This is a genomic window from Klebsiella quasivariicola (assembly GCF_002269255.1).
In the GTDB taxonomy this organism is placed as follows: Bacteria; Pseudomonadota; Gammaproteobacteria; order Enterobacterales; family Enterobacteriaceae; genus Klebsiella; species Klebsiella quasivariicola.
Genome location: NZ_CP022824.1, coordinates 114,416 through 227,776 on the forward strand (window position 1 = coordinate 114,416; position 113,361 = coordinate 227,776).

A 113,361-nucleotide genomic window follows, 5' to 3' on the forward strand; every position below is an offset into this window, starting at 1 on the left:
GCCAGATCGGCATAGGCTTCATCAAACGCGACATACTGTTTGATCTCTTTGATGCCCGGTTTGCCGCTGGCGCGTAGCGCCTGATCGAAGGATTGCAGCACCTGCAACTGACCGGAACCGGCCTGCGAGCCCACCACTTTGCCGCTCAGGTCATCCGGAGTTTTAATCGCGCTGTCCTCTGCTCTTTTGAGCAGTGCGACGGTAGATTCCGCCACCGGAGCGGTAAAACTGAAGCGTTCAATACGCTGTTTATTGACGGTGACGGCGGTCACCACGAAGTCAAATTTTTTCGCATCAAGCCCTGGCAGGATGCCTTGGAAAGGCAGATCCAGCTGTTTCACTTTCACGCCTGGTAATGATTTGGCAAAGATGTGGTTCATCAGGTCAACGTCGTAACCGACAATTTTGCCGTTATCAACGTACTCAAAGGGGGCGTATCGCGCTTCAGTGGCAACGGTGATCTCTTTTGCTTCTTTAATTCGTTCAAGCAGATCGGCGCTGAAAGCCGTAGAGCAAAAAAGGCAGGTGGAAATAAGCACGGGTAAAGAAAAACGATTTAGCTTCATGGCATGCTCCAATAAAGATATATGAACTACATGAAAGTTACTTGAATTTAATGAAAGCATGAAGCATGCCAATGACGTTAAAATCAGCCGTAAAATTTTTATCACTATGAAAAATAATATTTATTTTATGATGCAGCACTGGATGTGCTCTGTGCTGGTTTTTTGGTGATGGGGATATGTATGGTTATCATGCACTCAAATGGTGCTTTTTTGATTAAAAAGAGTGCAATCGCGACAGACGCGCTGCTTCCTGAATTCAACTCCGCTCCTGGCGCCAATCTGCCCCTGAACAGACCGTGAGGGACGATTTATACCCCTGCCCCGGCGGCCGCCTTTCAGCCTCCCGCTTCTCGTCAGATCCTGAAATTTGGCGATTCACTTAAACGCCGATATACATTATATAGATGGGTCTTCCCCGATCATGGTGGGAAGACTCAGAACGCCATATTCAGTTTTCCATAGTGGAACATCACTCCCAGCTTAAAGCGCTCCCGGTTCCTGTATCCTCTGGCTTTTATTCTCAGCAGTCTGATCTTGCTGTTCAGCGCCTCTGCATTACCATTCGAGACACGATGACGCATCGCATTCAGTATTCCATATAACCGTTTTTTGATGGTTTTCGCTGCGTTTTTCATCATCGGCACATCACATTCAGACGCCAGCGATATCCACTGCAACCAGTCATTCCTGCGTTCTGTGCTCCAGGGGCGATCCCAGATATTTTTGGCCAGCTCTTTCAGTGTCCAGCACTGGCTTGTCTGCTGCATCTGTTCCCGCAGCCACATCAGCTTTTCCTGCCGGGACTCAGTCATCCATTTGCCGCTGTACTGCCACAGGAAGCGGGTACCTTTGGCTTGACGGCGGCTTTCAACCGGAAGACGGGGATGTTCATTCTGGCGGGTTTTATCCATCACCTCACCCAGCTGTTTCGCTACGTGGAAGCGGTCAAAGGCGATTTTATCAACTGCACACGGTAAGTGGATGCGCGCGGCTCTTATATAGCCCGCATTCATGTCCATTGAGAGCGTTTTAATGGCCTGCAGCTGTCCGTCAATCAGGGTTATGAGGTAACCGGCAAGACTTTCCTTACCTCGATCATCCGTTAAAGCCAGCGCCTGCCCGTCACGATCGGAGATTACCGTTATATAACGATGTCCTTTTTTAAAAGCGACCTCGTCCACATTCATATGCCGGGCTGCTAACGGCTTTTTTATCCGTGCAAGACCTCGTTTAACCGCGCGGGTCATAATGCCGTCAACGGCATTCCAGCTCAGTTTGAGTTGTTTCCTGACTGCATCAACAGTTCTGATTTTCAGCCATCAAAGCACGAGTGATTCGAACAGCAGCGTATACCGGCTGCCGGGCTCCGCCCACGGAACAAGCAAAGTCTGACATCCATGCTTCGGACACATAACACGGGGCACACTGGCTTCAACTATTGTGGCGAACTGGCAGATATCGAGGTGGCGCCATTTACGATGCCGGTGATCGTGAACGGGGCAGGATTTCCCGCAGGCTGGACAGGTTAACTGAGTATTTTCAGCGATCCCGACAGTAACGGTAACAGAAGCGGCATTTTCATCGAGAGAAAGAGACTTTACCGCCACGGAGCTGACAAGTTGAGGATATGTGCATAGAGGGACTTTTCGTCCATGGTGGTGACCTCTGGCGATTTAATACGCCATTATCATGCCTTCAGCCACCACAACAAGGGAAGCCCCATATAAATACAGTTATATTGATTAACAGGAACCAAATCATGAGCAGGGAAAGATATAACCTTTCTATCGCAGTTTTCGTTTTAGTTCTCAGGGGAAATGAAATCTGCATGCTGCGACGAGCTAATACCGGTTGGATGGACGGGTGCTATAGCTTGCCTGCCGGTGGGCTTGAATATGGTGAAACACTTTCCTGTGCTGCTGCAAGAGAGTTGGCAGAAGAAACAGGTATCCACCGGGCGCTATGAGGCAACGTTCAGCGAGAAGCATTAATAAAGTAAATGATTGAACCTTATATCTATCATTTTCTGGATTCGCTGCAGGGGGCCGCGCATAACCTGAATCACTTCAAAGTGTAACTCTCAGGGTTCGAATGACTATATCTGACACATAGCAGCCAGAGTTGGGGTAGGCTGGTCCGCTCTAAGCGAGAAGAGGAAATCACAGTCGTTGTCACAACAGTTGAGAGTCAACTTAATTTGTGGTCTGTTACTCAACGGTGAGCAGGTCAAGCCTGTTTTTCAGTGTGACGACTCAACTAGATATCACCACGCACAGGCCCTATTTCGTCTCATGTTTCTCATCAAAGGGAGAAAAAACTTTTGATCTTGACCCTCCATCTCCGGACAGCTTTTGTATCTTAAGTTAACGATGTCCGCTGCCGCCGGTATTCCCTCGGGGAGTGATATCCCAGCGCGCTGTGCGGGTGGTTTTCATTGTAATGCGTGAACGCTACTGCAAGGTTTCGCAGTGCTGTTCTCACATCCGGTTTTGGCATGAACGCGATATAGTCTTCTTTCATCGTTTTCACGAACCGTTCGGCCATGCCATTACTCTGCGGGCTGCTCACCGCTGTTGTGCAGGGCTCCAGATTCAGCTCTCTCGCGAACCTCCGCGTTTCATACGCGGTATACGCTGAACCGTTATCCGTCAGCCACTGCACCGCTGTGTCGGGCAACCTGTCGCCGAAGCGCTTTTCCACCGACCTCAGCATCACATCCTGCACGGTCGAACTGTCATAGCCTCCCGTGCTTGCTGCCCAGTCTGTGGCCTCACGGTCGCAGCAGTCCAGCGCGAACGTTACCCGCAGTTTTTCGCCGTTGTCGCAGCCGAACTCGAAGCCATCTGAACACCAGCGCATATCGCTTTCTGCCACCGCTATCTTGCCCTTATGTTCACGCTTCGGTCGCTCTGGTTTGTGATGCAACAACAACAGGTTATGCTCGCTCATTATCCTGTAAAGCCGTTTGGCATTCACAGGTGGCTGTCCCTCTGTGCGACGTTGCTTGCGCAGGATGCCCCACACGCGTCGATAACCATAACTCGGCATATCGCTGATAATGTTGAGGATAGCCGACAGTATTTCTGCGTCTGCTTCTTCATTACGCCGGTTACAGCGCCTGTCCTGCCAGTCGGCAGAACGGTTAATCCGCAGTGACAGTTGCGCACGCGACACGCCCATGGTCCGGCTGACCAAGGCTATTCCCCGTCCTTTGGCAACAAGGGCGCGTGCGCTATCCATTTTCGCGACTGACCGTACTCCACGGCTTCTTTCAGGATCTCAACTTCCATCGTCTTCTTGCCCAGAAGGCGCTGAAGCTCCCGGACCTGCTTCAGAGCAGCAGTAAGCTCAGAAGCAGGAACGACGTCCTCTCCAGCCGCAACGGCGGTGAGGCTGCCTTCCTGATATTGCTTCTTCCACTTAAACAGCAGGCTGGGCTGGATACCATGCAGGCGGGCGACATGGGAGACATTCATACCCGGCTCCATCGTCTGCTGGATAATGGCGATCTTCTCCTGAGGAGTTTTACGTTTACGGACTTCTTGCCCTAACAGGATCCCGGTCATCTCAAAATTGGCGTTAGTGTTAGACATATATTCAAGCCTATCTCTTATCTGGAGATACAGCTACTGTCTGGTGTTTCAGGGGGCTACATCAAGTAAAAATGGCCGCTATCTCTCATGGCGCAGTTCAAATTCGTTCAACTGCTCTAACGCTTTCGCCACACTCTGGAACATCAGATGTTTTTCCTCATGCTTCTGTGACAGCCGAGAAACGAAGGTAAACACACTTCCGCTTCTCTCAGGCCAGCAGTCGTCATAAAGTGCAGGTATCAACATCTTTCTTGCTTGATGCTGCAATGCAGGAGTCGTCAGACTACAGATGTACGTTCGTACTTCAAACTGTCTTCCAGGTGTTTTGTCTAGAAAAAGTACCACATCAGATTCACTCACCCAGTGCGACAATCCGAAGCGCAGTGCCGGATAACCTTCCCAATGATTAAGTGCCGTTGTGACCTCATAACCACGATCAGAAAAGTGCTCTGTCAGAAACCGTAGGCCTTCCTCCTGAAGTGATTTCACCACAGCATTTTTCAGTAACACCGCTTCCTGAATATTACGCAAATTTTCGAGAACGAAGGTTTCTGTCTCTGCTGCAATCGTATTTTTACCCATCAGTGTCTCCAGATGTAGAATGAATTCGCGCAGCAAAACCTGCCATTTATTGAGCGGGGAAGAAATACATGCCATGCCGAGCCTGGGCGACAGAACAGAAATAAACATACTGTAGCTTATTCCTGTCCAACCGGCTGGAGCCAGTCCTTCCGGCGACAGAACCACCAGGAACGGTTTCTTATCTGGATGTTTTTGCTCCAGATACCCACTGTAATCATTGAAAGGATTGTTCAATTGGTGCCAGATTTTATTCTCCAACACCATGGCCCATTCTTTCGACTCAAGTAGCAAATCGATTCGAGTTCCTTTCTGGGTCATAACCTCACGGGCTGGTGGAGAGAGAAGTGATGCATCAACATGGGCTGGCAGGAATTCCAGAAGGGCCCCAATAACCAGTGTATTCAGTCCATGGGGCGCATCCGGATCAATAAAGAAAGCGAGTAAATCGCTGACAGGGTTTTCATAGTGTCCACGGGCACCAACCGAAAATATATTGGTCTCACTTTTTTCAGCAACAGGCAGTGATTTGAGGCGAGTCAGTAATTCTTCCAGAGCAGGCAGGTCCATTGGTTTCTCCGCAGCGGTTTTCCCTATCCAGAAACATACCAACAAAAAGAGCCTTGGCATAGGGAGGCCTGTCTGCCCGCTGGCATTGGGTGCACGATAATTGCGGTGGATTTCAAAGTTAACAGTCCGCTTCGTGCTGTGAGCTCAACAGGTCGATGCAACGCTATCCTATTCCTTTCGCCGTATTAAAAGCCTCACACTCAGCGAATACAGAAAAACTATGCGTTTAAAAAAGAATGAATTATCTCCTTAGCGTGGTTTTTACACGATTGCCCCTCAAACCCCGATAACGACTCCTGCGCAGTTATACGTCCTTCAACACCGACCTCTTCGCGACCCGGCACACGCGCTGGAAGGTGAACACATCGGCCAGGTAGTGAACACGCACCGGAGCTAAGCGTGTCGGAGAACGTTATCCTTTCACGTTCTCCGCGATCGTCGCCACCGACTCGCGCAGCTTCATCTCCACCTGATACGTTTGCCACGAGACAGGTAAATCTGTCTCACGTATGCGCCTGAAAAGCAGCTCGGCTGCATGTACGCCCATATGGTGAATCGGCTGCGCAACGGTGGAAATGCGCGGGGTGGTGAGCGTCAGCCAGTCGAGTTCGTCGAAGGCGAAGAAAGAGAGCTTTTGCGGCACAGCGATGCCGCGCTCACGCACCGCGCGCCAGGCGCCCTGGGTCATGACGTTATCCACCGCGAAAACTGCCGTGGGCGCGGCGGCGTCCAGCACAGCCAGTGTCTCTTCAAACGCGTGCTGGGCGCAATATTTGCCAGTGCGGCGGATTAAGGTTTTCTCCACCGCCACGCCCGCTTCATGGTGCGCTAGCAGGTAGCCGAGCAGGCGCGCGCCGCTTGAGTTAAGCCGGTCGGCGTTGATCGTCGAAAACTTCTCCGGCTCCAGCGCCAGTTGCGTATCGTAGTCCGAGCTTAACTCAGTGATGATGGCGATGCGACGATGGCCGCAGCTTAGCAGGTAGCGCGTAGCTTCGCGGCTGGCATGTACGTTGTCGATAAGCACCGCGTCGGCGGCCAGCGTCGGCAGCTTACGGTCGAGCAGCACCACCGGAATACCTTGGGCGATAGCCTGGTCTAGGTGGTGGCAATTGTTTATATCAGCAGGCGAGACGATAAGCCCGTCCACCTGTTTCTCCAGCAGAATGCGCACCGCCTCCTGCTCGCGCGGCACGTCTTCGTCGCTGCTGGTGATAAGCACGCCGAACTCGTGGCGACGGGCGATATCGCTGATGCCGCGCAACGCCTCGGCGAAAAAAGGGTTGCTGATGTCAGCGCCCACCACGCCGATGGTCTGGCTTTTGCCGGTGATCATCGCCCGCGCTACCTGGTTTGCCACATAGCCCAGCTCTTCAGCAGCGCGTATGATTTTTTCACGCAGCTCCTCGCTGACATATCCGTAACCTCCCAGCGCCCGGCCAGCCGCCGCGGTGGAAACCCCCGCCTTGCGCGCCACGTCTTTCACGGTGATTCGGTTATTTTTTTTGTTCATAAGAAGTTTTGTCTGCTCCGCTTTTCAGTTCCCGGAGGTTATCGATTTCCGGCAAAATCATAAGAAAAAGATCATTGACAATTTTTTAACACCGGCGAATTATTCACCGTGTGATAACGTTCTCTCATTTTAGGATAATCCACCCGCTGCTGCAAATCACGGGTTTATTTTGCAGATGAACTGATAACGTTATCACATCCATTACAACCGAGACGGACAGGTAAACCAACATGACGCAAAACACCACAGTTTCACTGCCGCTGCGCCCGCTGGAAGCGGACTTCATCCCGACACTTGAGAAAGTGCTGGGACAGAAAAACGCCATCGCTGGCATCGCAGAGGCCGCCGCCTCCCGCCCGCTGAAAGATATCTATTTCGTCGGCTGCGGCGGCTCGTTCTCTTCTTCCGTGCATGCCCACGCCCTGCTCTGCCGCCACAGCAAAAAGCTACAGGCGTGGAACCTGAACGCGGCGGAGTTTATGGCGCAGCCCCCTGCCCGTCTGGGAGCGTCGTCGCTGGTGATCCTCTCATCGCACTCCGGCGCCACGCCGGAAACGGCGCAGGCGGCGCTCTTTGCGAAATCTTACGACGCGTATGTGGTCTCGCTAAGCCAGGAGCTGAACACGCCGCTCGCCAATACCGCCGACACCGCGCTGGTTTACTACAGCCCGCGTACCGTGACGCCGGGCAAACAGCTTCTGCTGCTGCAACTGGTGATTGAACTGCTGGAGCACGTGGATAACCTAGACGTCAGCGCCTGGCGCGACGCCCTGCCCGCCCTGCCTGCGGCGCTGCAACAGTACCTCGATAAACAAGAAGCCGTCGGCGACGCCATTGCGAAATCCATCGCTCAGGGCGGCGATATTTACGTGACCGCCGCTGGCGCTAACTACGGCGCGGCCTACACGCTTTCCTACTGTTATCTGATGGAGATGCAGTGGCGCAACGCCACCCCGGTGCTGGCGGGTGATTTCTGCCACGGCCCATTTGAGATGATTTTGCCGGGCGCACACCTGGTGGTGTTCCACGCCGATGACGACAGTCGCGCCATGACGCAGCGAGCCATCGACTTTGCCCGCCGCTATACCGAAAACGTCCATGTGTTTGACGCCGCTGGCTTTAGCCTGCCGGGCGCAGCGCCAGAAGTGAAAGCACGCTTTGCCGCCATCGCGCTGGGCCTGATGGGCACGCGTCTTGCAGATCACCTGGAGCATCACACCGGCCACTCTCTCGATGACCGCCGTTACATGTACAAAGTGGAATATTGATAACTATGCGAATTTGTGGAGTGGGTGACAACGTGATTGACCGCTACCTGCACTGCGACCTGATGTTCGCGGGCGGCAACGCGCTTAACTTTGCGGTTTTTGGCCGCCAGGCCGGGGCGCAGGCCGCCTACCTCGGCATCACCGGCAACGATATTCCGGCGGGCGTGATTCGCCACGCGCTTTGCGCTGAAGGAGTAGACATCAGTCGCGTGCGGATCAACGAAAGCTTTAACGCGCTTTCGCAAATCGATATCGACGCCGACGGCAACCGCTTTTTCGTCGGTTCCGTGCCGCCGCCTTACCAGCTGCGGCTGAGCGAGGCGGACCTGGCGTGGCTTGCGGACTTCGACCTGCTGCACACCAGCGATTACAGCGGGCTGGAAGCACAGCTTCCCCAGCTTGCCGCCTGCGCGCCGCTCTCGTTCGACTTCGGCTCGCGCGACGACGCCTGGGCCGAGCCGCTACTGCGCTGGGTGCAGGTCGCCACCTTTTCGCGCAGTGGCAGCGCGCCGCAGGCGATTGAAACGCTGATCGCCAACGCGCACGCGGCGGGTGTCGCCACCGTGCTGGTCACGCAGGGCGCGGACGGCGCGATTATCAGCCACCGGGGCAAACGCCACCGCCAGCCCGCGCTGCCGACGCAGATTGTCGACAGCCTCGGCGCGGGGGATGCATTTATCGCCACACTGCTGGTGAAGCTTGGTCAGGGATCAACGCTTGCCGACGCAGCGAACGATGCGGCCCTTGCCTCGGCGAGGGTTTGCGAACGCCTCGGTGCATTCGGCAGCGGCGTGCCGCTAACGCCGCTACCGCAGGAGGCAAAACAACAACCGTAGTCGCAATGCTATAACGCACCGCCGCAGGCGGGCTGCAATCCAACCTTTTTTACGTGGAGCAAGACATGAAGATGAAAACCTTAGCCTGTTCAGTAGCGCTGCTGGCCGCAATCTCGCTTGCCTTACCCGCCGGGGCCGCCGAAAAGCTGGTGGTCGGCACCGAAGCCAACGGCATTCCCATCTCCTTTCTGAACCCGAAAACCCATGAGCTGGACGGCTTTATGCTGGATATCGCCCGCCAGGCCGCAAAGCACGCGGGTTATGAGGTGGAGTTTAAAGCGATGGATTTCTCAGCGCTTATTCCGGCGCTGCGCACCGGCAAGATAGACCTTATCGCCACCGGCATGTATATCACCGAGCCGCGCAAGAAAGTGATCGATTTCACCACGCCTGTGTATAGCTACGGCGAAGGGATGATCGTGCGTAAAGAGGACACTAAAGACTACACCTCCTTTAAAGAGTTGCCTGGCGCGGTAGCGGGCGCGCAGATGGGCACGATTTTTATCGAGCCCCTTAAGCAGGCCAACATCTTCAAGGATGTGAAAGCTTACGACACCCTCACCGGCATCATGAAAGACGTGAACGCCGGGCGCATCAAAGCGGGCTTTGGCGATACCCCTTCCATGGCCTATTACCTCTCGCTTGGCGAATATCCCAACGTGCGGCTGGTGAAGAGCTACAAGCCGGTACTGCCAGGCTCGCTCGGGCTTGGCGTGCGTAAGGACGAAGAGCAGCAGTTGGCGAAGCTTAACGAAGCTATCGCCACCATGCAGAGCAACGGCGAGATTACGGCGCTGCTGGAAAAGTGGAAGCTTAATTAAAACAAGGGGGCGTAGCCCCTGATACCCCGTGACAGGAACTGCGATGAACGACTTTTTTACCTTCAGCGCCACCGCCCTCCCCATCCTGGTGGAGGGGGTGAAATACACGGTACTGGTTACCTTTTGTTCGCTTATCCTCTCGACCCTGCTCGGGCTGACGTGGGCGCTGATGCGTCTATCGGCCCACCGTCCGCTGCGCCTGGTGAGCGGTGCGGTGGTTAACGTGCTGCGCGGCATCCCGATGCTGGTTCAGCTTTTCTATATCTACTTTGTACTGCCCGATATCGGTATCGAAATGTCGGCGCTGACTGCCGCCATTATCGGCCTCGGCATCGCCTATTCAGTTTACCAGGCGGAGGATTTTCGCGCCGGCATTCAGGCTATCGACAAGGGGCAGATCGAGGCGGCGCAGACGCTTGGCATGTCTAAGCGCCTGATGATGCGCCGCGTTATCCTGCCGCAGGCCATCAAGATTATCTGGCCCTCATACGGCAACACCATGGTGATGATGCTCAAGGACAGTTCGCTCGCCTCCACCATCACCGTGGCGGAACTTTCCCTGCAAGGGAAGCTGCTCGCCTCGGCGACATTTCAGAACACCACCGTTTTCACGCTGGTCGCCCTGCTCTATCTGGTAATGTGCTGGCCGCTGATGTGGCTGTGCCGCCGGGTGGAACATGCCATGAACAAGCGTCGGAGCCACTGATGATTGAATATCGCAATGTCCATAAAAGTTACGGCGCGGTACACGTGCTGAACGGCATCAACCTGACCATCAACCGCCAGGAGGTGGTTTGCATCATCGGCCCTTCAGGCTCCGGCAAGTCGACCCTGTTGCGCTGCATCAACGGGCTTGAGAACTACCAGAGCGGCGAGATTATTTTCGACGGCGTGCAGGTGGACGGCAGCGAGCGCGCGCTAAGTCAGGTGCGCGGCGAGGTGGCGATGGTCTTCCAGCGCTTTAACCTCTTCCCGCACCGCACGGTGCTGGAGAACGTCACCGAAGGGCCGATTTACGTCAAAGGCGAGCGCCCCGGCCCCGCGCGGGAATATGGCATGGAGCTGCTTAAACAGGTGGGGATGGACCACAAGGCGCATTCATACCCGCAGGATCTTTCCGGCGGCCAGCAGCAACGCGTGGCGATAGCCCGTGCGCTCGCGATGCGCCCGCGAGCCATTTTGTTCGACGAACCCACCTCGGCGCTTGATCCGGAGCTGGTGGGCGACGTGCTGAAAGTGATGCGCGAGCTGGCGAATCAGGGCAGGACGATGGTGGTGGTGACCCACGAAATCGCCTTCGCCCGCGAAGTGGCCGACCGCGTGGTGTTTATCGACGGCGGTGTGGTGACCGAAGAAGGCCCGGCGCGCCAGGTGCTTACCAACCCTTCCCACCCGCGCACCCGCGAGTTTTTACAACGTGTACTCAACCCCATCAGCGAGGAATAATGATGCTTAACGCCAGCCATATCTGCGCCACCAACTTTACCTATTCGCACTATCGGCTGAACCACTGCCTGGACGATGTCGCCGCGCTCGGCGTGCAGTGGTTTGAACTATGGGGCGTTGCGCCGCACCTGCATATCGACACCGTGCAGGAAGCGGACCTGCAGGCGCTCAGGCGGGAGCTGGCGGAGCGCGAGCTTAAGCTCGCCTGTTTCACGCCGGAGCAGTGTGTCTACCCGGTTAATATCGCCGCCGAAAACCCGCTGCAGCGGGAGTACAGCATTAACTATTTTCGCCGCAGCCTGGAGATATGCGAAAGCCTTGAGTCGCCTCTACTGTTTATGACGCCAGGCTGGGGTTATGAAGAGGATAAGCCCGCGGAGGCGCGCAGCCGCGCGGTGGACGCCCTGGCGCAACTGGCGCACCTCGCGGAAAGCCGTGGCGTGACGCTGGTGCTGGAAGTGTTGCAGCCGCGCGAAAGCAACCTCGCCAGCACCGTGCATGAGCTGGCGTCTCTGGTTAACGAAGTCAGTTCGCCTGCGCTCGACGCGGCGCTGGATATCGTCGGCATGGCGGTGGGCGGCGACAGCGTGACCGATTACCTCAACGCCTTTGGGCCAAAACTGCGCCACTGCCATTTTATCGACGGAACCCCTGCGGGCCATCTGGCGCTCGGCGACGGCAACCTGCCGCTGAAAAGCTACCTCAGCGAACTTCGTGAAGGCGGCTATAACGGTCTGTTGTCGCTTGAGATAGCTGGTGGGCGCTACTGGCAGGAGCCGCTAGAGCCGATGCGCCAGAGCATTACGTTCCTGCGCGACGCGCTCGCATGATAGCGCGAAGCGGCGCGGCCATGCTGCCTGCACGCAAAAGCGAGAGCCTGCTGTTGCTGGTAACTCTCTGTGCCGGGGCAGGCTGGATCTTCTCTAAAGAGGCACTTGGCGCGCTGCCTCCGGTCTTTTTTATCGCCGTGCGCTTTCTGGCGGGCGGTCTGCTGCTGGGCCTGGCGGTGCCCGCAGCCGACCGACGCGAATGGCGGCGCAGCCTGTGGCCAGCCTTCGCCATCGGCAGCCTGATTTGCGGCTCGATGATGTGCTGGATTGTGGCGCTGCATCTTACCACCGCGCTGGGCGTTGGCGCGTTTCTCACCTGCCTCGGGCCGCTGTTGGTGCCGTTCGCAGGATGGCTGCTGTTCCGCCAGGCGCTGTCGAAGCGCATCGGGCTCGCCATGCTGCTCGCCCTACCCGGCATTGCGCTGCTGGTGGGTAACAGCTTTCTCCAGTGGCGGTTCGAGGCGGGCCAGTTCTGGTTTTTTGGTGCGGCGGCGATTTTCGCCTTTTACTTCAGCCTGAATAATCGCTTCGCCACCGACCATCCGGTGGTGCTATTCGCCGCCATGCAGATGATCGCGGTGGGCCTGCTGGCGTTGCCGGTGAGCCTGTGGCTGGAGCCGTGGCCTGGCGAGCTCAACGCGGCTGGTTGGACATGGCTTGCGCTCAGCATTCTCATTCCCACCTGCTTGCGCTTCTTTTTGCAAAACTATGCGCAGCGGCTAGCCTATACGCTCAACGGAGGGCTCATCATGCTGATGGAGCCAGTGTGGGCGGCCATTTTCTCGGCGCTATGGTATGGCGAAGTGATGACGCTGTCGCAGGTGGGCGGCGCGCTGCTTATCCTGCTGGCGCTGACGGTCGCCAGAGAGCGTCACGTCAGCGCCTGACCCTCGCCTGCGGGCGAGGGTGTTGGCGGCATTTCCGGTCATATAGACGGTACGACTCAGCGTTACCGGAAAGGTATTCTGACGGCTCCGGGTACCGTCCGCGAACGCCGTTTCACTGGTGTCCCCCACCCGTCCCGGGACTCGTTCATACCAATATGGAACTGCGCCGCGGCAGACCTCTCCCAGTCGGCACGGGGGTCGGAATACATCTCTCCCAGACTGTTATATGCCCTGGATGAAATCGTAAATAACTGCCCGGTATTGTGGAAGGTGCGAACAAGTTCCTGATATGAGATCATCATATTCATCCGGAGCGCATCCCAGAGGGACATCATGAGCCATCAACTCACCTTCGCCGATAGTGAATTCAGCACTAAGCGCCGTCAGACCCGAAAAGAGATTTTCCTCTCCCGCATGGAGCAGATTCTGCCATGGCAGAATATGACCGCTGTCATCGAGCCGTTTTATCCCAAGGCGGGCAATGGCCGACGGCCCTATCCGCTGGAGACCATGCTGCGTATTCACTGCATGCAGCATTGGTACAACCTGAGCGACGGTGCCATGGAAGATGCCCTGTACGAAATCGCCTCCATGCGCCTGTTTGCCCGATTATCCCTGGATAGCGCCCTGCCGGATCGCACCACCATCATGAATTTCCGCCACCTGCTCGAGCAGCATCAACTGGCCCGTCAATTGTTCAAGACCATCAATCGCTGGCTGGCCGAAGCAGGCGTCATGATGACCCAAGGCACTTTGGTGGATGCCACCATCATTGAGGCACCCAGCTCTACCAAGAACAAAGAGCAGCAACGCGATCCGGAGATGCATCAGACCAAGAAAGGCAATCAGTGGCACTTTGGCATGAAGGCCCACATTGGTGTCGATGCCAAGAGTGGCCTGACCCACAGCCTAGTCACCACCGCGGCCAACGAGCATGACCTCAATCAGCTGGGTAATCTGCTTCATGGAGAGGAGCAATTTGTCTCAGCCGATGCCGGCTACCAAGGAGCGCCACAGCGCGAGGAGCTGGCCGAGGTGGATGTGGACTGGCTGATCGCCGAGCGTCCCGGCAGGGTAAAAACCTTGAAGCAGCATCGGGGTCTGAGGGCCAATGGAACGAAAACGTACGCTAAGGAAATAACCAATTGTTATAATTGATATTATTCATTCTTCTCTATGAACTGAAAGCCCGCACTAAGCAATGTTTTAGCCTCAAATGACTTTTTTACCTACCCAACTAACGTAACGATCGCACATCAGGTCGTTTTTCAACCGCATAGTGACACCTGCACTCACATGCGAGAAAACACATATGATTTTGACTTCTTGTTTTGGTGGAGAGACAATACCCATTCATAGCAGGAGTACATAATGCCAGAAATTGCATCCCTACAACTTTTCAAAATACTATCTGATGAAACCCGCCTGGGTATCGTGCTACTGCTCAGGGAGATGGGGGAGCTGTGCGTATGCGATCTCTGCACAGCGCTGGAACAATCACAACCCAAGACCTCCCGCCATCTGGCGATGCTTCGGGAAAGTGGCCTGTTGCTGGATCGCAAGCAGGGGAAATGGGTTCATTATCGCTTATCCCCGCATATTCCTTCCTGGGCTGCCCTGGTGATTGAGCAGGCCTGGTTAAGTCAACAGGACGACGTACAGGCCATCGCCCGTAAGCTGGCATCGGCCAACTGCTCTGGCAGCGGTAAGGCTGTTTGTATCTAAAAATTTTGCCTGTACATATATGTTTTTGCGAATATGAGGTGTTAAAGATGAAAATGTTAACGGTGTTTGATCCGGCGATGTGCTGCAGTACCGGCGTTTGTGGTTCAGATGTCGATCAGGTTTTGGTCAATTTTTCTGCTGATGTGCAATGGCTGAAAGGGCGTGGGGTTCAGATCGAACGTTATAACCTGGCGCAGCAGCCTATGAGCTTCGTTGAGAACGAAAAAGCGAAAGCATTCCTTGAGGCTTCTGGAGCTGAAGGGCTTCCGCTGCTGTTGCTTGATGGTGAAACGGTGATGGCCGGGCGATACCCAAAACGCGCTGAACTGGCTCGCTGGTTTGGTATACCGCTGGAAAAGGTGGGTTTAGCTTCCACCAGTTGCTGTGGTGGTAAAACTTCCTGTTGTTGAGTATGTCAGGAGGACATATGAAATTCTTAGAGAATATCCCGTCTTACCTGTTTTTCACCGGTAAGGGAGGTGTAGGCAAAACTTCGATTTCCTGCGCAACGGCTATACGTCTGGCTGAACTGGGAAAGCGTGTTCTGCTTGTCAGTACCGACCCGGCTTCCAATGTCGGTCAGGTATTCGATCAGACTATCGGTAACACTATCCAGCCCGTGACTGCTGTGTCTGGTCTTTCGGCTCTGGAGATTGACCCGCAGGACGCCGCCCAGCAATACCGCGCCAGAATCGTTGACCCTATTAAAGGTCTTTTGCCTGATGACGTTGTTAACAGCATCAGTGAACAGCTTTCAGGAGCTTGTACGACAGAGATCGCTGCATTCGACGAGTTTACTGGCTTACTGACTGACGCTTCTCTGCTGACCCGCTTTGATCACATCATTTTTGATACTGCCCCAACTGGCCACACTATTCGCCTTCTTCAGCTTCCCGGAGCCTGGAGCAGCTTCATCGAAAGTAACCCGGATGGTGCTTCCTGTCTTGGTCCAATGGCTGGGCTGGAAAAACAACGCGAGCAATATGCTCATGCGGTTGAGGCATTATCCGATCCTGAACGAACTCGCCTTGTGCTGGTCGCGCGATTGCAAAAATCAACACTGCAGGAAGTCGCTCGTACTCATGACGAATTATCAGCTATTGGCCTTAAAAATCAGTATTTAGTCATTAACGGTGTCCTGCCTGCGAGCGAAGCAGAACGTGATGCACTGGCCGCTGCAATATGGCAACGGGAGCAAGAGGCGCTGGCAAATCTTCCTGCCGGGTTATCTGATTTGCCGACAGACAACTTATACCTGCAGCCGCTGAACATGGTTGGTGTATCCGCATTGAAAGGCCTGCTCAACGAACACGCTGAGATAACATCGCTTCCTGAACAAAGCCCACAGAACAAGCCAGAGAATATGTCGTTGTCTGTCCTGGTTGATGATATCGCCCGCAGTGAACACGGTTTGATTATGCTGATGGGCAAAGGTGGTGTGGGCAAAACCACAATGGCTGCGGCTATCGCCGTCAGTCTGGCGGATAAGGGTTTTGATGTGCATCTCACCACCTCAGATCCTGCTGCACATCTCAGTACAACGCTCAATGGCAGCCTCAAAAATCTGCAGGTCAGCCGAATCAACCCTCACGATGAAACTGAACGCTATCGTCAGCATGTTCTTGAGACGAAAGGCAGGGATCTGGATGAGGCTGGGAAACGGCTGCTCGAAGAGGATTTACGTTCTCCTTGCACAGAAGAGATTGCGGTGTTCCAGGCGTTTTCACGCGTAATTCGTGAAGCTGGCAAACGGTTTGTGGTCATGGATACGGCACCTACCGGGCATACGCTATTACTGCTTGATGCTACCGGGGCTTATCACCGTGAGATTGCCAGGAAGATGGGGGATAAAGGTCATTTTACCACTCCGATGATGCAGCTTCAGGACCAGGAACGTACCAAAGTTTTGCTGGTCACTCTGCCTGAAACCACACCTGTACTGGAAGCGGCAAACCTGCAGTCCGATCTTGAACGTGCGGGGATTCATCCCTGGGGCTGGATTATCAATAACAGCCTTTCGATTGCACAGACGCAATCGCCGCTGCTTTGCCAGCGCGCCCTACAAGAGCGTCCTCAAATCGAGGTTGTGAAAAACCAGCATGCAAGCCGCATAGCGTTAGTACCGGTAATGGCTGCAGAGCCCACTGGCATCGAGAAACTCAGAGAGCTGGTTGTTTAATTTTTTTTGTATATACAGGGCGGCAAAGCCGTCCTGTCTGGAGGATTTATGTTACTGGCAGGCGCTATTTTTGTCCTGACCATCGTTTTGGTTATCTGGCAACCGAAGGGATTAGGGATCGGCTGGAGTGCGACGCTGGGCGCGGTACTGGCGCTGATCTCTGGCGTAGTCCATTTTGGTGATATCCCTGTAGTGTGGAATATTGTCTGGAATGCGACGGCGACCTTTATTGCCGTGATTATTATCAGCCTTCTGCTCGATGAATCGGGCTTTTTCGAATGGGCGGCGCTGCACGTTTCACGTTGGGGTAACGGTCGCGGGCGTTTGCTGTTTACCTATATCGTTTTGCTCGGCGCAGCGGTGGCGGCACTGTTTGCCAACGATGGTGCGGCATTGATTCTGACGCCAATTGTTATCGCCATGCTGCTTGCATTAGGTTTCAGCAAAGGCACTACGCTGGCATTTGTCATGGCCGCCGGGTTTATTGCCGATACGGCCAGTCTGCCGCTTATCGTGTCCAACCTGGTTAACATCGTTTCTGCAGACTTCTTTGGGCTGGGTTTCACTGAGTATGCGTCGGTAATGGTGCCGGTGGATATCGCAGCCATTATCGCCACGCTGGTGATGCTGCATCTGTTCTTCCGCAAAGATATTCCGCCAACTTACGACCTGGCTCTCCTGAAAGCACCGGCAAAAGCGATTAAAGATCTGGCAACCTTCAGAACCGGCTGGATAGTGTTGATCCTTCTTCTGGTTGGCTTTTTCGTCCTTGAGCCGTTGGGTATCCCGGTCAGTGCGATTGCTGCTGTAGGGGCTGTCATTCTGTTTGCGGTGGCGAAGCGAGGCCATGCCATTAACACTGGCAAAGTGCTTCGCGGTGCGCCATGGCAGATCGTCATATTCTCTCTGGGAATGTATCTGGTGGTCTATGGTCTGCGTAATGCCGGACTAACAGAATACCTCTCCGGTGTGTTGAACGTGCTGGCAGATAAAGGACTTTGGGCCGCGACGTTTGGTACTGGCTTCCTGACGGCTTTCCTCTCTTCCATCATGAACAATATGCCTACCGTGCTGGTTGGTGCTCTCTCTATTGATGGCAGCACTGCAACAGGCGTTATCAAAGAGGCGATGATTTTTGCCAACGTGATTGGCTGCGATCTTGGACCGAAAATTACACCTATTGGTAGCCTGGCAACGTTGCTCTGGCTGCATGTCCTTTCACAGAAGAACATGACCATCACATGGGGATACTATTTCCGCACCGGGATCGTCATGACTCTGCCTGTGCTGTTTGTAACGCTGGCCGCGCTGGCGCTACGTCTCTCTTTCACTTTGTAATGAGATACTGATATGAGCAACATCACCATTTATCACAACCCAGCCTGCGGCACGTCGCGTAATACGCTGGAGATGATCCGCAACAGCGGTATCGAGCCGACCGTTATTCTTTACCTTGAGACTCCACCTTCACGCGATGAGCTGCTCAAACTCATTGCGGATATGGGCATTTCCGTCCGGGCTTTGCTGCGTAAGAACGTCGAGCCGTATGAGGAACTGGGTCTTGCAGAAGATAAATTTACTGACGACCAGCTCATCGACTTTATGCTACAGCATCCGATTCTGATCAACCGTCCGATCGTAGTGACGCCACTGGGAACTAAACTTTGCCGTCCTTCAGAGGTTGTTCTCGATATCCTTCCAGATGCCCAGAAAGCGGCTTTCACCAAGGAAGACGGTGAAAAAGTCGTTGATGATTCAGGTAAAAGACTGAAATAAAGACGAAGGGGGCATTTGCCCCCTTCATTATTACTTCGCCATTTCTTCCAGCAGGTCAATACCAACCGGCTCTTCGCTCTGTAGCGCTGTTAATGCAATACGCTTTGCATACTGCTCTTCCACATCAGAGATGAGAGGCAGCTCGCGGTTCGCCCTGATCTTCAGGGGCACTGTTGCAAATAGTCGGTGGTGATAAACTTATCATCCCCTTTTGCTGATGGAGCTGCACATGAACCCATTCAAAGGCCGGCATTTTCAGCGTGACATCATTCTGTGGGCCGTACGCTGGTACTGCAAATACGGCATCAGTTACCGTGAGCTGCAGGAGATGCTGGCTGAACGCGGAGTGAATGTCGATCACTCCACGATTTACCGCTGGGTTCAGCGTTATGCGCCTGAAATGGAAAAACGGCTGCGCTGGTACTGGCGTAACCCTTCCGATCTTTGCCCGTGGCACATGGATGAAACCTACGTGAAGGTCAATGGCCGCTGGGCGTATCTGTACCGGGCCGTCGACAGCCGGGGCCGCACTGTCGATTTTTATCTCTCCTCCCGTCGTAACAGCAAAGCTGCATACCGGTTTCTGGGTAAAATCCTCAACAACGTGAAGAAGTGGCAGATCCCGCGATTCATCAACACGGATAAAGCGCCCGCCTATGGTCGCGCGCTTGCTCTGCTCAAACGCGAAGGCCGGTGCCCGTCTGACGTTGAACACCGACAGATTAAGTACCGGAACAACGTGATTGAATGCGATCATGGCAAACTGAAACGGATAATCGGCGCCACGCTGGGATTTAAATCCATGAAGACGGCTTACGCCACCATCAAAGGTATTGAGGTGATGCGTGCACTACGCAAAGGCCAGGCCTCAGCATTTTATTATGGTGATCCCCTGGGCGAAATGCGCCTGGTAAGCAGAGTTTTTGAAATGTAAGGCCTTTGAATAAGACAAAAGGCTGCCTCATCGCTAACTTTGCAACAGTGCCAAATAGCGCGCCAGCTGCACGTCATTGGGTTCTGCAACATAGCGACCATAATTCAGTTCCTGCTCAGTGGTCAGAAAATCGACGGGCATACCGGCCTCCCTGCCTGATGGTCATGAATTAACAATTTCGCAACCGTCCGAAATATTATAAATTCTCGGACACACTAAAATGGTGTTGTCTAGGTGTCTATTAAATCGATTTTTTGTTATAACAGACACCCACTGTCCGATATTTGATTTAGGATACATTTTTATGCGACTTTTTGGTTACGCACGGGTATCAACAAGCCAGCAGTCCCTCGATATTCAGATCAAGGGGCTTAAAGAGGCGGGGGTGAAAGCCAGTCGCATATTTACCGACAAAGCATCCGGCAGTTCTACCGACAGGAAAGGACTGGATCTGCTGCGAATGAAGGTGGAGGAAGGTGACGTCATCCTGGTGAAGAAACTCGACCGGCTTGGCCGCGACACTGCCGATATGATCCAACTGATAAAAGAATTCGACGCTCAGGGAGTCGCGGTCCGATTCATAGACGACGGGATCAGCACCGACGGTGAAATGGGGAAAATGGTTGTGACCATTCTTTCAGCTGTAGCCCAGGCCGAACGCAGGAGGATTCTGGAGCGTACGAACGAAGGACGGCAGGAGGCCAGGCTGAAAGGTATCCGGTTTGGCCGAAAGCGCATCATCGACAGAAATAGTGTACTGGCACTTCATCAGCAGGGAACTGGTGCAACAGATATTGCCCGCCGGCTCAGTATTGCCCGTTCCACTGTTTATAAAATTCTGGAAGATGAGAGCCGGGTTAATCTGAGCAAAATTTGAGGACGAACATGAGTGATGTAAAGGCATTCAACAATTGCATGAGTGTGTTCTGGCGACAGCATGAAGCCGAATTCTCTCGCTTTCTGACATCGAAGACAGGTGATAGCGAAAAAGCAGCAGACCCGGAGAAGACGAAGGTGATTATCGTGACGCTTGCCGAAACGACACCTGTACTGGAAGCCGCTAACCTGCAGCGGGATCTACGCCGAGCTGGCATCGAGCCGTGGGCATGGGTCGTTAATAACAGCCTGGCAGCTGCTCAACCGTCTTCGCCTTTCCTGAAGAGGCACTGTTGCAAAGTTAGCGATGAGGCAGCCTTTTGTCTTATTCAAAGGCCTTACATTTCAAAAACTCTGCTTACCAGGCGCATTTCGCCCAGGGGATCACCATAATAAAATGCTGAGGCCTGGCCTTTGCGTAGTGCACGCATCACCTCAATACCTTTGATGGTGGCGTAAGCCGTCTTCATGGATTTAAATCCCAGCGTGGCGCCGATTATCCGTTTCAGTTTGCCATGATCGCATTCAATCACGTTGTTCCGGTACTTAATCTGTCGGTGTTCAACGTCAGACGGGCACCGGCCTTCGCGTTTGAGCAGAGCAAGCGCGCGACCATAGGCGGGCGCTTTATCCGTGTTGATGAATCGCGGGATCTGCCACTTCTTCACGTTGTTGAGGATTTTACCCAGAAACCGGTATGCAGCTTTGCTGTTACGACGGGAGGAGAGATAAAAATCGACAGTGCGGCCCCGGCTGTCGACGGCCCGGTACAGATACGCCCAGCGGCCATTGACCTTCACGTAGGTTTCATCCATGTGCCACGGGCAAAGATCGGAAGGGTTACGCCAGTACCAGCGCAGCCGTTTTTCCATTTCAGGCGCATAACGCTGAACCCAGCGGTAAATCGTGGAGTGATCGACATTCACTCCGCGTTCAGCCAGCATCTCCTGCAGCTCACGGTAACTGATGCCGTATTTGCAGTACCAGCGTACGGCCCACAGAATGATGTCACGCTGAAAATGCCGGCCTTTGAATGGGTTCATGTGCAGCTCCATCAGCAAAAGGGGATGATAAGTTTATCACCACCGACTATTTGCAACAGTGCCAAGATTGCGGCGTAAAGAATGTCCGCCCCTGGCACAAAGCAGACGTTAAGACTTACAGCATCGGGAAACTTCTGGATGCCGCGTCAGCGGCATGGAGGCGCCAGATGAGGTTACATGTGTCTGTGGAGTCAAATGGCGCCGAAAGCCCGGCGTAGCCGGTTACCTGGCTATAAACTCTGCCACCCTACCCCCTGCCCTGATTAGCCTTAACCCGCTAACAGCAATGAAGAAGTCAAAGTAATCCCTTTTAACCCCGGTGAGCGGGCTTTACGGCGTTTACGACGTAAAGGGCGTGATTTCCGGGGCCTTAGCGGCGGCAGCTTGCTGCTGACGCTTAGGGGGATGTTCATCAACTATCTCAGCGACACCAGGGAACTTAACACGGTAGTTGCAAAGCTATACCCGCTAAAAATGTCTCAGATGCCTCTGTACGCGGTCGCAGTGGTCCCGACAAGGCGACAGCCGTAGTCGGGGCGTATCTCCGCGTTAGCGGGCCGCAGGGCCGCTTACGAGCGTGTACCAGACAACTGACCGCAGCTCCACCGACAGCGATGAAGAAGAATAGTTACAACACCCATCATTAAAAGCGACACTACTCCCGGCCTTCGGCCGGGGGCGGCGGCGCTTTTCAGTGGTGGGGAGGGGCACCTGGCCGGCAAACCGGCGCCGGTTTTTATGATGAATAACGTTATGAATGCTGTAACTAATTTGGTTCTCCGGTCGGGGCCCGTCGCGAAGCGATGGGAGCTCTTTCTGGTGTTGCCGAACCGGCGCGACCGTCAGGTCGCTGCAAGGGCGGGCATTCTCTGCAGCCTGTCCACAGGGCAGGCGATGAACAGGTTATGTGTTTACAGGATTTATTAAAGGATCTTTAAAAGAGGTACAGAGCTGGTGTTTAAAAGGAACCACGCGCCCTGAAAGCCCGACGGCATGTGCTTTGTGCGGGCACTGTTGCAAATAGTCGGTGGTGATAAACTTATCATCCCCTTTTGCTGATGGAGCTGCACATGAACCCATTCAAAGGCCGGCATTTTCAGCGTGACATCATTCTGTGGGCCGTACGCTGGTACTGCAAATACGGCATCAGTTACCGTGAGCTGCAGGAGATGCTGGCTGAACGCGGAGTGAATGTCGATCACTCCACGATTTACCGCTGGGTTCAGCGTTATGCGCCTGAAATGGAAAAACGGCTGCGCTGGTACTGGCGTAACCCTTCCGATCTTTGCCCGTGGCACATGGATGAAACCTACGTGAAGGTCAATGGCCGCTGGGCGTATCTGTACCGGGCCGTCGACAGCCGGGGCCGCACTGTCGATTTTTATCTCTCCTCCCGTCGTAACAGCAAAGCTGCATACCGGTTTCTGGGTAAAATCCTCAACAACGTGAAGAAGTGGCAGATCCCGCGATTCATCAACACGGATAAAGCGCCCGCCTATGGTCGCGCGCTTGCTCTGCTCAAACGCGAAGGCCGGTGCCCGTCTGACGTTGAACACCGACAGATTAAGTACCGGAACAACGTGATTGAATGCGATCATGGCAAACTGAAACGGATAATCGGCGCCACGCTGGGATTTAAATCCATGAAGACGGCTTACGCCACCATCAAAGGTATTGAGGTGATGCGTGCACTACGCAAAGGCCAGGCCTCAGCATTTTATTATGGTGATCCCCTGGGCGAAATGCGCCTGGTAAGCAGAGTTTTTGAAATGTAAGGCCTTTGAATAAGACAAAAGGCTGCCTCATCGCTAACTTTGCAACAGTGCCCACCGTTGAACGTCACATCCGGGGCAAATGGGCCTGCGACAGCTGCGAGACGTTGATCCAGGCACCGGTGCCACCGCAGGTGATCGACAAAGGCATCCCCACCGCTGGCCTGCTGGCCCAGGTGCTGGTGGCCAAGTATGCCGACCATCTGCCGCTGTACCGTCAGGAACGCATGTTCGGCCGTGCCGGCCTGGAAATCCCGCGCTCCACCCTGGCCGAATGGGTGGGTGCCTGTGGTGTGCAGTTGCAGCCGCTGGTGGATGCGTTGAGAAATACTCTGCTGGAACACAGTGTTCTGCATGCCGATGAAACCCCGGTCAGCATGCTGGCCCCGGGCAAGAAGAAAACCCACAAGGCCTACGTCTGGGCCTACTGCACCACACCGTTTGCCGACCTGAAGGCAGCTATTTACGACTTCGCACCCAGCCGTGCAGGCGAACACGCCCGAACCTTCCTGGGTGACTGGCGGGGCAAGCTGGTCTGTGATGATTACGCTGGCTACAAGGCCGGGTTCGGCAACGGCATTACCGAAATCGGCTGTATGGCCCACGCCCGGCGCAAGTTCTATGACCTGCACGAGGCCAACAAGAGCGAATTGGCGGCCAAGGCCTTGGAATACATCGGTGGACTCTACGAGATCGAGCGGGAAACCAAAGATCTGCCACCGGATATGCGGCGGGAAATCCGGCAAACCAAAGCCAAACCCCTTGCCGATGCGCTGCATCAGTGGATGCTGGCCCATCGCCAGAAAGTGCCGGATGGCTCCGGCACGGCCAAAGCCCTGGATTACAGCCTCAAACGTTGGGAAGCGCTGACGCGCTACCTGGACGATGGCGCTGTGCCCATCGACAACAACTGGGTGGAAAACCAGATCCGACCCTGGGCGCTGGGGCGCAGCAATTGGCTGTTTGCGGGTTCACTGCGCAGTGGTCAACGTGCGGCTGCGGTCATGACCCTAATACAGTCAGCGAAGCTGAATCGGCATGATCCCTATGCCTACCTGAAGGATGTGCTGACTCGCCTGCCGACACAGAAGAACAACGCCATCGACGAGCTATTGCCCCACAACTGGAAACCGGCCATACCTAACAAGGTGTAGGCCGGACGTGTATGGAGAGCCTTCTTCGAAAGCTGGACAAGGTGCCAACTCTAGACGGCAGGATATGCCCTGGGAGATCGATGAGAGAAAGAGGAGGCCATAAGTAGAAAATTTCCCAAGCGACTGGTGGCTCGCTAGGCATACGTGTCGTGTTACTCCTAAGTTATTAGACACACTAGATTTTCCGGGCTTTGCTGGGCTGCGGGTGTCGCAGGTGTATGCCGCACGGAGATCGCAGTTAAACCTGATACTAGGCCGGCTCATGCACTAGCCGGATGTCGATTTCTCTGTCGACATACTTCCACTCCACCGAGGCCCGGAGTTCGGCCAAAAGCCTGTTAAAGCCCGGCTCATCAGACGGGGAATATTCGAACCACGTCAAGAAGTCGAAGGGTTCGCTCTCGCCCAGGTCCCGACAATGGTGGAGACGACGGGCCACAGCAGGGAGATATTGGAGCCCAATGTGAATGTGACGGGACTGCTCCTCAAAAATCTTCCGGCGTTCGTCTTGAGCCAGTCCCCACCATGAGGGGTTTTTCCGGATAGGGATCAGGGCGGCACAGGTGGCCTCTGCTCGACCCAAACTTGGCTGCTTCGCCACGAGACGATCCTTCTCTTCACGCACGACATAACGCTCGTTACTCGTTATCCCGCGAAGAAGCCATTTGGTGCCCAAAGGCTGCGGCGAAACAGAGCCAGCGGCTACGTCGAGCCGGGGGATTCCAGGGAGAGGGGCTCCCGCCACGGCATCCATCCGAACAACGCGCCAAACACCCGTTTCTCCACCAGCGAACGTAAATAATCGTGTATTCATCAGTTTCCTCTCAGGCCTTTCGCCTATTTCTCAGCCAACGCAAAACCGGCATTGCCCGGCGCAACCACTGAAACAAATATAAAAGGTTCGGGGCCAGAGTTCATTGCACCATGTACCTGCCCAGGTTTTGCGATCGCAATATCTCCAGCTTTAAGATGAGTGACTATGCCGTTACCTTGATGATATTCGGCTTCACCTGAGATAACCGTCCAAGTATCTTGGCCGTGAGGATGTACATGGGAAGCTATTTCCTGCCCAGGGTGGGCGTGCCAAACAACGACGACAGAGTCATTGGTTTCCAGAACAACCGAACGAATCGGTTCGCCGTTAGACGGACGAACATATTCATCCACCGAAAAAATCCGCGATTCAGTTTCTGCTCTCATGTTCACACCCATTTAAAACTGATTGGACACGTACTCTAAACGCAACTGCGCCTGGACAGCACATGAAGATATGTACCTAAGCGCCCTTCGGGAAAACTATGCTCTGGCGCACAGAGACCGTCAATACTCCGTCGTGGGTAGGCATGACATAACGGGAGGAGACGGGCGACGCTTTGGTCATATGTACATGAGAAGGTGGCTCGCCCGCTCGGCAGGGTTGTTGTCGATGGGCAGGTGTCCCCCTTTCGATGTAGCGGATCAGCTTTAACCAGTTGCTCGCAAGGCAATTGATTGCTTGCCCAAGGCACTTTGACGACGTGACCTGGGGAGGGGTTTTGTCCAGCCTAGCTTTCAGTTGCTCCAGGAAAGCCTGGCTTTGCGACTGGCGCGTCTGGTATCGCTGGGCATCGCCCGCCTCTTCCATGTCGCGCTCGATGCCGTAGAGCTTGTTGATAAGAGTCAGTGCCATCTCCGCTCGGCCGATCTTGCCCTTGGATTGAGTTTTCTGATGAACTTGCGCCGCGCATGCCCAGCAACCTATACGCTCGACGCCTTTCTGCCTCCAGGAGGCGCTGCGGCACCTCCTGGGTACGGCTAGCGGTGTAATTGAACAGGATGACCGGAAGATTTGGTGGGCCACCGCGATCTCCTCAGTAGCTATAGCCAAACAGGTTGGGTATGAGAAGTTCAAGGGGGGGCGAGCAAAGCCCCCGTTCCAATTGATTCTCTATTCCACACAAATGGCGATATAAGCCGGCGGGTGATGACGACCCTGGAAGCTCTGGCATCGAGAGTGGATGTCTACTCCATCGACGAGGCGTTTCTGGATCTGACCGGAATCGACCGGGTGGTAAGCTTCGAGCCTTTTGGTCGGCAGGCGATTTGGCTCAAGGTGGAATCACCGGACGGTTACGATACAACGGTCAACGCTTGCGCCTGCTGTCGATTGACACCCCGGAAACCTACAAGCCCAGGTGCGACGCCGAGCTGACGAAGGGCCGCGAGGCAACCGCACGCCTCCGCGAACTGGTTGCCAACGCTCAGCGCATCGAGGTTGTCGATTCCGGCCAAGCCGACAAGTACGACCGCCGCCTTGTTCACCTGCTGATCGACGGGCGGGACGTGGGGCAAACCCTCATGGCCGAGGGGTTAGCCGTTGAGTGGAGGCCCGGCCCGAATGCGTGGAGGGAACGCCGTCGCCACTGGTGCGGATACTGATCGCTTTTCAGCTTGAGCCAGGAGCGCCCCGCCGCAGTGATCGGCACTTGTGTCGATCCGAGGAGGCGCAAGAGCCACAAGCCCCTGATAGGACCACGTAACGCGGCCATGCCACTAGAGCACGGCCGCTTTTTTCTTTTAAAAACAAAAATATAAAAAAATCCTGTTGCTTGAGCCGGTGGTATTGTGGGCAACTGCCGACCTGTTGGCAGGGTGGGGGCAACCGCTCGCGGTTGTCCCTGGCCTGTCAATGGGGAACCGCGAAGCGGTTAGGCAGGTATCCGGCTTGCCGGATTGTCCATAATTCCACGGGCTGTTTTCCCCAGGGCTACACGTTTTATATATGTTTTTTTTGTTTTAAAGAGTTTTAGGGAATCAGAAGGCAAAATTTACCTTCATTATCAGTTGCTTATAGAACCCCTCGGTGGGTAATAGACGGTTTCCGGTGGGTAATAGACGGGGTTGGGTGGGTAAACGACGGAACCGGGTGGGTAATAGACGGACTATCCACAGGCTGGATCGCCGGATCGATCCCCTCCCGTCTATTACACACCCGCCTTGCGCAAACCCTGACCAGTAGTCGCCTCGCGCTCCGTCTATTACACACCGCCGCGCTTAGTATTCGCCTGGGTCCAGTGGGGGGAGAACCCCGGAGCTGCTGACGACTTCCCCGCGTTGCGGACGCTCGACCGTCTCGCCGGGTTTCAGCGGATAGCGCCGCAGCACTCGCCCGTATTCTTCGCTCGCCCGCTTTGCTTCCACGCGCACGCGGCCAGACTCCGAGTTGACGCAGTTCAGGTAATTTTCTGTGGCACTGTTGCAAATAGTCGGTGGTGATAAACTTATCATCCCCTTTTGCTGATGGAGCTGCACATGAACCCATTCAAAGGCCGGCATTTTCAGCGTGACATCATTCTGTGGGCCGTACGCTGGTACTGCAAATACGGCATCAGTTACCGTGAGCTGCAGGAGATGCTGGCTGAACGCGGAGTGAATGTCGATCACTCCACGATTTACCGCTGGGTTCAGCGTTATGCGCCTGAAATGGAAAAACGGCTGCGCTGGTACTGGCGTAACCCTTCCGATCTTTGCCCGTGGCACATGGATGAAACCTACGTGAAGGTCAATGGCCGCTGGGCGTATCTGTACCGGGCCGTCGACAGCCGGGGCCGCACTGTCGATTTTTATCTCTCCTCCCGTCGTAACAGCAAAGCTGCATACCGGTTTCTGGGTAAAATCCTCAACAACGTGAAGAAGTGGCAGATCCCGCGATTCATCAACACGGATAAAGCGCCCGCCTATGGTCGCGCGCTTGCTCTGCTCAAACGCGAAGGCCGGTGCCCGTCTGACGTTGAACACCGACAGATTAAGTACCGGAACAACGTGATTGAATGCGATCATGGCAAACTGAAACGGATAATCGGCGCCACGCTGGGATTTAAATCCATGAAGACGGCTTACGCCACCATCAAAGGTATTGAGGTGATGCGTGCACTACGCAAAGGCCAGGCCTCAGCATTTTATTATGGTGATCCCCTGGGCGAAATGCGCCTGGTAAGCAGAGTTTTTGAAATGTAAGGCCTTTGAATAAGACAAAAGGCTGCCTCATCGCTAACTTTGCAACAGTGCCCATTAAACTGGTGATGGAGAAAACCGGCATATCCAGGGCCACCTATTTCAGGTTAAAAAAACTGGGCCCAGGCAGTTAACCCGACGCAGGCAGCGATTTTTTCCTGTGCCGGAAAGGGTTTCGCGGTTGATGCTGATGATCCCCTGCTTAAAAACAGAGTTAACATTGCCCACAATATTGCTGGTTTTGATGAGCCGTTAAAGGAGTTTTATGAATGGATGGATGTATCTGGTGATTGCCGGCATAGCCGAAGTCTTTTATGCCGCGTCAATGCTCCGGACTGAGGGATTTACCCGGATCTACCCCAGTATTTTTTGCCTGACATTTATCGGTGTGAGCATGTACTTTTTGTCCCTGGCAACACGGACTATTCCTGTAGGAACCGCTTATGCGGTCTGGGTCGGGATTGGTGCTTTAGGGACAGCAGCGTACGGAATAATTTACTTAAATGAAGATAAGGGCCTGTTACGCATTGCCTGTTTCGGACTGATTCTGGCGGGTATCATTGGCCTGAAAATTCTGGCAGGACACAAGCAGCTGTAGGTTCTCATCCATAAACAGAACTCCGGGGGCATTCTGATTTTAGACATCAGCATGCCTCTCCCTTTCCCCTTTTTGAAATGGGACATTACCCGCTACATTAATAACAGGCGAGAGAACCGACATAACCGGGGGCGGCCAGGAAAAGTTGCCATGATTGACAAAAAGACTGCTTTTTGTTTGTACCTGCATGATTAACGGTGCGAATTTTTTCGGCAAACTATAAATGCGGGCACCAGTGTGATGATAAGCACCTGAATAAATGCCGACGGTAATGAAGGTGGCCCTGTTGATTAATAAGTTTGCAGGGAAATAAAAATCCCCGTCATCACGGGGATTTTCCGGACCCGAATGCGTTACCGGGAAGGATGCGAAGGAGAAAAGCGCAGTATCAGCATACCCGCCAGTGCTGCCAGTACAGAGCCGGCAAGTACCCCCACCTTGACCTCGTCCACCAACAGGGGGCTTTCTGCAAACGCCAGGTTGCCGATAAACAGGCTCATGGTAAACCCTATTCCGCACAGGACCGATACGCCGTAAACCTGCAGCCAGGTACTTTTTTCAGGCCGTTTTGCCAGGCCCAGGCTGACGGCCAGCAGCGACAGGCCGAAAATGCCCGCCTGCTTGCCAACAAACAGGCCCAGCGCAACGCCGACCGGTACCGGCGACATCAGGTCATCAGCCGTCATACCGGAGAGCGCGACCCCCGCATTTGCGAAGCCAAACAGCGGCAGTATCAGAAACGTCACCCACGGATTGATGCCGTGCTCCAGCCGGGCAAGAGGGGATTGTTTATCCGGATCGGTTACCCGCAGCGGGATAAAGAGCGCCAGCAGGATACCCGCGATGGTGGCGTGCACCCCGGACTGAAGCATGAAAAACCACAGCACGCCCCCCGCCAGCAGATAGGGAAACAGCCGGGTAATCCCGGCACGGTTCATGATAAACAGCAGAGCAACCGTGACCGCCGCACCGGCCAGCATCAGAAACGAAATATTACTGGTATAGAAGAGCGCAATAATAGCCACTGCGCCCATGTCGTCCAGAATAGCCAGCGCCGACAGGAAAATTTTCAGCGAGGCAGGTACGCGACTGCCCAGCAGTGCCAGTACCCCGAGCGCAAAGGCAATGTCCGTGGCGGCAGGAATTGCCCAGCCAGCGAGGGTTTCATCGCTGCCCGCATTAAACCATACGTAAATGGCCGCAGGCACGGCCATCCCGCCCAGCGCGGCAAATCCCGGCAGCGCGCGCTGGCCCCAGGTGGCAAGCTGACCGGTGAGAAGCTCGCGCTTGATTTCCAGGCCGACCATCATGAAGAACACGGCCATCAGGGCGTCGTTTATCCAGTGCTCAACGGAGAGGCCGGCGGCGTTGTATTTCAGGAATACCTCATATCCCTCCCTGAGCGGAGAGTTAGCCACGATGATAGCGGCTGCTGAGGCGATGATGAGCACGATGCCGCCGGCTGCGGGCGAGCTGAAAAATGCAGATGGCACTTCTGACATCCTCTTTTTATTTCTGTCTGGGATTTCTGACACACTCCCTCCCTTTATTCAAAAAAAACAGGCCTTCCCCTGATATACAACCGCTGGTTATCAGAGGATAAGCCGGCTGAGCTACGCTGAAGATATAAAAAATACGATAATTAATTGCTGATAAATTAACGAATTAGCGTGACGTTAATTTTATCATAACGTCCGGCCCGCTTCAGGCGGAAGAGGTAAAGCCCTGTAAAGCTGCCGCAGGCAGGGGCATTTTTATCCGTCATCAGCCACACGCTCACAGCAGCCATGTGACGACAAAAAAACCCAGGGCAGTCATCAGAATGGAGCCGGTTACGTGTACCAGCAGTGAAGTAAACGCCCAGAAATAATTACCGGACTGCAGCTGTGAGAATATTTCCAGGGAAAACGTGGAAAACGTGGTCAGCCCACCGCACAGCCCGGTGATAACAAGTAATCGCCAGGCCGGATCCAGGTCAGGATGGCGCATGAACCAGGCCAGCGACGCACCAATGATAAATCCGCCCGCAAGGTTCACTACCAGCGTGCCCGGTGGCAGGTCAGGAAACAGGCTGTTCAGGCGTGCGCCAAGCAGCCAGCGGATCAGGCAGCCAGCGGATCCACCAATGATAATGGCCAGATAAGATTTCACGGGGTTTACCTCTGTGTCAGAGGGAGTATGCAGGCTGATGATACGGGGCGGCCTGACATACTCCCGGTTAAAGGGGAGTAATATCAGGCGTCATCAGCTTCTCAGGGGAAGCGGTTGGGTAAGGTGGAACGCCATCACCTCGCCGCAATTCTGGCCCGGTCACGGGCGTTAATCAAGCGGCTATCCACTGTTTTTGTGCGACTCCCCCTGCGGCGGGCATGAGGAGCCCGTTTTCAGGCTTGACCTGAAGAGCATTAAAAATTATCGTTTCGGCAGCATTTTATATCTGACTGTGAGTCATGCACATTACGCCACCCTGAGTTTCTCTTCGCCCGTCCTTTATCAGAGAGCCTGCCGCGACAGCCAGTCCGCGCCGGGTACCGTTCTCTCATATCCGTTACGGGACTGCCACCTTTCACGGTGAACCCGCGTGTACCTGCTTCAGGGACGCAGGCGCCGTGTCCGCAGCAGCCGGTACGGACACGTCGTGATTAATCGGCGGGCTGCAGCCCGCCTTCAGGGATATTCATGCGTCAGCTTTTTCGGTTTATGTTTCATCACGCCTCTCACCTTACGTTCGGTGCGATGCTGATGGCCATGTCCAGCTTTGGACAGACCTATTTTGTCTCACTTTACGGGCAGGATTTTCGTGAGGCCTTTGGGCTCACCGACGGCGGACTGGGCGGCCTGTACGCAATCGGAACGGTGATGAGCGCCATCACGCTGACCTGGGCCGGACGGCTGATTGACTACACCACGACCCGCCGCTTCACGCTGGCGGTCACCCTTTTGCTGCTCACGGCCTGCCTGCTGGTTTCCGGCGCACAGGCGGCGTGGATGCTGTGCATCGGGTTTTACTTTCTGCGCCTCGGCGGCCAGGGACTGATGGTGCATACTGCGCTGACCGCAACGGCGCGCCAGTTCCCCCTTGATGCAGGCAAGGCGCTCGGCGCCATCGCGCTGGGGCTCTCGCTGGCGCAGGCCGTTTTTCCTGTGATTGCGGTGCAGATAAGCGCGCTGACGGGATGGCGCGCTGCCTGGGGCATCAATGCCGGAATGCTTGTTGCCGGCGTGGGGGTCGCGCTGATGTTTTTGCCCCGCGGGAAAGAGAAGCCGCTGCGTACGTTCAGAAAGCGGGGTGAGGAGAAAGAAAAAGAGGCGCCGGTATGGCGAAACCGCAACCTGCTGCTGGCGCTGCCTGTCGTGCTGGCCTCCCCCTTTATCACCACCGGCTTCTTCTTCCACCAGGCGAGGCTGGCACAGGAGAAAGGCTGGGAGCTGTCGTGGGTGGCGGTATGGTTTATTGCCTATGCCATTACCCAGGCGGTATCGCTGCTGTCGTTTGGCCCGCTGATTGACCGGCTCTCACCACGCAGGCTGCTGCCGTGGTTTCTGATGCCACAGGCCCTGGCCATGCTGGCGCTATGGCTCAGCAACGGTCAGTGGGTGACGCCTTTTTACCTGATTATGACCGGCGTATCGTCGGCCATTGCCTCAACGCTTGCCACCGCGCTCTGGGTACAGCTGTTTGGTCCGGCGCAGCTGGCCAGGGTGCGCTCGGCGGTTGAGGCAGGGACGGTGATTGCCAGCGGGGCATCCCCGGTAATCATGGGCGTGCTGATAGATAACCATGTCACCCTGCATCTTCAGGCCCTGTTCTGCCTGGTCTACATTCTTGGCGCCAGCCTGCTGGCCACCGGTATCAGGACGGATGCGCCGCAATAACGCGCCTTTACCTTCATACCCGTCATCCTCTTTCCCCTGTGAAGGCGGGCCTGATATCAGGCCCGCCTGTTTCATCGCAGCATCAGCAGGGGCTGACGGCTTTCAGACAGCATTTCCGTGGTGTGGCTGCCAATAAAGAATCGCCGTAACCGGGAGTGCCCGCAGGCCCCCATTACCGTGAGGTCGATATCATGGGCGTCCGCGTAGCGGCACAGCGCCCCGGTTACGGACTCGTCTTCCAGCAGGCGTGTCTCGGTCGTGATACCGGCTTCCTGAAGAACAGCCTGCGCATCCTGCAGGGCTGACATGTCACCGTTGACCATCACGATATGACAGCTCAGGCCGTGCAGCAGCGGGCTGACCGTCAGGCGCGTCAGGTTTTTACGGCTCTCACTGCTGCCGTCGTACGCAAACATCACCCGCGCCGGCGGCGTAAACGTCTCCGGCACAATCAGCACCGGGTTTTTCTGCAGGCGAATGACGCTTTCCAGATGGCTGCCTACCTGATTCTGCGTCCCGCGGCGCCCCAGCACCATCAGCCGGACTTCGCCCAGCTCCGCCAGGATTTCGTCCAGTGCGCCGTGCTTTTGCAGCAGCTGTGCGTCCGGCTGTCCGGTCTGCTTCAGGAGCTCCGCACAGCCGGCCAGCACGGCCTTGCCCTGCGCCATCAGCAGCCGGCTGCGCTCACCCTCGACGCGGACCAGCGCTTCGGTCAGCTGCTCCCGGCTGTCAATACCAATGCTCCCGGTCAGGTCAGACACGGCGGGAGTCTCACTCTTTTCGAGCACGTGCAGCAGCGCCAGCGGCGCGCCAAGTTTACCGGCTGCCCAGGCAGCATACTCACAGACCGGCCGGGTTGACGGCGAGCCGTCAACGCAGGCAATAACGGTGTTATTCATGATGCTTTCTCCAGTAAATTAATGGCCACCCATCAGCTTTTCCACTTCTTCAGGCTTGTCATGCACTCCGAAGCGGTCAACGAGGGTGCGGGTCGCGTCATTCATACCCTTGATCTCCACTTCCGTGCCTTCGCGACGGAACTTGATAACCACCCGGTCCAGCGCGCTCACGGAGGTGATATCCCAGAAGTGGGCGTGCGTTACGTCAATCACCACGCGCTCCACCGCTTCACGGAAGTCGAAGTGGCTCATAAAGCGATCGGATGAGGCAAAGAATACCTGGCCGGCTACGGTATAGGTGCGGGTGTCGTCCTTCAGCTCAGAGGAGACCGCCATAAAGCGGGCGACCTTGGTGGCGAAGTTCAGCGAGGCAATCAGCACGCCGGTGAGCACGCCAAACGCCAGGTTATCGGTCGCCACCACCACCACCACGGTGGCCAGCATCACCACGCTGGTTGACAGCGGATGGCTGCGCAGGTTGCTGATGGAGCGCCAGGAGAAGGTGCCGATGGAGACCATGATCATCACCGCCACCAGAGCCGCCATGGGTATCCGGGACACCCAGTCGCGCAGGAACACCACCATCAGCAGCAGCACCACGCCGGCGGTGAGCGTGGAAAGCCGCCCGCGCCCGCCCGATTTGACGTTGATCACCGACTGGCCAATCATCGCGCAGCCCGCCATGCCGCCGATAAAGGAGGTGCAGATGTTGGCCACGCCCTGCGCCTTGCACTCGCGGTTTTTATCGCTCGGCGTGTCGGTCATGTCGTCCACGATGGTGGCGGTCATCATCGACTCCAGCAGCCCCACCACGGCAAGTCCTGCCGAGTACGGCAGAATAATCATCAGCGTGTCGAGGTTAAGCGGGATATCCGGGATCAGAAACACCGGCAGGCTGTCCGGCAGTTTGCCCATGTCACCCACGGTGCGCACGTCCAGGTGCAGCCACATGGAAATGGCGGTCAGCACGATGATGCAGACCAGCGGCGAGGGAATGGTTTTGTTCAGATACGGGAAGAGATAAATGATGCCCAGGCCCGCAGCGGTCAGGGCATAAACGTGCCAGGTGACGTTGGTCAGCTCCGGCAGCTGCGCCATAAATATCAGGATGGCCAGCGCGTTCACGAAACCGGTGACCACCGAGCGGGAGACGTAGCGCATCAGGCTGCCCAGCTTCAGGTAGCCGGCCGCCAGCTGCAGTACGCCGGTCAGCGCCGAGGCCGCCAGCAGATACTGCAGGCCGTGGTCTTTTACAAGCGTGATCAGCAGCAGCGCCATCGCACCGGTGGCGGACGATATCATTGCCGGACGGCCGCCGAGGAAGGCCATAACCAGGGGAATACAGAACGCAGAGTAGAGCCCGACCTGCGGGTCGACTCCGGCGATGATGGAAAAGGCGATCGCTTCGGGAATAAGCGCGAGCGCGACCACAATACCGGCAAGGACGTCACCACGGACGTTACCCAGCCAGTCCTTACGCGTCGAGGACAGCAGCATAGTCATTTCTCAGTTTTTGATTACGGTCAGCCCGTGAGGGCAAAAATTTTACGTACGAAAAAGCACATCCGCAGACGGGATGTTTTTGAGTGCGCGCCGAAGTTTATTCAGTGCGACAGAGGAGGGGTACGACTCAGGGTGGCGTAAGACGCATGGTGGTGTTTATCACTCCTTCACGGCTGACAGAGCAGCGCGGGTAATCAGAAAGACCGGATGAACAGACGTTCAGTACCGGCCACAAATGCCCGCCGGGCAGATGAACCACGGCAAAAAGCGCTTTTTACTCTACACGAATTGTTAACGGGGTCAACGCGCAGGGCAAAAACGCTGTTCATGGAATGCCGGTCAGGCGCATCCGGACGGAAAGTCCTTCTGCATGCTCAGGCTCGTCCGGCGTTCGCACATACATATGATTAAGTGAATATAAATTTGACGGAGAAAGTTTCACAGGTACACTCAGGTCAGTCACAATAAGGAGTCACCATGCCACCCGTGTCCCCCCTGCAGCTTTTTAAAAGCCTTTCCGACGAAACCCGACTCAGCCTCGTGCTGCTGCTACGCGAAAAAGGGGAGCTCTGCGTCTGTGAACTTACGTCCGTGCTGAAAGAAACTCAGCCCAAAATCTCACGGCATCTGGCTCTGCTGAGAGAAAACGGGCTGCTTACCGACCGGCGGGACGGAAAATGGATCCACTATCGTCTGTCGCCTCATATGCCGGCGTGGGCAGCGGCGGTTATCGAACAGGCTTATCTCTGCCAGCGGGATGATATCCGCCAGCTCAGCCGGCAGGCTGAACGCGATAACGCCACCACCAACGGCAAGCCTGTCTGCATTTAAAAATTTACCGGTATATATCTGGATTATCGAATATATTACGCATCGAAAATTTATCAGTCCGGTTTAACAGGCATTTGTATTCAATAGGAGCGGGTATGTTTCTGGCAGGTGCGATTTTCATCCTGACGCTGGTACTGGTCATCTGGCAGCCGAAGGGGCTGAGCATTGGCTGGAGTGCCGTCATCGGTGCGGCGCTGGCGCTGCTGACCGGCGTGGTGCACATCGGTGATATTCCGGTGGTCTGGCAGATTGTCTGGAACGCCACGGGCACGTTCATTGCGGTCATCATTATCAGCCTGCTGCTCGATGAGTCCGGCTTTTTTGAGTGGGCCGCGCTGCACGTTTCCCGCTGGGGAGGCGGCAGGGGCCGGCTGCTGTTCACGTATATCGTTCTGCTGGGTGCCGCAGTGGCGGCGCTGTTTGCCAATGACGGAGCCGCGCTAATTCTGACGCCGATCGTTATTGCCATGCTGCTGGCGCTGGGATTCACTCCCGGCTCCACGCTGGCGTTTGTGATGGCAGCGGGCTTTATCGCTGACACCTCCAGCCTGCCGCTCATCGTATCGAACCTGGTGAACATCGTAACGGCTGACTTCTTTACGCTGGGCTTCAGCGAGTACGCATCCGTCATGGTGCCGGTGAACATTGCCTCCATTGCGGCCACGCTGGTGATGCTTCATCTCTTTTTCCGCAGGGACATCCCGGTCACCTATGACCTGGCGAAGCTGAAGGCACCGCGGGAAGCCATCCGGGATGCACGAACCTTTAAGGCTGGCTGGGTGGTTTTGGTTCTTCTGCTGGTTGGCTTTTTTGCTCTGGAGCCGCTCGGCGTGCCGGTCAGCCTGGTGGCGGCGGTGGCGGCGTTTATTCTCTGGCTGGTTGCCCGCAAAGGACACGTGATTGACGCCGGCAGGGTGCTGAAAGGCGCGCCCTGGCAGATCGTTATCTTTTCGCTGGGCATGTATCTGGTGGTATACGGACTGCGTAACGCCGGACTGACTGATTACCTTTCCGCCGCCCTGAACCGGTTTGCAGAGCACGGCGTATGGGGCGCAACGCTCGGCACCGGCTTCCTGACGGCGGCACTCTCGTCCGTCATGAACAACATGCCCACCGTGCTGGTTGGCGCGTTGTCGATTGACGGTAGTAGCGCACAGGGCGTGGTGAAGCAGGCGATGATTTACGCCAACGTCATCGGCTGTGACCTCGGCCCGAAAATAACCCCTATCGGCAGCCTCGCAACCCTGCTGTGGCTGCACGTGCTGGCACAGAAAAACATCACCATCAGCTGGGGCTATTACTTCCGCGTGGGCATCGTGATGACCCTGCCGGTGCTTTTTGTCACGCTGGCCGCGCTGGCCCTGCGCCTGTCTGTTTAACTTTAACCCCGGGGCTGCGCCCGTGCAGCCCCTTTACGGAGTACCGCTTATGACTGACATTACCATTTACCACAACCCGGCCTGCGGGACATCCCGCAATACCCTGGCGCTTATCCGTAACAGCGGCGCCGAACCCACGGTTATTCTGTATCTGGAAACGCCGCCGTCACGCGATGAGCTGAAGAAGCTGATTGCGGATATGGGCATCGGCGTGCGCGACCTGCTGCGCAAAAATACCGAACCGTACGAACAGCTCGGCCTGGCAGAAGACCGCTTCAGCAATGACGAACTGCTCGATGCCATGCTGGCTCATCCGATCCTCATTAATCGCCCGGTGGTAGTGACACCGCTCGGCACGAAGCTGTGCCGTCCCTCCGAAGTGGTTCTGGACATACTGCCGGACCCGCAGCAGGGCGCGTTTACCAAAGAGGACGGCGAAGCCGTCATTGATGAGCACGGGAACCGCGTCAGCCACTGATTTTTTACCAGGCTGCGGGCATAACAGTGTGGAAAAAGCCGGCATCTGCCGGCTTTTTTATATGCTGCGCTGGTTGACCCGCTCAGAAAGCTGCGCGGCACTCTCTTTCCTTTCGCTGTAGCGGTCGGTGAGATAATCACTGCGACCGCGCGTCAGCAGGGTGAACTTCATCAGTTCCTCCATGACGTCCACTATGCGGTCATAATACGAAGAAGGCTTCATGCGGCCATCCTCATCAAACTCGGCCCAGGCTTTTGCCACGGATGACTGATTCGGGATGGTGATCATCCGCATCCAGCGTCCAAGAATACGCATCTGATTTACAGCGTTGAACGACTGTGAGCCGCCGCTGACCTGCATGACGGCCAGGGTTTTTCCCTGTGACGGGCGGACCGCGCCTGACGTCAGCGGTATCCAGTCAATCTGGGCCTTCATGATGCCGGTCATGGCCCCGTGACGCTCCGGAGAGCACCAGACCATGCCTTCCGACCAGAGAACCAGCTCCCGCAGCTCAGCCACTTTCGGGTGCGTCTCCGGCGCATCATCGGGCAGTGGCAGGCCGGACGGGTTGAAAATTTTCACCTCCGCGCCCATGGCCGTCAGCAGCCGGGCACCTTCTTCCGTTGTCAGCCGGCTGTAAGAGCGCGCCCGCAGCGAGCCGTAGAGCATCAGGATGCGGGGCGGATGCGTTATCTCTCTGGCCTTCAGCTTATCTTCCGTCAGCGGCGCGTCCAGGAGGGCCGGATCGATATTTTTCAGGGCATCAGTCAGGTTGTTCACAATGGGGTCTCTTCGGGAGTCTTTGCGGGTGACAGACTGCAGCTGCCGCCTGCGCAGCATTCTTCTGTCAGAAAGGCCATCAATTGCTCAAGCTGCGCATAGCAGGGCCTGCAGAACAGGGTACGACTCTGCCGTTCCTGGCTTATGAGTCCAGCGGATATCAGCGCTGAAAGATGATGGCTGAGCGTGGAGGCAGGAATCTCAAGGTGCTTCTGCAGTTCGCCAACCGGCAGGCCTTCATGACCCGCCCTGACCAGCTCCCGGTATATGCTGAGACGTGTCGGGTGGCCCAGTTCTCGAAGTGCGTTTGCAGCAGTGTTTAAATCCATAATACCTCCTTTATCTATATTTCCAGAATAATAGAAATATAGCCTGCGTCAATCGTTTCTGCCGTGAGGGTACCGCTTTCCCAATCATGCTCTGTCCGCCAGGTTATGGGGGGCAGAGCCAGAGCACTACCGAAATCCTTGCGAATACCCGTGCAGGGAATAATTTCCGCCCCCTTTATGGCCGGAAAAAAAACTGATAAACGTCGCCTTTTCAGAAGGTTGCTTTCTTAACGTGGTTTTTCGCATGGTTGGACCTCAGACCCCGCTGCAGAGCCGTTCCTTCCGGTGAATATCCCGTCTCGATGCTGGCGGCATACACGGCCGGAACAGGTGCAAACAAAGTCAGACTAATAAGCCCCGACAGACAACATCTGCGGAGTGTACGGTTAATTTTTTTCACAGTATTTCCTTAACGGGTGTTTTAAGAAACGCCGGGAACGGGGGAAACTGGCTTTTCCCCGTTCCCGGGGTTGGACAACGACGCCATGCGGAGGCGTCAGGATTTTGTGGTATGCCGAAACCAGTAGCAGACGGGTCCGTCGCCGGTATCGTGGACAGAGCCCAGGAACCAGCCATCATCATCATTCGGCGGTTCCGGTATCCAGCCACGGGCATCCGGGGCTTCATCCGTAAATCCGGCAGCAAAGGCTTCAGGCGCTTCATCGCGCATTGTCATCACAAAGCACTGAAGTTTATGAGTTCTGAGCCAGTAGCTTAATTCTGCGGAAGTTTCACAACCACTGCGTGCCAGCACAGGATGTGTCCAGTACCCCTGTTCATCACGTTTCACTTCGGCGGCGATAATCATTTTTCTTTCTCCTTGCGTTCAGTATGCTCTGTCGTTGAATTCATACCGGTTATGGATTTTTCGGCAGCATCGGCTCCGCGGTATTTCAGAAACTCTCTGACCCTTCTTACCAGCCTCTCTGAATCCCGATCGCGTAGTAGTGGAATACCGGCCTGCCTCAGAACCTCTTCCAGCAGAATATCGCGCCGGATACGGTGTTTTTTCTGGTGTGAGGCATCATCCAGTTCAACTGCGCCGATGATAGCGAAGGTATGGATGTCAACGATGACCACATCGCAGTGCCACTGTGATGCCATCCGGAAGAGTTGCCACCAGGTCCGGGATCGTGGCCGGATATGGGGAGAGAGTGTGGCAATATCTGCCACCCGGACCTGAGGACACAACAGCCAGCGCTTTCGGCTGGTATGCCTCAGTAATGCCCGGAAAAAATGTTGTTCCCGTGGCGTCATCAGTGTGTCATTACCCACCCAGACCCGCTGGCGACACAACCGTTGCTCAGCCTCTGAGGGGCGAATACCCAGGGCTTTCAGTGACATCAGAACCGGGGAAGTCTTCGTTACTGCGCGTCCTTTCAGAAGCAGCACCAGAAACCCCAGCAAACTCAGCACAACAACGGTACTGCCCGCCATCATTAATATCTTTGCCATGTATTTTATTCCCTGATGTTCCTTTCTTTCCCGATGCGTTTTCCTGTCGTCGTCCTCATCTTTCTGTCCCTCTTCTGATAAGGCAGAACTCTGCCGGCAGCCTGTCGAGCAACGCGCGGCGAAATACATTCGGCAGTCCTCTCCCGGCTACAACATCAGCGATCAGAACTGATATGACGCTAATCTGCAGGACGAGGCACAGGACAAAACCAATCTGGTGCACCAGTTCCGCAGCAGGCATATTACGAAGAGCATTAATCAGGCGGATGGCATCCTGTGGGGAACCCCAGGCGAGAATACCGATACCGACCAGCATCACCGCCGGCGTATACAACAGCCCCCGGCTGATAACCCGTCCGGTCAGGCCTGTAAGCTCCCACCTTTGCTGGCGAAACACCTCATCATCCCGGAGGATTTCCCATTCCAGCCGGGCCTTTTCATGGCGCGGCACCTCGGCCACCACCTGAATACCGTCGCGAATACTGACCAGCGGTGAGACCTCTGGCTTTCTCATCCGGTCGATGTGACGGGTATATAGGGCAAGGCCTGCCCAGAACGGCGCAACAGACGATAAAAGCAGATAAAACCCATTCCCCCGAAAAACGGAAGGGAACAGGAGCATAAGAACCATCGCTAGCACGATACCGCAGAAATAACAGAACAGCTGCTGCTGTTTGCGCAGAATAAAATATTTAAACATAGTATCATTCCTTTTTATTTGATGATTTACGCACGATATGAAAGCCTGTGCATTTCATATATCGCACGTCGTGATGTAATAAAATATTGAAATCAGTTAAATACTGACAGTGGATGACTTAAATTGAAAATTGAGCACTTATAAGCGTCTCATCACCCCGGGACGTGGCAGTCCCGAAGCAGCCATTCACGGCACCGAATGGCTTGTCATTCTTCGCGTCTGCCCATACCCGGGCAACACACATGCCTCAGCCACAATGCCTTTCACCCTTTACCTCTCTTTCGTTTGAATATATTTGTTCTGACTATATACGACAATAATAAACACAACAGTCCCTTCCGGACAGGAGTAATACCAGAACGGACGTAGTCACGTATAATAACCACACCATACAGGGTAAATATTTTTAAGAAAACGAGGGGTCTGTCAGGCCAGGAATATTCACAACCTGACAGCTTATATTTATTTCATTACAGATCTTTCCAGTCAGGTAATTTATTCACCTTTCGCCGCCACAGATGAAAAAGTGCCATCGTCAGGCCAAATAACACGCCCGCGATAAGACTGACTTCGCAGGCGAACAGGAGAGGCATCCCCTGGGCCCGCCACACCGTCCAGTACATCCACAGCCCATATCCAAGGGAGAAATAGCCTGTCATTACGACAAAAACCTGCCAGAGCGGAGCAAACGGCAGCGGGGGAATGTTTATCCCCAGCCGCCACAACAGTCGTATCAGAAGCGGTGCATAATTGCTTTTCCACATCTTACGGCTGGCCATTATCGCCAGCGCCTTTTGTTTCCGCGCTTCAAAATCCATTTCCTCTCCTCGATTGTATTCAGCCAGCTGACTGGCTCCGCATACGCTCAGTTCGCAGGAGTTCTTTCATCATGCGCTCGCTGGCGTACTGCGCTTCCTCTGCAGCGACGGTCGCGACGGCATTCCCCTGCAGATCATAGCGGGAGGCCCCCACCTTCATCCGGGACAGATAGCCCGCAGACCGGGTCAGACTCTTCAGGCACTTAATCACCTGTTTATGCGACAGCGGCAGGTCACGGTTCACAATGTCGGCAAACAGCTGTTCGCGCATGCCTGTTGCCAGCAGACGGGGGGAGTTCCCGTCGAACAGCTGTGGCCAGAACGCCTTCAGGGTCATGATGGCCTGTTCCGGCGGCAGCAGGCGAAGATAACGCACCTGAGGTGGCGTCTTTACCGCTTTAACCGGCGCCGGCGCCGCGTTACGCGCGGCGGCTTCTGCCGCTTGTTTAACCTTCTCAAGTTTCTCTTTCTTTGCCTTCCAGGCCGGCGGGGACGAAACCACCACGACCTTCTTACGGCGCACCACACCAGGGACAGGTGTCGCCTCCGCGGGTGCCGTACTGTTCTCCGCCGGTTTTCGTTTCAGGCTCAGTACAGGGCGTTTTTCTTCACTCATAAGGGGCCATATCAATAAAAGCTACAGGTCTGAGGTATACGATACGCTAACGGTATCATCGTTTCACCTCACAATGCAGTGGACACAACGATGATATCCCCTTGTCACGTTTACGGGCAATGTGCCCTCCCCCGGACCTGTGTCCGGTTTTTTTTTACATCGAGATGACAATACCCAGTACCGCCAGGTGCACTGCATAGAACATCACAAAGAAATGCCGCGGCCAGAAGCGTTTCACACGTTCTCCGGCAGATGAACACACGATCAGCGTCAGCAGCGCAATCGCCAGCCCGGCCGCCGATTCACTCACGTTATGCATATTCATCAGCAACACCATGAGGGCCCACAGCACCCCGTATCCCAGCCGTTCCGGTGCATGCTGTGCGCGACAAAGTAGCCAGCTGGCGGTGAGCATGCCCACTCCGGCCATGCCGTAGCTGCCGGTTGACAGGGGTATCCAGGCGACCAGCAGTCCGACCGCCGGGAGGGTGTAATACCAGGACGGCTGGCTGACCCACCGCAGGACCTGGCCCGTGACGGCAAAGGCAAACAGAATATTCCCGGTATACCACGGGTACCCGATGAGCATAAACGACACCTGGGCAACCAGCGCCCAGCCCCACAGGCTGTTCAGCTGCGACTGGCGTATTTCCGCGTGCCGGGCCAGATTCATTCCCCATGCCAGACCAAACAGCGGAAAACAGCCCCGTCCCAGAAGCCGCATTATCTCGTTATTGTGTGCCAGCAGTAACCCGGCATGGTCGGTGACCATCAGGACCAGGGCCACCGTTTTAATCATATCCGTCTGACCCGGTGTCCAGGTCAGTAATGCCTGCAGCCAGCGGTCAGCGGCTCTGAAACCGATTGTGTGTGCTGTCATCTCTGTATCCTTCTCTCTTTTTACCGCGCCCCGGCAGGGGGTCCGGTGTTAACCGGAGGCCCTGCCGGGGCAGACAAGCCGCAGGCGCGTCAGTCACCCCCGAGGGTTTTCTCGCGGTTCAGGTCGCGCACCATGTCCCGCTCCACAGCCTGCAGACGCTCACGCTGCAGACTTTCTGAGGCCACCTGCTGAATCGCCGCCTCCTGGCGCCGGAACTGAGGATCATCCGGTAGCGTCGTTTTCTCCGGGCCCGGCCGGTCACGCTCCAGTCCGCGGATGACATCCCCGATAACCTCTTTCACCCGGTCCGCCGGCTCACCGGCTTTACGCGCCTCCCCGGCCACTTCCCGGGCAGTCTGTTCCGCCTGTTTTTCCATTTCCCGGCGCTGCTGCTCTTCTGCCGCCCGCTGCGCCAGTACCTCTGGCGGGAGGATAATGTCAGCCCCGGCCTGCGGTACCGGACCCACCGGCGCCGGATCAGCCCATACCCGCCCGCCGGTGATGGCCCCGGGGTTCCAGGGGCGGTCATCACCGGCCAGCCGCACCACCACCCCGGTATCGGGATTGTCGCGGGCCATTCTGACCCCCTCCCCCATATTCCCGGCCAGCAGGCTTTCACCATTGCGGCTGTTCTGCAGCGCCACGAACCGGGCGGCATCATTGCCCATAATCCGTCCCTCTCCGCCGATGGCCTCCAGCCGTCCGTCCCTGTCGGTCAGCGGGCTGAGCCAGATACCGGCGGCTTTCCCGTTCTTATCGAATGCCGGCAGCGCCACATGCGGCTGAGGGTACTTTTTCCCCGGGGAAATGAATTTTCCCGGTGAATTTCCCTGTGCCAGACCGGACTGCTGCAGGGCTGCCCGGCCAGCGGCGGTTTCATCCAGTGGCCTTGCCCGCCCGAACAGCAGATCGGCGCTTTTCACCGCCCGGTCGTTACGGGGTTCCAGAATATCGTGCGCCGTCGCTTTCTCAGGTGAATGCTTGATGGCCTTTATCCAGCCCTCACGGCTGTCGGTGTAAACCTGCACATGCTGTTTCATGCGGGATAAAGCGACATAGGCAGACTCAAAGCTGGCCATCTGTTCCCGACCACCGGCCACCCCTTCCAGCGCGATGGCATACGGTTCGCTGGCCCCCTGGGCGCCGTGGGCGGTGATGGCGTAGGCGAGGTCGATATGCTGCTGCGCCTGATCCGCCTTCGGGGTCAGCGTGCGGGTGGTTTTGCCATCAGACAGCGTGACACTGTCACCCGAAACAGACTGCACCTCCCAGATACTGTTGGCCACATAGCCGCGCTCCAGGTCACTTTTGCTGAAGCGCATTCGGTCCCCCTGAGACACGGTGATCTTTTCCTGGCGATAAAGCGTCACACCTTCAGCAGAGGCTTCACGGGGAGAGATATATCGCTCCTTTCCTTCACTGTCTGTCAGGGTGATCAGCTGATTATCCTTATCCACTTTGCTGATACGGTGGTATACGTTATCAACCAGCGCCACCGCCTCCTTGTGAGCCGTCCAGGTCGACAGTTTGCGCAGTTCACCGTCACGGATGTTGCTCGTGACCAGCACCGGCAGGGTGATTTCCTCTTTGCCGGTTTCCCCGTTCTCCCGCCGTGCGTCATGGATCAGACTGTTCAGCGCCCGCCGGTCCTTATTCAGATGGGTGATAATCAGCGTCTGCGACTGTGCCTCCGGGGTCCGTCCGGTATAGTCCTTCACCAGCGCCTCGTAGAGCGTCGCGGGCTGACCTGCCGGCAGGGTTTCCCCCTCGCTCAGCGCCTTTTGTATCGCCTTTTCCTGCGCCGGCGTGAATTCCACCACAGAACTGCCCGGCGCCCAGACGCCTTCTTTTCTCGGCACCTGCTCCGGCGTGACCTGCTCGATGGTGGTCAGGGCGCGGTGCACATCCCGCTCAATCAGGCTGTAGACCGCCGGTCGCAGCTCAGGCACCTGGCGCACAATCTCTTTCATGATGGCAACGTCGGCGGCGCTGCGCTGCTGCATGAGCCTGAACGGCTGGCCCGGCGCGATGGGCTGCAGCTGGTCGTTATCCCCACTGGACACCGCCCGTCCACCGCCGGCGACGATGAGGGAGTGGGCTTTTGCCATATCGGCCAGCCCCACCATTGAGCTCTCGTCGAGCAGGAACAGGGTGTTGCTGAAATCGGGTGTCTGGCCATTGCGCTGCAGCAGCTGCGTGTCGTGGAGGAACGACGCCGTCGTGCGCGCATCCACGCCAGCACTCTGCATTTCCCCGACCGCGCGATGCGTCGGCGCCAGACCGATGACGCGCGGACGGGTCTCTTCCGGCAGCAGACTGATGGCACTCATGACTGCCCGGAACTGGGTGGTTTTCCCCACCCCGGCATACCCCTGAACCACCGTGAACCGGTCCGTGCTTTCCAGAATCATCCGGGTCGCCGCCCGCTGTCCGGCGGTCAGGTCCGTCATCAGACTGGCCGGTACGCGATCCATCAGGGGGGCCACCGCGTCTTTACCTTCCAGCACGTGGGTCAGGATGCTTTTTTCGGCGTCCCAGGTCTGACGGGAAATCAGCAGGTCATTGCCGTGGCCGTGCGCCACCGGTACATTCAGCAACTGCCCCGACCTGATTTGTGCCTGAATGGTCGTGTCGATGTCCGCCATCGGAACCTTCCCGCCCCCGGTTTCCAGCGCTGTCGCCAGCAGCTGGGGCCGGGAGAAGGTCAGTTTCTCACTTTCAAGCAGCGGGATGGCCAGGTGAATGGCCTGTTCTGCCGGGGTACGCAGTCCGGCCTTCTGCTGCGCAATGGCCGCATCCAGGTCCGTCTCGCCGGATCGGGTCTTCAGCTGCTCTGAGACCACGCTGAAGGCGGTATGCCGCGACAGCTTCTCCGTCGTGCGAGCCGCATCCTGCGCCGAGTACAGACGGAGATGACTTCCGCTCTGCGCCAGCTGGTTGAGGGTGGCGTTATCCAGCTCACGCTGCGTCACCGACGCAAAGACCGTTGCCGTCTCGCTAACCGACCTGCCGGGACTTTCCACCCAGCCGTGGCCGATTTTAATCCCGTCAAACACGCCCGCGCCCACGGCCAGGGTCTGCGTGGTTTTCTGCCCCGGACGCTGTACCGTCAGTTGCCCGTCCTCCACTTTCATCACCGTGATGCTTTCCCCGCCCTTCAGGCGTGTGTCCGGTATCTTCCCGAGCACCGCCAGACGTTCCCCCTCGGCCACCGGCAGTGTCTCTGCCCGGAACAGCGTCCACTGGCTGTCGACCGCGGAAACCTTCAGATCCAGACGGACCCCGTCCCGGTCTTTCAGGGTCAGCATATTGCTGCTCGCGGTCACCCGGTCAATGACAAAGCGATCGTGCGTCCGGGTCTCCGGATCCCAGCGTTCCATCACCATCCCCTCCCGGTAATAATCCCGCACGCCCCGGCTTTTGCTGTCCAGCCACACCGGCGTCAGGGCTGTAATGGTCGTGTCTTTCTCACCCAGCACCCCCTCATGTCTGAGGGAGTCACGGATAAGGCCGTTGAGTACGCTCTGTTCACGCGCCCCGCTGATTTGGGCCACGCTTTCCTGCCCTTCACGCACGCTGACGGCAAACTCCTGTGCCAGCCGGCTGTAGCGTGCGCCTTTATCCGGTTCACTGATGATGTCGGCGGTGGTCTGATGGCCACCCTGCCAGCGATACGTATTCACGCCGCTGTCCTTCAGCACCGTCAGCGCGCTGCCGGTCCCGCTGCGCTTCCCGCTGTCGGAGAGCAGGACCTGCACGTTATGGCGCATCGCGCCATCGAGCAGGGAAATCGTTTCCTTCAGGCTCAGCTTCTCCGCCTGATCCACGATGAGTGTTCCGCCCGGAATAAACGCCGTTCCGTCCTGCAGGGCGGATTTACCGGTCACCGTCTCCCCGGCCAGACGCACATCCCCGGCGAGAAAATCACGTGAACGGTTATCGGCCGCCAGGATATGGACGTCGCGCCCCTGCTCCCGGGCCATCAGGGTTAACTCGGCCACCCGCTCCCGCTGGCCGGTTGCACCGCCCTGACCGGAAACGATACCCATGACCGGGCGATCCTGCGCCAGCACGCTGACGGCATCGCTGAAAGGGACCTGGCGCACCACAGACGCATCGGGCGTGACGGAGACATGATTCTGGCGCTGCACCTCCTGACTCAGGGCTTTGACGGCGAGTTCATCGAGAACGTGGATATTTGAGGTGAACAGGCCTTTCTCGCGATCGAGAGGGATAAGCTGCTCCCGTTCAATGGCGGCATCGATACCGGCTCTGGCCAGCTCAAACACACCGTCCTTCGCCTCCAGCTGGCCGACCGTGCGTGCCAGCAGGTCGGCATACGTGAACTGCACCTTGCGGTCGCTGAGACCGGCAATCGCTTTCGTCACCACATCCGTGATATCCGGACCGTCAGTGTTCACCGGCGCGGCAGGTGCACGTGCCAGCTCTGCGGCTCGCGCATCGGCGGCCTCACGGTACCCCCGGATGTCAAACCCGGTCTCCTTCAGCGTGTTCATCCACTCCACCATCTTCTCTGCCGGATCGATGGCTTCTTTCGACTTGCGGGTATCGAGCGCGGCCACATCCCGGGACTTCAGGGAGGCATCGGGTCCTGCAGCCTCCCGGAGCTCCTGACTGCGCGTGGAAAACGACTCAACCGGCACGCCCTCCATCTCCCACATGCCATTCTTACCCGCATCCACTGTCTTGTAACCCATAGACTCAACATCGGCCCTGAGAGAGTTCTGGTATATCTTTCCCAAAGCGATGCGGTTGGCCAGTATGTTTTCGGAAAACCCGGTTTTACCGACGGTATCGCTGGCCAGCGTCTGCCATTTATCGCCGTTCTGTGTCGCATTGATAACCACGCTGTGCGTGTGTATCTGTGGGTCCTGAGCGCGCGATGTATCGTGGTTAAAGCGGGCAATAATCAGATTCCCGGTCAGGACCGTTTCAGAAACGCCATCTCTCTTTACCCGTGTGGAGGCAAGGGACTCCACCTGGTTAAGAGCTACTGTCACCGCGCGATTATGAGCATCGATAAGACGCTTATCGCCGCCCAGCATAGCCAGCATCGATACACTTTTCGGTGCCGAGAAGGTCAGGTCGTAACCGGGCCGGTGCTTATTCACGCCATCCTGTATCCGGGTCAGGTCGCTGCCATCAGGTAGTTTTCCCTGCAGAAGCTCCGTGAAGACCTGCTTGTCTACCTTTCCTTCAAGACCAAGCGCTTCCGCGCCTTTACCCTGCCAGCGCTCGTCCATACTCCCGATAACGTAGTAATTATCCTTGTCCGTATAGTAATTACCGGCACTGCCAGCTGATTTAACCTGGCTGAAACTAAGCATCAGAAGTTCCCCCCAATCTCGACATCATCCTGCTCATCGTGGCGGTGGCTGTGGTTGATATTGACTTCCTCACGCCGCTGCATATCCCGCAGTGTCTGCTCATCAGCCCAGGCGTCATACGCCTGCATGTCCTCGATGACGCCGTCCTTGTTCATACCGGCCGGCAGCATGTCCTGCCCCTGCTCTGCGGACTGCTGCGCCAGCTCCTGTTCTGTCCCGCCTGCAGCTGCAGCAGGGGTACCGGCAGAGGATGCTGTTGCGGCAGCAGCGGCCGCTGCGGCTGCTTTTGGTTTGATCAACGGTACGGTCGTGACCCGCAGGACGGGAGGCTCAGCTGTCCTGGCGGAGGGTTCCGCTGCCGGCATCTTCGTTGTCGCCGGCGCTTTTACCGGTGCCGGAGATACTGTCACTTCTGCTGGTGCAGGCTGACTGACCGGCTCAGGCTGTTCACCGGCGTGACTGTTTGTATCAGCGGTCCCGGATGCCGGCGCATCCGGCGTGAAAAGTGCCCTGGCAAGACTGCCTTCAGCTTCCCGCGCTTCAAGCAACGCACTGAGCCGCGCATCCACCCGCGCATCGAGAGTGCGAGGAATAAATCCCTCGGCAATTTTCGGACGCGGCTTGTATTTGAGGGCCAGTTTCACGGCCGGATACGGCCCGGGCAGCGTGACATAGCAGGACAGGTCAGGCAGCGTCTGAATATCGGAGTAACTGACCAGCGTTTCCCGCTCTTTTTCTTTCCCGGTCGATACACCATCACGCACCGGGTCAGCACCGTAGGAGTACTGCTCACTGGCCTTGAGGATTTCCTTCTCACCAATTTCACCGGCAGCAAACTCCGCAATCTCCTTACTCGGGGAGCGGAAGAAGGCCCGGGTGTTCATCACGTCAAAGAGCGTGGCGGCAGGCTTGACGCCATAGATATCTTCCAGCTGGGCATAGGACTGAATACCGAACACATAACAACCACCAAATTTACGCGCCTCCGGGAGGATTTCGACCAGGTCCGGCAGCTTGTGCAGCGTGGGGAGCTCGTCGGCGAAAATCCACACGCGCCGGTTACGGTTCTCCCCCATCGCCAGCAGGCCGCGGATAGCAATTGACAGCCACATCGAGATAACCGGCTTCAGGGAAGCATGGGTGTCAGCGTTGGAGGAGATAAACAGCCAGCCATTGGGTCGGTCCTCACGGACACCGCGCATCCAGTCCCGGATAGTGAACGGCTCGCCGTTCTTCTCAATGCCCTGCAGGTAGCGAATAGCCTTGACGTAGTTGGTCAGCACGGCACGAATGGAGATGGCCGTTTTCTCAATTTTCTCTTCAACCAGGTTCGCTGCCGGCGTGTTCTGCAGATAGGCGCGCAGCTTGTCGATTTTAATGGACAGCATGGTATCGACCAGCTTCTCGTAGCTGCGATCCTTGTCTTCACGCATCAGGTACGCGCCTTCGGCAAAGATAGTGCGACCGGAGCCCTGCCAGAACGGGTCTTCTTTGGTACCCATCGGGATAAGGGTGTTGGAGATGTTGTCGAAGTCCGGCAGCGTCAGGCACTCTTTCCACAAATCCCAGGCCGCGCAGCGCGAATCCAGCGGGTTGAGGATTTTATCCAGTGACGGGTCATAATAGCTTTTGACGAACTCACAGGAGCGATCATAAATGATGGCCATATCGCCACGTGCACGCACGTAGTTCAGTAGCCGGCGGATCACTTCTGATTTACCGGAGCCTACGGTACCGTGGAGGCAGAAGTTCTGGATTTCGGAGTTTTTAAGAATAGGCAGATCGCCAATTTTAATATCGGAGGCCATACCATCACGCTTCATCTGGCGGGCCACTTCTTTGGGCTTATCGGAAAGCTGGCGCCCGCCGGTATTCTCATCCTCACTCTGCTGTTTCCCCTGGCGGCCCAGCACCCAGCTGGCGATGAAGAACGTCACGATACAGATAACAAGAGAAACCACGGCTGCAAAGACGAAACTGGTCCACAGCTGCTCTCCGCACCAGATAGTATATTTATCAGCCAGGATTTGTTCTGAGGTATATTCCAGCGACTGGCCGTAATACTGAATGGTGTATACCGGCTGGGAACGAATAATATCGCGCATCGGACCCAGCGTCGTACACCACCAGTATACGCAGCCGTTCACAAAGGTTTGCCAGCTGAGCCGGTACATCAGCATCAGCCCGCACAGCACCCAGAATAAAATAAACAGCACGTAGAAAATAATATTGGCAATCTGACCAAACATGCGAAAGCGCATATTGGCGATCTGACCGCCCTGCGTCATATCTTTGGCATTGAAACTCATGGCACTAATCCGTCAGTAAAGTATTAGGGTCGGAAGGACAAATTAATCAGCGGAAATACACCGGCACAAAACAGGATTACAGTCATGCCCGGATCCATTGATGGCCAGGCCGGATACTGACTTCTATTAAGAGGTTATGCAGAAGGTATAGCCCTCTGAGCCAGGGCAGTGCCCGCCTTTAATATACGACTTCGCCACCTGCCGTCCGGCCTCATCGACCAGGGCATACAGTGTGGATGGCAATGTTTCAGTCGTGTACTGCAGGCAGACGCAGTAGCATTTCACCGGATGTTTAATCATATCCGGACGTTCAAACCAGCCGGTTGACGGGAAAATCCGTGTGCCGAAGAGCCTGTCAGAAGGAAACTGAGTCTGCACGGACCAGGCAAACACGTCGTCAGCGCTGTCGCGGCGATTGACGCCGGGGATATACAGATTTTCTGCTTCGCGGACAACACGGGAGGCAAGAGAGGACAAGGCGGAGTCATCCGTGCTGGCCGGGCCTTCCACACATATGGAAAGATGGAAGTATTCCGGTTTGCTCTGTACTTCTGGCTTTGCATCGGAAATAACTGACGCCGTGTTTCGCTTACGCTCCACGGAAGACGTCATTATTTTTCGGAAAAAGACACCTGCGATGAAAACAAGCAGAAGAATAACTAACGCGCTGCAGATATACATGATGTGGTCACTGAAGAGAGAACAGACCTCGCGATGTGACAGGGAATCAATTCCCCCCGCTGCAGGATGTGGGTAAATATCGCCAGGCATCAGTTCATGTGTATCAAGAGACCTGACAGGCACAGATATTGTCATAAATAACCTCTGTTCAAATAAAGACGAAAAGACTCCGCCGAAGGCGGCAACGCCTCACAGATGCACAAATAAATTGCGCAACTGTTCACCGTTTAGATGTAGAATTAACTGATTATTTGACGAATGAATTCTGACACGCCGGAAAGGTGATGCCAGTCTGGTCCGGAGTACCCGGGCCGTGGAATAGAACGTTTACAGGATATTAGCGATCGATTTTGCCAGCTGGTCTTCAAGAACAGGCTGGGCTTCAGGGAACTTGAGGTTAACTTTATTCGCGTTAGAGACGACGCGAGTCTGGTATTTATGCTGATTACCCGTTTCAGTACTTGTCTGCACTTTTGCTCCGGATGTTCCCTGACGTAATACGGCCACGTTATCAGTCTGAACCTGTGTTTTGGTTCTTTCCGCGATCTGTACATCGGTGATCATGGTGTAGTTCACATCTTCCACCATCGCGTCAGCCGCCATTACGACCAGACCGGCTGCAAGCCCTACTCCCAGGGTTGCTCCCGCGGAACTGGAGTTGTAAGCGGTAATCCCCGCCCCAAGAGCGGCGCCTGTCACAGCGCCCTCATAACCCCGGCTTAACCAGCCCTGAGACTCACGAAGGGCTTTGTTGAATAAATCGAACTTTTGCTGAGTTGAAGGATCAGATCACGCATCTTCCCGACAACGCAGACCGTTCCGTGGCAAAGCAAAAGTTCAAAATCACCAACTGGCCCACCTACAATAAAGCCCTCATCAACCGTGGCTCCATAACTTTCTGGCTGGATGATGAAGCTATTCAGGCCTGGTATGAGTCAGCAACACCTTCTTCACGAGGCAGACCTCAGCGCTATTCTGACCTTGCCATCACGACTGTGCTGGTCATTAAACGCGTGTTCAGGCTGACCCTGCGGGCTGCGCAGGGTTTTATTGATTCCATTTTTGCCCTGATGAACGTTCCGTTGCGCTGCCCGGATTACACCAGTGTCAGTAAGCGGGCAAAGTCGGTTAATGTCAGTTTCAAAACGTTCACCCGGGGTGAAATCGCGCATCTGGTGATTGATTCCACCGGGCTGAAGGTCTTTGGTGAAGGCGAGTGGAAAGTCAAAAAGCATGGCCAGGAACGCCGCCGTATCTGGCGTAAGCTGCATCTCGCCGTTGACAGTAAAACACATGAAATCATCTGCGCTGACCTGTCGCTGAACAATGTGACGGACTCAGAGGCCTTCCCGGGTCTTATCCGGCAGACTCACAGAAAAATCAGGGCAGCATCGGCAGACGGCGCTTACGACACCCGGCTCTGTCACGATGAACTGCGCCGCAAGAAAATCAGCGCGCTTATCCCGCCCCGAAAAGGCGCGGGTTACTGGCCCGGTGAATATGCAGACCGTAACCGTGCTGTTGCGAATCAGCGGCTGACCGGGAGTAATGCGCGGTGGAAATGGACAACAGACTACAACCGTCGCTCGATAGCGGAAACGGCGATGTACCGGGTAAAACAGCTGTTCGGAGGTTCACTGACGCTGCGTGACTACGATGGTCAGGTTGCGGAGGCTATGGCCCTGGTACGAGCGCTGAACAAAATGACGAAAGCAGGTATGCCTGAAAGCATGCGTATTGCCTGAAAACACAACCCGCTACGGGGGAGACTTACCCGAAATCTGATTTATTCAACAAAGCCCTCACGAAGGTCCATTTTATCGGCCTTGAGCACATTCGCCTGGATCCAGTAGCCCGCCGTATCGGGGTTACTGACGACCTGATATCCCTTTGAAGTGACAGCGCTGGCAATTTTTGCCTGCAGGCCACTCATATCCTTATCGGAGGTATTTTTGATTTGCAGATAAACCGTCTTATTATTTGAAGGTTCCAGCCAGATTGTTTCGCTCATCTGGGTTTTTACCCAGATTTCTCTTTTTAATGGCGGTTCCCATTGCACTACATCCAGATAACACCAGCGCAGAGCTGACGACCATAACAGCCATGACTTTATTAAGCTTCATCCTGAATCCTTGTGACAGAATCAATACGAGTGAATACACATTCTCTTATCATTTCGGAATGCGCATTCACTATATACGAATTTTAAACGAGATATAAAAACTAATTACAGCCTGAGAAACCAATAATAACAAAGGAAACTTTTAGCCTGTTAACAAACTACCATAATTGATAGGTTGCATCTGGATGATTACCCCCCCAACTTTTCTACTCGAAAAGAATTTATTGCAGAGGTGAGTAATGATAGCTGATATCGTCCAAAATCCAGATTCATGACAAAACCAAAAAAAACGGACGTTAAAATAACCATAAATGCAAAAGAGAATGGTGAGTCATAAAACACTCTATTACAAATAGCCAATAACATAATCACCGTCATGTAAACAACAGCATAAATAAAAACTTTCTTAGCAAAAAAACGATATACATCCGATTTTTCTCTAAAATTTTTCGGAACTGACAAAAACAGAGAACGTGAACTGGCAATGCCCAGGAGCATAATGGTACTGACCCCAACAGGAAAAACCAAAACATGAAACATATACTTTCCTGACAAATACACAGTATCCACACTAATTACAGCGCAAAGTATATTCCATGCAACTAACACTACGCCTGGCCAAAGGCACTCCCAAAAAGATGGAATTTCAGCCTTCCCTTGTGAAAGTAGACTTTTCAGTTCCTCCACTTCCTCAATAAGTATTTTGTTCGTAATCATCATTTTTACCTTTTACCATCAAGATAATCCTTTTGAATTTTCGCCGCTTTCGCCTCTAACTCAGCAGGCGAGTCAGCTCCTGGTAAAGTTTTCACCTTACTCTTTCTTTCATTATAATCACCTTTAAACTCATTTGCTTTTGTTTTATGGTCCTTTTCCATTTCAGCATTCTCATTTTTCACCTCTGCGCCTTGCCGTTGTATGTTTTCACGGGTTTCCTGATGCTGTTGTTTATTCTCTGTAATCATCCCATCCACTTTCTGACCCACATTATCCTTAATATCTGCCCGTTGCGTCATCGCATCGATACGGGCGGAATTATGTCTGTAGTCGGCCATTACCGAACCATTGTCTCCACCTCCTGACACCCCTGTCATATTCTGTCCGATGCTTTCACGCCCCTGTTGATATGCAGCATCAACCCTGGGTTCTACCTGCTCTTTGACGAATTCACGCGCCAGGGCTTCACGCTGCGCCGCAATTTCAGGAGAACTGGTATTGGTCAGAATGGCCTCGGCATCCTGTGGAGCACGATGCTGAACAAAGTTCGCAAACTGCTGAGTCAGGTTTTCGTTCATCTGGCCAGTCATGCTCTCTGTGCGTGACGCCATCTCACTGTATTCATGGCTGCGTGTCCGGCTGGTTGTATACTGGTCATAGCTGTTTTTGGCACTGGAGAGTGACGCGGCAAACTGGTCAACACGCGAGCTGGCATTATTATCGGTAATATTGCCCGATGTGGTGGTTTTGCGGCTGGTAAAGTAATCGGATGCTTCCTTAAAGTCTTTCGCTGCCTGACTGCTGGTATCATGCCGGCTGTCATGAGATTCCCGACCGGAAGTTCCAACGTTATCTGTATTACCTGAGCTGTGGGCCCAACCCACACTGCCTTTAAATCCGGCCTCAGCAGATAATCCAGTTCCCCATTTACCTAGCTTACCAAACAGCTGATCCCCTGAACTCCACTTACCTGATCCGAATAAATCAACGCCCTGCGTACTTTTAGCCGAATCATCCATCAACTGCTGGAAAGACTCCTCATTACTGATATTGTTGGCTTTCGCATTAGCAACAACCGCATTCCACATCTTGCTTCTGGCCATCGAATCCTGCGAAGACTCGGTAGTATCGGCCCCAGTCGTTGTTGATGTGCTGTTCCCTTTATTGGTGCCAAATTGCTGCAGACTATTCCAGGCACTTGTCACGCTGCTGTTATAGCCATGCAGCGCGCTTTCGGCCTGGACATCAGCCTCACGGGCCATCTGTTGCTGCGCACTGGCTATCTGACGACCGACGTTGATATCCACCGGCAGTTTTGACATTGCACCACCACTGTCCCAGACCATCGATCCATCCCGCGTCTGCGTGCTCATACCCCCATTCGCCAGCTGCCGCGACATCTGTCCGAAACTGGTTGTACTGTTGGTACCCCAGCTGTAGCCGCTGACGTTCTCCATCTGCATGTTGGCGAAAGAGTAATTCCCGTCCACCACGCCGGAGGCCGCCTGCGATGTTGCACTGAGCCCCGAAGAAGAAAAATGGCTGTAGGCACTGGAGAAAGCGGCCCCCATGCTCTTCACGATCCCCCACGACAAGGGCGGTATCATCACGGCAATATAACCCGCGGTGGTCGCAATATCCGAGTTTTTGAGCTGAACCTGCGACAACTCAGAGAGAACAACCGGCACGCCATTTTGCTTCGCATAGTAGGCCATCGCGCTGTTCAGGATGGCGAACAGTAATGGCCACGTCTGCAGCCAGATAAGCGCAAACACATACCCTTTAAGCACCTGCAGCGTCATCATGTTAAACATGGCGGCCATCACCATGATCGGGAACATCCCAATCATTAAACCCATAATGACGGTCTGCATCAGTGGAAGTGCGCGAAGCGCCTGGTGCCCCATTGTGGCCTGTGCCAGCCGCTGCTTTTCAAGGGATGATGTGTTAGCCATATTGACCAGACTGGCGGTGTCCCCGCTGCGGGCCGCATAACTCTGGATCCCACTGCGCAGGGCGTTCATCGTGACGTTCTGGCGGATAATCTGCCCGGCGCTCTGTCCCGAGCTGTAGAAGTAATTGTAGCTGTCGCCAATCATCTGGCTGAAAAGCAGATCGGGATTAGGTTTGCCGCCAAACAGCTGACGAACATAGTAGTTCCAGGTTTTCCCGCCTGTCTGAGTATCCAGCGCAAGAGCCGATTTCAGATCCCGTGAGGCCTCTTCGCATGTCTGGAACTGGTTGTTTTTATCAAACACGCCACGCAGTGGGCTTGGGTTTGCAAAAATCAGGGTATACGGATCAGGTGAATTCAGTAATTCTTCAAAAGAGTACTTATGATTGAGGAAAATATCGCCCATCACACAGTTTTGTACGTAATCGGAAAACAGCGTCGTAATCTGAGGATTTTGTGACAAAAAATCCGTACTTTTCGCGACCAGATTACTGCCAAATAACATCCCCGTTTTACTGTACGTGACACTGTCCGGCAGCGCGAAGACCATCTCATAACTCTGGATAAGCGCGTTTCCTACCCGTGTTGTCAGCGACGCCGGAATCGCCAGACCAATAGGCACATTATCGACTTCATAGACCTGCGCAACGTTACTGTAATCGATGATCTGCACAGGGGTACGAATGACAACCAGCATAGAGACCAGGGTGAGGGAAAAGACCCAGCCAATAAGGTCCATTACGTTGTGTTTTTTTACCCAGTTCCCCGCCACAATGAGTACCGAGATGGCGATACACATCTTTTCTATAGTCGACCATGTGCTGGTCCCCATAAACGCCGCAATCGCGTTCAGGTTGCCCCGTAACCAGTCGCCGCCAGCAATGGCATATATCTCAAGCATTACAGATTCCCCCCAAAATGATAGTTATTCTGGTAGCGGGTCATCATGCGGGCAGAGACCTGCTGGCGCATGTAACTCATTTGTCTGTCAACCACAAGCAAGGCGTCCTGCTGAACCTGAACACGGGACTGAAAAGCGGCAATCTGGACACTCGCCTGATTGAGGTTTTCCATGATCATATCCATTGTCGACTGGGGATAATTACCGGTTGAAACCATCGCCCGGGCCTGCTGGATAAGTTCCTGAATGTACTGCAGCAGGATGTCGTAGTCGATATAGTCCGTCAGCTGGTAAATAAGTGAGTTAGACACCCCGAGCATCTGCGGATCGACCAGGTATTTGAATACCGGAATGGTGGTGCTGGAGATAAACCCTTTCTCCTGATCCGTCAGTTTTTCATCAGCCACTGCTTTATTCTGGATACTGCTTAACAAAGCGGAAATCTGGCTTTTTAGCGCTTTATTGGAAGTGATGGTCACGGTCGCATCAGCAACGACCTTAAGACACTTATCCGAATCATTGCAGTGGTAGATTTTAGCCGTGCCGCCCTCCATCATAGCTCTAATCAGATCCTGGTCAGTGGTGCGTGCCGGCAGCGGCGTGATTTCACTGTTCTCCCCGAAAATCAGCGTACCGGTGAGCGTCATGATGAATTCCTTCAGCTCCTTATTGCCGTCGAAGAGCCGGTTCTTCGATAAGGCATTCCACATGATGTTGATGTTTTTCATCACACGTTCTTTGTCTTTATCGCTGGCCTTATCCTGGACGCTGTCCATCTTGCCGCCCACCGTACAACCCTGGCGCGACGCGGCCCAGTCCGAAAAGATATTGCTTTCACCGGCAATGTCCTGGCAGACCTTTTGTTGAGCGACCTGGGTACGAGGAAACAGGCCACCCACAATTCCCTGAGCAGCCTGGCAGGAACTGAGGTTCATGCTGTTCATGTCAGTGGCCATCTTTTGAAGGAAGTCCTTTGCGGTTTTAATCTCCGGTACCGTGGTTTGCAAAGCGAGATCAAAAAAGTACCCCGCGGCGTTGCTCATGATTTGTTTTGCGAACCGCTGCAGCTGCTCGCTGTTGATAAAGGAGAACGCCCCCAGGTACGCATCGATGCCGCCGCAGCCGGCGTTAATATCCGGCAGGGTCATGCTGACCAGCTGGATCGTTTTCACCTGCGTTCTGGCATACAGCGAACCGCCAGAGGCATAACCCGCCGCCTGCCCCTGCCAGACCTGTGGCTGGCTGGTATTGGACGCAAACCCGAGCTTATTGAAGAAGTTATTCATGTCGCCATTCACATCGGCGGCGGCGCTAAATGACAGGCCAAGCGCGGCACCGCAGAAAAGTGACAGAAGTTTAATTCGCATCCTGTCCTCCATTACGCACAGCATTCTTTTTAACTCTGTCATTTCTCAGAATAAAAAGGGTCTTAAGGTGATAACTGAAAAAATTGCGGATCGCTAATGTCACTCCGGCAACAAAGAACCCCACCCCAACAGCGATCAGCGCATAAGGGATGGCGTACATCATAATATTCCACAGGTCTTTTACTCGCAGGTCACCGCTGGCTATCCAGTCATCCACGCAGAGATTAAATAAAATTCTCATTATCCATAACAACAGAGCACCTGCAGTGAGAAACACAATGAATAATTCCAGATAGATTTCCAGACGCCTTTCCCGGTGAATAAATTCCGGCTTCAGTTGTTCTATTTTTTCTGCTGATGTCTGCCCGGGTGCTTTTAAACTGGCTGGAAATAAAAACGCATACAGTCCCGTCGAACGTATATATTTGTTCATGGCTATTTTCCTTAATCACTTGCTAAGACCGGATATAACAGAGACTCAGTGCATCATCTGAAATACCGTATCCACTCTGGCCATAAAGCCCTGCGCATCCGTGGCGCCCTGCAGGATCGGGTACGCTGCCAGCGTGTTTACGTTCACCAGAAACGTGGTCGGGGTGGCCACCGGGATATTCGGGAAAAAGGTCTGCATCACGTCAGGAGGCGCCGGCAGCGCTTCAGGAAACGCATCATCACCCTGTCCGTCAATGGTGTAAGAAAACACGGAGAAGCCATACTGTCCGGCCAACTGTTTCAGCACCGGGTCAAATTTATGACAGTAGGGACAGTGCCCCTGCATGAACAGCACCACTTTCCAGTCGCGCAGGTCCACCTGCTTTCCGTTGCTGAGTCGTAACCAGCGAGGCTGAGATGCCCCGCTCACCGCCTGGGGAGTGTCGCTCTGCGGGGAGGCCGTTTCAGTACCGGAGATACCCCGCGGATCCCAGAGCGACTTCACCTCATCGAGCGTTCCCGCATGTGCCACCCCAGCCAGTGCAAGGGAAAGCGCCAGTGCCGCCAGCGGCGTCTTAGCGAGGTTCATCAGGCTGTTTTTCACAGGCTTTCTCCTCTTTTTCGGCTTCAGCAATCAGGGCGTTTAGAATGCGGTATCCCCCGAACACCACCATACCCAGCCCGAAGATTTCCCCGGCCTGGACGGCCAGCTCAGGCTGTTTTCTGACAAGCCGGGCTATCAGGTGGAAAAACACGCCCACGGCCAGCACCCACATCCCGGTGATATCTAAATCCGGAAAACGAATATTTCGCATGACACACTCCTTAGAAATTCGGTTTAAAGTCGCTGGAGACATAGAGGAACTGTTTCGCCAGGTCGTCCTGACTGATAAAGCCGTAACTGAGAGGCTTCACCTGGCCACTTTTCGGGTTAACCAGCATCATCGCGGGGAAGAACTTCACGCCAAGCTGCTCTGCCTGGCCCTGGTCCGTCCGGCTGTCGGGCAGCATGGGGTTAATCACTCCGTCAACCGACACCGGTATCACGCTCAGGCCATAGGTTTCGCGAAAATTTTTAATCACCTGGACCAGCTGGCCATCGATCGCTTCCCGGCCCCGGTAGAAGAACATCACGCCGTAGTGCTGTGCGAGGGTGGAGATAGCCTGTCGCTGTTCGGCATAGTCGGCAGCGAGCTGGTTTTTTACCGTGCCGTTGTAGTGGCTGTACTGCAGGTTGTAATCGAGTTCGGGGTTTTCCAGCATGGCTTTCTTCGCACTCATCGAGAACAAACCTGCCTGCTGCGTCCAGTAGTTCTGCAGCCGGAAATACTTCACGAAGTTTTCAGACGATGGATACAGAATGGCTTCGTACAACGACCGTTTGGTGGCCGCCTGGAGTGTGGCGAGTTTCTCCAGAATATCCATTTGCGGCGGTGGTGCCGCTGGTACGGCTTTCCTGTCCTCATCACGGGGCTTCAGTTTCTCGTTGTACCACTGCCAGCCCGCGTCTTTGGCGAAAGCCGGCATCAGGGCGCAGCAAAGGCACCCCGCCAGCATGGCGGCATGTATTGTTCGCATGGCAAATACCCTTTTATGAATTAATGCGACTGGCGTGACAGATGCTGATAGACACTGTATTTATCGAGCTGGCGCTGTACCTTTCCTGCATCATCACGGGCTTCAAAGCGATAACCGCTGCAGTACAGAGGCAGATAATTTATCTGAAGGTCCACCCGCTCCCCGTCCCTGATCACCCACGCGGCCTGAGAAACAGTGTCGCACTGGATCCCCCAGGCCCGGTTGGTTGTCATAAATGCGTTAACCTGCCTGTCCCGCCACAGGCTGTACGACATAATGCTGACCAGGAGAAAGACAAACACCCCGACAAACACCATGACCAGCCCGTATGCTTTTTTCTCTTCCATTGACTCTCCTGGTCACATAATAAGGAATAGCGGCATGCTCAGTACTGAAGATATAAAAGCCTGCCGGTCCGCTGGCAGTTTCTGGAAAGCAGGTGAGTACTGAGCGGCCATCTGAACCAGTTCGGACGAGTTAATCAGGAACCTGTCTGTATGCAGAGAGATATCCGCAAGAACAGCCAGCACCATAACATGATGCTCCTGGGGTAAATTCTCTTCATTCAGAATGTCTATAAATTTCTCAATCGTGATATATTGATTCATCTTTGCTTTTCCTTGCATTTATAACTTTCTCCAGGACTGAGAAAAACAAACAACATACAGACATGGCAAACCCAGCCATAAGAATAAAGACCACACTTTCGACATAATCACTTCCCGACGTCCCTTTGACTGCATCCCAGGAGAAATAAATCACCGGAGAAATAATGATTATTGTTAGCGTTAATCTCAGGACAAAATCAATAACAGGCTTTTTGTGAAAACTCATTTTCATGATTATCGGTCTCTTTATTAGGCAGCATGGTTTATTGCGCGGATTGCTGACTCATGATTTCCTTAATTCGTTCTCTGGTCTTATTGGTGAGCACATCGTTTTCCGGTATTTTTTGATTTTTCATCAGGTCGTCCATAAAGTTGGTGAAATCCAGCTTGTTAAAATCAATCCCCTGGAGTTCCGCGACGGTAATGCCCCGACAGTCAGGACTGCTGGCGCCGCCAAAACCGATATGCAGCTGACCGTTTCTTCCCTGCTGCTGAACGATCTGCGCCAGTTTTGAGTCGAACTGGCAATAGCTCCTTTTTTTCTCCAGGCAAATCCCCAGAACCTTTTTAGAGCAGAATTCCCCTATACTGACCGTCAGCTTGTCTTTTTTCGCTTTGGCCAGCGCCTTTTCCTCGCTGCTGCAGCGTGCCAGCCCCACATCCTGGCCCCAGCCGCTGTCTTTGCAGCAGTTACTGAAGCCGGCAGCAAACTTCTTACAGAACTTCGCTTTTCCGGTGAATGCCCGGACATCCACCCCGTTCAGTGCCGCGACGTCCTTCCCCGCGGCAGCCAGTGCCGCCAGCTCAGACACCGCCTGCCCAAAGTCGTTGCTCTTCCCGGACGTGGCTTTGTCACATTCACCATCAAGGCAGAAGACATCACCGCCGCAGATCATTTGCTTGCCACTCGTCCTGGTTTCGCAGGAATACGTTGCATATTCATGCAGGCACGTGCCTTCCTCGCTGGAGAAGGCGCACTGGCGGGATGACAGAGTACAGGCCGTATTTTTCATCAGGCTTTCACAGGAGCCGTTGTCCGCCGGCTGCGTGAGCCAGGTATCCTTATATTTCCAGCAGGCCTCCGTGAACGAGTAATCCCTGCCTCCGAGGGTGATGGTTCGCGTTCCTCCCGGACTGATACATTCCTCGCCCGTTTTTTTCCCTTCATCCTTACTGAACGGACAGTTTTCAACCCAGACGACTTCAGGTGCATAGACGGTTTCGGTTTCTTCCATCACCAGGGTGACCGTGACCTGTACGGGTTTCTGGCTGGCCGATGATACGGTCCGTGATGTTTTGCTTACTGAAAAGTTCTGCCCAGCAGTGACCGCTTTGTCCACACCAAACGACTGATGAATCTTCCCCTTCCCGTCATAGGTATATTTCGTACAATGCGTGTTCTGACCGCCTGAACACATCGATTCTGAACGTGGCCAGCTGATCACATCAATGGGGAACGTTCGTTCAAAGAGGGTCAGGCTTTCACTCACTGCACTCTTGCAGCTATCCCGCACCTTCCCTTCGGAATCGCATTCTTCAATCCAGGGGATCACCAGAGGCTCACCATCCACCGAGGCATTCAGCAGACGACCGTTGGTCGGGATCGTCAGGTTGCCACTCCATTGCCGGGTATTCCGGGCATAATTCAGCGTCACCACCTGCTGATAGGTTCGGTTAACTTTCTGTGTGGTGGCGTTATCCTTCAGGGTCGCTTCCCGTGTGCAAAAATTTTCCACCTGCAGATCACGTTCGCAGGTATGGTTTGTGAACTCACTGCGGTTCACAACCTGGGCGGTACAGGACTGTCCGGTATCGCCGACAATGCTGTCGGCACGGGATTCTGTATCCTTTGCGGCCTGAATAAACGGTGCATCCTGAGATATCTGATCCGGTGGCCGGTTCGTGAACGACTCAGTAATCGCTTTGCCGGTATCTCCCTGGCTGAACTCCAGGGCTGAATCGCTTTTCAGAGAGCTGTCTCCGCTGGCAGTGACGCCGCCATAGTATTTTGCCTGATCAGGGCTGTCGGTATACCCCGGCAGGTTTTGCTCACCACTGAAATTTTTCAGTGAGTTCAGACCATTGCCCTGCACCTGTTTCGCAAAATCCGAACCAGCTTTATAGTCGCTTCCACTGTCAGCACAGGCGGGGGATGCCAGCCAGATAAAGGCGCTCAGGACAAAAAAATGCGCAGTCAGTACGGAAATAACCGTCTTCATTTTTGCCCTCCCTCATCCCTCACCATTTCCGGTAACGCTATGAAGTACGGTCTGTCTTTCATGGCTGGCTCCCGGCGGCATTCGAGGGCGCATCAAGTATTTGCCGGGCCACCTGTGCGCAGTCACCGGTTTGTGCCACTTTCTCCAGCGCCTGTTTGACGTGAATGTTACCGCGTACCACGTCATATCCGGCCTGACACCGTACCACCAGAGACGGCACACTCCGGATGCTGTACTGCGTATATAGTGTCGGGTCGATCTGCACGCCGTCGGTCACGCCATCCTTCACCAGCTGCAGCACCGCGTCAGTGGTGGTCTTCATGTCGTTATTGACGAGCCCACGCAGTGTCGCCGGAATGCCGTACTGCCGGGTTTCGTGCAGCATCCGCTTCAGCCCCTCTTCAGGTATCGAGAAGGAGACAAAGTACAGCGCCCCTTCTGCCGGCTTTTCCTGATTCGCCGCTTTCTGCTGGCTGACCAGATTATCGATAAACTGGCGGTCTGATTTGGGCAGAGGATTACGGTTGATTTGCGCCTCAAGCTCCTGCTGCAGCTGTTTATCCGGATGCTGGCGCAGCTGTTCGCTGAGGTTCTCCTGCTGCTTCAGCCATTCTCTGTCTGTAACAGAGGAGGTTTCAGCCAACACTGCTCGTCCGGTCAGCAAAAGCATGACCATAAACAGATTCATTAATTTCATGAGAGACTCCTGTCAGAGAAAGACACAATTGCGTTTACGCCACATCAGATAGCCATAGTTCTTACGGGTGTTGGGTGGATTTTTACCGGCCTCCCAGCGCATCACGCTGCGCCCCACGGGATGGCACTGGCCGCTGTCCGGGTACATGTTCACCATCTGATAGCGCCAGCGCTCTTTGGGGATGATCGGGGACGGATACTCATAGCAGACCGCCTTGTCCTTCCCGATGCTCTCCATAATTTGTCCCTGCCGGTGAAGCTTGTACGCCATGCGCTCGCTGACAAGTAACGAGGACTGCAGCGGACTGGACTCGTTGCTTACCCAGCCGCTAAACGGGTACATCGAACCCTGAGAGCCGGCACACCAGAACAGAATATCGAGTGGCATATGAAACGCGCTGGCCATAGCGTCAGCCGCGCACGCCCCCTGTGCGATGGGGTTGGCAAACAGGATGGCTTCCGGATTCAGAATGGTGGTGAGGCTGCTGTCCACCCAGGTCGGGTCAATCTCGGACAGATAGGCTATATCCATGTCTCCGCCTTCCAGACAGCCTGCGGAGGTGATGATGTTCAGCCAGTAGGTCAGCGGGTACTTGTACCAGTGAACGTGATAAAAAGCGCCGTTCACCTGCTTATCGTCCTTTCTCGCGGTCCCCATACCGGTCTTGCCGAGATTGATACTGAAGCCCCCCAGATTGACCATACAGCCAGGCGAACGGCTGACGTCCGTCATGGCCATCGGCTCCCAGTACCCGATGGCCAGGCCGGGACGAACAAAAATCGGTGGCGGCGCCGGACACAGCTGCAGGGGACTACCCGGATTGCTGGTATCAGGTAGATCGCCTTTACCAACCTGCACGCTGCCGAGTGATAAAGGAAATATGCAGCGCCAGCACACATCGGTGATCGGGTTAACAAACCGGCCCTCACAGGAGGGGTCTGCGGCGGCGCGGCCACTGAACGTTGAGAACGCGATGCAGATTAAAAAAAATATGGCTTTCATTCGTCAGTTTTCTCCCTGAGAACAAGACGGAGGGCATCGGTTTTATTGCGGACCTTTTCCCGTGTAGAGTCTTCGGCGCCCTCCATCCCGGCCCACACCATCAGGGACAGGCAGTCGAAGAGGTAAAGCTGGCGACGGTATGAATCCCTGTTCGTCTGGCGAACGGCGGACAGTGCATCGAGTTCACAAGTCATTTCATCGATAACCTTTTCACCGTTGTATCTCAGCCAGCGGTACAGCTTCTCGTTATCGGTCCTGAGACGCTCAACCTCTCTCTCCAGCCAGCTTTCTCTTGTACTGAGTTCCCGTATGACATTCTCCTGCTTACGGATGGTGGACCACATTAGCGTCAGCAAGAGCATCGTGAGCAGGATTATTAAGGCCAGTATCATCGGCATCGGTTACCTCTTTTGAATAAAACGCAGCCCCAGATCAGGGGTGCGGGACGGGCGGGAAGGTCTCAATATTCAGCCGTTCACCGGAGGGCGCCGGCGTGATCCGCGCCGGGACCGCCGTCAGGCCAAATCGCTTGCTCAGTACACCGTTCTGGTCGAAATAGATCCGGCTGTCCAGCGCTGCGGAGGTGTCCGGGATACTGCCACGCACCAGGATAATTTTGCTCATCAGGGTTTCCGGCACCTGACGCTTCATCCAGGCCAGCTGGTCGGCATCGTCACCATTGATGAAGTACAGGGTCTGGACAAACGGTACGGTTTTAAGCGGGTTCACCACTTCGCCCTTGCGGGCAAACACCCGCCCCTCATTGTCCTTCAGGTCTTCGGTCAGTCGGATGCTGGGATCAAACCAGCGCTGCTCGTATTTCTCCGCACGCTTAATGCCTTCCACCGGCGCCGGACGCTGACTGTTCTCGATAACCCGCTGCTTAAACGCATCCATCGTCTGGCCCCACTGGCCAGAGGATTGCAGCGACTGCAGACGCTGCGTGATGAGCTGCAGCATGTCCTGCTCCCGGACGGGCCATAAATCCCCCCAGGTACCGAGATCAGCCGCCTGAGTCAGCGGCGATAACAGGCAGGCGGCGAGCAGACAGTCTTTCAGTCGTATCATTACTCTTCTCCTTTCATCCGGCGGGCAATGTCGTGCTGGATGTTGCGGGTCACATCAGGCGCGCCCTGAACCACGGCAGGTGAAACCAGAATGACCACATGATGCTGCTGCTGATACTCCGCCAGACTCTTCTCCAGCGCGTCGTTAAACCGATCAGAGAGCGCTTTGGACTGCGCCTCTGTCAGCTGCTTCTGACTCACACTGTCCATAAAGCTGTCGAGCGTTTTCTTCATATCAAAAGCCACCACCCGCGGCGTGGAGTAGTCCAGAACCACGCGTGAGAGAAACGCGCTGGTTGCCAGGGCGAAAAGCACGAGAGCAACGATGACAGGTATCCGGCGAAAGGTAAGAGAGGTCGTACTGACCGGTTGTTCGGTGTTGTTTTTCATCACTGTTTATCCTCCATGTCATTCACCGGTATTCGGGATTCAAGCTCTGCCATTTCGTCTTTAAAGTTGCGGCACGCCAGTCCGTATACCGCATCGTGGATATCGACCCCCTCCTGCCGGCGCGCTTGCATGTACTCAAAATCCGGGCCTTTGGAGGAGTACATCGCCCGGCTGAGCGGGTCAACGAACAGGCGGTGCCAGGAGCAGTTCGCTTCCACCTGCAGCATAAAAGAGGAGAACCACTGCTCTTTGGCCGAACCGAAGCCGTTAATCATGTCTTTCTCCAGCTTGCTGAACTGATCCGGGTACAGCTGGTTATACTTGGCAAACTCTTTGGCTGACTGCTTCAGAATGGCCTTGTACGACGAGTTCCCCCAGGCAGCGCGTGCAGCGCTCGATGCGGTCGGGGAGTCGAAGTCCACGATATTTTGCGTGATGGTGATGTATGCGCCGGTATGTCGACGCGCGGTACGGTAGCCTTTCTCGATAAACTGCCCCACTTTTTCATTCTTGAAATCAAGGAGCTTCCAGCCCTCATCGATGACGTTCAGTTTTTTCAGGCCACGCGGTGACTGATACATCCTGTTCTCGATGTAAATAATCAATGAGAACATCACCGCGATAAGCAGAGAGGGCCGCGACTCCAGGCCACCGAGCTCCAGTACCACCATCCGGGCGTCATCGTGAAGTGTTGGTTTATCTGAGTTGAAATAGTCCCCGTAGATCCCATTCACCGTGTACTGATCGAGCAGGATTATCATCTCGTCCAGACGGCCCCGGATTGTCGGGGAATCAGCATATTCATCGCTGTCCTTCGCGTCCTGTAAAAACTGAACTACGTCATCAACGCGTGCATGATTACGCTTGCTTAACCAGGCCGCCTGAACTGCCTGCAGAAGCAGACCTTCATGGACTTCATCGAGGTTGCCGTTCGGACTGGCCATCACCGACATCTGATCGCGTATACGTTCTGCTGACATGTCAAAGTGAGCATCATCCAGCACGTTGGCGAACGGGTTAAACTTGAGGGTATCGCCATCGAGGTATACGCCCCCCATGTTTTCACACAGGGACTTATAGCCATCGCCCATGTCGAACACCCAGGCAAACCCGCCGGAGTCGAGCACACTGCGAATGAGGGGCTGAATCAGACCGGTTTTACCCGCCCCGGACGTCCCGCAGACTGCCATGTTGAAATTGGTATTGTTCATTCCCTCGTAGAACAGGTCGATGAACGCCAGCTGATTTCGGTAGGTGGGCGCCAGGAGTCCCGCCGGCGCCAGCGGGCTGTCAGCGACGATCGGCAGGAGGTTAGCCACCTGGAACGTCTCCGCCCGCTTCACCACGCCTGCCGCCTGCAGCTCTTTAAACAGGCCCTCACCACACTTGAACGGCATCATGGCCAGAAAGTTACGCAGGTGATGGTAGCGGGCCGGGATCAGCTGGAAACCGCCTTTACGGTAGCTGTTGAGCACCTGCTGTTCAGCGGCGAGAGAGGCCTCTGTGCTGTCTGCGGTGTACGTGGTGATATTAAAGAAGTAGGACACCAGGGAGGTCTGGTTGGTCGCCAGTCGCTGGCGGATATCGCCCCACTCCTGCATTTCCTTTATCACGTTCGGAAAAAACTTCGCGTAGGAGGTTTTGCTTTTCTTCTCCACGTCCATGAATTTCATGTTGGCTTCATTCTGGGTCTTCACCTGGTCCTCCACCATCAGCGTCAGCGTGATGACAAAGGGGCAGGAGATGGAGAGCTCCGGGTTAAGCAGGTTGGCGTAGTTATCCGCGGAGGTCCAGAGGAAGGCCATTTCCGGATCACTCTCCAGATGGTAGCTCGTCACCCGGGTTACGCACTCTTTCCCGTCGCGCCCCAGGCGGCCAATTTTCAGATGACCGGCGGTGACCTGCATATCAAAGCTGTCATCGACACACTGATAGTTCAGATCCTGATAGGGGTCCAGCTTATACGGTACGCGGTACATCTCGTGCGGGTCCGGGTTTATCAGCTCGCGCATCAGTTCGACCAGCCCGGCAGCATCAAGGATACGCGTCGGAATATAGGCACCGCCCAGTGACGCCCGCAGGATTTTAATCTGGTTCTCCATCTCCACAATTTGCGTGGTGGAGTTTTTCTTCCGGGGCACGCAGCAGGAGATGTACACGCGGTAGTTACGCAGCGTCAGGGGTAAATCCAGTGCAGGAGGCAGGGGGAACTTCGTCTCCGCTGCCCGGAGATAGTAGGCCTGGGTGATGGCGTTAAACTTCTTAGCCTGTTTACCGCTCCAGCGGAATTCACGCAGACCGTAGTCGATATCATTGCCGACCAGTTTGCTGGAGACCAGATGAAAACTGACCGGGACGCCCCGGGGAAGTTTGCTGCGCAGTAAATGCTCCAGTGTGGCGACGATACTTTTATCCGCACCGGGTAAAGGACGCGCCTCAAACATAAAACCGATGGTTTTGTTATTAATAAACAGCCCGGTCGCGGAATCATAATCCTTATAGGGCAAAATACGGCTGAACTGGGGGAAATTCATGCTGCCCAGCGTGTCATTGGCTTTCGCGGATTCGTCGGGCAGCTTCAGTGCTGATACCAGTGAATTCACAGTCTGGGTGACGGCATCGATGATGTTATTACTCATGCAGGCGTTCCTTTAAGAGCATTTCAAAATAACAAGGGTAATAAATGGCAAGAAGAATATTCATATCCGCACTAGAAACTCCTTCTTATAATGGAAAGCACTGGAATAAAAAACAATAAACACATGGAAGCAATAATCTGACCCATAAAGATCGAATCCAACAACACCTCCCCTTGCCACAGACAAATAAGCAGAGTGATAAATAATAAAACCACATGAAAGAAAACAATCAGGAACAGAATGTTCGCTGAGAACTCCCCATCACCAACTTCCACCTCTAAGCAGAAAAAATAAAATACACACAAACTACAGATAATATAGACGCCTTCATGTCGAATACCCTGAAAGAAATCAGGAGAAAACTCTCCTGCCAGTCCATTGTAAGTCAGTCTGGCTCCCAGATAGATGAGCCAGTAGACTGGAGGTATAAACAAAAATCCGTACTTTCGAAGAAACAGCATCATATCCATCCCCTGATTATTTGCTCATAGCGTTCAGTGCGTTAAGTTTTTTTCACGTACTGCTTTAATCTCTTCTTTATACTTGCATTCTGATGCCATCTTTTTTGCGTCACCGAAAGTTAATGGCTCTGACGAAGTGCCTGTGTTAGTTTGAATTGCTAAACGTAACGCCTCACCTGCACAAGGTGTCTAATGAATAATACTTTGCAGTTGTTCTGGAGTAGCGGGCTGCATATCGCTAGAATCTTCAATATACTGCACAAAAAAAATACCCAGTTAACACAATTAAAAGAAGAACTATCAAAAAACCAAATTGCTGGCCAATTTCTTGCTGTCTTTCCATTGTTCCATCCCTACCGGTCAATCCAGTTTGTTAATCAGCATTTCATTTTGAGTTAGCTTTATATAATTCCCACTGATGGATATAGGAATAATACTGCCCACCAGGCACATTAATGATGATGCCATCACAGTCCAGTTTATTAACAGGGCTGGTAAAAGCGCCTGTCGGCATGTTTACCTCAAGTGTCCGGCAGTCATCTTTCCAGTGTCTACCTGCTTCAAGTTCATCCATCGAAAATGAGTGAATGGAGATAACGAACATCCCGGAAAACCCAACCACCGCTATAAGCGCACAGTATATGAATGTATCGCCTCTGTTAACTCGAAGATTGAATTTTTCAGGGATGGCAACCATTGCCAGCGCACCGACCACACCAATAACAAAAAGAATCAGGCATATACCGTTAAGCCATGCAACGTTATGTCCAAGTATATAGTACGCTTTCACTTTCTTATTCCTTATGCTGCATACTTTCAAATAACGTGAGATTGTTAATACTGACCATCGGTCTTACTATTCACCTGCCCCCATCCGATCAAAGTAATAAATCAAGACATAAAACATATAAAAAACCACTGTGGCTGTAAAAAATCCCGTTATTACTGACAGCGTCAAATCAGGAGAGCCGGCCCACATGTTTTTATCCATGAATACCATTAATGAAAATAAAGCACTGAGACCTGTAAGCCCAAACAACATTAAAATACAGGAAAGCGTATCTCTTATAAAAACACCAATAATTACATAGCCGTAACCGCAGATAATGATTGCCATTGCAAAAAAAAGTCGAACAAAACCATCAAAACCTAACTGGTATTCAGCCATTTACCCACCCTCATTCAATGTTTCTATCACGCTGCTCAAAGGCTCGCGGGTTTTAATTTCAATGCACTCTCCTGTATTACTTCCGTAACCTCTGCCCCCACGTGCTTCGAGTACCCGTAGCATTTTTATGCAGACATCTGTATTAGGCATGGGAGTAATATCCCAAATCCCACCGCCACTACTCGGCGTCATCAGCACCAGAAAAATAAAGGCATGCATACTTTATTGCCTCTGTTTATATATTAACGAATGAATATTTCTTTCATTGCCTCTGCGATAGTTGTTTGCCTATCGCCACTTATCGCTCTGTCAGAATCAGACTTGCTTACATTTTCAATAACATCACTACACTGAAGTCGATTTTGCCTGGAGAGAAAAACCCTTTATCATCAACCCGCCCTTTTAAATAACCCTTACATAAAGATACATGAGCGTAATATCTTCGTCTGAACACGCTACCGCCCATCCCTTTCAACGCAGAGGGCACTCGTTATAATTCAGAAATGAAAACTTACTGCAGCGCCAGTAATGGCGCTGTGAATCAATTAAGGCGAGGTTGTCCCCACGCCGATGGTTTTACGACAAAAAGAACCGTTGCCGGCTGGTGATATACATCATCTGAATCCACATACGGCGCTATCCACAATGACGTTGTCTCCTCCCCTTTTCTTAATGGCCGGGGATAATTACCTGGCGGTGTTGACGGTGACGTAAACGTTGACGCCACTACTGGTAAAGACATTTTCACTACCGGCAAAGACTGGAGCCTTTTCCCGGTTTCGAAATATATTGCCTCATTCTTTGCCGTTGGATTATTTAGGTACACTGCACGTGCTCGTTCTCTCTCCGCTGCCACTCTGGCCCGGTTCAGGTTGGGTTGAGGCGGCAACGGGTACGGATTAACTGACGTGGTTCTGAAATTACCCTCAGCCAGTTGTGGCAACCCGGCCGCAGCCGGCTTTGCATCACTGCGTTCCTCCTTCAGCTTCGCTTTTTCATTTGCCTGCTCCATCGTCATACAGGTATCCGACGTCGTGGCATTACATTGAAATTCAGTCTCTGTGCCCGCGCACCCGGTTAAGAGCAAAGCGCTGCCCAGAGGAATTAACAGCATTAATTCCTTCATAATATTTCTCGCTATTTATCGGTTTTTTTTTCAGGTTCATCCTGAGCTGGGTATTTTCCTTAATCGCCCGAACTAGCCATTATTTTCCCCCTGCGGCGCTGCGCCCGGAGAGAACTCACGCGGATCAAGTTTGCCCAGCTTCTTCAGCATCTCGTCAGTATTGAATCCGTTCATACCGCCGCCTGACTGATGATGTGCATCAGCCTGCTGTGCCGGCTCCGCCTCCTGATTCTGAGCCTGCTGTTGCCCGTTCTTTTCCGCTTCCAGTTCTTCAATCGTTTTCAGCTGGAATCCATCCTGGAACACGACGGTCACTTCGTTGCCGGCACCAATCGGAATGACCGGGTGATACTGCTCGGCCCTTTTGATGTAGTACTCGCTCAGCGTCTGCGCAGCTTTAGATGCACCACCGCCGCCCCCCATTTTCAGAACGTCACCGGCGCCAACAGATGCGGTTGCCCCCAGGCCAACAGCCGGCTGTGAAGCCCGTTCCATGCCCTGACCAATCCCGTCAACAAAACCGGCCCCCCATGCCCAGCCGAGGATTTTTCCGTTACGCATCACCACCTCTCCCTTAACCCCGTTTTTCCCCATAAAGGAAACGTGGCCGTTAATGGGCTGATCGATGGTTTTATCACCTTTGATACAGCTGATATTGCGGGTACGGACAATGGCGCGTTCGCTGGAGACATCGCCCCAGGCTTCAAGGCCCACAAAACACCCTGTCAGGTCGTAGGTTTTGCTGTTTGGCATTTCCACGCGACCGGTGATACGCAACTGCATCGGTACAGTTGATTCATTCCCGGTAACAGACGCGTTGGCATCTGCCCCCTCGATAAGCATGCTTTTTGCAAAGCTCCCCGACGGAATGTACGGCAATGACTTCGTTTTTTTTCCTTTGTCGTAACTGAACGTTTTACGCTGTATCTGGTTTGGTACCGGTACAGACTGGTAGCTGACCTGCGGCGGCGGTGTCATACCATTCCCCGGATAGAATGCCGTCGGAGGCGGTACCGCGGCGCCGGTTTGCGGCGGATAACTGGCTGGCTGCGGCTCCCCTTCCGGACCGGGTGGCGGTGACGGAGGAGTCGGCGCGGGCTCGCCACCAGAGACAGCCGGTTTCACGCCCAGCGACTTCAGCTGATTCTGCATGGCTTCATTGTCACTGCTGAGTTTGTCGATACGTATCTGGTCAGCGGTTCGCGCCTTACTCAGTAGTTCCACTTCCCCCTGCAGGGAGTCAAAACGCTTGTTGAGATCAGCGGCAGTCGCCTGCATTTCTGTTGTCGCGTGCTGCTCCACCTTACTGTTGAAGCTGCTGTCGACCACCCCGGTCATATCCGGTGCGGGTTCGCCCTGAGCCGGGGCTTCCTCATCAGAGCTCATGTTCAGATCTGACAGATACAGCCCGCCTCCGACTGCTGCCGCGCCGCCCGCCAGAATGAGTCCCAGCCAGATATATTGCTTACGTTTGATCAGCGTGTTGAAGTTGGCCATCAGCGCTTCACTCCTTCATCTGACGTCGTGACCCAGATCTGCATGCGACCACCGGCAGTCAGCAGGCCCGCCGGGGTACTGAACATGACGGCACGTGTTCCGGGCTGCCAGAAATCGCTTTCACGCACCATACGGGCCGACAGGGAGACATTGTCCAGACTGTAACGGACAACTTTCAGGTGATGACCGACCCAGACCCGATCGGCAGTGGCGCGCAGACCAGCCGGCACCTGCAGCACTTCAGAAGTGACGGGGACAGACTGATACTCATCGGGTACGCTGCCCTGACGCACGGCGCGATTCAGCGAAACCAGTAACGATTCATAGGGGTTCGACTCTTCCCAGGCTTTTGCCGGACCGGGGGTACCCGCCAGCTCGCTGACCAGCTGAATTGTCCGGCCTGAGCCCGCACGGGGCACGGCACGAATGGAGAAGTTCAGCCCGCGTTCGGTTTCCACAATGAAGGTGAATGGTTTTTTACTGACGGTCGCCAGAATGGCACCGCCGCTGTCGGTCTGCTCCTGGTTTGTCAGGCCACCGTCCAGGCTGTTTATCGCCGTGATGCGATCGCCAGGTACTGTGAACAGATTCGGGTCGGTGTTACTCACGGCAATATTTGCCTGACCACCATTGGTCAGGGGGACCACTGTCGGCGCCAGCGTACCGCTGAGGGTCGCGGACATCGCGGGGGCGGCCAACAGCAGACAGCCTGAAATAAATAACGGGTTAATTTTTTTCATTATTTATTTCTCCAAAACGTGCCAGCCAGCTGACACCATCGACACGACTGAACTGAATGACATAGCTTTTAATTTCACTGTAGGGTTTGGAATCCCCAATCCACGTTTTCAGCTCACCCCGGATATCCACGCGGTTCTCTGCCGGCCAGGCACGCATCGACGTCATATAAAAGGTGGAATTAACGTTATTGTCTTTAATGCGTTTCGCATCTTCAGCCAGCTGGACCTTGAGGCTGTTCTGCGAGGCGGGTAATACATACCGGAGTAGCTGCTGATGCTGGGCATCAACCGTTTCCGGCGTGACATTCAGACGCAGGGCAACAAAGGACAGGCCCAGCTGCTCAATATAAGAGGCGTCAGCCTGGTTCTGAGACACCGCAAAGGGTGCACGGAATAACATCGGTGTCACCGCCACTTTCTGTTCCGTCTGCAGACGGTAATTATTTATGCCCTGGATAATATTGGTCGCAAGACTGAGGGTCAGGAGTGTCCCCAGACTGATAAATCCCACAGCGATAACGCGGGTGGTATTTTGTCTGGCACCATGTTCCATATGTTATTTCCCCGTTGATTTATTTAATCCACTGCCGGAAACAGGAGTCCGGAACATCATGAAAGAAACCTTTAAGAAGGGAGGTTGGCAGATACCAGTAAATCAGGTCGCGTAGCCAGGAACTGCCCCGCCCTTTTTTCAGTTTCTTGATACCCCAGAAAACCAGTACCGCTGAAGCTATGCCAAAAATGAACTTGCTGGTCCAGAAACCCCAGCCGAGACAAATCACGGCCGGGATAAGTTCATCGAGATATAAGCCAAACCAGCGGGACTGGTTAGTCAGTGTTTCCGGGAAACGGTATCGCTTTAATTCGTCTCCCGTCATCACGTGCTTCCTGTCAGTAACCGGCGACCGACATACCGATGGTGATAAAGGTGGAAATAATCGCGAAGCCAAACAGGAACTTCACGTTTTTGGTCATCATGTACATGATGCCGCCGGCGACAACTTCTGCCAGAACCACCCATTTGACGACGCTGGACTGCTTACCAAACGTGCCTTTAACGGTCGCATCCCCGGACTTCATCAGGTCGGTTGCCGTGGTGGTGGCCATCGCAGCATCCGGGAAGAACGCCGCCACAGCAGCAACCGGCAGCGCAACTTTAGCGACTTTCAGGGCTTTCTTTTTATTGAAAACGCGGGACATAAAAGACGGTTTGGTTTTTTCAGAGACAGCAGAGCCCTGAACACTTAATACAGCATTCATATTTATTTCCTTTAAAAAGAATGGTTGATATATAAAACAGATTTTTGACTATGATGTTAAATCACTCTTCCTTTTCACCTCCTGGTACGGCTAGTTCCGAGTTATAAAAGTCCGGAAAACGTTCTAGATGATCTTTCAGTCTCAAATAAGCTTCAGCTGTTTTACTTCTTCTGCTTCTGTCTTTTGCTTTGATGAGTCGACGATTAGTTTCTTCATCTAATTTTAAAAGCACATTTTTTCCAGGCGCAGGTCGTGCGTTGCTCCTAATCGCTCTTTCCAATCGACCTCCAAAGTAAGATTACCAACCTTTAATAAATCTTACATTGGAGGATTTAAAAGTAAACAAACTAAGGAGAAATCTTGAGTAAATTATTTTCACAAATCAAAAGTACCGATGGTACTTTTGATTTAACAAAAAATTAACGCCGTCTTTTAATATCGAAACCACATTCGATATAAACTTTCCATAACTTAGAGTATAGATCGATGACATTATGATATAGTCACGATCATCAAAGCTCAGTTCCTTTTTTATTTTACTAACTGTATTTTTTGAGGTTTGCACCCCAACACCTGTAATCTTAGAAATAGATGCATGAGAAAACCCAACCGCATACAGATTAAAGATAGCCCAGTCAGACTTTGCTGAACGCTGAATTCTTTCGATATATCTTTGCATCTTTATAGAAAAGTCATTGTATTCCATTGAAGGATGAGGTATCGGTTCATCTTCATTTATAAAAACCCATTTACTGTATGTATCTTCATTAATCGAGAACGTTTCAATAAAAACAGTCCAAAGTAAACCTGCCAACCAAATATTTTTAACAAGTACAGCAGAACCTTCTGAAAACGATTTCAGTTCTGACTGCATCAGTTCCAGTTTGATCTCCAGGGAGAGATCCAGAAACCAGCTTCCCGGTGCTCTGGGTGTATCAAATGCTCCAGTTCCACCAGATGTTAAGAAAATTTTGTCAAAGGTTGGGCTGGTGTGAATTACTTCGCCCCGGGAATCACGAATAAAAGCAGGGCAAGATGAAATATTAAGCATCTCGCGCATAGAATGAATGGAATCTGTTTGACTGCGCACAGCAATATGACTACGATCCTTCGCACACATAGGCGCCTCCTGGAAAGGACACTATGGATAGTTGACGTTCGGGGGGACAAGCCCCGGACGTCAACGCTTCAACAAATTTTAGTACAACCCTGTAAGTATTCTATATTCCTTATACTTCCATGTCACTTTTTAAAGCTAGATCATTATTCTTTTTTTACTGCTGAATTAATTACAAACCACCATAAACACACACCAGTTCTTACTCTTCTTCCTGCTCGGGGAAGAAGTGAGAAATAACATCTTTTGCATCTTCTCGAATGTTACTCACCATGCTGCGGAACTCGAATCGTTCATCACCTGTAACATGAGGGCTTAGAGAGCCAATAGCCAAAAGTTTGGATACGGTAAACTGAGTCTTCATGACATTCTCAAGCAAAATCTTATTAAACTCAGTTTGGTTAAACCCTGAATCTTTTCTTTCCATTTGAGCCTCATAAACCCTAAGCCCTAATTCAAGGAGCATCGAAGCGACACTTGAAAAACTGACATCCTTTTCCTTTGCCCCTTCAGCCCTTCGCTTTTCCACTATTGCATTAATTTTCTCTGCAACTTCATCACTAGCATAAGCTTGTACCCTGGCCATATCGGTTCCTTTATTAAAAACAGCATCAAACAAGTTATTATGGCGAGAAGATAACGCGAGTTTACCTTCTTTACAACTCTAAACTTAAGTCTAGAGTCTAAGAAAGTTGCATTACGAGTCATATGGCGACTTAAGTCTAGAGTTAAGTCGCTTTAAATATATGATTATAAAAGAGTGAGTCATAAACGAGTCGCTATAGACTTACCGACGACTTACTACTGACTCGCCGGCAACTCACATATATATAAAGAAAAATAACATAATGTAATATAACTACAGTTAAGCCACTGAAGCTAAAGTGAAATCTGCAAAATTTTAATTTTGCGTAGTGTGTGGTGATTTTGTGGTGAGGAGTGCATATATGTTGAGTCTCGGTCTTGGATGGGTTAAGGTTATTCCGGGATTTGGCACGGAGGGGAATTCATGAAGGGAGTAGCGTTTGGTATCATCCTGTCTTTAATACCATTGTCATCAATGGCAGCAGACTGCTTTGATATGGCTGGCAGGGATTACAAAATTGATCCGGATCTCCTGCGTGCTATATCATGGCAAGAATCACGATTTAAAATTGATGCGATTGGGCGTAATCCTGTTACGGGTTATGGATCAGGCTTGATGCAAATTGACTCGCAGCATTTCAACGAACTGTCGCGATATGGAATAAAACCGGATCATCTTCTTAGCGATGCTTGTCTTAACATCTACACCGGAGCCTATTATCTGGCTCAGGCGTTTAAAAAGTGGGGCGTTTCGTGGGATGCAGTCGGGGCATACAATGCAGGCTTCAAAAAGACCCCGCGCCAGGCAGCAAGACGTTACGAGTATGCGAAGAAGATCCATTACTACTACACGGCTATCAAAGCAAGCAAACGAACTTCTTCTAAAGATCAGAAAATCGCCATGAACTAAAAAACCTTCTGATATAAGAAGGCTTGAATTTCTTAAAAATCTACGGCATCTATACCTGGATAATAATCGGCATCACTATCAAAATGAAAAAGCAGATACCCGCCCTCCCGGTGCATTAGTATGAGATTTTTGCGTAAAAATTTTGACACCCCACCTCTTTTTAGCGCCAGAAGATGGCGTTTGAAATCATACATCCTTATAACACAACCATAAGGTGTATCATGTATCCACTCTAAGTAACTATCGCAAGTTAGATAATTGGTTCTTGATGAAAGCACCTGAAGAACTCTGATATCACCTTCTTCCATATGTGAAATACTGATACAGACAGCTTTAAATTCAAACATAAGTATTCCCACCATCAAAACGCCGGACAGCTGCCCGGCGCTTATAATTAGCCTTTAAGAGTGCGGAATTTCTCCGCAATTAACCACAATGCCTTATTGAGTTTAACATCACCATCGATTGCTTTTACTGGCCGGGTTGTTGTTCTTTTCCCTTTTTCAGTTCGGCCAGGCAAACCGCCTTTAATCAGATTTTCCTGGACCCTTTGATATGTAGTCCAGATGTCATCTTTTTTATCTTCATAACGGCGCGGATGAATTATCTGTTCAATACTGACCGGAGATTTATTTTCATCTTCATATCGGTAGGTTAATGCAGCTTGTCCAAACAGACGCTGTTCTTCCTTGGTTAAGGCAATAGACTTCATGACATCAACGCCTTCAGTTATTTTATCGAAAATTCCCAGAACTTCGTAAGCACCTTCGATAACCCTTCCCACAATATCACCTTTATGAGGTACACGAATCTCACCAAACGACGTACCGCACACAAGGCCATTTGTGCATACAAAACGGAACATACCCGGGATCATTTGATAACTGGACGATCCATCATGCGAGTTAAGAAGAATGATTTCGGGTACTTCTGTTCCTTTATTGGCCCCTTCACGGCGAAGTCTTACCATATGCTTAGTATGCCCCCGTTTATCCTCATCCCTTACTCGTGACTGACAGGCAAAAAATGGCTGGAAACCTTCTTCACGTAATTTATCCAGCAGTGTAATGGTTGGAATATAGGTATAGCGATCACTACGTGAATTATGCTTTTCTTCTGAAAACACAGAAGGTACAACCTTGACTAATTCATCGTTAGTCAGTGGGCGTTCCTGACGAATGGAATGAGTAAGTCCAAATCGGGATGCTAAACGCATATTATTCTCCTTCACCTGTTTAATTTTTTAACCATCACCCGTTGAGTTGCCGGGGCCGCGGTTTTGACTTTGTGCGGGGACCTGCTGAACCTGCCCCCTGGATATAACCTTCACCCGTTTGAGAGCCGTTCGCCGCGAGGGCGTAAACGAGCACGGCCCGGTGCAGATGTCCGGGGGTGAGCGGGAAATTTTTTTCGGCCTAATGAAGCTGCAGCGGAATGGCCGGGAAAAATTTATTGCGAAAGGCCCTGCCGTCCCCTGGACAGCAAGACGGGTTGTGCTTGTCTCAGCCCCGGCGAATGGACTCAAACGGGTGATACGGGTACCAGGGGAAAGGAGCAGGCACCCGCCGCAACGACGAAGAGCGCGGGCGCGAAACGGCGTTGCCCCGCAGAGTGCCGGCAGTCCTTCGCCGGCACGGTGAAAGCGGCGCGACCGGGACGGTCGCAGCAAGCACTGCCGTTGACCTTGACGTCAGACATCAGACACTAGCCGTCAGGCCCGAAACCGCTTGCGGGTTCGGCGGAGCTTACCGCGTCTTTTCGCGGTTAGCGGAGTGTGGCTCGACGACCGGACAGCGCAGCTGGCCGGGAGCCGAAGGTGTCCAGTATGGGTGTGCTTTTAAAGCCTTTAAGGGTTAAAAAGAGACATCACAGCAGGGAGGAGAAGAGGAAGCAGACAGACAGCAGGCAGCAAACAGGGAAGACGCGGAAAGGAAATGCGGGCGGCGCGTCAGCGCGGCCCGGTTTTCCCGGCGCCGCAGGCGCGCGGTCTTTCGAGGCGCGGCCAGACGGGGACCGATGCCCCCTTCGCCTGCTCTGTTCCCGAATCAGTCAACAAACATCGAGACCGGGATTTGAAATCGATTTGCCAGCGCCCGCATGTGATCGAGGGTCAGACTGCGTTCACCACTGAGGATCCGGCTGACGAGTGATTTGTTGCCTATCTCGTTTTCAAAATCGGACTGTGAAAAACCGCGTTGCTGCATAAGAACCCGCAGCAACGATACACCGTTTTTACCAGCTTCGATGCGCGTATTAAATTCTTCAAATTCCACCGCGTTATCTTCCCAGGCATCGATGCGGGCAGTCAGCATATCAACCAGCGGGCTGTCCGGATCATGTTCCAGAAGATATTCAACGAGTTTACGTGCCTCTTCGTAATCTTTGCGGGACGAACTGCCACCCAGCAGAGGGACAATACTCGCCAGGTCATTCACCGCTTTATTGGCATCGCTAATCATTCAAACCTGCTGAATTTTAAAGTTAACACCGCAGGCTCTGGCGTACCGAACCAGCGTCTGAATACTCATTCGCGAAGCGTTCTTCTCCATACGTGAGATAGTAGGCGCTTTGATGCCCATACGTTCTGCAACCTGTGCCGACGTCAAACCCGCTTCTTTTCTCCATGTTGCTAAGGTTTCCCGAAGTAGCTCCGAGGCTTCTTCTGCCTCGAATGCCGCGCTGTACTCATGATCGTTCATTGCTTCGGTATGAACCTGGCTAAGGGTTTTATATTTCATTCTGCATTTCCTCCAGTCTGCGAAGTGCCTGATCTATTTCTGCCGGGGGCGTTTTTGGCGATTTTTTGATAAAGATCCGAAGTAGAAAAATACGTTCACCACTCTGATATACCCAGATTCCGCGGGCGATATCTGCCCCCATTGTACGTATTTCGAAAAGGCCGTTTCCAAGCGGCTTGGTATCTGGCTCGCGTAGCTGGCGAGGGTTTGCTTCCAGCTTCATGAGTAGCCTGGCCATTTTTGCACGAATGGCAGCAGGCAGAGCCGTAAACTCTTTTTCAGCCTCATCATGAAAGATGACTGTGAACATGAATGTAATCTCTAGTCCGTATGTGTATACGTTAGCTTAAAAGCTAACTTAGCTCAAGAGCTAAGTTAGCTGACTTCTCACTACCCGATCTTTACAATCTCAATACCCAGCATAAGAGCTATGAATTCCGCTTTGTTCTGAAGCAACCAGGTGCGTGCTTCGGGTGCCTGAGCTTTGCTGATATCGATATCAAACTGATTAAGCGCTGCAGCATCGGCGTGTCCGAGTGTAATACCGCGCCACTGCATCCCCGCATAATAGGCGTTCCCTGCCCCCTGCTGGATTTGTCTTTTCACGTGTTCCATTGCCCAGACCTCATTCCACACCCAGACGGCGGAACATATCGGCGATGATATTCCGGCGCGTATATGAAGCACCTGCGGCTTTCAGATCGGCCAGCACGTTATAGGCGTAACTGGCATCCTTTCCATGAAAAGCGATCACCTTTTCCGCTTTTGGTTCAAAACAGGATGGGGAAGTTTCCCGGGAGAAAACCTCTGATGAGTGTTGATGGCCGTATACTTTCATTTTGCGTTACCTCTGGTCTTTAAGGGAAGGTGCGAACAAGTTCCTGATATGAGATCATCATATTCATCCGGAGCGCATCCCAGAGGGACATCATGAGCCATCAACTCACCTTCGCCGATAGTGAATTCAGCACTAAGCGCCGTCAGACCCGAAAAGAGATTTTCCTCTCCCGCATGGAGCAGATTCTGCCATGGCAGAATATGACCGCTGTCATCGAGCCGTTTTATCCCAAGGCGGGCAATGGCCGACGGCCCTATCCGCTGGAGACCATGCTGCGTATTCACTGCATGCAGCATTGGTACAACCTGAGCGACGGTGCCATGGAAGATGCCCTGTACGAAATCGCCTCCATGCGCCTGTTTGCCCGATTATCCCTGGATAGCGCCCTGCCGGATCGCACCACCATCATGAATTTCCGCCACCTGCTCGAGCAGCATCAACTGGCCCGTCAATTGTTCAAGACCATCAATCGCTGGCTGGCCGAAGCAGGCGTCATGATGACCCAAGGCACTTTGGTGGATGCCACCATCATTGAGGCACCCAGCTCTACCAAGAACAAAGAGCAGCAACGCGATCCGGAGATGCATCAGACCAAGAAAGGCAATCAGTGGCACTTTGGCATGAAGGCCCACATTGGTGTCGATGCCAAGAGTGGCCTGACCCACAGCCTGGTCACCACCGCGGCCAACGAGCATGACCTCAATCAGCTGGGTAATCTGCTTCATGGAGAGGAGCAATTTGTCTCAGCCGATGCCGGCTACCAAGGAGCGCCACAGCGCGAGGAGCTGGCCGAGGTGGATGTGGACTGGCTGATCGCCGAGCGTCCCGGCAAGGTAAAAACCTTGAAGCAGCATCCGCGCAAGAACAAAACGGCCATCAACATCGAATACATGAAAGCCAGCATCCGTGCCAGGGTGGAGCACCCGTTTCGCATCATCAAGCGGCAGTTCGGCTTCGTGAAAGCCAGATACAGGGGGCTGCTGAAAAACGATAACCAACTGGCGATGTTATTCACCCTGGCCAACCTGTTTCGGGTGGACCAAATGATACGTCAGTGGGAGAGATCTCAGTAAAAACCGGAAATAACGCCAGAAATGGTGGAAAAAATAGCCTAAATAGGCTGATTCGATGTGTTTGCGGGAAAAAAATCGGCCCAGATCCGCGAAATTTTAATCAGCGAGTCAGCTTGGGAAGAAATGACCTGCTTATTCGCACCTTCCCTAAATCATATCTTCCCGCTACCGACTGGCGATATTTTTTCTAACCGCATGGTGTGGTTTGAAGACAAACAGATTCTCTCGGAAATTGTGATCATGCGCGGCATCGAGCCGGCGCGCTGGAATACGCCGCTGCCTCTCACGGTCGGTAAAAACGAGACCATCAACGCCACCCATGATGGACGCCACTGGCGACGCTACCCCGAACCACACCGGTTAACCACCCGTGAGGAGCAAGCCTGATGATGTCTATCGCCGATATTCTGCAACTGGTGGTGCTCTGCGCCCTGCTGTTTTTTCCGCTGGGCTACCTGACGCGCCACTATCAGCGCCGGATCCGCACGACGTTAAGACTGATGTTCTTTAAACCCCGTTACGTGAAACCGGCAGGGGTATTACGCCGGGGAACAACGGTTAAGCAAGGCAAAGCGAACAAATGACAAATAAAAAAACGACCGCGGCACCGCTTCCGCTCTGGCAGTACTGGCGCGGCCTTGGCGGCTGGAACTTCTACTTTCTGGTCAAGTTTGCCCTGCTGTGGGCCGGGTATCTCAATTTTCACCCGATGCTTAACCTGGTGTTTCTCGCCTTTCTGCTGGTGCCGATCCCGCGCGAAAAGCTGCACCGCATCCGCCACTGGATCGCCATTCCGCTGGGATTCGCGCTGTTCTGGCACGATACCTGGCTGCCCGGGCCAGAGTCGATTTTTAGCCAGGGATCGCAAATCGCCGGCTTCAGCGCCAGCTATATCTGGGATCTGATTGTCCGCTTTATCAACTGGAGCATGGTCGGCGCCTTCTTTGTTTTACTGGTGCTGTGGCTGTTTATCAGCCAGTGGCTGCGCGTTACCGTGTTTGTCTCCGCGATGGTCGTCTGGCAGGCGGTCAGTCCGCTGCTGCCGGCCTTTACCATTTGGCCTGCCGGTCAGCCCACCACTGCCGCCGCCACCGCGCCGGCCAACGTCGGGACCAACGCCGCCGCTGGCGCCGCGTCCAGCCCGGCCAGCAGCGATATTCCGCCGCAGACCGAACCGCCGACCTCGGCCAACCTCACCAACTGGCTGAACGGTTTCTATGCCGCCGAGCAGAAGCGCAAGACACCGTTCCCGGACCAGCTGCCGGCGGATGCGCAGCCGTTTGACCTGCTGGTGATCAATATCTGCTCGCTCTCCTGGTCGGATATTGAAGCCGCCGGGCTGATGGACCACCCGCTGTGGAAGCATTTCGATATCGTCTTCAAAAACTTTAACTCAGCGACCTCCTACAGCGGACCTGCGGCGGTGCGTCTGCTGCGCGCCAGCTGCGGCCAGCTGTCGCATACCAACCTGTATCAGCCATCCGGCGCCGATTGCTACCTGTTTGAAAACCTGGCGAAACTCGGCTTCAACCAGCAGTTGATGCTCGGCCACAACGGCCTGTTCGGCGACTTCCTGAAAGAGCTGCGTTCGCTGGGCGGCATGCAGAGCCCGCTGATGGACCAGAGCGGTCTGCCGGTCAGCCTGCAGGCATTTGATGGCTCGCCAGTGTATGAGGATCTCGCGGTTCTCAACCGCTGGCTGAAGACCGAAGAGGCCAGCAGCAATCCGCGGAGCGCCACGTTCTATAACACCCTGCCGCTGCATGACGGCAATCACTTCCCGGGACAAAGCAAAACCGCGGACTACAAAGTGCGGGCGCAGAAGCTGTTTGACGACCTGGATAACTTCTTCACCGAACTGGAAAAATCGGGGCGTAAGGTGATGGTGGTGGTGGTGCCGGAACACGGCGGCGCGCTGAAGGGCGATAAGATGCAGGTGTCTGGCCTGCGGGATATCCCGAGCCCGTCGATCACTAACGTCCCGACGGCGGTGAAATTCTTCGGCATGAAGGCGCCGCATGAAGGCGCGCCAATTATCATCGATCAGCCCAGCAGCTACCTGGCGGTGTCGGAGCTGGTGGTGCGCGCCCTCGACGGCAAAATGTTCAGCGAAGACAGCGTCAACTGGCAGCAGTATGTCGCCAACCTGCCGCAGAGCGCGGCGGTGTCCGAAAACGCCAACGCCATCGTTATCCAGTATCAGGGCAAGCCTTATGTCCAGTTGAATGGCGGCAGTTGGGTGCCTTATCCGCAATAAGCGACAAGGCCGCCTATTCTGGCGGCCTTACATCGTGAGACGTTCCTGCTCTTTTCTCTCAGCCCGCAGGATACGGGCTGAGAAACCTGCAAAGCCATCACAGCGCTAGCGCTGATCCTGTTTCGCCAGCCAGACCAGCAGCTTGAGGCTGGCGGAGTAATAATCATCCTTGTCGTCAATCTGCGGCGCTTCCAGCGGTTCGCCAAGCGTTAAATCACGCACCGCCAGCAGGCCGCCGGCCATATTCCACGGGGCGACCTCGTTGGTGCTAACGTTGATCCACGCCGGAGTTTGCAGGCGCGGGTAACTCTGCATCCAGGCTTTCCACGGTGCGAGCAAGGCGCTGTGCGGATCGACCCACGAGATATACAGCGGGATACGGATCGCATCGAAACTCATCCGCGGCGGCCACTCTTTGGCCGGCAGCATCTTGCCATCCGCCCGCAGCGCCACCCAGTCGCTGGGCAGATGCGATTTCCCCCAGCCCATCTGCCCCAGCAGCGCCTGCCCGTCACTCTGCAATGTCCGCCAGGCGGTCAGGTGCGTCCGCTCCGCAAAGGCCCGCCAGGCCGGGAAGATGAAATAGGAGGGGTTAAGGTTCAGGTGGTCGTTGCGGTTAAACCCCTTCACGCCCGGGAGCATCACCTGGCGACCGGCGAAAGTCACCACCGTATATTTCAGCAGGGAGGCGGTGATGGCATCGGAGGCCGTGGCGTAGCGCTTGTCCTGCCACTGCTTTTGCGCGCGCAGCAGCGCCCAGGCGATCAGGGTATCGCCATCGGTGGCGTTGTTTTTATCGGCGATCGGGTCCGGCGCCACCGGGTTATAGCGCCAGTAAAACAGCCCGTTAGACTTGTCGCGCAGGGTGCTGTCTGTCCACTGCCACAGCTTGTCGAACGCCGGGCGATCGTTATTCGCCACCGCCAGGAGCATGGCGAAGCCCTGGCCTTCCGTATGCGACACATTGCCATTGGCGGTATCAATGATACGGCCGTCCGGCATCATAAAACGGGCCTTATAACGCTCCCAGGCCGTATCCGCCCACGCCCGGGGCACCAGCATTACTGCCGTTGTCACTATCACCGCCACTAAAGCACGCAGGGGCATAAATTCACTCATTATGGATGGTAGTAAAGAAACTGAACGTCAGAGACAGAGAACACCCGCTCACGCTGCAATATTACGTGAGCGCTGCCTCCCTGACTCTGCAGCCAGCGAGAATATAACCCCTCGAGTATGGCACAGAACGCGTTGCACCAGCGCACGCGCCCCGCATCATCGCGGCTGACCGGCAACGCCTGATGGCGCAAGCGCAGGCCATCCTCACCGACGTCGATGGTCACCACCCCCCAGTGGAAATGGGTCAGCAGCCGGTTGATATTCGCCTCCAGCTCCCCTACGGTCTCCGACGCCGGCAACGGATGGGTCTCCGCCAACGAGGCGCCCATCTGACGCAGGAAGGGCTGACTTTCCAGCTCGCCGGCATTATTTAACATACCTTCGACCATAATAATCAACAGATCGAACCATCCGGCAGGCGTTTGCTGCTGCTGAAACCAGGTCATCACCACCGGGTTATTGTTCTCCGTCATCATCAATGATCTCCTAACATATAGCGAATATAGAGCCCGGCGGTGCTTTCGTTATAATCCCCGAAGGTGTCATAGCCAATCTGGCCCCCCAGCGTCATCTGTTTGTTGACCTTGTAATCCGCCCCGGCGCGCAGGGTATAGCCGATGCCGCTCTTCGAGGTCGCAGAATAGTAGGCTTCCTTGGCAAACCCATTGCTCACCGCCGTCTCCAGGGTCTGCTGCCACTCCGAATTGGTCGGGAAATAGGCGCTCTTATCCTGGCTGTAAGACTGGTAGCCCACCGAGCCGCCGAGCTTCATGGTCCAGTTATCATATTTTTCCGTCAGACTGACCGGCAGCGACACGCTGACGTAGTTTTGCGGACTAAAGTAGCCCCCCTGGCCATAGGTGAAGTAGCTGAGGTTTTTGGAGTAATCCATATAGCTCATGCTCAACCCGGCCTGCAGCTGGCGGTATTCGTCATGATAGGGCCGCAGATAGACCCCGGCATTGGCGTTGATGCTGGTGTTGCTGGCGACGTTCTGCCCCAGGTAGCTGTAACCGCCGCCGCCAACGTAGAAGCCCGCGTCACCGTCGTCATAACTCAGCTGCAGGGTGCCGCCGTTTTTCGTCACCTGCCCCCAGGTTTTACCGGAATAGGCATCCTTCAGACCGACATACGAAAGCAGGCTGTCGGTGAGCGAGCGGCGTTCGCCGGTGAGGATCAGCGACAGATAGTTGGTCAGCTTGGGCGACCATTTCACCCCGCCGACAACGGTATTCAGATCCTGGCCCAGCGGCGTGCTGCCGATATCGACCCGGTAATCGTCACCGCTTAGCGCCAGCGCCAGTTCGACGCCGTTGGCCTTCTGCGAATCGGTCGAGCCGCTGGTCTGGTCAACGTTCGGCTTACGGCTGGACGAGGAAAGATAGCTGGCCACCTGCCCCGAATCATAGCTCCCGAGCTTCGCCAGGTTTTCCATCCCGCTGCTGGTGGTCGGATTGAAGTCCGCCGCGTTCAGGGTGCCCAGGCCGCTTAACGCCTCTGCCCCCGGATTGCTGGCAAAATAGGCCGTCCGCTCCGCCTCGGTCATCGAGGCGATCGCCGCCTGCTCGCTGGTGGCGGTACTCACCATATTGGAGACCGCGTTGGCCAGCGGGTTGGCGCCGTAGCGGCGCCAGGCGTCGCCGCTGGCGGTCCCGGCGTTTAACGACACCGGGGTGACGGTAAAGTCAAAGCGCGAGTCGCCAAACGGCGAGGAGGACCAGGTCAGCGGCGTTCTGAGCTCCGTCAGCTTGCTGGTGCCCGATTCGCCGTCGCGTCCGCGCACGTCCATTCCCCCCTGCAGCCAGCTGCCGGTTTTCTCCTGCAGCGACTCCATCATGGTGTCCACCTGACGCAGCATCCGCGTCTGGGCGGTGTCCACCGGCAGATCGGTGCGCTGGATCCCCGGCAGTGAGGAGCCGGGCGCGGCGGCCGACTGGGCAACCTGCCACGGCATATACTGCCCGTAGGCGGAGGCCGTCCGCGTCGGCGCCGACGTTTGCGACACGCCGATGAAGGGGTTATCCGCCGCCAGCACCCCGCCGACGGTCGGCGTTTCGCTGCTGTTGGTGCTTTGCATGCCCAGCAGTTTGCCGCGGGCGCTGCGCAGGTAGGTCATCGCCTGCTGATGATGACCCTGGGCCTCCGCCACTCTCGCCAGCAGCAGCAGGCGATCCGGGGAGTTATCCTGACGCAAGCCGCCGGCCAGCTGTTCCGCGCGCTCGTTGTTCCCCGCCGACAGCGCGACGTCGATAGCCCCGGCGCGCGCATCCTGGTTCGGCGTATCGCGCGTCATCAGATAGTCATAGACCACCCCGGCCTCTTTGTTCATTTTGCCGCTCTGGTACAGCCGCGCCATGGCGAACATCAGATCGGTATTCTGCGGATCGCTTTGCATGGCGCGGATCAGCTTGTCATACGCCGCGGCATAATTGCCCTGCTCGCGCAGGCGGTCGGCCTCGTTGATCACATAGCCATTGCGAATGCTCGCCAGCTGCGTCGGCGTACTGCTGGCCTGCAGCTGCGGATTGCTGATCAGGTTCTGCGCCTCGCCGGTCAGCCCGGCCTGGTTCAGGACGGCGATCTGATCGGCGTAATCCCCGGCGTTGCCGGACACCCCGCCGCTGATATTGTTGCGCACCAGCGATACCGCGGTGGTCAGGTCGCCGCTCTCGGCCAGCAGCCGCGCCAGCTTGCCGGCGTCCGCCGGGGCTTTCGGCGGCGTGGAGGCCATCGCCCGCAGGGTATTGCTGGCGGCGATGGTATTGCCCTGCGCCAGGTAGTTTTCGGCGGTCACCAGCTGCAGGTTGTAGTTCACCCGCTGGCGTAAATCGCGCATGTCGCTGGTCTGACTGCCGCCGGGAATGCGCGCCAGCAGCGTCTGCGCCTGTTGCCAGGCGCCGTTTTCGCTGGCGAACAGCGCGGCGGCATACAGCGCGCTGTTGCTGGCGCCGGGGCGATAGGCCGCCGACATCAGCGAAGAGGCCTCGCTGGCGTTACCCGATTTTTGCAGCAGTCGGGCCAGATCGAGACGCAGCCAGGGATCGTCCGGATAGCGGGCAACGCCTTCGCGCAGGGTGGCTATTGCGCCGGCTGGGTTACCGCTGCTGACCTGCGCCTGGGCCTGACGACGCAGGGCGTCGCCTGGCATGCCGGCCACCACCCGCGGCTGCAGTTTTTGCTGTAGGCTCTGCGGCAGCGTCTGCAGCATCGCCTGCGCCTCGGCGGATTTATTCTGCTCGCGCAGCACGTAGTAGAGGTTTTCCCGCGCCGCCGCATTCTGCGGGTCGTCGTTTAACAGTGAGCGCAGCGTTTGCTCGGCCTGGGGTAAATCTTTGTTATGTCGCAGCACATCGGCACGAAACAGCTTCGCCGAGGCGCCCCGCGCCCCGCTCTGCTGCGCAAGCGGCGCGGAGAGCGCCAGCGCCTGGCTGATATTGCCCTGCTTATAGGCCTGCTGAGCCTGCGCCAGCTGGCCGTAGAACAGGGCATCAGCCGCCTGCTGACGGCGGGTCGCCGAGGCGTCGCCGCCGAGGTCCGCCGCCCGGCTCAGATATTGCGATGCGGCCTGGTAGTCGCCGCTGCGCTGCGCGATATAGCCCATGCCCGCCAACGCATCGGCATCCTGCGGGTTGGTCTGCAATACCTCTTCAAACTGCTGCTTCGCGGCAGCGGTATTGCCGCTGTTAAGATTGGCGTAGCCCTGGCCGCGCGCCTGGCCGCTGCGCCGTTCACGAAAGTAGTTCTGAACTTCGCTATCCTGCGGATGACGCTGCATCCAGGTGTCGTAATACTGCTCATCCCCGGCCTGCGGACCCAGCCAGAGCAAGGCCTGACGCAAGCCACTGTCCGCCTCTTTATTGCCGCTGGCCATCGGCTCGAGCAGGGCGATCCCTTCCCGACGGGTATCTTCCCGCCAGGTTAACGCTTTGCCCAACGCTACCCGCGGGGCGTTCTCCTGGGGATGCTGCGCCACGTACTGCCGCAGTTCGCTAATGGCCTGCGGATAGAGCGATTTGTCGCTGGCCATGGTCAGGTAATATTCCGCCGCCAGCCCGGCAGGCGGCGTATTGCCATTGAACATGCTGCGCCAGGTCGCCAGCGCGCCGGGGATATTGCCGCCGCGCGCCTGCTGGCGAGCCAGGCTGAGCTGGCCCTGCGGCACCTGCGACATTTTTTTGGCGTTGTCCAGATCCTGCAGCCCCGGGCTGTCCGGCGCCGCTTTCGCCAGCCGCGCGCGCCACTGCGCCGCCGCCTGCATATCGCCGCCCTGCTGCGACCAGAGCGCCATCAGATACAGCGCCTGGGTGTTGTTGGCATCCACCGAGAGCACCTTCTGCAGGGACTCCATCGCCAGCTCGTCATGGGATTTCTCATGCCAGTAGTTGGCCTGGGCGAACAGCGCCTGCAGCGCCGCATCGTTACCCGCCGCCAGCGCGCCGCCAGAAGCGCCGAGAGCCAGGGCGCCGGTGAGGCAGAATGTGGTGAGCCGCCGGGAGCTTTTCATCGTTATCGTTATCTTTCTTTTCATTGGTTATCCCCCGAACCCAGACGCTTACGGGCGTGACGTTTAAACATCGCGGTCAGCGCCAGTCCCATTATCGAGGTGGCAATCAGCCCCAGCAGAGCGAGGAAACCGGAGTGCTGGCTGGCATACCAGACCGCCATCATGTACCACGGCATCTGACCGCTGGGGAACGGCGTACTCACCTGGAAACTACGCACCCCGTTATCGCTGGTGATCACCGCGGTATCGCCACGGATCCCGGCATTGATGCGCGGTGAGTCCAGATCGTTTTTCAGTCGCGCCAGCTGGTCATCATTGCTGGCCATCGCCACCACCACCAGGCGGGCGGGGTTCCACGGCGAACGATAGCTGATAAACCCGCGCCAGGCGCTGCTGGATGAGAAGTAGCGATCGGCATCGAGGCTGGCGGAGGTCCAGTCGCCGGTGAGTCGGCGCTGCGCTTTTTGCCACAGGTCGGGCTCGCGGACGCTCAGCACATTATCCACCGGGCGGTAGGGTGAGTCGGCCAGCAGGCTCTGGTTGAAGGCCTGCTGATCGAGAGCGGTGACCGCCAGCACATCACGTTCGCGCAGCGACTGCAAATCCCCGCCGCCGGTGGGCATCCCAAGCACGACGCGGTTATTCGCCAGCGCGGTGCCGGTCGCATTCCCGGAGCGCGCCGCCAGATTCAGCAGGGTTGCCACCTGGGTCTCAGACGGTTCCGCCGGCAGCAGGAGCGTCGTTTGCGAATAGTCCGCCAGCCGCGAGAAAGGGAAAGAGGCGCCGACGAAATAGGAGAGGTTTGGCAGCAGCGAGAAGTGTCGCGTTTTGCTCAAATCAATCCATGAGTCGTCAGTGATGCGGCTCTTGATATTGTTATTCAGCAGAACCGAGCACGGAACATCGTCCTTCGGCACCACATTGAAGTACATCGACAGCTGGTTATCGCCATAGATCAGGTAGGGTGCCAGCGGGATGGTAAAGCGCTCCTGGCGCGCATCGCCCCCGAGGTAGCGCCAGACTTTCTCCAGCGGCCCCTGCTTGTTCATCGGCAGGTTGTTGAGGAAGGTGCCGTTGAGCGTGACGCTCAGCAGGGACTTGTCTTCATTGATCCAACTCTCCGACGGGAAGCGGTAGCCAACCTGCAGCGGGATCGTCTCGCCATCCCACAGATAGAGGTCCGGCGCGGCGCGGAAGGCGATACGTAAAGGTTCGTGCCAGACGCCGCTGACGGTCGGGCTTTGATCCTTACGCAGCAGTTCGCTGAGCTTGACCGGACGATCGGTGGGGATCCAGCGCGGCGCATCGTACGCTTTGCCAACCGGGATGGTCTGTGGTTCAACATCCAGCGTCGCGGTTTGCGGCGCGAAGTTGCCGCGGGTCAGGCGCCAGGCGGCCATGCGCAGCGCGGTATCGTTTTTGCCGACAATCAACAGCAGCTTGTAGGCTGGATTGGCGGGGTTGGCGATGATGCGCAGCAGTGGCTTATCGGTTTCCGGCAGCGTCATGCCGCCCACCTGCTCGCCCGGGTGGCCAATCACGATACCGTGGCGTTCCGGCAGGCGGTCGCGCAGCGCGCTGAAGGCGATGCCGCGATAGTCCGCCTGGATACCCAGCCAGGAAGAGACCAGCGCCGCGGCGCTGAAGACGTCGGCCGACGGCTTCGCTCCATAGGAAACGGCGATGTCCGCCGGCGTCATCTGCATGCTGTCGAAGAATGGACGCGGGAAGTGGCTCAGATCGTCGCTGATGTTCAACTGCTGGCTTTCCCAGCTGAAATGCGACGTGGGCAGCACCGTCACCCGCGACGAATCATGAATGTCACGCTGGCACTGCAGGGTATCGCCATCGTTGATCTTCACGCTCAGGTTATTACTGGAAACCATCAGCGCGGGCGGGATATCCAGTTGATAATGGGAGACATCCTCGCCATCGGCGCCCAACGGCAGGGTGCCGAGCGGTTGACCGTTGAGCATCAGCTGCAGGGTGGCGTTGCGGCTCGCCATTTCCGGCGATACGCGAACGGCAAGGCTAAGCTGCGAATGGATCACCACCTGATCGGAAGGCAGGGTAAAGCTGACGCCCCCCTGCCGCTGACCGCCGCTGAGGATAATGCCGTCCGGCATCCCCATCTGCGCCAGATTCAGATCGCCTCCCCAGACCGGAGCGACAGGAATGACCTCCGGCGCGGCCGACCCGCTCACCGGCGGGGGCAAGTCCGGCATATCCGGCGCAGGGGCCGTCGCCGCCGCATCGCCGGCGGTGGCGGGGGCTGTCGGGGAGGCGCTCTCCTCCGGCGAGGCGGCCGGGGGTTCGTCGCCTGGCTCGCTGTCCGCCGCGCCATTGAGCTGCGGAAAGCTCAGCGGCGCGGCGGCGCCGGAGCCCGGTTCTTCACTGTGCAGCGCAGGCGCAGAGAGCATCCCTGCCAGCAGCGCCAGCGTCGTTAATCGCTTCATAACGTGCCATCCTCCTGCGCCGTTTTCGCCACTGTTGCCCGATTGCGCTGGCTGCGACGGGTTTTCCACGTCAGCCAGAACAGTTCGAACACGCAGCGTAAAATGGTGAAGAAGGAGCGGAACGGGTTATCCTGCGGGCGCGGCGGATTAATCCACGCATCCGCGCGGGCCAGCACCACGCGCACCAGCTCACGGCGGCGCGAAAGCGGAATATCTTCATCAAACTTGAGGCGCAGGAAGCGCTCGTCAGAGGTGACCAACTGGGCCGGGATGGAGATAGCCCCGGACTGCAGGATCAGCTCAACCTCTTCGATATCATCCTCCAGATGGCGCTTATCCGGCGCCACTACGCGGCAACCGCCCATCGACAGATCCTCGGTGTGGCTGCGGGACACAATGCCGCTGGCGTAATGGATCACTACCGGGATATCGACATCGATACGAATGGTTTTCCGCACCTGCCGCGTTTCACGCGCGACGGCAATCGCCGCCAGCAGGAAGATCAGGCTGTAGATACCCCACCCGACGTTCAGAGCGATAACGTTGGGGTCCGAGCCAAAGTAGTCATGGCCAATCGCCCGGACGATGCCGACGATCACCCCCAGCGCCAGCAGACAGGCCACCACCAGGTGCGGACGCACCACGGTGAAATCGAAGTAGCCGACGTCCAGCAGGCCGCCCTTATCGGTGACGTTGAATTTGCCGCGTTTGGGGAAAATCATCGTCACCAGGGTCGGCAGCACCAGGTGGAAAGCCAGCACAATGTCGTAGATTTCCCCCCAGAAGCTGTAGCGATAGCGGCCGTTCATTCGCGAACCGACGTAGATGGCGAGAAACAGGTGCGGCAGCGCATAGGAGACGATCAGGCTCGCTGACGAGTAAATGATATTGAGGTTAAACAGCAGATAAGCCAGCGGGGCGGTGACAAACACTACCCTCGGGAGCGCAAACTGGTAGTAGAGCATGGCGCTGAGGTAGCACAAGCGCTGCTGGAAGGTCAGCCCGCGGCCAAACAGCGGGTTATCGACGCGAAAAATCTGCGTCATCCCGCGCGCCCAGCGGGTACGCTGGATAACGTGCACCACCAGGCGCTCGGTGGCGAGACCAGCCGCCAGCGGGATATCGAGAAAGGCCGACTTCCAACCAAGGCGCTGGAACTTGAGCGCCGTATGGGCATCTTCGGTCACCGTTTCCACGGCGAAACCGCCGATCTGCGCCAGCGCCTCGCGGCGGATCACCGCGCAGGAGCCGCAGAAAAAGGTGGCGTTCCAGTTATCGTTGCCCTGCTGAATCGGGCCATAGAACAGCATCCCTTCGTTCGGGATGTTGCGTCCGACGGAGAGGTTGCGCTCGAACGGATCCGGGGAATAGAAGTAGTGCGGCGTCTGCACCAGAGCCAGCATCGGATCTTTCAGGAAGCCGCCGACAGTGGCCTGCAGAAACACGCGCGTGGCAACGTGGTCGCAGTCGAAAACACAGATAAGCTCCCCCTGGGTCAGGGTTAGGGCGTGGTTGAGGTTTCCCGCTTTAGCGTGTTTGTTATCGTTGCGGGTGATATAACCCACCCCGACGTCGGCGGCGAAGACGGCAAACTCGCTGCGCTTACCATCATCCAGAAGATAGATTTTCATTTTATCTTTTGGATAATCAATACATTGTGCCGCGAGGACGGTGTCACGCACCACCTCAAGCGGTTCGTTATAGCTCGGAATATAGATATCCACCGTCGGCCACTTGCTCATATCATCCGGCAGCGGAACAATACCGCGCTTCAGCGGCCACACGGTCTGCAGATAGTTAAGCAGCAGCATCACCCAGATATAGACTTCCGCCAGAAAGAGCCCCATGCCGAGGATAGTTTCAATAGCTGAGTTGAAGTGCAGGGTCTGCGTGAGGCGAAAATACATGTAACGGGTAGACATCAGCAGCGACGTGACGACCATAATGACCGATACGCTGCGGCGCTTGCTGAACCCCATCAGAAAGAGAATACCGATGCTCAGCAGACCAAAAATATACTGCTTCTGGCTGTCCATCGGCGTGATCACCACCAGCACGGCGACGGGTGACAGCACCAGCGCCAGCAACCAAAAAAGAGATTTTTTCATTCAGCAGCCCTGCAATAAGTTAAAGCCCTGACATGCGTGGCTGGCTGTGCACCGTGCCATCGCCAATATGGATACCCAACAGCGAAGATATTTTTTTAGCAATAATTTCAATATCGAAGGCCGCTGCCGAGGAAGCGTTAAAGTCCAGAATCGACTTCTGCGACGCATTGGCCTCCACCACGCTTTCATCACGATGGACGATGCCAAGCAGTCGCTCGCCCAGCTTCTCTTCCATCAGGCTGGTGACGTCCCGGCTGACCTGGCGACGGCTATCGCTTTGGTTAATGACGAAATAGTGCCCATGCTTGTGATTCAGCGCCGCGCCGGTCAGGCGCTGTTTTTCCACGTGCGCCAGGGTCGACATCGAGGCAGTATCAGCCAGCAGCGGGATCAGATGCAGGTCCGCCAGCCCCGTCAGCGCCTTTAGCGCCGGCGAAGGCCCTGGCGGCATATCAGCGATGGTGATAAGTCCGGGATAATTCAGCAGTGCGGACAGTCCGCGCTGGAGAAAATGGTCGTTGTGGGTCAGCTGCTCATCAAACGCCTGACGCTGCGCTTCGCTCACTTCGCCATACGGCAGGACGAAAATGTTGCTGCCGGCGCTCAGCACGCACTGGCTCCAGTCGTGCAGCTCCAGCGCCTTCGCCACATAGCCGCGCTCATCGTTCAGCGGCACGCCAAAATGCAAACGCAGCGCGTTCTGGACATCAAAATCCAGCGCCAGCACTTTGCTGCCGGTCCGCGCCAGCGAATAGGCTAAATTGGCCGCCAGGGTCGTTTTCCCTACGCCACCTTTCGGTGAACAGACGCAAATCAACGGCATGTTGCGATCCTTTCCAGAAGTGATTTCAAAGGCTGGTCTTTATTTTTCGTCACCGGCTCTGCGCTTTTCGCCGCGAACAGGTGGGCATAGTTCTCGGCGGCGGGCGCGGGTCGGGGGGCTATTCTCGGCGGCGCCATTGCCGGTTCAGGCGCCGGGATTGAAGGCGCAGGGGTCACCGCAGGCTCCTGCCTGACTGGCTCCGGCGCGGCGGTGGCGGTCTCCACGGCCGGCTGCGGGGCCGCTGGCGCGGCCGGAGCGGCAGGCACAACGGAAGCGGAGGCTGGCGCCGCCGCTACGGCCGCTTCTATCTGGTGGAACAGATCCGCGGGCACTGACTGCGGCAGGGGCGCGGAAACCGAGCCTCCCAGCGCCAGGGAAGAGGGTTTCTCTGCGCCGGGATTTAGCTGATTGAGGATCGCCCAGTCGCCATGCTCGCGCGTGGCGGCTTGCGATGAAAGATCCTGAAATTTGAGGTTTTGCGTCCGCGTTTTTTCCTGAAAGCGCTGCAGATCATCATAATGGTTCATTGATAACCTCATGATTTTAAAAATTTCATATTAAGTTTGTTGTTATTTTCTAAGTATATTTAAAATATCGTTGCGTCTCTGGTATGGCAGAAAACGCGCCGTTGGAGACGTACCAATACATACGGTTGACAGGGTTATAATAGTTTAGAATTTGATTTCCGGTGTGATTCCACGGCAGAAGTATCGCTACACTAACATTTTCTTTTCAGAAGGATAGCCCCATTTTTTAGGTATGCGTCCATCCTTAAACCACGCTTCCACCGCGCTTCCCGTCCGTTTTTATATAAATGTATTAGGGAAGGTGCGAACAAGTTCCTGATATGAGATCATCATATTCATCCGGAGCGCATCCCAGAGGGACATCATGAGCCATCAACTCACCTTCGCCGATAGTGAATTCAGCACTAAGCGCCGTCAGACCCGAAAAGAGATTTTCCTCTCCCGCATGGAGCAGATTCTGCCGGTAATGACTCCAATTTACTGATAGTGTTTTATGTTCAGATAGTGCCCGATGACTTTGTCATGCAGCTCCACCGATTTTGAGAACGACAGGGACTTCCTGCCCAGCCTTGCCAGATGCTGTCTCAGATTCAGGTTGTGTCGCTCAATTCGCTGCGTGTAACGCTTACTGATGACGTGCAGTTTTCCCTTCAGACGTGACTCATACATCGGCCAGCCGTCCGTCATCCATACCACCACGTCAAAAACTGACAGCAGGCTCAGAAGACGCTCCAGTGTGGCCATAGTGCGTTCACCGAAAACGTGGGCTACCACCGCCCTGCGTATCCTGTCATACGCGTAAAACAGCCAGCGCTGACGTGATTTTGCACCGACGTAGCCCCATTGCTCGTCCATCTCCGCACAGACAATGACATCACTGCCCGGCTGTATCCGGGAGGTTACTGACTGCGGCCTGAGTTTTTTAAATGGCGCAAAATGGTGTTGAGGCCCACGCCCATTAGTCGTGCGGTGGCACGGCAACCGACGCCGTTCATAGCCATATCAATGATTTTCTGGTGTGTACCGGGCTGAGAAGCGGCATAAGTGAAGGTGAGCTGCCATGTTTTACGGCAGTGAGAGCAGAGATAACGTTGATGCCCGGCAGTACTTTTGCCATTACGCATCACGCCTTCAGTAGCGGAACAGGAGGGACAGCAGACGGAGACTGAAGCCACGGGAGCACCTTAAAAACACCATTATACACTAAATCAGCAAGTTGGTAGCATCACCGATTCTGCCATGGCAGAATATGACCGCTGTCATCGAGCCGTTTTATCCCAAGGCGGGCAATGGCCGACGGCCCTATCCGCTGGAGACCATGCTGCGTATTCACTGCATGCAGCATTGGTACAACCTGAGCGACGGTGCCATGGAAGATGCCCTGTACGAAATCGCCTCCATGCGCCTGTTTGCCCGATTATCCCTGGATAGCGCCCTGCCGGATCGCACCACCATCATGAATTTCCGCCACCTGCTCGAGCAGCATCAACTGGCCCGTCAATTGTTCAAGACCATCAATCGCTGGCTGGCCGAAGCAGGCGTCATGATGACCCAAGGCACTTTGGTGGATGCCACCATCATTGAGGCACCCAGCTCTACCAAGAACAAAGAGCAGCAACGCGATCCGGAGATGCATCAGACCAAGAAAGGCAATCAGTGGCACTTTGGCATGAAGGCCCACATTGGTGTCGATGCCAAGAGTGGCCTGACCCACAGCCTGGTCACCACCGCGGCCAACGAGCATGACCTCAATCAGCTGGGTAATCTGCTTCATGGAGAGGAGCAATTTGTCTCAGCCGATGCCGGCTACCAAGGAGCGCCACAGCGCGAGGAGCTGGCCGAGGTGGATGTGGACTGGCTGATCGCCGAGCGTCCCGGCAAGGTAAAAACCTTGAAGCAGCATCCGCGCAAGAACAAAACGGCCATCAACATCGAATACATGAAAGCCAGCATCCGTGCCAGGGTGGAGCACCCGTTTCGCATCATCAAGCGGCAGTTCGGCTTCGTGAAAGCCAGATACAGGGGGCTGCTGAAAAACGATAACCAACTGGCGATGTTATTCACCCTGGCCAACCTGTTTCGGGTGGACCAAATGATACGTCAGTGGGAGAGATCTCAGTAAAAACCGGAAATAACGCCAGAAATGGTGGAAAAAATAGCCTAAATAGGCTGATTCGATGTGTTTGCGGGAAAAAAATCGGCCCAGATCCGCGAAATTTTAATCAGCGAGTCAGCTTGGGAAGAAATGACCTGCTTATTCGCACCTTCCCTAACCAGTCAGGCGGATCACGCCATGTGATGACCGCAGCTATTAGTGTGCAGATGATTTGGCCTGCATAATAACCAGGGGAACCATACCATTCCGGAGCAACATGCTTCACGATCAACCAGAACAGCACGTTCATTAAGATAACGAGCAACCAGTACCTCATAGTTCTGCTTTCCTTGTATTTGGCCATCTGAGTTGTCAGACAGCATTGTACTTATTCATCGGGCGGACTTGCCATTGAAATACTCCGGACGCGCAGCCAGTTCACGCTCGATTAACTCGTCGGCAAACAAAGGGGCAACACGATGAATACGAGCCTGCATGTTGCGCCTTCTCACCGCAGCTTTCCGTTCATCGCTCCAGCGTTGGATCTGTTTCTGGCCGAGAAAATCCACGCATACAGCGTAACCTGAGCCAGCCACCCAGCGTGACATCACCTCTTCAGGTGCCGCCTGCCCTGCCTCCACGACAACGGAAATCAGTTCCCGTGGACCCGGGCAGGGCCTGTGCGGCAGTTTCCAGCGCAGAGAATAGCGCCACTTCATACACCACTCCGATCAGCCAGCTTATTTGGCACCTGCCAGCGTTCAGCAACACGAATATGTTCAGGTGTTTCCCGGACAATTAACGGAATTTCGTACATCACTGCATACAGCGGCTCACCGCTGATGCGAAGCCAGTCCAGTTCCTTCAGCGATGTGAATCGCGACTGCCAGCGCCAGAACGGTGCTGCAAGCTCTGCCGCGTCAAACTCGTCGCTCCACCGGGTGTACCAGGTGCAGACGGTTTCCGGTGACTGAAAATTCAGTTCTGTGACAGCCTGTCCCAGCAGGTTCTGACGCAGTAACCAGGACTGCTCGACCTGACGGGCTTCACGGCGCATTTTTCGGGTGAAGGCAAAGTCCTGACGTTTTAGCCTGCGTACTGTTCGGGTATGAAGGACTTCCGGAAAAAGTTCAGCCTGCACATCCATTGTCAGCGGCAGCGGACAGTATTCCCCGTGGCTGGAGATAAGCATATCCAGCGCCTCTTCCACCTGTTTCAGGCTGGAAAGGCGGTCTTTTGGATCACGGTGAAGGCCAGGAATACGGCGGGCAACGTCACTGTTAATCCGGCTACAGCCTGTCAGCAGGCGCAGGAATGTCCGGACGTGTGGCATCGATGGCAGACGTGCGCCGCGCTGGCGAGCCTCTTCCACCGTCATGATGGCCTGCAGCGCGGCCTGACGGGCTGGTTTAAGGGATACAAGAGCACTGGATGACGGGATCATTGTGCGCCCTCCTGTGACAGCGTGCTGATGATGCTGGCAAACGAGTAGCCACCGGCGTCAAGACACTCGATGAGATCCAGAGTATGGGTGATGAGTTCAGGGTTGAATGCATCCATCACGCGAACGACAGAGAACGGCTGACCGTCACGGGTAACAAAGACCACTATCCAGCGAGGATTCAGCTCCCCCGGACTGCATACCGCCACATCAAAGTGACCATGAGAGGGGGTAAAACGGATCTGGACAGGAAAGAAGCCGCCAAATTCGCACCGGTATTCGGCATTCACGGACCAGCCGGACGGTGAGGTCAGATCGCGCATGACAGCGTGACTCAGCTCCCGGCGAAAGTCTTCACCGGCGGCGCGGTAGTCTTCCAGCTCATCAGAAGACATGGTTTTCAGGACATCCAGAGTCAGTAACGTTTTCATTTTCAGTCTCCTTATCGCCGCCCCGCAGGGCGGCGTCTCCGTTATCAGGCGGCGCAGGCCGGGTTGTTATGGTCGCTGACGTCGCCGGCATCAGCGTCGGTATCGTTCTGACTTGTTGCCAGACTGAGTTCAGACTTTGCGGCAAGCTGTTTCTGATTGTCAGCACTGGTCATCCATTCCGGAACCCAACGGATTTTTGAGAGGAAGTGCTCTGCATGTTCAGCGGCATCCTTTTTCTTCATCTTCGCGGCGTCCTGTGCTGCGCCAGCCAGTCCGGCCTGAGAGAGTGCCTGTACAATGTGTGGCAGCTTCATGTGCGAGAAAAGGTTATCAGCCGTCGGTTTCCACCAGTCACGAAGGTCAAACTGAATGGCGTTTTCCACCCCATCCAGCGAACTCTGGTGTTTACGACCAAATTCATCCTTGCCCTGTACACCATCTATGGAGCAGGCGGTGCAGAAAGCCATCAGTGCCATCAGGGTTGCGCCATCGAGCGTAAAGAAGGTGGTCATATCCTTTCGCCAGTTTTCCGGCAGCAGGGCTTCAAGACGTTCTTTTTCTGACTGGATGGCCTGAAACGCAACGCTGTTTTCACCGTCAGGTGCTTCACGGGTCAGCGCGTAATGCGACACACTCACGCTAATGCAGAACGGCTCTTTGACGGACGTTGTGGTATGGAAAACCGAGTTACACATTTTCCAGACCATCAGCGCGACGGCTTTCTGCGGCTGCTGCAGCAGGGCCGCCTGAACCGCCAGTGTGCGTTCAGAAGAAAGGCGGGTCAGCAACGGGACACTGACGGCGTCCAGCGGATCGACTTTTTCAGGGGCCTGATCGGTGGATGCACCCTTCTCCTCCATTTTTTCATCGGCGCACAGCACCACACCGCGCTGTACTTTCACCTCCTGGCCAGTCCAGGAAACCACCACTCCGGCAGATTGCTTCATTTCATCCGTCCATGCCCGGTGTTTTGCCCGGTGCGCGATGGTCTGCTGTTCTTCCCAGACGGCTTCCAGAGCCCCGGCCAAGACGTCATCATTCACGCCGGGGTTCTCGTCTTCATACTTAGCTTCCAGAGCTTCCAGTTCCGCAAGACGTTCTGATTCGGCTTCGGTATATTCCACAGGCGGGACAGCATGCAGGCGCCAGATTTTAGTGTCCTTCCCGTAGTGTGAAATAGGGTCAAGACGACCATCACACCATGACCAGCCTTCCGCTTCGCGGAGGTGCTCCGCGATGTTCTGCAGTTTTTCCAGCAGGGCGGTATCGAGCGATGCACTTTTGACATAGCCGCCGTTTTCGCTGCTGAAGAGATCAACCCGGATTTCATCCGGACTGAATGCGGCCTCTCCCACAAAGCGGAATTTGTCGCCGTTTGTGGAAACCTCTTCTGAGATAATGAGGTTACGGATCGAGGAAACTGATACTTCATTATTCCAGGACCGTTTGCGGGCGGATTCCAGCACTTCCACCTGGCGTTTCTGATCGCTTTCGAGCGCCAGTGCCTGGCAGTGTTCGGTGGTGATTTCATCCTTCGCCAGCGCCGCCAGAATTTCGGGAGCCAGTTCGGTCAGTTTCAACATGCGCTGAACATGACGCGTACCGAACCCCAGTAAATCGCCAATCTGCGCGGGGGTTTTCCCCTGCTCTGCCAGTGTGCGGAACCCGGCGATCTGTTCAGACGGATGCATTGCCATCTGCTGTTCGTTTTCTGCCATTGATGCCGCAACAGCCAGTTCATCAGGTACCTTTTTCACCATCACCTGATATCCGGCATCGATACGGTTTTCACTCTGCAGGAGCTGCAGCGCTTTCAGGCGACGACCACCGGCAGCCACACCACAGCGACCATCCGGGAGGTTATGCACGACCAGATTCTGCAACAGGCCAATGGCTTCAATGGAATCTGCCATTGAACAGACTTTCTCCGCCGGATAGGGAATGGTCCTGACGTTCAGGGGAGACTTCACCAGTGCCGTCACAGGGACATACTCGACCTGTGCGGCATCGAGAGCCACTTTAAGCGCCTCAGCTTCGGCAGACTTAAGCGTTTTTTTGCTGGTTTTCGGTGCAGTTTTTACCTTAGACTCTGTTGCAGACATAATTGATACCTCTTAGCTATTGATGAATGTCTGCCGGACAGCCCACCTGTCCGGCCTTCTTCTTACTGCTTACTTCGTTTTGCGTACTCCGTAGTCCCGGATGTAGCGGTTCATCATGTCCTCGCCGCCCGGTTCAAAATTCCAGACGCGCCAGATCATGCTGCCGTCATCCTGATGACGGACGACAAGGCGAAAATGAGTCCCCTGGTCATCTTCAATCGCCACATTCTGATACTGCGCTGCGACAACCTGAGCCTGCTCGCGGGTAAACGTGCCATCCGGCAGGGATACAAGCGGGGACAAAACGTTATGGTCCATGTGTTTCTCCTTTTCTGCCCCGCCTGAACGGGGCGTCTTCATCGTGGTTTAAAAGGGCGCTTCATCATCCATTGGTGGGAAATCATCCGGGAGTGGCTGAGGCGGTTGCTGAGACGGGGCGGCATCCTGACGGCCTTTCTTACCGCCCTTCGCTTTCGGGGATTTAGCTGCGGCCTGAGCAGGTTGTGCCGGGGTGGCAGGATTCTGCGGCTGCGCGGCGCTCTCAGGCACTCCGGATTCACGGCGGCCGCCGAGCATCTGCAGGGTGCCGTTCTGCCCGACCAGCACCTCGGTGACGTAGCGCGTGACTCCGGCATCGTCCTGCCAGTTGCGGGTGCGTAGCTGGCCCTCGATGTAGACCTGTGCGCCTTTACGCAGGTATTCGCCCGCCACTTCCGCGAGCTTGCCGAACATGACAACACGGTGCCACTCGGTGTTTTCGCGCATCTCTCCCGTCTGCTTGTCACGCCATGTTTCAGACGTGGCCAGCGTCAGATTGGCCACTGCGCCCCCGTTGGGCATGTAACGCACTTCCGGATCCTGTCCCAGATGTCCAACCAGAATGACTTTGTTAACGCCACGTGCTGCCATGATGAATCTCCTTAATCCGTTGTTTTGCCTTTTAAAACCATCACCCGTTGAGTTGCCGGGGCCGCGGTTTTGACGTTTTGCGGGGACCTGCTGAACCTGCCCCCTGGATATAACCTTCACCCGTTTGAGAGCCGTTCGCCGCAAGGGCGTAAACGAGCACGGCCCGGTGCAGATGTCCGGGGGTGAGCGGGAAATTTTTTTCGGTCCAATGAAGCGGCAGCGGAATGGCCGGGAAAAAATTTATTGCGAAAGGCCCTGCCGTCCCCTGGACAGCAAGACGGGTTGTGCTTGTCTCAGCCCCGGCGAATGGACTCAAACGGGTGATACGGGTACCAGGGGAAAGGAGCAGGCACCCGCCGCAACGACGAAGAGCGCGGGCGCGAAACGGCGTTGCCCCGCAGAGTGCCGGCAGTCCTTCGCCGGCACGGTGAAAGCGGCGCGACCGGGACGGTCGCAGCAAGCGCTGCCGTTGACCTTGACTTCAGACATCAGACACTAGCCGTCAGGCCCGAAACCGCTTGCGGGTTCGGCGGAGCTTACCGCGTCTTTTCGCGGTTAGCGGAGTGTGGCTCGACGACCGGACAGCGCAGCTGGCCGGGAGCCGAAGGTGTCCAGTATGGGTGTGCTTTTAAAGCCTTTAAGGGTTAAAAAGAGGCATCACAGCAGGGAGAAGAAGAGGAAGCAGGCAGACAGCAGGCAGCAAACAGGGAAGACGCGGAAAGGAAATGCGGGCGGCGCGTCAGCGCGGCCCGGTTTTCCCGGCGCCGCAGGCGCGCGGTCTTTCGAGGCGCGGCCAGACGGGGACAGGTGCCCCGCCGGCTTAACGTGTCAACAGACGGTTATTCTGAGAATGGCGGTCGCTACCTGGGTATACGTGAATGTTCCCCGCGGCAATGGCTCCCAGACGTCCGCCAGGGACTCCAGCGCCTTTTGCTGACGCGGCCCGTCCAGGCATATGCCCGTCAGAATCCCGCCAGGCTCAAGCAGAGTTAATGCCCGCCGGATATGCCGGATATCATCACCGCGATTAAACGGCGGATTCATGATAATTCGTGTATACCGGCGCTCCGGATGATATTCGAGAAAATCTCCGCACCAGATCCGGACCTCCGGGAAATGAGCCTGCAGGTGACGGGCTAACCCGGCGTGCAGCTCCACGGCGTCACACTTCGCCCGGGGGACTGCATCCCTGATCGCCTGCAGTATGGCGCCCGTTCCGGCACTGGGTTCCAGAATGCGATCGGTTTCCCGGACATCAGCCAGCTCAACCAACCGGCGACATTCCGGGGAGGGGGTGACAAAAAGTTGCGAGCTACCCCGAATTTCAGCGACAGGGGCGCGCCCTTCCAGTTTGACCCGCATCGCCTGAATACGGTGTTTAAGGTCATGATGCATGAATGTACTCCCTGACCTCCCCGGCAAGATGCCGGGGAGCCTTCCTGCTATTTTTTCGGAATTTCAACGGTTTTCATGTCTGTGATATACACATTCACGAGCGTACAACCGTGCGTCATGCACCGGCGGAAGCGGTAGGCGCCGTGTGTTTCGGTTTCTGCAGCACCCCGCACGCCTTTATAATCAGCGGGTAATTTCGCCCACTCGGCTTTTGTCATTTCCCGGAACCCTTCCCCCGGATAATTGACGATCGGTGGGCGCTTCGCCGCTTTCTTCGCGTCGCTGGCTTCCTCCGCTGTCGGGGCTTTGTAGTCCGTGATACGGTCGGGCGTGAGTTTCATCGTGCCGCTGTAGCCCAGAAAGCGATAACCGGGCGTTTCGACTGAACTCACCTCCCCCTTACTCCGGTTAACCCGGAGAATGGTTAACCATTCTCCCCGGCTCAGTACCTGCCCGCCTGGTTCAAATTCCTGTGTTCGGGTGACAACGCCACCGTTTTCATTGAGCATCGCGCGTTCGTAGGCCAGGCGGTTCTGGTAATGATTAACCCAGCGCTGTTGGTGGTTAATCGTGCGCTCATGACAGCGGATCGCAATATCACGCGCCTGTTCAAAAGTAATGATCTCCTCCGACAGGGCAGAATGGAGAGACATCGAGCCCTCATACTGGCTTTTCTCTGCCGGGCGGGGGTATTTGTCGAGCGTGAAGCAGGCATGAATATGATCATAATTACTGACCAGTAACGCCATTTTCAGATCGAGCGTCTGCGCACGCCACATCGTCATATACTTTTCAGACCGGGCAATGTGCTTTTGGGACTTGCGTAATTCCGCCTCGATTTTTTTGATACGGCGGTAACGCACATCCGGACGCTCCTTGTATTTTGCGTGCCGCAGAGAGGCCTGCGCGCGCTGTTCCCAGTATTCCGCACGCTCGAACAGCATCACGGCACGTTTCATGCCGCTCTCAATTTTCTGCGCATGCCGGCGCGCGCGGCGCTCGCTGTGGTGGCCTACCAGGATCGGCTGTCCCAGCGGGACAGCCGATGCCAGCGAATCAACATGCGCAAGCGCCTGCTCCGATTCAACCGCCCGCCGGTCACTGTAGTCACTGAACCGCCCGGCGCGCTGCTCCTGGCGATCAAACAGGGTGCTGTCCTCGTCCTCGATATCACCGGCGAGCGAAAGCAGGACATCCTCCCGCCCCGGCGTCCAGGCTGGCGCCACAAAGAGTTTCTGTTTGGGCGCCCAGCGAAAGCCTGCTTTGTTGATCAGGGAATACGTTTCTTCATCGAGCCGTAATGATGCGTAAAGTCGCAATTTATTATCATCGGGTGAATAGGTTGCCCGGTAAGTCTGGCTGACGGTATTTTCCGTCATGATCTGTGCGGTAGTCGGTGTCATTGTGTTTTCTCCTTCCTGCAGTTGCCGCCCCTCGCGGGGCGGCTCACCTCATCAGTTAAATGCGCGTTTCAGTTCCAGCGTGCGGAGTACCTGCCCGAGGGCGGTATTTTTCATCGCGGGGATGTGGACACCGCGCCCTTTGCGGTGACTTCTGGCGATATGACGCCCGAAAGCTCTGAGAGCGGGATCAATCTCCGGTGCGGTGATATCTGCGCGCAGATTGCGCGAATGACGACGGGGCTTTACAGCGCCTGCGGAAGGTGAAAAAATAGAAACGATCATAAAGTTGACTCCTTATGGTAGTTAACGAAGCCGGAAAAACCGTTCGTGCGATTTTTACGGCGTGGGAGAAGCAGGGTTTACCCTGCTTTTTTCATACCTGCGGTTTGCTTCCCGCCTCTTCTTCCTCCTTCTGAACCTGATCGGTAATGTCTTCCGGTGCGCCCAGAAACCAGCCTTTGACGGGTTCACAGCGTTCAATAAACGCTTTTATCGCCCGTTTTCCGGTCGTGGCCTGCACCCGGGTAAACATCGGCAGATTGCCGCTGGCATTGCTTCCCAGAAATGCGATCCGATACGTTCGCAATGAAGGATCCTGCATTTTTCTTTTTCCTGATTTTTAAAGAACATCACCCGTTGAGTTGCCGGGGCCGCGGTTTTGACTTTGTGCGGGGACCTGCTGAACCTGCCCCCTGGTATTAACTTCACCCGTTTGAGAGCCGTTCGCCGCAAGGGCGTAAACGAGCACGGGCGACGGCAGCTGTCCAGGGCGCGGTTTACCGCGTGCCATTTACCCTGGACGGATGATGGCGACTGTGCTTGTCTCAGCCCCGGCGAATGGACTCAAACGGGTGATACGGCGCCAGGGGGAAGGAGCAGGCACCCGCCGCAACGACGAAGAGCGCGGGCGCGAAACGGCGTTGCCCTGCAGAGTGCCGGCAGCTTTATCGCCGGCACGGTGAAAGCGGCGCGGCCGGAACGGTCGCAGCAAGCGCTGCCGTTGACCTTGACTTCAGACATCAGACACTAGCCGCCAGGCCCGAAACCGCGTAGCGGGTTCGGCGGAGTTTACCGCATCTTTTCGCGGTTAGCGGAGTGTGGCTCGACGACTGGACAGCGCAGCTGGCCGGGAGCCGAAGGTGTCCAGTGCGGGTGTGCTTTTAAAGCCTTTAAGGGTTAAAAAGAGACATCACAGCAGGAAGAAGAAGAGAAAGCAGACAGACAGCAGGGAGCAAGCCGGAAACGTAAAGATGCAGACTGGAGAGAATATGTTTTTCATGCCGCCGGAAAGAAGCCATGATAAACCGGCGGCATACCAGACGGGGCGTCAGGAACGGAGCTTATTTTCCTTCCTGAACTGCGCAACGCTATACCAGATTGAAGCCAGGAAAGCGAAAACGGTGATCAGGACACGAAATTCGTCACCCGGCTCTTTCCCCTTCAGCATCAGCGTTATGATGATGCCGGCAACGATAATCCACGCAATACCACTCCAGAGGCGCAGCTTATCCGCCACGACATTAATCAGAACAAAAGCAACGGCCAGGATAGCCCCCCACAGAGCCGGAACAGGCTGAAACGGAATAAAAAACAGGTTAATACCGGTTAAAAGCGTCACGGCAGCAAACATCAGAGACATACGCACAGATTACCCTCCCTGGACACACTGAGTAAGAAAATCAATTCTGCTGATCATCGCCCGGTTTATTATATTCGGGTGCATTTGCGCGCGGCAGCTGCTGACTGTTCAGTCGATGTACGCGGAACCGTTCATGGAAATATTCGCGCAGGTGTTCAGGCTGTTCCCGTTCAACAAGTTCCGGCATGACGGGCTTGTTCATGCGCTCCTGCCAGGCAACATCAGCAGCCACCTCATCGACGGCAACTTTGTCCTGCTCCTCCTTTGAAAAAGAGGCAATATTCCACTGCGACATACGCAAAATCAGCAAAAGAAGAAAAGGTACGCAGATATTACGCTCTTAATCCTTAACTGGCGACCTGTTGAGGTGAGGCCAGTACGCAGCGCCGCAGGTGTGGCGAACCGCCTCACTGGCAGGCGAAGCCTGCCAGGATTTTCGCGCGGCCGCACCGATCTGCGAAGCCGGGTAAGCTCCTCACAGATCGTGCCGTCTCTGACCTTAAACGGGGCGTCGGGCGCCCCGATATAGTATCAGTCCAGAGCCGCGTAAATAGCAGCGCATTCGTCATGAGAGTCAATGAAATTCCACAGCTGCGATTCCCGCAGCATCAGGTGGCGTGTCAGGGCAGCATCACCGCGTTCATGGTGCAGCCAGATACGGCGGTTGATCGCCAGCGCCGTAATGATAACTCCGGCCGCATCCGCGCTGACGGACCGATCAAACCAGTTATCCGGGTTAGTCAGATGGAAACGGTCACCGTCAGGCATCATGTAGCCGCCGCCCTCCGGAATACGGATGAAATGCCAGAAGCCTCCGCAGTAATCGGTGATGTGTTTCTCAGCGAGCGCATAGACCTGCATCTCTCCGGCCAGAAAATCGTTACCAAACAGATCCGGCAGGAACGAGAGACGGTCGGACTCCTCTACATTCAGCATGGTTTGACGGGCATGATACATAGCAACCTCCACAGGTTCATAAGATTGCGGCACCGGGTTGTGCCGTGCCGACACGACAGCCCGGCGGAAAGCGGAAGATGCAAGGGCGACACCGGAGGCCGCAGCGCAGATAAAGCACGAAGCTGGTCTGGACGGTTTTAGAGCGAACCTGAGCGAGAAAACGACGGGAAGAACGGCGAGCTTCCTAAAAAAACTGCGACCGGGCGAGGATGGCGGCGCCAGCGAACCCTTGCATCTGCAGCGGCCGGGCTAAAGTGAAGGCACGGCACTACCCGAAGCGATGCAGGAGATACAACATGAGGTCCCCTGTCGCGGTTTACGAGCGCAGGGAGAAAAGCAGAAGCTGGCATCGCGACGCGATGGCTGCGTATAAAGGCCGCAGACCGGAGGGAGGGGGCCGGACAAAGCGGAGCCGGCGGCAAAGACAAGCCGGCGACGTCCTTATCCGGTGTTGATGGCATGGCGCCAGTTTATCAGCTGCCCGTCACCAGGCGGCCCGGGAGACCTCTCGTTCTGAGCTTATCGGCGATCTGGTTTATCACTGGCCACGGAGATACCAATGTACATACCGCTTCCCCAGATAATCTGAGAGAGCACAAATAGCCACTGAGGGACGTCAACAATCAACAGCGGAAGAAGAGCAACCGTCACGATTAAAATCAGGCGGCTACCGAATTGCCGGCGCACCGGTTCAGCGGCGTCAACCGGGACGCCTGCATATCGCAGAACCTGCCTTAAACCCGTATTCATAATCACTCCACTCAGAATAAATGCACTGTACGTCAGTATATTACATTTTATTAGATAACGATTCTCCGGACTGGCAGCGATCCTTCTGAAATTTCCCTGTTTTTGCAGGAACAGCAAATGGTTACAGACAACGGCAACAAGATGACTTGAAAAAAAACGGCCTCCGCAAAATAATGTCGCGGTAGGGATACCCGTTACCGGGTACCCCCCGCACAGATCCCGGCGTGCGCTATTCACGCACCGGGCTCCTGCCTTGGGTGTCTGGCGGTGAACCGCTCCACAGGCCATGGATGCAGAACCCGAACCTTCGGCAGCCATACGGCTGCCAGTCTGTTTGCTTTCGTCCATGTCGTATCATCCTGCTGGCTCCTGCGCCTCAGCGCCCGTCGCCAGAGGTCTGTTACGTATATCCTGAACTTCCGCATCATGGGATAGTTGCCCGGGACTGAGTGGTAGTTCAGGTATCCCTGAACCACTCTCCTGAGCCATTTTCCCTGTTCGTGGATTGAGTAATGCCAGCGCTTTCGTAGTCCGTCCTTGATCGCTTTCAGTGTCGCCGTCATCCTGTCCCGGCGTGTCTTTCGTATCAGCATGAACCTGCCACTACGATCTTTCCCACTGATATGCGTGAACCCGAGGAAGTTGAACGTTTCTGGTTTACCTTTTCCCCTGCTGGCGCGGTTTTCGGCTGCGAAGCGGCCGAACTCCGTCAGTCGGGTTTTCTTCGGATGTACCGTGAGTCCGAACTCCTTCAGTCTGCGCTGCATGGCTATACGAAAGCATTGAGCGTCGATTCGCTTGTCGAACCCGATGACTATGTCATCTGCGTATCTGACCATGACCACATTGCCTGTGGCATGGCGGCGTCGCCACTGATGCGCCCACAGATCGAAGACATAGTGGAGGTAGATGTTTGCCAGCAGCGGCGAGATAACCGCACCCTGTGGGGTGCCTTCCTCCGATGCCCGCCATTCTCCTTCCTCCGATGCCCGCCATTCTCCTTCCTCTGAGGTCCCGGCTGTGAGCCACTTTCGTATGAGCCTGATTACCCTCTGGTCGCCGATTCTTGTAGTGGTCAAGTAATATTGGCCACGGTTTTACAGTAAAAATGGTACCTGTTCTCAGACTCTTCCGGCGTCAACCCACCGTTATAATGGTGAGGTCTGACGCTGTTGTAGTAGTTCAATATGTAACCATTAATTTGCTGTCGGGCTTCGTCCTTGCCTGCGTAACCATTCACCGGTACCCATTCTGTTTTCAGACTGCGGAAGAAGCGTTCCATGGGACTATTATCCCAGCAGTTTCCCCGCCGACTGACGCTTTGTTTTATTCTGTAACGCCAGAGAAGTTGTTGATATTTCAGACCGGTATACTGGCTTCCCTGATCGCTATGGAACATGACATCACGCGGTTGACCACGTGTTTCATAGGCCATCCGCAGGGCACTGCTTATCAGTGCGGTATCGGCATGTACTGACAGACTCCAGCCGATAACCCTGCGGGCAAAAAGATCCATGACGACCGCCAGATAGCACCAGCGATTTCCGGCCCAGATATACGTAATGTCTCCGCACCACACCCGGTCTGGCTTGGGCACAGCGAACTGACGCTCGAGCAGATTAGGCAGGCAGGTATGCTCCTGACGGGCATTTTTGTACTGATGTTTTCCAGGCTGGCAACTGCTCAGGTTCAGATGTTTCATCAGACGCCCCGCACGGTAACGGCTCATCGGGACGCCGTTTTGGGTCAGCATGTCAGCCAGAGTACGCGCCCCTGCTGAGCCCCGGCTCTGATTCCACGCCCGGCGTATTTCGCTGCACAGCCTGACTCGCGCCGGATTAACCGTATCGCGTCGTTTTCGCCAGTATCGGTAACTGCTGCGGTGTATTCCCAGAGCAGAACACAGGCTGACGACCGTGTGGCTGTCACTCAGTCTGGCAACTATCGTGAACCGTTCAGTGAGTCGGACATCAAGAGCGCGGTAGCCTTTTTTAATATCGTATTCTGTTCCTCCAGGCGACGAACCTGCTTTTCCAGCTCGCGGATACGTTGCTGGTCTGGAGTAATAGGTGTGGCAGAGGGCGTAATCCCCTGGCGCTCACGCCTGAGCTGGCGTACCCAGCTCTCAAGCGTGGTAGAACCGACATTCATCGCTTCACTGGCTTGTCGATAGGAGTAGCCCTTATCAACAATCAGCTGTGCACATTCCATCCTGAACTCGGGGGTGAAAGTACGCTTAGTTTTCTTGTTCATTAAGTCACCTGTTTTGTGTTGAGGTGAGAATATCACCTTTAATCAGGTGGCCAAATTTACTGTGCCACTACATCTGTGTTCTATGAACCTGATTAGCCATTCATGGCTTACCTTGTCGAAGAACTGACTGATATCGGCATCCAGTACCCAGTTTACATTGGTCCGAACCAGCCCTGTGGCCAGTGCGTCCAGCGCATTGTGCTGGCTTCGCCCGGGTCTGAACCCGTATGAAAACCCCATAAAGTCATTTTCGTAGACTGCATTCAGGATCTTAACCAGCGCATACTGGACGATTTTGTCCTCCAGTGAGGCGATGCCGAGCGGGCGCTGTTTTCCATCCGCTTTCGGGATGTAGTGCCGCCTGCCGGGCTGAGCCCTGTAACTACCCTGATGAAGCCTCCGGTGCAGATCTGCTATGTTGACCTTCAGGTTTTCGGCGTAGTCCTTCCACCTGACACCATCAACTCCGGCAGCCGCTTTCCTGCTCAGGGAGAGGAATGCGTTCTCCAGTGCCTCTGCTGTCAGGAGGTGGAACAATGCGGTAAACCGTTCTTTCTTCCGCTGCTTCGCAGCTTCCCGCACGCGTGACAGCCTCTGTGACATACTTTCCCGGCTCTGCGTCCGGCGCATGTGTGGCTGTTCCGCGTTTCCCTTGGCCCCGCTCCTTCGCTCCACTGACTCCGCTCCTTGCGGATTGTTCGCCAGATTCGCAGCTACTATGAGCGAGTCCGACTTCTCCTCTCCGTACATCACCGGCTTCGGCTCCTCGCCTTCCCGGTGCGGGCCATCTCCGGCACTGGCAGATGGTCAGAGGGGAGATCTCCCGGTTCCCGCGTAAAGATCGTATTGACATGCCAGGGTCTCAGAACCCGCCGGGTCCATATGGCACTCGCAGTAACGCACCCTATGATGTTGCCTTCCGTAAACAGTACAACGTCGGCACCCGGGAATTTAATATACATTTCGTGGCTCAATGGCTGGCCTGTCAACACCCCTGTCAACGCTTCGCCCCATACCTCACGGTATACAACGCATGACTCGGGGACCCTGTGGATTGCTGGTCCTTCAATGGTCGGGGACTTTCACCCCTTGATCTTTACCGGTCTCCCGGCGCACACTGTATATATATACAGCCTTAAGCGAGGGAA

Annotated in this window: 111 protein-coding genes, 16 pseudogenes and 1 riboswitch (1 of these 128 running past the window's edge); of the genes and pseudogenes, 37 read left to right on the top strand and 90 right to left on the bottom strand. The window is 55.0% G+C overall.

The window, feature by feature from the left end; all coding sequences use genetic code 11:
• Both B8P98_RS28480 and B8P98_RS28485 read right to left on the bottom strand, forming a co-directional pair.
• A protein-coding gene (locus B8P98_RS28480) for a transporter substrate-binding domain-containing protein (RefSeq protein ID WP_032432500.1) crosses the window boundary here: on the bottom strand, positions 1-566 show its 5' portion. It extends 280 nt beyond the left edge of the window; only the first 566 of its 846 coding nucleotides appear in the window; the start codon lies at positions 564-566; its stop codon lies off the left edge, out of view.
• A gap of 434 nt (positions 567-1,000) precedes the next feature.
• Positions 1,001-2,220: pseudogene (locus B8P98_RS28485) on the bottom strand (ISL3 family transposase).
• Positions 2,221-2,325: 105 nt separating this feature from the next.
• Between B8P98_RS28485 and B8P98_RS28490 the strand changes: the two are divergent.
• Positions 2,326-2,532 carry an NUDIX domain-containing protein gene (locus B8P98_RS28490; protein WP_223176988.1) on the top strand — a complete coding sequence of 69 codons (207 nt, stop codon included), beginning with the start codon at positions 2,326-2,328 and terminating at the stop codon, positions 2,530-2,532.
• 392 nt (positions 2,533-2,924) lie between these two features.
• Here the strand turns inward: B8P98_RS28490 and B8P98_RS28495 are convergent.
• The 3 genes from B8P98_RS28495 to B8P98_RS28505 all read right to left on the bottom strand — a co-directional run bounded on the left by B8P98_RS28495 (position 2,925) and on the right by B8P98_RS28505 (position 6,818).
• Positions 2,925-4,132 (bottom strand): IS3 family transposase gene (locus B8P98_RS28495; protein ID WP_087788032.1). Its coding sequence is split into 2 segments (ribosomal slippage): positions 2,925-3,811 and positions 3,811-4,132, totalling 1,209 coding nucleotides; the frame shifts between segments, so codons are not numbered across the junction.
• 105 nt (positions 4,133-4,237) lie between these two features.
• Positions 4,238-5,308, bottom strand: a complete 1,071-nt coding sequence (locus B8P98_RS28500; RefSeq protein ID WP_003031962.1) for a PD-(D/E)XK nuclease family protein — start codon at positions 5,306-5,308, stop codon at positions 4,238-4,240.
• Between the two features lie 412 nt (positions 5,309-5,720).
• Positions 5,721-6,818: a LacI family DNA-binding transcriptional regulator gene (locus tag B8P98_RS28505; protein WP_003031960.1), complete on the bottom strand. Its 1,098-nt coding sequence runs from the start codon at positions 6,816-6,818 to the stop codon at positions 5,721-5,723.
• 230 nt (positions 6,819-7,048) lie between these two features.
• Between B8P98_RS28505 and B8P98_RS28510 the strand changes: the two genes are divergently transcribed.
• From B8P98_RS28510 to B8P98_RS32100, 16 genes and pseudogenes are all read left to right on the top strand, one after another.
• Complete coding sequence (locus tag B8P98_RS28510) at positions 7,049-8,086, top strand: SIS domain-containing protein (RefSeq protein ID WP_003031958.1); 1,038 nt, start codon at positions 7,049-7,051, stop codon at positions 8,084-8,086.
• A 5-nt stretch (positions 8,087-8,091) separates the two neighbouring features.
• Positions 8,092-8,922: a PfkB family carbohydrate kinase gene (locus tag B8P98_RS28515; protein ID WP_032432493.1), complete on the top strand. Its 831-nt coding sequence runs from the start codon at positions 8,092-8,094 to the stop codon at positions 8,920-8,922.
• A 65-nt stretch (positions 8,923-8,987) separates the two neighbouring features.
• The gene (locus B8P98_RS28520; RefSeq protein WP_086523282.1) at positions 8,988-9,743 is read left to right on the top strand and encodes an ABC transporter substrate-binding protein; all 756 of its coding nucleotides are present in this window, start codon (positions 8,988-8,990) and stop codon (positions 9,741-9,743) included.
• Between the two features lie 43 nt (positions 9,744-9,786).
• Entirely contained in the window at positions 9,787-10,449 is a 663-nt protein-coding gene (locus tag B8P98_RS28525) for an amino acid ABC transporter permease (protein WP_003031955.1), read from the top strand.
• Positions 10,449-11,189: an amino acid ABC transporter ATP-binding protein gene (locus B8P98_RS28530; RefSeq protein WP_003031954.1), complete on the top strand. Its 741-nt coding sequence runs from the start codon at positions 10,449-10,451 to the stop codon at positions 11,187-11,189. The genes B8P98_RS28525 and B8P98_RS28530 overlap by 1 nt, the downstream gene beginning before the upstream one ends.
• The gene (locus tag B8P98_RS28535) at positions 11,189-12,019 is read left to right on the top strand and encodes a sugar phosphate isomerase/epimerase family protein (protein ID WP_003031953.1); all 831 of its coding nucleotides are present in this window, start codon (positions 11,189-11,191) and stop codon (positions 12,017-12,019) included. The genes B8P98_RS28530 and B8P98_RS28535 overlap by 1 nt, the downstream gene beginning before the upstream one ends.
• A gap of 20 nt (positions 12,020-12,039) precedes the next feature.
• Positions 12,040-12,906 (top strand): DMT family transporter, encoded by an 867-nt coding sequence (locus tag B8P98_RS28540; protein ID WP_086523281.1) that lies wholly within the window; start codon positions 12,040-12,042, stop codon positions 12,904-12,906.
• Positions 12,907-13,239: 333 nt separating this feature from the next.
• Positions 13,240-14,001 (top strand): annotated as a pseudogene (locus tag B8P98_RS28550) (IS5-like element ISKpn26 family transposase); the annotation flags it as partial.
• 276 nt (positions 14,002-14,277) lie between these two features.
• Entirely contained in the window at positions 14,278-14,631 is a 354-nt protein-coding gene (gene arsR / locus B8P98_RS28555) for an As(III)-sensing metalloregulatory transcriptional repressor ArsR (RefSeq protein ID WP_001114073.1), read from the top strand.
• A 47-nt stretch (positions 14,632-14,678) separates the two neighbouring features.
• Entirely contained in the window at positions 14,679-15,041 is a 363-nt protein-coding gene (arsD, locus tag B8P98_RS28560) for an arsenite efflux transporter metallochaperone ArsD (RefSeq protein WP_000783215.1), read from the top strand.
• Between the two features lie 17 nt (positions 15,042-15,058).
• Positions 15,059-16,810, top strand: a complete 1,752-nt coding sequence (gene arsA / locus B8P98_RS28565) for an arsenite efflux transporter ATPase subunit ArsA (RefSeq protein WP_001556710.1) — start codon at positions 15,059-15,061, stop codon at positions 16,808-16,810.
• A 48-nt stretch (positions 16,811-16,858) separates the two neighbouring features.
• Positions 16,859-18,148 (top strand): arsenite efflux transporter membrane subunit ArsB, encoded by a 1,290-nt coding sequence (gene arsB / locus B8P98_RS28570; protein WP_000922630.1) that lies wholly within the window; start codon positions 16,859-16,861, stop codon positions 18,146-18,148.
• Positions 18,149-18,160: 12 nt separating this feature from the next.
• Positions 18,161-18,586, top strand: coding sequence for a glutaredoxin-dependent arsenate reductase (arsC, locus tag B8P98_RS28575; protein ID WP_000065758.1), 426 nt, complete (start codon positions 18,161-18,163; stop codon positions 18,584-18,586).
• Between the two features lie 229 nt (positions 18,587-18,815).
• The gene (locus B8P98_RS28585) at positions 18,816-19,520 is read left to right on the top strand and encodes an IS6-like element IS26 family transposase (protein WP_001067855.1); all 705 of its coding nucleotides are present in this window, start codon (positions 18,816-18,818) and stop codon (positions 19,518-19,520) included.
• A gap of 304 nt (positions 19,521-19,824) precedes the next feature.
• Entirely contained in the window at positions 19,825-20,397 is a 573-nt protein-coding gene (locus B8P98_RS28595) for a recombinase family protein (protein ID WP_001556711.1), read from the top strand.
• A 119-nt stretch (positions 20,398-20,516) separates the two neighbouring features.
• Positions 20,517-20,789, top strand: a pseudogene (locus tag B8P98_RS32100) (hypothetical protein); the annotation flags it as partial.
• On the opposite strand, the gene B8P98_RS28605 reads toward B8P98_RS32100, so the two are convergent.
• Complete coding sequence (locus B8P98_RS28605; RefSeq protein WP_001067855.1) at positions 20,735-21,439, bottom strand: IS6-like element IS26 family transposase; 705 nt, start codon at positions 21,437-21,439, stop codon at positions 20,735-20,737. The pseudogene B8P98_RS32100 and the gene B8P98_RS28605 overlap by 55 nt on opposite strands.
• A gap of 1,070 nt (positions 21,440-22,509) precedes the next feature.
• Here B8P98_RS28605 and B8P98_RS28615 point away from each other — a divergent pair.
• Both B8P98_RS28615 and tnpC read left to right on the top strand, forming a co-directional pair.
• A complete protein-coding gene (locus B8P98_RS28615; RefSeq protein WP_001067855.1) occupies positions 22,510-23,214 on the top strand; it encodes an IS6-like element IS26 family transposase in 705 nt (234 codons plus the stop codon).
• A 53-nt stretch (positions 23,215-23,267) separates the two neighbouring features.
• Positions 23,268-24,365 (top strand): annotated as a pseudogene (gene tnpC, locus B8P98_RS28620) (IS66 family transposase); the annotation flags it as partial.
• 250 nt (positions 24,366-24,615) lie between these two features.
• Here the strand turns inward: tnpC and B8P98_RS28625 are convergent.
• The 3 genes and pseudogenes from B8P98_RS28625 to B8P98_RS28635 form a co-directional block, all read right to left on the bottom strand.
• Positions 24,616-25,179 (bottom strand): chlorite dismutase family protein, encoded by a 564-nt coding sequence (locus B8P98_RS28625; RefSeq protein WP_001097412.1) that lies wholly within the window; start codon positions 25,177-25,179, stop codon positions 24,616-24,618.
• Positions 25,180-25,202: 23 nt separating this feature from the next.
• Positions 25,203-25,577 (bottom strand): cupin domain-containing protein, encoded by a 375-nt coding sequence (locus tag B8P98_RS28630; RefSeq protein WP_001348195.1) that lies wholly within the window; start codon positions 25,575-25,577, stop codon positions 25,203-25,205.
• Between the two features lie 189 nt (positions 25,578-25,766).
• Positions 25,767-26,203 (bottom strand): annotated as a pseudogene (locus tag B8P98_RS28635) (IS66 family transposase); the annotation flags it as partial.
• A gap of 104 nt (positions 26,204-26,307) precedes the next feature.
• Here B8P98_RS28635 and B8P98_RS31955 point away from each other — a divergent pair.
• The 4 genes and pseudogenes from B8P98_RS31955 to B8P98_RS28660 form a co-directional block, all read left to right on the top strand.
• Positions 26,308-26,442 (top strand): annotated as a pseudogene (locus B8P98_RS31955) (Y-family DNA polymerase); the annotation flags it as partial.
• A gap of 53 nt (positions 26,443-26,495) precedes the next feature.
• Complete coding sequence (locus tag B8P98_RS28645) at positions 26,496-26,783, top strand: thermonuclease family protein (RefSeq protein ID WP_009486461.1); 288 nt, start codon at positions 26,496-26,498, stop codon at positions 26,781-26,783.
• 873 nt (positions 26,784-27,656) lie between these two features.
• Positions 27,657-28,361 carry an IS6-like element IS26 family transposase gene (locus B8P98_RS28650; protein ID WP_001067855.1) on the top strand — a complete coding sequence of 235 codons (705 nt, stop codon included), beginning with the start codon at positions 27,657-27,659 and terminating at the stop codon, positions 28,359-28,361.
• A 262-nt stretch (positions 28,362-28,623) separates the two neighbouring features.
• Positions 28,624-28,956 carry a DMT family transporter gene (locus tag B8P98_RS28660; protein ID WP_004118538.1) on the top strand — a complete coding sequence of 111 codons (333 nt, stop codon included), beginning with the start codon at positions 28,624-28,626 and terminating at the stop codon, positions 28,954-28,956.
• Between the two features lie 353 nt (positions 28,957-29,309).
• Here the strand turns inward: B8P98_RS28660 and nhaA are convergent, their stop codons facing one another.
• On the bottom strand, positions 29,310-30,458 hold the full coding sequence (gene nhaA, locus B8P98_RS28665) for a Na+/H+ antiporter NhaA (RefSeq protein ID WP_011977829.1): 1,149 nt from the start codon (positions 30,456-30,458) through the stop codon (positions 29,310-29,312).
• Positions 30,459-30,732: 274 nt separating this feature from the next.
• On the bottom strand, positions 30,733-31,107 hold the full coding sequence (crcB, locus tag B8P98_RS28670; RefSeq protein ID WP_004118534.1) for a fluoride efflux transporter CrcB: 375 nt from the start codon (positions 31,105-31,107) through the stop codon (positions 30,733-30,735).
• A gap of 77 nt (positions 31,108-31,184) precedes the next feature.
• Positions 31,185-31,255, bottom strand: a riboswitch (Fluoride riboswitch).
• 380 nt (positions 31,256-31,635) lie between these two features.
• On the opposite strand from crcB, the gene B8P98_RS28675 reads away from it, so the two are divergent.
• Complete coding sequence (locus B8P98_RS28675) at positions 31,636-32,832, top strand: MFS transporter (protein ID WP_001549953.1); 1,197 nt, start codon at positions 31,636-31,638, stop codon at positions 32,830-32,832.
• Between the two features lie 71 nt (positions 32,833-32,903).
• On the opposite strand, the gene B8P98_RS28680 is transcribed toward B8P98_RS28675, so the two are convergent.
• Complete coding sequence (locus tag B8P98_RS28680) at positions 32,904-33,731, bottom strand: universal stress protein (protein ID WP_004118529.1); 828 nt, start codon at positions 33,729-33,731, stop codon at positions 32,904-32,906.
• Positions 33,732-33,749: 18 nt separating this feature from the next.
• Complete coding sequence (locus B8P98_RS28685; protein WP_001549885.1) at positions 33,750-35,228, bottom strand: SulP family inorganic anion transporter; 1,479 nt, start codon at positions 35,226-35,228, stop codon at positions 33,750-33,752.
• Positions 35,229-35,711: 483 nt separating this feature from the next.
• Between B8P98_RS28685 and B8P98_RS28690 the strand changes: the two genes are divergently transcribed.
• The 3 genes from B8P98_RS28690 to arsC (B8P98_RS28700) all read left to right on the top strand — a co-directional run bounded on the left by B8P98_RS28690 (position 35,712) and on the right by arsC (B8P98_RS28700) (position 37,922).
• The gene (locus tag B8P98_RS28690; protein WP_001549886.1) at positions 35,712-36,065 is read left to right on the top strand and encodes a metalloregulator ArsR/SmtB family transcription factor; all 354 of its coding nucleotides are present in this window, start codon (positions 35,712-35,714) and stop codon (positions 36,063-36,065) included.
• 95 nt (positions 36,066-36,160) lie between these two features.
• Entirely contained in the window at positions 36,161-37,444 is a 1,284-nt protein-coding gene (locus B8P98_RS28695; protein WP_001549887.1) for an arsenic transporter, read from the top strand.
• A gap of 49 nt (positions 37,445-37,493) precedes the next feature.
• Positions 37,494-37,922 (top strand): glutaredoxin-dependent arsenate reductase, encoded by a 429-nt coding sequence (gene arsC / locus B8P98_RS28700; protein ID WP_001549888.1) that lies wholly within the window; start codon positions 37,494-37,496, stop codon positions 37,920-37,922.
• A gap of 57 nt (positions 37,923-37,979) precedes the next feature.
• Here the strand turns inward: arsC (B8P98_RS28700) and arsH are convergent, their stop codons facing one another.
• The 13 genes and pseudogenes from arsH to traT (B8P98_RS28765) form a co-directional block, all read right to left on the bottom strand.
• The gene (gene arsH / locus B8P98_RS28705) at positions 37,980-38,693 is read right to left on the bottom strand and encodes an arsenical resistance protein ArsH (protein WP_025801347.1); all 714 of its coding nucleotides are present in this window, start codon (positions 38,691-38,693) and stop codon (positions 37,980-37,982) included.
• A 5-nt stretch (positions 38,694-38,698) separates the two neighbouring features.
• The gene (locus B8P98_RS28710; RefSeq protein WP_001549890.1) at positions 38,699-39,031 is read right to left on the bottom strand and encodes an ArsR/SmtB family transcription factor; all 333 of its coding nucleotides are present in this window, start codon (positions 39,029-39,031) and stop codon (positions 38,699-38,701) included.
• Between the two features lie 250 nt (positions 39,032-39,281).
• Positions 39,282-39,422: pseudogene (locus B8P98_RS31765) on the bottom strand (phospholipase D family protein); the annotation flags it as partial.
• A gap of 105 nt (positions 39,423-39,527) precedes the next feature.
• Positions 39,528-39,839 carry a hypothetical protein gene (locus tag B8P98_RS28720; RefSeq protein ID WP_009309887.1) on the bottom strand — a complete coding sequence of 104 codons (312 nt, stop codon included), beginning with the start codon at positions 39,837-39,839 and terminating at the stop codon, positions 39,528-39,530.
• On the bottom strand, positions 39,836-40,486 hold the full coding sequence (locus B8P98_RS28725) for a DUF2726 domain-containing protein (protein ID WP_009309886.1): 651 nt from the start codon (positions 40,484-40,486) through the stop codon (positions 39,836-39,838). Before B8P98_RS28725 ends, B8P98_RS28720 begins: the two co-directional genes overlap by 4 nt.
• A 55-nt stretch (positions 40,487-40,541) precedes the next feature.
• On the bottom strand, positions 40,542-41,186 hold the full coding sequence (locus B8P98_RS28730; RefSeq protein WP_009309885.1) for a hypothetical protein: 645 nt from the start codon (positions 41,184-41,186) through the stop codon (positions 40,542-40,544).
• A gap of 470 nt (positions 41,187-41,656) precedes the next feature.
• A complete protein-coding gene (locus tag B8P98_RS28735) occupies positions 41,657-42,004 on the bottom strand; it encodes a DUF6404 family protein (RefSeq protein WP_009309884.1) in 348 nt (115 codons plus the stop codon).
• A 19-nt stretch (positions 42,005-42,023) separates the two neighbouring features.
• Positions 42,024-42,620 carry a fertility inhibition protein FinO gene (locus B8P98_RS28740; protein ID WP_009309883.1) on the bottom strand — a complete coding sequence of 199 codons (597 nt, stop codon included), beginning with the start codon at positions 42,618-42,620 and terminating at the stop codon, positions 42,024-42,026.
• A 154-nt stretch (positions 42,621-42,774) separates the two neighbouring features.
• The gene (gene traX / locus B8P98_RS28745) at positions 42,775-43,500 is read right to left on the bottom strand and encodes a type-F conjugative transfer system pilin acetylase TraX (protein WP_009309882.1); all 726 of its coding nucleotides are present in this window, start codon (positions 43,498-43,500) and stop codon (positions 42,775-42,777) included.
• Positions 43,501-43,589: 89 nt separating this feature from the next.
• Positions 43,590-48,848: a conjugative transfer relaxase/helicase TraI gene (gene traI / locus B8P98_RS28750; RefSeq protein ID WP_095033678.1), complete on the bottom strand. Its 5,259-nt coding sequence runs from the start codon at positions 48,846-48,848 to the stop codon at positions 43,590-43,592.
• A complete protein-coding gene (gene traD / locus B8P98_RS28755; RefSeq protein WP_023313941.1) occupies positions 48,848-51,157 on the bottom strand; it encodes a type IV conjugative transfer system coupling protein TraD in 2,310 nt (769 codons plus the stop codon). Before traD ends, traI begins: the two co-directional genes overlap by 1 nt.
• 126 nt (positions 51,158-51,283) lie before the next feature.
• Entirely contained in the window at positions 51,284-51,973 is a 690-nt protein-coding gene (locus tag B8P98_RS31330) for a hypothetical protein (RefSeq protein ID WP_013023831.1), read from the bottom strand.
• Positions 51,974-52,165: 192 nt separating this feature from the next.
• Positions 52,166-52,582: pseudogene (gene traT / locus B8P98_RS28765) on the bottom strand (complement resistance protein TraT); the annotation flags it as partial.
• A gap of 32 nt (positions 52,583-52,614) precedes the next feature.
• Between traT (B8P98_RS28765) and B8P98_RS28770 the strand changes: the two are divergent.
• Positions 52,615-53,583: an IS5 family transposase gene (locus B8P98_RS28770; RefSeq protein ID WP_015958259.1), complete on the top strand. Its 969-nt coding sequence runs from the start codon at positions 52,615-52,617 to the stop codon at positions 53,581-53,583.
• 56 nt (positions 53,584-53,639) lie between these two features.
• On the opposite strand, the pseudogene traT (B8P98_RS28775) reads toward B8P98_RS28770, so the two are convergent.
• The 31 genes and pseudogenes from traT (B8P98_RS28775) to traM form a co-directional block, all read right to left on the bottom strand.
• Positions 53,640-53,961, bottom strand: a pseudogene (traT, locus tag B8P98_RS28775) (complement resistance protein TraT); the annotation flags it as partial.
• A 188-nt stretch (positions 53,962-54,149) separates the two neighbouring features.
• The gene (locus B8P98_RS28785; protein WP_032409657.1) at positions 54,150-54,677 is read right to left on the bottom strand and encodes a conjugal transfer protein TraS; all 528 of its coding nucleotides are present in this window, start codon (positions 54,675-54,677) and stop codon (positions 54,150-54,152) included.
• 5 nt (positions 54,678-54,682) lie between these two features.
• Positions 54,683-57,532, bottom strand: a complete 2,850-nt coding sequence (gene traG, locus B8P98_RS28790) for a conjugal transfer mating-pair stabilization protein TraG (RefSeq protein WP_023287129.1) — start codon at positions 57,530-57,532, stop codon at positions 54,683-54,685.
• Complete coding sequence (traH, locus tag B8P98_RS28795) at positions 57,532-58,911, bottom strand: conjugal transfer pilus assembly protein TraH (RefSeq protein ID WP_167382709.1); 1,380 nt, start codon at positions 58,909-58,911, stop codon at positions 57,532-57,534. The genes traG and traH overlap by 1 nt, the downstream gene beginning before the upstream one ends.
• The gene (trbF, locus tag B8P98_RS28800; protein WP_023287131.1) at positions 58,889-59,332 is read right to left on the bottom strand and encodes an F-type conjugal transfer protein TrbF; all 444 of its coding nucleotides are present in this window, start codon (positions 59,330-59,332) and stop codon (positions 58,889-58,891) included. The genes traH and trbF overlap by 23 nt, the downstream gene beginning before the upstream one ends.
• A 45-nt stretch (positions 59,333-59,377) precedes the next feature.
• Positions 59,378-59,935: a type-F conjugative transfer system pilin assembly thiol-disulfide isomerase TrbB gene (gene trbB / locus B8P98_RS28805; protein WP_013214031.1), complete on the bottom strand. Its 558-nt coding sequence runs from the start codon at positions 59,933-59,935 to the stop codon at positions 59,378-59,380.
• Complete coding sequence (traQ, locus tag B8P98_RS28810; protein ID WP_004144400.1) at positions 59,907-60,146, bottom strand: type-F conjugative transfer system pilin chaperone TraQ; 240 nt, start codon at positions 60,144-60,146, stop codon at positions 59,907-59,909. The genes trbB and traQ overlap by 29 nt, the downstream gene beginning before the upstream one ends.
• Before the next feature lie 10 nt (positions 60,147-60,156).
• Entirely contained in the window at positions 60,157-60,909 is a 753-nt protein-coding gene (gene traF, locus B8P98_RS28815) for a type-F conjugative transfer system pilin assembly protein TraF (protein ID WP_004152677.1), read from the bottom strand.
• 20 nt (positions 60,910-60,929) lie between these two features.
• Entirely contained in the window at positions 60,930-61,256 is a 327-nt protein-coding gene (locus tag B8P98_RS28820) for a hypothetical protein (protein ID WP_004152676.1), read from the bottom strand.
• A gap of 12 nt (positions 61,257-61,268) precedes the next feature.
• The gene (locus B8P98_RS28825; protein ID WP_013214029.1) at positions 61,269-61,517 is read right to left on the bottom strand and encodes a hypothetical protein; all 249 of its coding nucleotides are present in this window, start codon (positions 61,515-61,517) and stop codon (positions 61,269-61,271) included.
• Positions 61,495-61,749 carry a conjugal transfer protein TrbE gene (locus B8P98_RS28830; RefSeq protein WP_023287133.1) on the bottom strand — a complete coding sequence of 85 codons (255 nt, stop codon included), beginning with the start codon at positions 61,747-61,749 and terminating at the stop codon, positions 61,495-61,497. Before B8P98_RS28830 ends, B8P98_RS28825 begins: the two co-directional genes overlap by 23 nt.
• 31 nt (positions 61,750-61,780) lie before the next feature.
• Complete coding sequence (traN, locus tag B8P98_RS28835) at positions 61,781-63,736, bottom strand: type-F conjugative transfer system mating-pair stabilization protein TraN (protein ID WP_023287134.1); 1,956 nt, start codon at positions 63,734-63,736, stop codon at positions 61,781-61,783.
• A gap of 58 nt (positions 63,737-63,794) precedes the next feature.
• Positions 63,795-64,433: a type-F conjugative transfer system pilin assembly protein TrbC gene (trbC, locus tag B8P98_RS28840; protein ID WP_004193871.1), complete on the bottom strand. Its 639-nt coding sequence runs from the start codon at positions 64,431-64,433 to the stop codon at positions 63,795-63,797.
• A gap of 12 nt (positions 64,434-64,445) precedes the next feature.
• Positions 64,446-65,435, bottom strand: coding sequence for a conjugal transfer pilus assembly protein TraU (traU, locus tag B8P98_RS28845; RefSeq protein ID WP_013214027.1), 990 nt, complete (start codon positions 65,433-65,435; stop codon positions 64,446-64,448).
• Entirely contained in the window at positions 65,432-65,833 is a 402-nt protein-coding gene (locus tag B8P98_RS28850; RefSeq protein WP_004194979.1) for a hypothetical protein, read from the bottom strand. Before B8P98_RS28850 ends, traU begins: the two co-directional genes overlap by 4 nt.
• Before the next feature lie 34 nt (positions 65,834-65,867).
• On the bottom strand, positions 65,868-66,503 hold the full coding sequence (gene traW, locus B8P98_RS28855; protein ID WP_013214026.1) for a type-F conjugative transfer system protein TraW: 636 nt from the start codon (positions 66,501-66,503) through the stop codon (positions 65,868-65,870).
• The gene (trbI, locus tag B8P98_RS28860; RefSeq protein ID WP_013214025.1) at positions 66,503-66,892 is read right to left on the bottom strand and encodes a type-F conjugative transfer system protein TrbI; all 390 of its coding nucleotides are present in this window, start codon (positions 66,890-66,892) and stop codon (positions 66,503-66,505) included. The genes traW and trbI overlap by 1 nt, the downstream gene beginning before the upstream one ends.
• On the bottom strand, positions 66,892-69,531 hold the full coding sequence (gene traC, locus B8P98_RS28865) for a type IV secretion system protein TraC (RefSeq protein WP_013214024.1): 2,640 nt from the start codon (positions 69,529-69,531) through the stop codon (positions 66,892-66,894). The genes trbI and traC overlap by 1 nt, the downstream gene beginning before the upstream one ends.
• Positions 69,532-69,602: 71 nt before the next feature.
• Positions 69,603-70,001 (bottom strand): hypothetical protein, encoded by a 399-nt coding sequence (locus tag B8P98_RS28870; protein WP_014343490.1) that lies wholly within the window; start codon positions 69,999-70,001, stop codon positions 69,603-69,605.
• Positions 70,002-70,377: 376 nt separating this feature from the next.
• Positions 70,378-70,782, bottom strand: coding sequence for a hypothetical protein (locus B8P98_RS28885; RefSeq protein ID WP_004197817.1), 405 nt, complete (start codon positions 70,780-70,782; stop codon positions 70,378-70,380).
• Between the two features lie 66 nt (positions 70,783-70,848).
• On the bottom strand, positions 70,849-71,160 hold the full coding sequence (locus B8P98_RS28890; protein WP_013214022.1) for a hypothetical protein: 312 nt from the start codon (positions 71,158-71,160) through the stop codon (positions 70,849-70,851).
• Complete coding sequence (locus tag B8P98_RS28895) at positions 71,161-71,379, bottom strand: hypothetical protein (protein WP_004195468.1); 219 nt, start codon at positions 71,377-71,379, stop codon at positions 71,161-71,163. It abuts the gene before it with no gap.
• Between the two features lie 322 nt (positions 71,380-71,701).
• A complete protein-coding gene (gene traV, locus B8P98_RS28900; RefSeq protein WP_023287136.1) occupies positions 71,702-72,286 on the bottom strand; it encodes a type IV conjugative transfer system lipoprotein TraV in 585 nt (194 codons plus the stop codon).
• 72 nt (positions 72,287-72,358) lie between these two features.
• The gene (gene traB / locus B8P98_RS28905; RefSeq protein WP_023287137.1) at positions 72,359-73,783 is read right to left on the bottom strand and encodes an F-type conjugal transfer pilus assembly protein TraB; all 1,425 of its coding nucleotides are present in this window, start codon (positions 73,781-73,783) and stop codon (positions 72,359-72,361) included.
• On the bottom strand, positions 73,783-74,523 hold the full coding sequence (gene traK, locus B8P98_RS28910) for a type-F conjugative transfer system secretin TraK (protein ID WP_013214019.1): 741 nt from the start codon (positions 74,521-74,523) through the stop codon (positions 73,783-73,785). The genes traB and traK overlap by 1 nt, the downstream gene beginning before the upstream one ends.
• Positions 74,510-75,076 carry a type IV conjugative transfer system protein TraE gene (gene traE / locus B8P98_RS28915; RefSeq protein ID WP_004144423.1) on the bottom strand — a complete coding sequence of 189 codons (567 nt, stop codon included), beginning with the start codon at positions 75,074-75,076 and terminating at the stop codon, positions 74,510-74,512. Before traE ends, traK begins: the two co-directional genes overlap by 14 nt.
• Positions 75,077-75,095: 19 nt before the next feature.
• Positions 75,096-75,401 (bottom strand): type IV conjugative transfer system protein TraL, encoded by a 306-nt coding sequence (traL, locus tag B8P98_RS28920; RefSeq protein WP_004144424.1) that lies wholly within the window; start codon positions 75,399-75,401, stop codon positions 75,096-75,098.
• 13 nt (positions 75,402-75,414) lie between these two features.
• Complete coding sequence (traA, locus tag B8P98_RS28925; RefSeq protein WP_004194426.1) at positions 75,415-75,783, bottom strand: type IV conjugative transfer system pilin TraA; 369 nt, start codon at positions 75,781-75,783, stop codon at positions 75,415-75,417.
• Between the two features lie 61 nt (positions 75,784-75,844).
• On the bottom strand, positions 75,845-76,015 hold the full coding sequence (locus tag B8P98_RS28930; protein ID WP_004144426.1) for a TraY domain-containing protein: 171 nt from the start codon (positions 76,013-76,015) through the stop codon (positions 75,845-75,847).
• 150 nt (positions 76,016-76,165) lie between these two features.
• The gene (locus tag B8P98_RS28935) at positions 76,166-76,903 is read right to left on the bottom strand and encodes a conjugal transfer protein TrbJ (protein ID WP_157738383.1); all 738 of its coding nucleotides are present in this window, start codon (positions 76,901-76,903) and stop codon (positions 76,166-76,168) included.
• A gap of 199 nt (positions 76,904-77,102) precedes the next feature.
• On the bottom strand, positions 77,103-77,519 hold the full coding sequence (traM, locus tag B8P98_RS28940; protein WP_014343494.1) for a conjugal transfer relaxosome DNA-binding protein TraM: 417 nt from the start codon (positions 77,517-77,519) through the stop codon (positions 77,103-77,105).
• Positions 77,520-77,909: 390 nt separating this feature from the next.
• Here traM and B8P98_RS28945 point away from each other — a divergent pair, with 390 nt between their 5' ends.
• On the top strand, positions 77,910-78,395 hold the full coding sequence (locus B8P98_RS28945; RefSeq protein WP_001568108.1) for a transglycosylase SLT domain-containing protein: 486 nt from the start codon (positions 77,910-77,912) through the stop codon (positions 78,393-78,395).
• A 32-nt stretch (positions 78,396-78,427) separates the two neighbouring features.
• On the opposite strand, the gene B8P98_RS28950 is transcribed toward B8P98_RS28945, so the two are convergent.
• The 7 genes from B8P98_RS28950 to B8P98_RS29000 form a co-directional block, all read right to left on the bottom strand.
• Complete coding sequence (locus B8P98_RS28950) at positions 78,428-78,757, bottom strand: DUF5983 family protein (RefSeq protein ID WP_053390269.1); 330 nt, start codon at positions 78,755-78,757, stop codon at positions 78,428-78,430.
• A 32-nt stretch (positions 78,758-78,789) separates the two neighbouring features.
• Positions 78,790-79,611: a DUF932 domain-containing protein gene (locus B8P98_RS28955; RefSeq protein ID WP_004152492.1), complete on the bottom strand. Its 822-nt coding sequence runs from the start codon at positions 79,609-79,611 to the stop codon at positions 78,790-78,792.
• 829 nt (positions 79,612-80,440) lie between these two features.
• Positions 80,441-80,854 (bottom strand): helix-turn-helix domain-containing protein, encoded by a 414-nt coding sequence (locus B8P98_RS28980; RefSeq protein ID WP_023287139.1) that lies wholly within the window; start codon positions 80,852-80,854, stop codon positions 80,441-80,443.
• Positions 80,855-81,133 (bottom strand): helix-turn-helix domain-containing protein, encoded by a 279-nt coding sequence (locus B8P98_RS28985; protein WP_004152721.1) that lies wholly within the window; start codon positions 81,131-81,133, stop codon positions 80,855-80,857.
• Positions 81,123-81,443: a type II toxin-antitoxin system RelE/ParE family toxin gene (locus tag B8P98_RS28990; protein WP_004152720.1), complete on the bottom strand. Its 321-nt coding sequence runs from the start codon at positions 81,441-81,443 to the stop codon at positions 81,123-81,125. Before B8P98_RS28990 ends, B8P98_RS28985 begins: the two co-directional genes overlap by 11 nt.
• Positions 81,444-81,523: 80 nt before the next feature.
• Positions 81,524-81,748: a hypothetical protein gene (locus tag B8P98_RS28995; RefSeq protein WP_014343499.1), complete on the bottom strand. Its 225-nt coding sequence runs from the start codon at positions 81,746-81,748 to the stop codon at positions 81,524-81,526.
• 10 nt (positions 81,749-81,758) lie between these two features.
• On the bottom strand, positions 81,759-81,971 hold the full coding sequence (locus B8P98_RS29000; RefSeq protein ID WP_019706020.1) for a hypothetical protein: 213 nt from the start codon (positions 81,969-81,971) through the stop codon (positions 81,759-81,761).
• Between the two features lie 92 nt (positions 81,972-82,063).
• Between B8P98_RS29000 and B8P98_RS29005 the strand changes: the two genes are divergently transcribed.
• The 5 genes and pseudogenes from B8P98_RS29005 (at position 82,064) to bcsG (ending at position 85,301) form a co-directional block, all read left to right on the top strand.
• Positions 82,064-83,044: an IS5-like element ISKpn26 family transposase gene (locus B8P98_RS29005; RefSeq protein ID WP_020806188.1), complete on the top strand. Its 981-nt coding sequence runs from the start codon at positions 82,064-82,066 to the stop codon at positions 83,042-83,044.
• Positions 83,026-83,235 (top strand): hypothetical protein, encoded by a 210-nt coding sequence (locus B8P98_RS31960; RefSeq protein ID WP_143873711.1) that lies wholly within the window; start codon positions 83,026-83,028, stop codon positions 83,233-83,235. Before B8P98_RS29005 ends, B8P98_RS31960 begins: the two co-directional genes overlap by 19 nt.
• Positions 83,189-83,431 (top strand): annotated as a pseudogene (locus B8P98_RS29015) (BcsE family c-di-GMP-binding protein); the annotation flags it as partial. The gene B8P98_RS31960 and the pseudogene B8P98_RS29015, both read left to right, overlap by 47 nt.
• On the top strand, positions 83,431-83,628 hold the full coding sequence (bcsF, locus tag B8P98_RS29020) for a cellulose biosynthesis protein BcsF (RefSeq protein WP_004204976.1): 198 nt from the start codon (positions 83,431-83,433) through the stop codon (positions 83,626-83,628). The pseudogene B8P98_RS29015 and the gene bcsF, both read left to right, overlap by 1 nt.
• Positions 83,625-85,301, top strand: a complete 1,677-nt coding sequence (bcsG, locus tag B8P98_RS29025) for a cellulose biosynthesis protein BcsG (RefSeq protein WP_004204977.1) — start codon at positions 83,625-83,627, stop codon at positions 85,299-85,301. Before bcsF ends, bcsG begins: the two co-directional genes overlap by 4 nt.
• Positions 85,302-85,406: 105 nt before the next feature.
• Here bcsG and B8P98_RS29030 read toward each other — a convergent pair whose 3' ends face one another.
• The 7 genes and pseudogenes from B8P98_RS29030 to B8P98_RS29060 all read right to left on the bottom strand — a co-directional run bounded on the left by B8P98_RS29030 (position 85,407) and on the right by B8P98_RS29060 (position 96,838).
• Entirely contained in the window at positions 85,407-86,408 is a 1,002-nt protein-coding gene (locus B8P98_RS29030) for a glycosyl hydrolase family 8 (protein ID WP_004204978.1), read from the bottom strand.
• Positions 86,409-86,419: 11 nt separating this feature from the next.
• Positions 86,420-86,896: a cellulose biosynthesis protein BcsD gene (gene bcsD, locus B8P98_RS29035; RefSeq protein WP_004204979.1), complete on the bottom strand. Its 477-nt coding sequence runs from the start codon at positions 86,894-86,896 to the stop codon at positions 86,420-86,422.
• A complete protein-coding gene (locus tag B8P98_RS29040) occupies positions 86,896-90,948 on the bottom strand; it encodes a cellulose biosynthesis protein BcsC (RefSeq protein WP_048266277.1) in 4,053 nt (1,350 codons plus the stop codon). The genes bcsD and B8P98_RS29040 overlap by 1 nt, the downstream gene beginning before the upstream one ends.
• Complete coding sequence (gene bcsB / locus B8P98_RS29045) at positions 90,945-93,380, bottom strand: cellulose biosynthesis cyclic di-GMP-binding regulatory protein BcsB (protein WP_048266276.1); 2,436 nt, start codon at positions 93,378-93,380, stop codon at positions 90,945-90,947. The genes B8P98_RS29040 and bcsB overlap by 4 nt, the downstream gene beginning before the upstream one ends.
• Positions 93,377-95,488, bottom strand: a complete 2,112-nt coding sequence (bcsA, locus tag B8P98_RS29050) for a UDP-forming cellulose synthase catalytic subunit (protein WP_004204982.1) — start codon at positions 95,486-95,488, stop codon at positions 93,377-93,379. The genes bcsB and bcsA overlap by 4 nt, the downstream gene beginning before the upstream one ends.
• A gap of 19 nt (positions 95,489-95,507) precedes the next feature.
• Positions 95,508-96,300: pseudogene (locus tag B8P98_RS29055) on the bottom strand (cellulose synthase operon protein YhjQ/BcsQ).
• A gap of 1 nt (position 96,301) precedes the next feature.
• Positions 96,302-96,838, bottom strand: a complete 537-nt coding sequence (locus B8P98_RS29060) for a cellulose biosynthesis protein BcsO (protein WP_048266275.1) — start codon at positions 96,836-96,838, stop codon at positions 96,302-96,304.
• A gap of 364 nt (positions 96,839-97,202) precedes the next feature.
• Between B8P98_RS29060 and B8P98_RS29065 the strand changes: the two are divergent.
• Positions 97,203-97,319: pseudogene (locus B8P98_RS29065) on the top strand (IS5/IS1182 family transposase); the annotation flags it as partial.
• On the opposite strand, the gene B8P98_RS29070 reads toward B8P98_RS29065, so the two are convergent.
• Positions 97,316-98,013, bottom strand: a protein-coding gene (locus B8P98_RS29070) for an IS1 family transposase (RefSeq protein WP_223174630.1) whose coding sequence is annotated in 2 segments (ribosomal slippage) — positions 97,316-97,764 and positions 97,764-98,013 — 699 coding nt in all. Because the reading frame shifts where the segments join, the coding sequence is not laid out codon by codon here. The pseudogene B8P98_RS29065 and the gene B8P98_RS29070 sit on opposite strands and share 4 nt — an antisense overlap.
• Before the next feature lie 56 nt (positions 98,014-98,069).
• Here B8P98_RS29070 and B8P98_RS29075 point away from each other — a divergent pair.
• Positions 98,070-98,960 (top strand): annotated as a pseudogene (locus tag B8P98_RS29075) (IS5-like element ISKpn26 family transposase); the annotation flags it as partial.
• The gene (locus B8P98_RS31965) at positions 98,942-99,178 is read left to right on the top strand and encodes a hypothetical protein (protein ID WP_306046130.1); all 237 of its coding nucleotides are present in this window, start codon (positions 98,942-98,944) and stop codon (positions 99,176-99,178) included. The pseudogene B8P98_RS29075 and the gene B8P98_RS31965, both read left to right, overlap by 19 nt.
• Here B8P98_RS31965 and B8P98_RS31770 read toward each other — a convergent pair.
• The 18 genes and pseudogenes from B8P98_RS31770 to B8P98_RS29190 all read right to left on the bottom strand — a co-directional run.
• Positions 99,109-99,270 (bottom strand): annotated as a pseudogene (locus B8P98_RS31770) (hypothetical protein); the annotation flags it as partial. The gene B8P98_RS31965 and the pseudogene B8P98_RS31770 overlap by 70 nt on opposite strands.
• Before the next feature lie 55 nt (positions 99,271-99,325).
• Entirely contained in the window at positions 99,326-99,652 is a 327-nt protein-coding gene (locus B8P98_RS29085; RefSeq protein ID WP_001568059.1) for a hypothetical protein, read from the bottom strand.
• A complete protein-coding gene (locus tag B8P98_RS29090; protein WP_001568058.1) occupies positions 99,649-100,377 on the bottom strand; it encodes a plasmid SOS inhibition protein A in 729 nt (242 codons plus the stop codon). The genes B8P98_RS29085 and B8P98_RS29090 overlap by 4 nt, the downstream gene beginning before the upstream one ends.
• A complete protein-coding gene (gene psiB, locus B8P98_RS29095) occupies positions 100,374-100,805 on the bottom strand; it encodes a conjugation system SOS inhibitor PsiB (RefSeq protein WP_001568057.1) in 432 nt (143 codons plus the stop codon). The genes B8P98_RS29090 and psiB overlap by 4 nt, the downstream gene beginning before the upstream one ends.
• Positions 100,806-100,849: 44 nt before the next feature.
• Entirely contained in the window at positions 100,850-102,907 is a 2,058-nt protein-coding gene (locus B8P98_RS29100; RefSeq protein WP_048266273.1) for a ParB/RepB/Spo0J family partition protein, read from the bottom strand.
• Positions 102,908-102,976: 69 nt separating this feature from the next.
• On the bottom strand, positions 102,977-103,225 hold the full coding sequence (locus B8P98_RS29105) for a DUF905 domain-containing protein (RefSeq protein WP_001568055.1): 249 nt from the start codon (positions 103,223-103,225) through the stop codon (positions 102,977-102,979).
• Between the two features lie 48 nt (positions 103,226-103,273).
• Positions 103,274-103,816 carry a single-stranded DNA-binding protein gene (locus B8P98_RS29110; RefSeq protein WP_001568054.1) on the bottom strand — a complete coding sequence of 181 codons (543 nt, stop codon included), beginning with the start codon at positions 103,814-103,816 and terminating at the stop codon, positions 103,274-103,276.
• An 828-nt stretch (positions 103,817-104,644) separates the two neighbouring features.
• Positions 104,645-105,211 carry a methyltransferase gene (locus B8P98_RS29130; RefSeq protein WP_095033680.1) on the bottom strand — a complete coding sequence of 189 codons (567 nt, stop codon included), beginning with the start codon at positions 105,209-105,211 and terminating at the stop codon, positions 104,645-104,647.
• A gap of 47 nt (positions 105,212-105,258) precedes the next feature.
• On the bottom strand, positions 105,259-106,614 hold the full coding sequence (locus B8P98_RS29135; protein WP_004182052.1) for a DUF3560 domain-containing protein: 1,356 nt from the start codon (positions 106,612-106,614) through the stop codon (positions 105,259-105,261).
• A gap of 51 nt (positions 106,615-106,665) precedes the next feature.
• A complete protein-coding gene (locus tag B8P98_RS29140) occupies positions 106,666-106,896 on the bottom strand; it encodes a CCDC81 family HU domain 1-containing protein (protein ID WP_032433725.1) in 231 nt (76 codons plus the stop codon).
• A 91-nt stretch (positions 106,897-106,987) separates the two neighbouring features.
• Positions 106,988-107,215, bottom strand: a complete 228-nt coding sequence (locus B8P98_RS29145; RefSeq protein WP_004182050.1) for a hypothetical protein — start codon at positions 107,213-107,215, stop codon at positions 106,988-106,990.
• A 726-nt stretch (positions 107,216-107,941) separates the two neighbouring features.
• A complete protein-coding gene (locus tag B8P98_RS29155; protein WP_004118473.1) occupies positions 107,942-108,259 on the bottom strand; it encodes a hypothetical protein in 318 nt (105 codons plus the stop codon).
• A 34-nt stretch (positions 108,260-108,293) separates the two neighbouring features.
• On the bottom strand, positions 108,294-108,548 hold the full coding sequence (locus B8P98_RS29160; RefSeq protein ID WP_064184150.1) for a DNA polymerase III subunit theta: 255 nt from the start codon (positions 108,546-108,548) through the stop codon (positions 108,294-108,296).
• A 236-nt stretch (positions 108,549-108,784) separates the two neighbouring features.
• Positions 108,785-109,210 carry an antirestriction protein gene (locus B8P98_RS29165; RefSeq protein ID WP_004118478.1) on the bottom strand — a complete coding sequence of 142 codons (426 nt, stop codon included), beginning with the start codon at positions 109,208-109,210 and terminating at the stop codon, positions 108,785-108,787.
• Between the two features lie 519 nt (positions 109,211-109,729).
• A complete protein-coding gene (locus B8P98_RS29175) occupies positions 109,730-109,960 on the bottom strand; it encodes a hypothetical protein (RefSeq protein WP_004118481.1) in 231 nt (76 codons plus the stop codon).
• A 233-nt stretch (positions 109,961-110,193) separates the two neighbouring features.
• A pseudogene (locus B8P98_RS29180) lies at positions 110,194-111,036 on the bottom strand (reverse transcriptase domain-containing protein); the annotation flags it as partial.
• Positions 111,036-112,249, bottom strand: a protein-coding gene (locus tag B8P98_RS29185; protein ID WP_095032960.1) for an IS3 family transposase whose coding sequence is annotated in 2 segments (ribosomal slippage) — positions 111,036-111,955 and positions 111,955-112,249 — 1,215 coding nt in all. Because the reading frame shifts where the segments join, the coding sequence is not laid out codon by codon here. The pseudogene B8P98_RS29180 and the gene B8P98_RS29185, both read right to left, overlap by 1 nt.
• Before the next feature lie 36 nt (positions 112,250-112,285).
• Positions 112,286-112,966: pseudogene (locus B8P98_RS29190) on the bottom strand (reverse transcriptase domain-containing protein); the annotation flags it as partial.
• Between the last annotated feature and the right edge of the window lie 395 nt (positions 112,967-113,361).

Excerpts from the sequence above, each read along its gene's own strand:
- B8P98_RS28890 (WP_013214022.1), bottom strand. The coding sequence starts at position 71,160 with ATGGCTGAATACCAGTTAGGTTTTGATGGTTTTGTTCGACTTTTTTTT.
- B8P98_RS28850 (WP_004194979.1), bottom strand. The coding sequence starts at position 65,833 with ATGCCGATGATACTGGCCTTAATAATCCTGCTCACGATGCTCTTGCTG.
- nhaA (WP_011977829.1), bottom strand. The coding sequence starts at position 30,458 with ATGTCAGAAGTGCCATCTGCATTTTTCAGCTCGCCCGCAGCCGGCGGC.
- arsC (WP_000065758.1), top strand. The coding sequence starts at position 18,161 with ATGAGCAACATCACCATTTATCACAACCCAGCCTGCGGCACGTCGCGT.
- arsA (WP_001556710.1), top strand. The coding sequence starts at position 15,059 with ATGAAATTCTTAGAGAATATCCCGTCTTACCTGTTTTTCACCGGTAAG.
- traK (WP_013214019.1), bottom strand. The coding sequence starts at position 74,523 with ATGAAAAAAATTAACCCGTTATTTATTTCAGGCTGTCTGCTGTTGGCC.
- B8P98_RS28650 (WP_001067855.1), top strand. The coding sequence starts at position 27,657 with ATGAACCCATTCAAAGGCCGGCATTTTCAGCGTGACATCATTCTGTGG.
- B8P98_RS28955 (WP_004152492.1), bottom strand. The coding sequence starts at position 79,611 with ATGCGTTTAGCATCCCGATTTGGACTTACTCATTCCATTCGTCAGGAA.
- B8P98_RS28820 (WP_004152676.1), bottom strand. The coding sequence starts at position 61,256 with ATGGAAGAGAAAAAAGCATACGGGCTGGTCATGGTGTTTGTCGGGGTG.
- B8P98_RS28980 (WP_023287139.1), bottom strand. The coding sequence starts at position 80,854 with ATGATTAGCGATGCCAATAAAGCGGTGAATGACCTGGCGAGTATTGTC.
- arsB (WP_000922630.1), top strand. The coding sequence starts at position 16,859 with ATGTTACTGGCAGGCGCTATTTTTGTCCTGACCATCGTTTTGGTTATC.
- B8P98_RS28595 (WP_001556711.1), top strand. The coding sequence starts at position 19,825 with ATGCGACTTTTTGGTTACGCACGGGTATCAACAAGCCAGCAGTCCCTC.
- B8P98_RS29175 (WP_004118481.1), bottom strand. The coding sequence starts at position 109,960 with ATGAATACGGGTTTAAGGCAGGTTCTGCGATATGCAGGCGTCCCGGTT.
- traC (WP_013214024.1), bottom strand. The coding sequence starts at position 69,531 with ATGAGTAATAACATCATCGATGCCGTCACCCAGACTGTGAATTCACTG.
- B8P98_RS29040 (WP_048266277.1), bottom strand. The coding sequence starts at position 90,948 with ATGAAAAGAAAGATAACGATAACGATGAAAAGCTCCCGGCGGCTCACC.
- B8P98_RS28895 (WP_004195468.1), bottom strand. The coding sequence starts at position 71,379 with ATGCATGCCTTTATTTTTCTGGTGCTGATGACGCCGAGTAGTGGCGGT.
- trbI (WP_013214025.1), bottom strand. The coding sequence starts at position 66,892 with ATGAAAAACAACACCGAACAACCGGTCAGTACGACCTCTCTTACCTTT.
- bcsG (WP_004204977.1), top strand. The coding sequence starts at position 83,625 with ATGACAAATAAAAAAACGACCGCGGCACCGCTTCCGCTCTGGCAGTAC.
- arsR (WP_001114073.1), top strand. The coding sequence starts at position 14,278 with ATGCCAGAAATTGCATCCCTACAACTTTTCAAAATACTATCTGATGAA.
- bcsD (WP_004204979.1), bottom strand. The coding sequence starts at position 86,896 with ATGATGACGGAGAACAATAACCCGGTGGTGATGACCTGGTTTCAGCAG.
- traF (WP_004152677.1), bottom strand. The coding sequence starts at position 60,909 with ATGCGAACAATACATGCCGCCATGCTGGCGGGGTGCCTTTGCTGCGCC.
- B8P98_RS28695 (WP_001549887.1), top strand. The coding sequence starts at position 36,161 with ATGTTTCTGGCAGGTGCGATTTTCATCCTGACGCTGGTACTGGTCATC.
- B8P98_RS28945 (WP_001568108.1), top strand. The coding sequence starts at position 77,910 with ATGAAGGGAGTAGCGTTTGGTATCATCCTGTCTTTAATACCATTGTCA.
- B8P98_RS28530 (WP_003031954.1), top strand. The coding sequence starts at position 10,449 with ATGATTGAATATCGCAATGTCCATAAAAGTTACGGCGCGGTACACGTG.
- B8P98_RS29140 (WP_032433725.1), bottom strand. The coding sequence starts at position 106,896 with ATGATCGTTTCTATTTTTTCACCTTCCGCAGGCGCTGTAAAGCCCCGT.
- B8P98_RS28785 (WP_032409657.1), bottom strand. The coding sequence starts at position 54,677 with ATGATTACGAACAAAATACTTATTGAGGAAGTGGAGGAACTGAAAAGT.
- B8P98_RS28825 (WP_013214029.1), bottom strand. The coding sequence starts at position 61,517 with ATGAATCAATATATCACGATTGAGAAATTTATAGACATTCTGAATGAA.
- B8P98_RS31330 (WP_013023831.1), bottom strand. The coding sequence starts at position 51,973 with ATGACAATATCTGTGCCTGTCAGGTCTCTTGATACACATGAACTGATG.
- B8P98_RS28680 (WP_004118529.1), bottom strand. The coding sequence starts at position 33,731 with ATGAATAACACCGTTATTGCCTGCGTTGACGGCTCGCCGTCAACCCGG.
- psiB (WP_001568057.1), bottom strand. The coding sequence starts at position 100,805 with ATGAAAACGTTACTGACTCTGGATGTCCTGAAAACCATGTCTTCTGAT.
- B8P98_RS29090 (WP_001568058.1), bottom strand. The coding sequence starts at position 100,377 with ATGATCCCGTCATCCAGTGCTCTTGTATCCCTTAAACCAGCCCGTCAG.
- B8P98_RS29160 (WP_064184150.1), bottom strand. The coding sequence starts at position 108,548 with ATGTCGCAGTGGAATATTGCCTCTTTTTCAAAGGAGGAGCAGGACAAA.
- trbC (WP_004193871.1), bottom strand. The coding sequence starts at position 64,433 with ATGAAATTAATGAATCTGTTTATGGTCATGCTTTTGCTGACCGGACGA.
- B8P98_RS28690 (WP_001549886.1), top strand. The coding sequence starts at position 35,712 with ATGCCACCCGTGTCCCCCCTGCAGCTTTTTAAAAGCCTTTCCGACGAA.
- B8P98_RS28985 (WP_004152721.1), bottom strand. The coding sequence starts at position 81,133 with ATGAAATATAAAACCCTTAGCCAGGTTCATACCGAAGCAATGAACGAT.
- B8P98_RS28490 (WP_223176988.1), top strand. The coding sequence starts at position 2,326 with ATGAGCAGGGAAAGATATAACCTTTCTATCGCAGTTTTCGTTTTAGTT.
- arsD (WP_000783215.1), top strand. The coding sequence starts at position 14,679 with ATGAAAATGTTAACGGTGTTTGATCCGGCGATGTGCTGCAGTACCGGC.
- B8P98_RS29165 (WP_004118478.1), bottom strand. The coding sequence starts at position 109,210 with ATGTATCATGCCCGTCAAACCATGCTGAATGTAGAGGAGTCCGACCGT.
- B8P98_RS28685 (WP_001549885.1), bottom strand. The coding sequence starts at position 35,228 with ATGCTGCTGTCCTCGACGCGTAAGGACTGGCTGGGTAACGTCCGTGGT.
- bcsF (WP_004204976.1), top strand. The coding sequence starts at position 83,431 with ATGATGTCTATCGCCGATATTCTGCAACTGGTGGTGCTCTGCGCCCTG.
- B8P98_RS28525 (WP_003031955.1), top strand. The coding sequence starts at position 9,787 with ATGAACGACTTTTTTACCTTCAGCGCCACCGCCCTCCCCATCCTGGTG.
- B8P98_RS29085 (WP_001568059.1), bottom strand. The coding sequence starts at position 99,652 with ATGAAGTGGCGCTATTCTCTGCGCTGGAAACTGCCGCACAGGCCCTGC.
- B8P98_RS29100 (WP_048266273.1), bottom strand. The coding sequence starts at position 102,907 with ATGTCTGCAACAGAGTCTAAGGTAAAAACTGCACCGAAAACCAGCAAA.
- B8P98_RS29130 (WP_095033680.1), bottom strand. The coding sequence starts at position 105,211 with ATGCATCATGACCTTAAACACCGTATTCAGGCGATGCGGGTCAAACTG.
- B8P98_RS29000 (WP_019706020.1), bottom strand. The coding sequence starts at position 81,971 with ATGAAAGTATACGGCCATCAACACTCATCAGAGGTTTTCTCCCGGGAA.
- B8P98_RS29135 (WP_004182052.1), bottom strand. The coding sequence starts at position 106,614 with ATGACACCGACTACCGCACAGATCATGACGGAAAATACCGTCAGCCAG.
- B8P98_RS28935 (WP_157738383.1), bottom strand. The coding sequence starts at position 76,903 with ATGTGTGCGAAGGATCGTAGTCATATTGCTGTGCGCAGTCAAACAGAT.
- B8P98_RS28630 (WP_001348195.1), bottom strand. The coding sequence starts at position 25,577 with ATGGGTGTGAACATGAGAGCAGAAACTGAATCGCGGATTTTTTCGGTG.
- B8P98_RS28730 (WP_009309885.1), bottom strand. The coding sequence starts at position 41,186 with ATGTTTAAATATTTTATTCTGCGCAAACAGCAGCAGCTGTTCTGTTAT.
- traH (WP_167382709.1), bottom strand. The coding sequence starts at position 58,911 with ATGGAGGACAGGATGCGAATTAAACTTCTGTCACTTTTCTGCGGTGCC.
- traE (WP_004144423.1), bottom strand. The coding sequence starts at position 75,076 with ATGGAACATGGTGCCAGACAAAATACCACCCGCGTTATCGCTGTGGGA.
- traA (WP_004194426.1), bottom strand. The coding sequence starts at position 75,783 with ATGAATGCTGTATTAAGTGTTCAGGGCTCTGCTGTCTCTGAAAAAACC.
- B8P98_RS28995 (WP_014343499.1), bottom strand. The coding sequence starts at position 81,748 with ATGGAACACGTGAAAAGACAAATCCAGCAGGGGGCAGGGAACGCCTAT.
- traX (WP_009309882.1), bottom strand. The coding sequence starts at position 43,500 with ATGACAGCACACACAATCGGTTTCAGAGCCGCTGACCGCTGGCTGCAG.
- B8P98_RS28510 (WP_003031958.1), top strand. The coding sequence starts at position 7,049 with ATGACGCAAAACACCACAGTTTCACTGCCGCTGCGCCCGCTGGAAGCG.
- traB (WP_023287137.1), bottom strand. The coding sequence starts at position 73,783 with ATGGCCAACTTCAACACGCTGATCAAACGTAAGCAATATATCTGGCTG.
- traL (WP_004144424.1), bottom strand. The coding sequence starts at position 75,401 with ATGACGGGAGACGAATTAAAGCGATACCGTTTCCCGGAAACACTGACT.
- B8P98_RS29005 (WP_020806188.1), top strand. The coding sequence starts at position 82,064 with ATGAGCCATCAACTCACCTTCGCCGATAGTGAATTCAGCACTAAGCGC.
- B8P98_RS28540 (WP_086523281.1), top strand. The coding sequence starts at position 12,040 with ATGCTGCCTGCACGCAAAAGCGAGAGCCTGCTGTTGCTGGTAACTCTC.
- B8P98_RS28615 (WP_001067855.1), top strand. The coding sequence starts at position 22,510 with ATGAACCCATTCAAAGGCCGGCATTTTCAGCGTGACATCATTCTGTGG.
- B8P98_RS28990 (WP_004152720.1), bottom strand. The coding sequence starts at position 81,443 with ATGTTCACAGTCATCTTTCATGATGAGGCTGAAAAAGAGTTTACGGCT.
- B8P98_RS29030 (WP_004204978.1), bottom strand. The coding sequence starts at position 86,408 with ATGCCCCTGCGTGCTTTAGTGGCGGTGATAGTGACAACGGCAGTAATG.
- B8P98_RS28830 (WP_023287133.1), bottom strand. The coding sequence starts at position 61,749 with ATGAAAATGAGTTTTCACAAAAAGCCTGTTATTGATTTTGTCCTGAGA.
- B8P98_RS29145 (WP_004182050.1), bottom strand. The coding sequence starts at position 107,215 with ATGCAGGATCCTTCATTGCGAACGTATCGGATCGCATTTCTGGGAAGC.
- B8P98_RS28950 (WP_053390269.1), bottom strand. The coding sequence starts at position 78,757 with ATGGTGGGAATACTTATGTTTGAATTTAAAGCTGTCTGTATCAGTATT.
- B8P98_RS28585 (WP_001067855.1), top strand. The coding sequence starts at position 18,816 with ATGAACCCATTCAAAGGCCGGCATTTTCAGCGTGACATCATTCTGTGG.
- B8P98_RS28735 (WP_009309884.1), bottom strand. The coding sequence starts at position 42,004 with ATGGATTTTGAAGCGCGGAAACAAAAGGCGCTGGCGATAATGGCCAGC.
- B8P98_RS28870 (WP_014343490.1), bottom strand. The coding sequence starts at position 70,001 with ATGGATATGATGCTGTTTCTTCGAAAGTACGGATTTTTGTTTATACCT.
- arsC (WP_001549888.1), top strand. The coding sequence starts at position 37,494 with ATGACTGACATTACCATTTACCACAACCCGGCCTGCGGGACATCCCGC.
- traW (WP_013214026.1), bottom strand. The coding sequence starts at position 66,503 with ATGATACGACTGAAAGACTGTCTGCTCGCCGCCTGCCTGTTATCGCCG.
- B8P98_RS29105 (WP_001568055.1), bottom strand. The coding sequence starts at position 103,225 with ATGGACCATAACGTTTTGTCCCCGCTTGTATCCCTGCCGGATGGCACG.
- B8P98_RS28740 (WP_009309883.1), bottom strand. The coding sequence starts at position 42,620 with ATGAGTGAAGAAAAACGCCCTGTACTGAGCCTGAAACGAAAACCGGCG.
- B8P98_RS28675 (WP_001549953.1), top strand. The coding sequence starts at position 31,636 with ATGCGTCAGCTTTTTCGGTTTATGTTTCATCACGCCTCTCACCTTACG.
- B8P98_RS28500 (WP_003031962.1), bottom strand. The coding sequence starts at position 5,308 with ATGGACCTGCCTGCTCTGGAAGAATTACTGACTCGCCTCAAATCACTG.
- B8P98_RS28625 (WP_001097412.1), bottom strand. The coding sequence starts at position 25,179 with ATGAATACACGATTATTTACGTTCGCTGGTGGAGAAACGGGTGTTTGG.
- traI (WP_095033678.1), bottom strand. The coding sequence starts at position 48,848 with ATGCTTAGTTTCAGCCAGGTTAAATCAGCTGGCAGTGCCGGTAATTAC.
- B8P98_RS28520 (WP_086523282.1), top strand. The coding sequence starts at position 8,988 with ATGAAGATGAAAACCTTAGCCTGTTCAGTAGCGCTGCTGGCCGCAATC.
- B8P98_RS29110 (WP_001568054.1), bottom strand. The coding sequence starts at position 103,816 with ATGGCAGCACGTGGCGTTAACAAAGTCATTCTGGTTGGACATCTGGGA.
- traQ (WP_004144400.1), bottom strand. The coding sequence starts at position 60,146 with ATGCGAAATATTCGTTTTCCGGATTTAGATATCACCGGGATGTGGGTG.
- traU (WP_013214027.1), bottom strand. The coding sequence starts at position 65,435 with ATGAAAGCCATATTTTTTTTAATCTGCATCGCGTTCTCAACGTTCAGT.
- B8P98_RS28505 (WP_003031960.1), bottom strand. The coding sequence starts at position 6,818 with ATGAACAAAAAAAATAACCGAATCACCGTGAAAGACGTGGCGCGCAAG.
- B8P98_RS28660 (WP_004118538.1), top strand. The coding sequence starts at position 28,624 with ATGAATGGATGGATGTATCTGGTGATTGCCGGCATAGCCGAAGTCTTT.
- traG (WP_023287129.1), bottom strand. The coding sequence starts at position 57,532 with ATGCTTGAGATATATGCCATTGCTGGCGGCGACTGGTTACGGGGCAAC.
- B8P98_RS28605 (WP_001067855.1), bottom strand. The coding sequence starts at position 21,439 with ATGAACCCATTCAAAGGCCGGCATTTTCAGCGTGACATCATTCTGTGG.
- B8P98_RS28535 (WP_003031953.1), top strand. The coding sequence starts at position 11,189 with ATGATGCTTAACGCCAGCCATATCTGCGCCACCAACTTTACCTATTCG.
- trbF (WP_023287131.1), bottom strand. The coding sequence starts at position 59,332 with ATGAACAAATATATACGTTCGACGGGACTGTATGCGTTTTTATTTCCA.
- B8P98_RS28725 (WP_009309886.1), bottom strand. The coding sequence starts at position 40,486 with ATGGCAAAGATATTAATGATGGCGGGCAGTACCGTTGTTGTGCTGAGT.
- bcsA (WP_004204982.1), bottom strand. The coding sequence starts at position 95,488 with ATGAAAAAATCTCTTTTTTGGTTGCTGGCGCTGGTGCTGTCACCCGTC.
- B8P98_RS28710 (WP_001549890.1), bottom strand. The coding sequence starts at position 39,031 with ATGGATTTAAACACTGCTGCAAACGCACTTCGAGAACTGGGCCACCCG.
- B8P98_RS28515 (WP_032432493.1), top strand. The coding sequence starts at position 8,092 with ATGCGAATTTGTGGAGTGGGTGACAACGTGATTGACCGCTACCTGCAC.
- B8P98_RS28720 (WP_009309887.1), bottom strand. The coding sequence starts at position 39,839 with ATGATTATCGCCGCCGAAGTGAAACGTGATGAACAGGGGTACTGGACA.
- bcsB (WP_048266276.1), bottom strand. The coding sequence starts at position 93,380 with ATGAAGCGATTAACGACGCTGGCGCTGCTGGCAGGGATGCTCTCTGCG.
- traD (WP_023313941.1), bottom strand. The coding sequence starts at position 51,157 with ATGAGTTTCAATGCCAAAGATATGACGCAGGGCGGTCAGATCGCCAAT.
- B8P98_RS29060 (WP_048266275.1), bottom strand. The coding sequence starts at position 96,838 with ATGAACCATTATGATGATCTGCAGCGCTTTCAGGAAAAAACGCGGACG.
- traV (WP_023287136.1), bottom strand. The coding sequence starts at position 72,286 with ATGAAGGAATTAATGCTGTTAATTCCTCTGGGCAGCGCTTTGCTCTTA.
- traN (WP_023287134.1), bottom strand. The coding sequence starts at position 63,736 with ATGAAGACGGTTATTTCCGTACTGACTGCGCATTTTTTTGTCCTGAGC.